Raw genomic sequence first — 81,314 nt, 5'->3', positions numbered from 1 at the left:
GCTGTTCGCCGATTAAAGTGGTACGTGAGCTGGGTTCAGAACGTCGTGAGACAGTTCGGTCCCTATCTGCCGTGGGTGTAGGAATATTGAGAGGATTTGTCCCTAGTACGAGAGGACCGGGATGAACGTACCTCTGGTGGAGCTGTTGTGGCGCCAGCCGCAGTGCAGCGTAGCTATGTACGGTCGGGATAACCGCTGAAAGCATCTAAGCGGGAAACCCACCTCAAAACGAGTATTCCCTTGAGAGCCGTGGAAGACCACCACGTTGATAGGCTGGGTGTGTAAGCGTGGCGACACGTTGAGCTTACCAGTACTAATCGCTCGATTGTCTTGATTGTTCTCATCCTCCATGTCCATCTTTGGACACTAAAACCAGCTTCATCCCTTCACATGTGCTTCGCCGGCCTGGTGGCTATTGCGAGGAGCCTGAACCCGATCCCATCCCGAACTCGGCCGTTAAACTCCTCTGCGCCAATGGTACTTCATCTCAAGATGCGGGAGAGTAGGTCGCTGCCAGGCCTGCAAAGCACATGCGAAGATCAGCCCAGATCACAAAACCACAAAACGCCCCCATCGGTGAAAACCATGGGGGCATTTTGCTGTTCGAAGCCCAAAGCGAAAAACGGGAGCGTCGGCAGGGCCGTGCTTGAGGCGCCGCCCTGCCGCCCGTCTCAGGGCCGGATGACGCCTTCATCTTCGCCATCCCAATAGCGGATGGTCTCCGCCCGGACATGGATCAGCACCATGTTCGGCGTGTCGATGCCGTCCGGGAAATACCGGTCCAGGTCTTTGCTCCAGTGCGCGGCATATTGGGACGTGTCCGCGATGAGGGCGGCGGCGCCGGCCACGTCGATGAAGAGCGGCGATCCCCCCAAGAGGCCGATGGCGCCGCTGTACGACAGGCTCACCTGGGCATTGACACGGATCTCCGCCACCTTGCGGGACTCGGAATAGGCGAAGAAATAGCTGTCGCCCTGATAGTCCACATCGCCGTTGTTGCTCATGGGCCGCCCGCTCAGGGCGCCGTCGCTGGAGATCGTGTTCAGCATGGCGAAATCGAGTTTCGCCATCTTCTTCGCCAGATCGGCAAGGGTGAGGTCGGACATGAGCGCTCCGTGGGTATCGCCCGCCGGAGCCGGCGGACCCCCTCCCAACCGGCCAGCCTGTCCACGGTTCCCATAAAAAAAGCCCCCCGCGCGTGACGGAGGGCTTCGTACATTCTGCACCGCCCCGACTGTCCGGCCCCAGCGCGTGCCGCGCAGCGGATCGCGCGTGGGGGACCTGAGGGGCTGGCGCATGCGGTGCGTCGGTCGACTTGATCCTTCGCGGCGCGCGCGGCGCGCCGCGAAGGGCGAGGGTCAGCTGGCGGAGAGCTGGCCGAGGGTGGTGAAGCGCTTGACGGTGGCGTTGGTCTCCAGCCGGCCCAGCAGCTTCAGCGCCACATAGGTGAAGATGGGCTCGCACAGCACCAGCGGCACATAGGAGGCGGCGAAGATCGCCCAGTCATAGACCGGGGTGGCCTCGTTGCCGAGCAGCAGCCAGAAGGCGACCATGGTGACGACGCCGGAATAATAGGCCGCGTCGAACTTCAGGATGCCGGCCCAGGTGACGGGGGTGCGCTCGGCGCCGCGGGCGAAGAAGCGCTTGCCCAGGGTCTCATGCACCGCGATCAGCGGCACCATCAGCGACAGCGCGTTCACGCCCAGATGCACCAGATCCTGCGGCTCGAACAGCGCGCCCTGCAGGAGCAGGCCGAGGGCGAAGCCGAACAGCGTCGGCACGAAGCCGAAGATGAAATAGACCGCCGAGGCACCGACGAAATGCAGTTCCGAGGCGCCCACGGGGAGATGGTAGAGCTCCATGAACACCGAGAAGAAGGCGGCGGCGAGCACGGTCTTCACGATTTCCGTGGGCGCGCGCACCAGCTTGGGAGCATAGACGCCGAGGGTGGCGAGGGCGGCGGCGTTGGCGGCGACGACCTTGGCCGCGGAAAGAATGCCGGGTTCAATATGCATGGCAGGATGCCTTTGGACTTGGGGGATGGGATGAGAAGGGGATGGGATGAGACTCGGCGCCGCGCCGCCGGAGCGCGCGTCGATCAGGAACCGTCGATAAACATCAGCCACCCCCATCCGTCCCGCCGACGGCTTTGAGACACCTTGCTTGGTGGCAGGTCTCCTGGCTCGCGACCGTGTCGGCGATCGCCTTCCCGGCATTTGCCAGTGGCTGAATGATCGCGTCCGGATCGCTTACAGTTGCGGGGGCAGCTTCGGCCTTGGCGCGCGGAGTCAAACGCGCCGCACCGAATTCCCTTTTCACGGCCGGAAAGATCCGACCGCACCACCAAGGTGCCAGATTATGCGCTGCCCTCACCCATTGCCAGGGTTTTGTGCGGTGCCGGAAAAGCACCGCAACCATGGTTACGACACCAGTTCGAACCACTCGTCTTCGGTGATGGTGTGCACGCCCAGCGTGCGGGCCTTCTCCAGCTTCGAGCCGGCGCCGGGGCCGGCGACCAATATGTCGGTCTTGGCGGAGACCGAGCCGGCCACCTTGGCCCCCAGCCGCTCGGCCATGGCCTTGGCCTCGTCGCGGGTCATCTTCTCCAGCGCGCCGGTGAACACCACGGTCTTGCCGGACACCGGCGAGGTGGCGGCCACCGCCTCCAGCGCCTGCGGCGTCACCTCGCGCAGAAGATCATCCACCACGGCGCGGTTGTGGGGCTCGCGGAAGAAGTCCACCACCGCTTCCGCCACCACGGCGCCGATGCCGTCGATGTCGGTCATCTCCAGCCACACCTCATTGCCCTGGGGCTTCTTGCGCCGGGTGGGGGCCGGGATGAGGGCAGGGGCGGCCTCGTCCGCCGCCGCCTCCATCTCCGAGGGCATCTCGGCCGCGAGCGCCGCGTCGCGCAAAGCGGTCATGCTGCCGTAATGGCGGGCCAGGCGCCGGGCATTGGTCTCGCCCACATGGCGGATGCCGAGGGCGAAGATGAAGCGGTCGAGCGCGATGGTGCGCCGGCTGTCGATGGCGGCGAACAGATTCTGGGTGGAGGTCTTGCCCCAGCCCTCGCGATTTTCCAGCCGGGTCAGCGAGGCCTCGTTGCGGGCCTGGAGCTTGAAGATGTCCGCGGGCGCGGCGATCAGGCCCCACTCATAGAGCGCGTGGGCCTGCTTCTCGCCCAGGCCTTCGATGTCGAAGGCGTTGCGGGAGACGAAGTGGCGCAGCCGCTCCACCGCCTGGGCCGGGCAGATCAGGCCGCCGGTGCAGCGGCGCACCGCGTCCTGCTTGCCGGTCTTGGGGTCCACCTCGCGCACGGCCAAGCTGTCGCAGACCGGGCACCGATGGGTGAACACGTAGGGCTGGGTGCCGGCTGGGCGCTTCTCCAGCACCACGCTGACCACCTGCGGGATGACGTCGCCGGCCCGCTGCACCACCACTGTGTCGCCGACGCGGACGTCCTTTTCCGCGATCTGATCTTCATTGTGCAAGGTGGCGTTGGTCACCACCACGCCGCCAACCGTCACGGGCGCAAGCTTGGCCACCGGGGTGAGCGCGCCGGTGCGGCCCACCTGGATGTCGATGGCCTCCACCAGGGTGGTGGCCTGCTCGGCGGGGAATTTGTGCGCCAGCGCCCAGCGCGGCGAACGCGAGACGAAGCCCAGACGCTTCTGCAGCTCCAGGTCGTCCACCTTGTAGACCACGCCGTCGATGTCATAGCCCAGCGTGGCGCGCTGGGCCTCGATGGCGCGAAAATGCGCCAGCAGGCCGGCGGCATCGTCCACGCGCACGGTCAGGGGATTGGTGGGCAGGCCGAAGCGGGCGAAGGCCGCCACCACCTCGAACTGGGTGCCGCCGGGTGGGCCGGGGATGGCTGCGCCCCAGGCATAAGCGAAGAAGCGCAACGGCCGAGAGCGGGTGATCTCCGCATCCAATTGGCGCAGCGAGCCGGCGGCGGCATTGCGCGGATTGGCGAACAGCGGCTTGTCCGCTGCGGCCTGGCGTTCATTGAGCGCGCGGAAATCCGCGCCGCTCATATAGACCTCGCCGCGAATGTCGATCAGCTCGGGGATGTGGTCGCCGCTCAGGCGCTCGGGAATCTCGGTGATGGTGCGCACATTGGCGGTCACGTCCTCGCCCTGGCTGCCATCGCCGCGGGTGGCGGCGGTCTCCAGCCGCCCGTTCACATAGCGCAGCGAGCAGGACAGGCCGTCGATCTTCGGCTCGGCGGTGAAGGCCACCGGGTCCGAATCGCTCAGGTTCAGGAAGCGCCGCACCCGCGCCACGAACTCCTCCACCTCTTCATCGGAAAAGGCGTTGGAGAGGGACAGCATGGGCACCTGATGGGTGACCTTGGCGAACTTGGCCGCCGGCGCCGCGCCGACCGTCTGCGACAGGCCGGCGGCATCCGTCAGGGCCGGAAAGCGCGCTTCGATCTCGTCATAGCGCCGCCGCAGCCGGTCGTACTCCGCGTCCGAGACGGTGGGGGCGTCGTCCTGATGGTAGCGGATGTCATGGCCGGCGATCTCCGCGGCCAATGCGGCATGGTCCAGGGCCGCATCGTCCGGCGTCAGCGCGGCGACGGGGGTTTCGCGGGCGGAGGAATGGGAGCGGGGCGACGTCATGGAGGCTGTTTTCTCCGAAGGCGTGCCTTTCGGCAACCGGGCGTTTCGCACAGCGTGCGTTTCGACAACCGTCGGTTTCCAGATGCCGCCTTGTCTCTATTCTGTAAGATGTCCAAGCTAGCTAAGGGGCGGGTACAAGGGGAGCGCACATGTCGCGGGTACGAAATGCAGCATTGGCGGCGGTTTTCTCCGTCGCGGGCCTGCTGGCGGGCGGGCTTGGCGCCAGTGCGCAGCAAGCGGACGACGCCGCTCTGGTGGCGCGGGGCGAATATCTGGCGCGCGCGGGCGACTGCATGCCGTGCCATTCCGGCGACCCGAAGAAGCCCTATGCGGGCGGCCTGTCCTTCGCGACCCCGTTCGGGGTGATGTATTCGGTCAACATCACCTCCGACAAGCAATATGGCATCGGCACCTGGACCTATGAGGATTTCAAGGGCGCGGTGCATGACGGCATCCGCAAGGACGGCGCCTATCTCTATCCGGCCATGCCGTTCGACGCTTATACCGGCATCGTCGAGGATGACCTCAAAGCGCTGTGGGCGTTCGTGCGGCGCATCCCGGCGATCCCGCAGCCCAATCGCGACAATGCCCTGAGCTTCCCGTTCAATGTCCGCCTCGGCCTGCTGGCGTGGCGCGAACTGTTCTTCGAGGCGCAGACCTTCCAGCCCACCGTCGGCAAAAGCGACGACTGGAACCGCGGCGCCTATCTGGTGGAAACCCTCGGCCACTGCTCCGATTGCCATTCGCCGCGCAATTTCATGGGCGCGGTGAAGCAGAAGCACCTGTTCCAGGGCTCGGACATCGACGGCTATTTCGCCCCGGACATTTCCTCCGCCAGCCTGGCGAAGACCTGGAACAAGGACAATCTGTCGCAATTCCTGCGCACCGGCTCGGCGCCGGGCAAGACCTCGGTGTTCGGCCCCATGGCCGAAGTGGTGCATGAGAGCCTGGCCTATCTGACCGTGGCCGACATCAACGCCATGGTCACCTATCTGCTGGACAGCCCTCCGCCCAAGGACAAGCCGGCGCCGGAATTGGCGTCGCCCTTGTCGGCGGAAGCCTACAAGCGCGCCTCCACCGCCTACATCGACAATTGCGGCCCCTGCCATCAGGCCAAGGGCACCGGCCAGGGCGTGGCCATTCCCCCGCTGGTGGGCAATCCGGCGGTGGTGGCCAGCGAGCCGTACAATGTCATCATGGCGGTGCTCGGCGGCCTGCCCGCCGGCGGCACCTATGGCGCCATGCCGTCGTTTGCCGGTCGCCTGTCGGACCAGCAGGTGTCGGATCTGGCGAATTACGTCCGCACCTCCTGGGGCAACAAGGCTTCCCCCAATGCCACGCCGGCCATGGTCGCCGCGTGGCGGGCCACCGCCAATGTGCCGGACTACGGCACCCAGTCCGCCTCCGCCTTCAGCTGTCCCAAGGTGGGCGGCGCGCCCGGCAATACCGGGCCGGACGCTTCCGTGGTCGCCTCGCTGACACAGATGATGCAGGGCGGCTCCCGCGCCATCGACAAGCTGGCGGATGCCTACAAGGCCACCGCCAGCGACACCTCCCCCGGCGCGGTGGTGGATGCCCTGACCGCCGCTTATTGCCCGGTGGTGGCCGCGACCCAGTTGCCGGACTGGCAGAAGTACAGCGAACTGCGCCGCTGGACCCTGCAGGTGGCCGCTGCGCTCTCGCCCGCGGTGGCGGCGGTGCCCATGCCGGACGTGCCGGTGATCTGGGCGGTGCCCGCCGGCACCGGCCTGGTGGGCCGCGAGCCGCGCAACCTGTCCACCAAGCTGGCCTGCCCCGCCAATGACGGCAAGCAGGTGCCCAAGCCTCTGGCGGATGCGGCGGTCTCGCTGCTCGGCACGGTGAAGCCGCCGATCGCCGGCGACGCGGTGAAGACCTTTGCGGTGACGCTGGCGCAGCAGAACCCCAAGGCCCGCCGCGCCGACGTGGCCAATGCCCTGATCCTGGCCTATTGCCCGGCGGTGGCCGCGCTGCCCGGCAATTCCATCGCCGAGCAGAACAATCTGATGAACAGCTACGGCCAGCAGGTCATCAACACCCTGCAGCTGCTGCCCACCCCCTCGGTGGCGGCGAAGTAGCCTCCGTGCCCTGCGCCCACTCCCGGTGGGGAGGGCGCAGGGACGCGCAACGCCCGGCGGCTGTTGCGGTCAGTTGCTTCAAGTCTGGGTGAGCTGCCGGCGCGCGAACCTCTCCGCCCATGCCCCGCGCTCCCTCCCGCCTTGCGGGGGAGGGGTGGGGAGGGGGGAAACGCGCACCGGTGAAGAGCGCGTTCCCTCATCGGCCCCGCGGCAAGTGGATGGAGCGGGCGCCGATCCGTCTCGTGATGTCGGGTCTGCATGTGGCTCCAGTCACTCGCAAGAGCCGTCTCCGGTCGATCTCGTGCACCTGGCGTGCCTTTTGGCGGAGAACGGGCACCGGTAGGCTGCCGTTTCACCCCCCTCCCTGCCCTCCCCCGCAAGGGGGGAGGAGCCCGCGCTCATGGCGGAAAGGTCGCGCCCGTTACTGCCCAGCCCGCGCCGCTGGCGTGACGGTGGCGGGAGCGGCGCTCAGCTTGGGCGCCCAGCCCAGCCCAGCCCATTCTGGCCCGCCGCGCGCCCGGCCATGTGCCGCCGCCCGCCCCCTCCATGTGGAGAGGGCGCGCGCAGCGTCGCGAATGTGATGAATACCAGCCGGCCTATAAGCCGGGTTCTGTACGGCGGGATTGCTCCCGCGTGGCGGCCATTCCTCTAGGACGCCGGTTGCCCGGCGCCTCTGGCAGTCAACCCGGACGACGATCCGAAGACCGGATTGGGCAAGCTTGCGCCGACCCGTGCCGTCCCTATTCGACCTTGCTCCCGGTGGGGTTTACCGTGCCGCTTCCGTTGCCGGTCGCGCGGTGGGCTCTTACCCCACCGTTTCACCCTTACCTGCGCACGCGCAGGCGGTTTCATTTCTGTGGCACTTTCCCTAGGGTCACCCCCGCCGGACGTTATCCGGCACCGTGTCTCCGTGGAGCCCGGACTTTCCTCGGCACCCGAAGGTGACGCGGCCGCCCGGCCGGCTGGTGGCCCTGCAATGGGGGTAGAAGCGCCGGGCGTCAAGCCTGCGGCGGCGGCTCGTCCCCCACCGTGTGGTCGTGATCATGGTCATGAGGGTGATGGTGGTCATGGTCATGCCCCGCGCCGGGGGCATCGCCGTCCTGCGGCCGGGCGCCGATCAGATTGCGCAAGGTCAGGATGGTGGAGCCGTCCGCCACCCCGTCCACCTGCGAGCGGCGGAAGTGGCGCTGGAAGGCGGTGACCACCGCGAAGGTCGCGGCGTCATACTGACCGGTGACCTCGATGCCGTAGCCATAGAGCGCCAGCATGGCCTGGAGCGCCGCCACCGGCTGGCCGGCATCGCCCAGCATGAAGAAGCGGCCGCCGCCCTTGGGCGCCTCATGCACGAAATGGCCGACGCCCGCATGGTGCAGGAACTCCCAGGGGAATTTCTCGCCCGGATCGTCCTTGCGCAGGGGGGCGACGTCGGAATGGGCCAGCACCCGGTCGGCGCGGATGGAATGGCGGGCGATGATATCGGCGCAGAGCGCGGCCACGGCGGTGACCTGCACCTGCGGAAAATCCGGATAGCCCAGCCCGTGGCCGCGGTTCACCACCTCGATGCCGATGGAGCGGGAATTGGTGTCGTCCCGGCCTTCCCAGTGCGAGGCGCCCGCATGCCAGGCGCGGCGGGCTTCGGGCACCATCTGCACCACGGCGCCGTCCTCCCGCACCACATAATGGCAGGAGACCTCCGCCGTGGGGCTGCGCAGCAGGTCGATGGCCGCTTCGGCGCTCTCCATGCCGGTATAGTGCAGCACCAGCATGTCGATGCCGGTTCGGCGCTCCCCATGGTTGGGGGAGGGGGCGAGGATGCTGACGAGGCCACTGTCGGGGGCGAAGGGAAGCGAGGGATCGGGCACAGGGACTCTCAAGGCATGGGCGCGCATGGGACGATGTGGACGTGACATCGCGCCCGCCGCCCCGCATCGGTGCGGATCACTCTAGAGGAGCTTCCGGCGCCAGGGAATCCCATCGCCGCGGGCGCGCCGGACCGTTCAGCCGGCGGTCCGCAGGGCCTGGATCCGCGCATAAGCGGCATTGACCGCCGCCACCCGGTCGTTGGCCAGCTTGATGGCCACCGGCGGCAGGCCGCGGGAGAGCAGGCGGTCGGGATGATGCTCGCCCACCAGGATGCGCCAGCGGGCCTTGATCTGGGCGTCGGTGGCGTCGGGCGGCAGATCGAGCACCGCATAGGGATCACCGGGGCGGCGCACATGGCGGGCCTCGATGCGGTCATAGGCGGTGCCCTCGAACCCCAGCAGCGCCCCGACCTTCTGCAGGAAGATCAGTTCGTCCGGGTGCAGCGCGTGGTCGGCCTTGGCCACGTGAAACAGGGCATCCAGCAAATCCTCACGCGTTTCCGGCTCGTCGGCGAACAAGGCGCCGATCTGCTTGGCGTAGGATTCGAATCCAGCGGTGTCTTGCCGTGCGAGATCAAACACGCGGGCCACTCCTGCGAGATCCTCAGGGGGAATATCGAAAACCTGGCGAAACGCAGCCACTTCAACGGGCACCACCACCCCATCCGCCTTGGCCATCTTGGCGCATAAGGCGATGAGGGCGATGGAGAAGGCGGCGGGTCGTGGCGCGGGAGCCAGCAGGCGATCGATCGCGTATCCGGCCAGTCCGCCCACCAGCGCGCCCAAGGGGCCGCCCAAGGCGAGCCCCACGCCCGCACCGCCGATCAGACCGGTGACTTGCTTCACGTCTTGCGCTCCACGCCACTTGCCCCCGCCCGCCTGGAACACCGCCACATGAGCCTGTTCGCTCAACAATATCAACGGATCATTAAGGTTGATGAAGGGTTAACGTCGGTTGCAGTCCCAGCCTGAATCCATTGACGCCCATATCATCCCATGTTAACCCAAATGCACCCATCCGGAGGGGTCAGCGCGTATGGCGGCGCCTCCGGTCGCGTCTCAAGGACGGCGGCTGTAGCCGCCGGTGGGGAGCGTTCTTCACCAGCTCTGGGGGTTTCGCGGGCGTCATGGATCGCTTCGTGTCCACCTACACGATGCGCCTTGACTCCAAGGGCCGGGTGTCCATTCCCGCGCCCTACCGGACCGTGCTGGCCAAGGACGGGACCGACCTTTTGTATTGCCACCCCAGCCTCGCCGAGCCGGCGCTGGATGCGGGCGGTTCGCGCCTGATGGCGGAGATCGAAGCGTTGATCGATCGCTATCCGCCCTATTCGGAGGCGCGCGAGGAGCTGGCAGCGGCGCTGTACGGCACCACCGAGACGTTGAAGATCGACTCGGAGGGCCGGGTGGTCCTCACCGACAGCTTGAAGCACCACGCGGCCATCACCGACCAGGTGACCTTCGTGGGGCTGGGACACAAATTCCGGATCTGGGAACCGGAGCGATTTCGCACCCACCTCGCGGAGGCCCGGGAGAAGGTGCGTCAGCTTCGGCACGCGCTCGGTTCCAGAGCAGAGAACGAGGGGAGCAGCATAGGATGACGACGGGTCGCGGGGTCGGACCCACCGACGCCGCTGGCGGACCGGCCCGTCATCTTCCGGTGATGCTCACCGAGGTTCTCGCGCACCTCGCGCCGAAGGACGCCGCCACTTACGTGGACGGTACCTTCGGCGCGGGAGGTTATACCCGGGCGATCCTCGGCGCGGCGGACTGCCGCGTGCTGGCCATCGACCGCGACCAGACCGCCATCGCCGCCGGCGCCGATCTGGTGCTGGCGGCCAACGGCCGGCTGACCCTGGCGGAAGACCGCTTCTCCCATCTCGATATCCTGGCCGCCAATCTCGGCTTTGCGCCGCTGGACGGCGTGGTGCTGGATATCGGCGTGTCCTCCATGCAGCTGGACCAGGCCGAGCGCGGCTTCTCGTTCCGCCGCGACGGCCCATTGGACATGCGCATGGGCGGCGACGTGCCCTCCGCCGCCGATCTGGTGGCGGACCTGGAAGAGGCGGAACTGGCGCATATCATCTGGTCCCTGGGCGAGGAGCGCTTCTCGCGCCAGATCGCCAAGGCGATCGTGACCGCCCGGGCCGAATCGCCCATCACCCGCACCACCCAATTGGCCGAGATCGTGTCCAAGGTGGTGTGGGCCAAGCCCGGCGAAATGCACCCTGCCACCCGCACCTTCCAGGCGCTGCGCATCGCGGTGAATGAGGAATTGCATGAGCTTGTGCGGGCTCTGGCCGCCGCCGAGCGGGCGCTGAAGCCCGGCGGGCGGCTGGTGGTGGTGACCTTCCATTCCCTGGAAGACAGGATCGTTAAGACTTTTCTGTCACATCGGAGCAAGGCACCTTCCGCGTCGCGCCACATGCCGCAAGCGGAGGGGCCGGCTCCCTCGTTCCGGCTCATCGCCAAGGGAATGGTGGAGCCCGGCTCCGAAGAAGTGGCAGGCAATCCGCGTGCCCGGTCCGCGAAACTTCGCGCGGCCGAGCGCACGGAAACCCCGGCGCATCCGGATGGTGACCTGGCGGGGCTTTTGCCCGCCGATCTGTCACAACGCCGAGGGCGGAGACGCAGCTGATGTTCCGCATCGCCAACCTGTTGATGGTTCTGGCGCTGCTCGTGACCGCCGCAGTGGTTTATCAGGTGAAGTACGCTTCGACGGCCGAGGCGGAACGCCTGGCCCATCTGCGTGCCGCGATCCGGGCGGAGCGTGATTCGATTGCCATCATGCGCGCGGAATGGGCCCGCCGCACCGCGCCGCTCTATGTGCAGGGCTTGGTGCAGCGCCATCTGGATCTCCAGCCGCTCTCCTCCGACAACATCTCCACCCTCGACGATCTGCCTGAGAAGCCCTCCGCCAATGGCGATGGCATCGGCGGCATGATCGAGGCGCTGGTGGACGCCCCACTCACCACCTCCACCGTGACCAAGCCCGGCCCCGCCGAGCGCAGTCCCGCCGCTGCGACCGGGTCCGGCGCCTCCGGTCCGCCTGCCGCCTCGGCCTTGCGCAATCCCAATGCGCCGGTGGCCAAGCCCGCCGCCAAGGAGCGCACCGGTACCCCCGTGGCCCGCAATGCCGCGCCCGCCGCCGCCCCCTCCGGTGCTGTGCCCCAGGCGGCCCCGCCGCCCGCCGCGCCGCCGGCCCCGTTCAATCCCTTCGCCGCCTTGGGCGCCCTCCTGCCGCCGGGAATTCTGCCCGGCAGCACGCACTGACGAGGCCCGCCAGATGACCCTTCCCCAACCCCTCGTGCGGGCCGGCCAGATCCTCGGCCGCGCGGCCACCGTCGTCGGTCGATTCATCCTGATGGTGCTGTGGCGGATCGTGGCGGCCATCGGCCGGCTGATCTATGGCATCGCCCGCTGGATCGTGCTGCGCATCTACCGCATCTGCCGCTGGTTCGTGATGAAGCTGGTGGGGCTGGTGATCTTCAGCTATCGCGCCTCCATCTTCATTTTCCGCGGCCTGTTCGGCCTGGACCGCGTGGACCAGGAGACGGTGGCGCGGGCGCGCCTGAAATTCCTGATTCTTGGCTTCTCGCTGGTGTTCGTGGCCATCGGCGGGCGCCTGGTGATCCTGGCTTTGACCTCCGACCCCAACGGCGTGCGCGGCGGCGGCTCCGAGGCGGTGGCCTCCGCCCGGCCGGACATCGTCGACCGCAATGGCGACGTGCTAGCCATCGACGTGAAGTCGCCGTCCTTGTTCGCCGAGCCCAAGCGCCTGATCGATCCCGACGAGACCCTGGAAGGCCTGCTCAAGGTCATGCCGGACCTGGACGTGGCCGAAGTGCGGGCGCGGCTGAATTCCAAGAAGGGCTTTGCCTGGCTGAAGCGCGAGATCACCCCGGCGCAGCAGAAGGCGGTCTATCGCCTGGGCTTTCCCGGCATCGGCTTCGTGCGGGAAAACCGCCGCATCTATCCCGACGGCCCCACCTTCTCCCACGTCATCGGCAATGTGAACGTGGACAACCAGGGCATCGCGGGCCTCGAGAAATATATCGACGGGCGGGGCCTGGCCGAACTGCACATGGCCGGTTTCGCCACCGATCGCCAGCAGGAGCCGGTGGCCCTGTCCATGGACGCGCGGGTGCAGCACGCGGTGCGCGACGAATTGCTGAAGGCGAAGGACAAGTTCAAGGCCAAGGCGGCCATGGGCCTGGTGACCAATGTGCGCACCGGCGAGATCGTCTCCATGGTGTCGCTGCCCGACTTCGATCCCAACCAGTCCAACGATCCGCGCGACAATGCCCATTTGAACCGCCTCACCACCGGCGTGTTCGAGATGGGCTCCACCTTCAAGTCGCTGTCCTTCGCCATGGCGCTGGATTCCGGCAAGATCGGGCTGACCTCATCCTTCGACGCCCGCGGATCGCTGTCGTTCGGGCGCTTCGCCATCCATGATTTCCATGCGGAGAACCGGGTGCTCCAGGTGCCGGAGATCTTCATCGTCTCGTCCAACATCGGCACCGCGAAGATGGTGCTGAGCCTGGGCGTGGAGGCGCACAAGGCGTTCCTGAAGAAGATGGGACAAATGGACCGGCTGCGCACCGAACTGCCGGAAAGCGCCGAGCCCATCGTGCCCAAGCGCTGGGGCGAATTGAACTCGGCCACCATCGCCTTCGGCCACGGCATCGCGGTGGCCCCGCTGCAGGCGGTGATGGCGGTGAATTCCATGGTCAACGGCGGTTTCCTCATTCCGCCCACCTTCATGAAGCGCTCGGAGGAGGACGCCATGAAGGTGGCCACCCGCGTGCTGAAGCCGGAAACCTCCGACAAGATGCGCTATCTGCTGCGCCTCAATGTGGAAAAGGGCTCCGGCAAGAGCGCCAACGTGCCCGGCTATCTGGTGGGCGCCAAGACCGGCACCGCCGAGAAGGTGGTGGACGGGCGCTATTCCAAGACCAAGCTGCTGACCTCGTTCACCGCCATCTTCCCCATGGATAAGCCGCAATATCTGGTTCTGGTGATGCTGGACGAGCCGCAGGCGGTTCCCGGCACCTATGGCTATGCCACCTCGGGCTGGAATGCGGCGCCCACCGCCGGCAAGATCGTCGAGCGCATCGCCCCCATGCTGAACGTGGCGCCGCGCGAGAATTTGCCCGGTGCCGACCAGATGCTGCGGGCAATCCAGCAGAAGGTGGCCGAGCGGCAATAGGGCGCCCGGCGCCATTTCATCCGGCCGGGGTCCGGCCGGTGACCTGAGGTTTTGCGCGCGGCGCCAGGGAGTGCCCGCGCCATTTGATTTTAAGAAGGCGCCCATGGCGGATCTGCTCCATCTGCTCGCCGGCCATGCCCGCCTTGTGCAGGGCGCGGCCGAAGGCGTCCGCGTGTCCGGCATCACCGCCGACAGCCGCAAGGTTCAGCCCGGCATGCTGTTCATCGCCGTGCCCGGCACCCGCGCGGACGGGGCGCGGTTCGTGGCCGATGCGCTGGCCAAGGGCGCCGGCGCGGTGCTGATGGAGCCCACCGGCGCGCCCCCGGCCATGGCGGTGCCGCTGGCCTTCTCGCTGGATGTGCGCCGCTCGCTTGCCCTGGCGGCGGCCCGGCTGCATCCGCGCCAGCCGCAGACGGTGGTGGCCATCACCGGCACCGCCGGCAAGACCTCGGTGGCGGAATTCCTGCGGCAGATCTGGAGCCATCTGGGGCTGAAGGCGGCGTATCTCGGCACGCTCGGCCTGATCGCGCCGGGGGAGGCGGCCTATGGCGGCCTGACCTCGCCGGACCCGGTGGACCTGCATGCGACGCTCGACCGGCTGGCGGGCGCCGGCATCACCCATATGGCGCTGGAAGCCTCGTCCCACGGGCTCGACCAGCGGCGCCTGGATGGGGTGCGGCTGGCGGCGGGCGGCTTCACCAATCTGGGCCGCGACCATCTGGACTACCACCCCACGGTGGAGGCCTATTATCACGCCAAATTGCGGCTGTTCACCGAACTGCTGCCCATGACCGCGCAGGCGGTGGCGGCCAGCGACGCGCCGTTCGGCGCCACCACCTTGGCCTATGCCCGCACCCGCGGCCTGCGCAGCTTCGCCATCGGCCCCGATGGCGATCTGAATGTGACCGAGATCACCCCCGAAGGCCCCGCCCAGCGCATCCGCTTCGCCGACCGGCCGGACATCCTGCTGCCCCTGGTGGGCCGGTTCCAGGCCGACAATGCGCTGCTGGCCGCAAGCCTGGCGGCGGCGGGCGGCGTGCCGCTGGTGGAAGCCCTGGCGGCGCTGCCGTTTCTCACCGGCGTGCCGGGGCGGCTGGAGCGCATCGGCGCCGATCCCGTCCGCCCGGTGTTCGTGGACTATGCCCACAAGCCCGAGGCCCTCGCCACCGTGCTGGACACCTTGCGCGCCGCCACCACCGGCCGGCTGATCGCGGTGTTCGGCTGCGGCGGCGACCGCGATCGCGGCAAGCGCCGGATCATGGGGGCGATCGCGGCGGAGAAAGCCGACGTGGTGATCGTCACCGACGACAATCCGCGCAGCGAGGACCCCGCCGCCATCCGGGCGGAAATCCTGGCCGCCGCCCCCGGCGCCCGCGAAATCGCGGCGCGGGACGAGGCGATCCGGGCGGCTGTCATGATGCTTCAGCCTGGGGATGTTCTGGTGGTGGCGGGCAAAGGCCACGAAACCGGCCAAATCATAGGCGACCGGACGTATCCGTTCTCGGACACTGCGGCCGTTCTCGCCGCCCTGGGGGAGGTGGGAGCATGAGCGCGCGCATTTTATTCACCCCGGACGAACTGACGGCCGCCACCGGCGGGCAGGTCCGCGGGCACGTGCGGGACACCACCGGCATCTCTATCGACACCCGCACCCTGGCGCCCGGCGATGCCTTCTTCGCCATCACCGGCGAGAATAGCGACGGCCATGCCTATGTGGACCGCGCCGTGGCGGGCGGGGCCGCCGTGGCGGTGGTGGCCGCCGACAAGGCCGACCTGATGGCCGATGGCCCGCTGCTGGTGGTGCCGGACGTGCTGGCCGCCTTGACCGACCTCGGCCGTGCCGCGCGCGCCCGCTCGACGGCAGGCATCGTCGCCGTCACCGGCTCGGTGGGCAAGACCACCACCAAGGAGGCGTTGCGCCTGGCGCTGTCGCCCGAGGGCGAGACCCACGCCTCGGCAGCCTCCTACAACAATCATTGGGGCGTGCCGCTGTCCTTGGCCCGGATGCCGCGCGAGGCGCGGTTCGGGGTGTTCGAGATCGGCATGAACCATCCCGGCGAGATCACGCCGCTGGTGCAGATGGTGCGCCCGCAGGTGGCGGTGATCACCACGGTGGAGGCGGTCCATATCGCCCAGTTCGCCGGCATCGAGGAGATTGCCGACGCCAAGGCGGAGATTTTCGACGGGCTGGAGCCGGGCGGCACCGCGGTGCTCAATCGCGACAATGCCCAGTTCGAGCGGCTGGCCGCGAGCGCCCGGCGCAAGGGCGTGGAGCGGATCGTCAGCTTCGGCGCCGATCCGGCCAGCGACGTGCGCTTGCTCGATGTGGCGCTGGACCCGCGCTGCTCGGTCCTGGTGGCGGATGTGATGGGCACCAAGGTCACGCTCAAGGTCGGCATGCCCGGCCGCCATATCGTGCAGAATGCGCTGGCGGTGCTGGCGGCGGTGCACTTGCTGGGGGCGGACCTGGCGCTGGCGGCGGTGTCGCTGGCCCGTCTGCGGCCTCCGCCCGGCCGCGGCGTTGCGCTGGACCTGGCCCTGGCCGGCGGTACGGCGACGCTTCTGGACGAGAGCTACAACGCCAATCCGGCCTCCATGCGTGCCGCCATCGACGTTCTGTCCCGCACCCCGGTGGGGTCGCGCGGGCGGCGTATCGCCGTGCTCGGCGACATGCTGGAACTGGGCACCGAGGGCGAGACCCATCATCGCGAACTGGCACAGGCGCTGGCCGCCGCCAAGATCGACACGGTGTTCTGCGCCGGGCCCTTGATGCATGCGCTGTGGCAGGAATTGCCCTCGGCGCGGCGCGGCGGCTATGCGGTGCACGCCTCCCACCTTGAACCCATGATCTCCGCTGCCATCCGGGCCGGCGATACCCTGATGGTGAAGGGCTCCAACGGCAGCCGCATGGCGCCGCTGGTCAAAGCCCTCTCCGACCGCTTCAGGGTCTCCGGGGACGCGCTGCTCGAAGGATAGACTTATGCTCCAGTGGCTCGCGCAGCTTCACGACACCTTTCCCGCCTTCAACGTCTTTCGCTACATCACCTTCCGCACCGGCGGCGCCATCGTCACCGCGGTGCTGTTCGTGTTCCTGTTCGGGCCGGGCATCATCTCCACCTTGCGCCTGAAGCAGGGCAAGGGGCAGCCGATCCGCGCCGATGGCCCCCAGTCGCATCTGCTGACCAAGAAGGGCACGCCCACCATGGGCGGGCTGATGATCTTCTCTGGGCTGATGGTGGCCACCCTGCTGTGGGCCAATCTGTCCAACATCTATGTCTGGGTGGTGCTGTTCGTGACCACGGGCTTCGGCCTGATCGGCTTTTATGACGACTATCTGAAAGTGACCCGCCAAAGCCATGCGGGCTTCTCCGGCAAGGCGCGCCTGGCCATCGAGGCGGTGATTGCCGGCGTCGCCGTGGTGGTGATCCTCAATGCGGGCCGGACGGGGCTGTCCAGCTCGGTGTCCTTCCCGTTCTTCAAGGATCTGCTGCTGGATCTGGGCTGGTTCTTCGTGGTGTTCGGCGCCTTCGTCATCGTGGCGGCGGGCAATGCGGTGAACCTCACCGACGGGCTCGACGGCCTCGCCATCGTGCCGGTGATGATCGCCGCCGGCTCGTTCGGGGTGATCTCCTATCTCTCCGGCAACGTGGTGTTCGCGGACTATCTGCAGATCCATTATGTGGCCGGCGTGGGCGAACTGGCGGTGATCTGCGGCGCCATCATCGGCGCGGGGCTGGGCTTCCTGTGGTTCAACGCCCCCCCGGCGCAGATCTTCATGGGCGACACCGGCTCGCTGGCCCTGGGCGGCCTCTTGGGCACCATTGCGGTCGCCACCAAGCATGAGATCGTGCTGGCGGTGATCGGCGGCCTGTTCGTGCTGGAGGCGGTGTCGGTGATCGTGCAGGTGGTCTCGTTCCGCCTCACCGGCAAACGGGTGTTCCGCATGGCGCCCATCCACCACCATTTCGAGCAATTGGGCTGGACCGAGAGCCAGGTGGTGATCCGGTTCTGGATCGTCGCCGTGGTGCTGGCCCTGCTGGGCCTGGCCACCCTCAAGCTGCGCTGAGCGCGCATTCGGCGCCTCGCCGGCGGGGGCCGGTCGCCCGGCCCCGGCCGTTTCATCCCCCGGCCGGCCCGCCACTGCTGCCCGGCCCCCTGACCGGTCAGCCATGGCCGCCGCCCGGGAGCCGCCGCAGCGCTGCGGTCCTGACGTCACGCTCGCAGGTCGCGCACGAAGGTCTCGACGACGCTGCGCAGATCGGTGGCCTGGCTCGACAGCCCTTCCGACAGGGATAGCAGCTGGGTGGACGCCGAGCCCGTCATCTCGGCGGCGCGACCGACGCCGCCGATGTTCGAGGTGACCTGCTGCGTTCCGGTGGCCGCCTGCTGGCAGTTCTGGGCAATCTCGCCGGTGGCCGTACCTTGCTCCTCCACCGCACCGGCGATGGCGGCGGAGATCTGCTTGATGTCGGAGATGACCCGAACGATTTCGGCCATGGAGGCCACGGTTCCGTTGGTGGCCAGTTGGATCTCGCTGATCCGGGCGGAGATGTCGGCGGTTGCGGTCGCGGTCTGGGCCGCGAGTTGCTTCACTTCTGACGCCACCACGGCAAAGCCCTTGCCGGCTTCGCCGGCACGGGCCGCCTCGATGGTGGCATTGAGGGCGAGGAGGTTGGTCTGGCTGGCAATCCCCTCGATCAGATTGAGCACATCGCCGATGGCCGTGGCGGCGACCAACAGGTCGCCGATCCGCGCATTGGAGGCCTCCGCCTCTTTGAAGGCGATATCGGCCACTTCGGCCGAATGGCTGACCTGGCTGGAGATCTCGCGCACCGATGCCGCCAGTTCTTCCGACGAGGCCGCCACGGTCTGCACATTGGTCGCGGCTTCCTCGGCGGCCGCGGCCACCGCCTGCGCCTGACGGGAGGTCTCGTCCGCCGTGGAGGAGAGATTGCGGGCTGACACCGCGACTTCGCCCGAAGACTTGGCGAAACTGGCGGCCAGGTCCTGCATTTGGGCCACGAACCGTTGCGCCAGTTCTTCCCGCCTGGCCAGAACCTGTCGCTCGGCCTCTTCGCGTGCGGCCTGTTCATGGCGCGCCTGATCGGCCGCGATCAGTTGATCGCGCAGGACGTCCAATGTCCTCGACATGGCGCCGATCTCGTCGGCGCGCGTGGTTCCGTCCACGGGGCGATCGAGATCGCCTTTCCCCATGGCCGCCATGACCCCCATCATGCCCTTGATCGGCGTCACGATCCCACGTCGCACCAGCAGCACCGCCAGTGCGATCACCGCGAGCGTGGCGGCGGAGATGCCGCCGAGCAGGAGGCGGTTGGTATTATTGGTCGCCACCGTGCCTGCCGCGTTTCTCCGGGCAACCTCTTCGATGATGAGCCGGGTCACGGCCATGGAGGAGGCCAGCACCTGGGCCATCTCGGGCTCGCACTGCTCGACCATCAGTTTGCCCGCGCGTGCATTGCCCGCGTTTTCGGTTCCGCCATTGGCGGTCTTGATGACGCCTGAGCACACATTGTCCACCACATGATGGAACTTCTGCGCGACCGCTCCGATTTTATCGGCAAATTCTGGCGCCGATTTCTTGGCTTGATCGATATTTTGATCAAACAGCTTCACGGCGCCGATGCGGGCCGCATCGGCGGCTTTGTTCTCGGCCTCGCTGGTCGCAATGATATTGCGATAAAGAGCATTGGAGGCCGCGAGCTGGGCGCGATTGGTGCGCGCGAGACTTAATATGGCAACCTCAGGCCCATCAATGATGTCTGTATACATCTGATCAACGGACGACATATTGAATGTCGCATAATAAGCGCCGCCGATACTGACAAGGCCAAGCGCGAGCAGCAAGCTCACCACTTTCCAGCTCATGGTAAGGTTCGCATACGACATGGGGCAATCTCGATGTGAATAAGACTTAATTATGTCTGCCTGATCACTTGTCAGGGGGCTCGCTTGTGCCGGGCTTGCCCTGAGCTTGCCAAGGCGACGTCGCCGTGCCGCTCCCCGGGCGGCCCCGTCCGAGCCGACGGCGCCGAGGCCTCTGCAGATGCGGCGTCTCGCAGGGGCGCCGCTGAAATCTTAGGCGGAATTGTATGCGATCGGCTCGCGGCGGTGCATGCTGTAGCGGCAGCGTTGGTGTTCGCATCGGCGGAAACCGTTGGCGTTGCCCGCTTCTTGAGAAATCGTATACGATTATTGCGTATAATCGCATTCAATATGGCGCCATTTTTGGCGCCTTCTGCCCGAAGGTTGAGCGATCAACCCCCCAGGCCTGCCGCGCTCCGCGCCGGGCGAGGGGGAACCGCCCGGCCCGCATGGCTTGGCACGGCGCTTGCGAAGCCCGAGGCAGATTTCCGGAGGGGACCCCATGCCGATCAGCCGTTCCGCGCCTCGCCTGCCGCGTCTCGCCCGCCAGATCGGCGGCGCCGTGGCCGCCCTCAGCCTCGCCATGGTCCTCACCGCGCCCGCCCGCGCACAGGAGACCATCAAGGTGGGGCTGGTGGCCGCCCTCTCCGGCCAGTCGGCCAAGTCCGGCGAGGCCATCACCCGCGGCCTGCAGGTGGCCATCGACCAGATCAACGCCACCGGCGGCGTGCTGGGCAAGAAGTTCGAGCTGGTGCGCCGCGACGACGAGAGCAACCCGGCCAAGGGCGTGCTGGCGGCCCGCGAACTGGTGCAGAAGGAAAAGGTGGTGGCCTTCTTCGGCGGCATCGATACGCCGGTGTCCCTGGCCATCGTGCCGTTCGCCAATTCCTCGAAAGTGCCGTTCCTGGCGGTGTGGGCGGCGGGCACCGCCATCACCCGCAACGGCGCCGAGGAGAATTATGTGTTCCGCGTCTCGGCGGTGGACGAATTGGTCGACGAGGCGATGATCGATTTCGCCGTGAAGACCCACGCCACCAAGAAGCCGGGGCTGATGCTCATCAACAACCCCTGGGGCGAATCCAATGAGGCCGGCCTCAAGAAGGCGGCCGGCGCCAAGGGCCTGCCGGTGGCCGGCGCGGAAAAGTTCGACAATGCCGACGTGGACATGGTGCCCCAGCTGACCCGCCTGAAGGAGGCGGGCGCCGACACCATCTTCCTGGTGGCCAATGTCCAGCCGGCGGCGCAGGTGGTCAAATCCCTCGACCGCATGGGCTGGAATGTGCCGGTGGTCTCCCACTGGGGCCCGGCCGGCGGGCGCTTCACCGAACTGGGCGGGCCGAGCGCGGAGAAGGTGGACATGGTCCAGACCTATTCCTTCTCCGGCAAGCTCTCCCCCAAGGGCGAGACCGTTCTGGCGGCGCTGAAGGCCAGATATCCCGAGATCAAGACCCTGGCGGACGTGACCCCGGCCGTGGGCATCGCCAATGCCTATGACGCCATGAACCTCTTGGCGCTGGCCATCGCCAAGGCCGGCACCACCGACGGCCCGGCCCTGCGCAAGGCCTTCTACGAGATCGGGCCCTATGTCGGGCTGATCAAGACCTATGACAAGCCGTTCACCCTCGGCAACAACGATGCGCTGGGCAAGGGCGACTATATCTTCACCCACTTCAAGGGCGCCGAGATCGTGCCGGTGGGCAACTGAGGCGCGGGGTGTGAGGCCGAGGGGGATGCCGTGCTGATCCTGTCCGCCATCGTCTCGGGGCTGAGCCTGGGCAGTATGTATGGACTGATCGCGCTCGGCTATCACGTCACATACACGGTGTCCCATTCGGTGAACTTCGCGCAAGGTTCGTCCGTCATGCTCGGTGCCGTGCTCGGCTACACCCTCTGGGTGACCCTCGGTCTGCCCCTGCCGGTGGCGGTTCTGCTCGCCCTCATTCTGTGCGGCCTGTCCGGCCTGGTGGTGGAGCGGGCGCTGGTCCGGCCTTTTGTTTCCAAGGGTTCCAGCGCCTGGCTGATGGCCACCGTTGCCGGCGGCATCGTGCTGGACAATGCGGTGATGTTCACCTTCGGCAAGGAGCCCCGCTCCTTGCCCTCCGTGCTGGCGCAGAAGCCGGTGGATCTGTTCGGCGCCGGGGTCTATCCGCTGCAATTGGTGATCCCGGTAGTGGGCATCGCGATCGCCCTCGGGCTCCATCTGCTTCTGCGCAAAACCAGCGCTGGCAAGGCTTTGCTGGCGGTGGTGCAGAACCCCACCGCCGCTTCGCTGATGGGCATCGACGTGCAGCGGGCGGTGGCTCTGGCCTTCGCCGCCTCCTCGGTGCTGGCGGGCATCGCCGGCCTGCTGATCGCGCCCCTGCTGTCGGTGTCCTCGGACATGGGATTGATGTTTGGCATCAAGGCCTTCGCGGTCGCCATCCTGGGCGGCATGGGCTCGGCCTCGGGCATCATGCTGGCGGGCTTCGCCTATGGGCTCGTTGAAGCCCTGATCACCAGCGCCCTGGGCTCCTCTTACACCCAGATCCTGGTGTTCCTGGCGGTGATCGCCGCTTTGGCTTTGGTGCCGGACGGCCTGTTCGGCCGCGCCGCCGTGAAGAAGGTCTAAAGCCTTGCGCCCGCTCATTCTGGCGCTTGCCATCCTGCTGGGCGCCGCCGCCGCCATGGCCCTGGCCTGGTGGGGCGAGAGCTATACCTCGTTTGTGATCGCCTTGGTGGCGCTGACCGCTTTGGTGGGCATCGGCCTCAACATCCTGCTGGGCCTCACCGGGCAGGTCTCGCTCGGCCATGTGGGCTTCTATGCCATCGGCGCTTATGTGAGCGGCATCGCCATTTTGAAGGGCGCGGGCTTCGCCCTGGCGCTGCCGGCGGCGGCCCTGGTGGCAGGCGCCGTGGGGCTGCTGCTGGCACTGCCCGCCTTGAGGGTGAAGGGGCCATATCTGGCCATGGTCACCATCGCCTTTGCCTTCATCGTCGAGCATGGGCTGATCGAATGGCGCGCGGTGACCGGCGGCGCCAACGGCCTCATGGGCATCCTGCCGCCGCCGGTGGCGGGGGTGATGTTCGCCGAACGCGAGATGGCGGTGCTGTGCGTGGCCCTGGCGACGGTGGCGCTGCTGGGGTTTCTGGCCCTGTCCATGAGTGGGCTGGGCCGCGCCATGCGGGCGGTGCGCGACAGCGAGGTGGCGGCGCAATCCGTGGGCCTCAACCCCGTGGTGCTGAAGACCTTGGCCTTCGTGCTCTCGGCGGCCCTGGCTGGGCTGGCGGGGGCGCTGTTCGCGCCGCTGATGATGTTCATCTCGCCCGGCTCGTTCCCGTTCTCGCAGTCCATCCTGTTCCTGTTCGCCGTGGTGGTGGGCGGGGCGGGCACCGTGCTGGGGCCGGTGGTGGGGGCGCTGGTGGTGGTGGGCCTGCCGGAAATGCTCTCGGACTTCGCCGAATATCGCCTGCTGCTGTTCGGTGGCTTACTGCTGGCGGTGCTGTGGCTGGCGCCGCGCGGCATCGTCGGCGAGGTGCTGCGGCTGGTGGCGCGCCGCCGGGTGCGTCTGGTCGCCTCCACCACGCCCGCCGTTCTGACGCCGCAGGGGGCGCCGCTGCCGCTGGTGGTGCGCGATCTCGCCATCACCTTCGGCGGCGTGAAGGCGGCGCAGGGCGTCAGCTTCACCGCCCAGCCGGGGGCGGTGACCAGCCTGATCGGCCCCAATGGCGCCGGCAAGACCACGGTCCTGAACATGATCGGCGGCTTCTACCGCCCCGATGCCGGCTCGATCCGGCTGGAGGGCGAACTGGCCGGGGCGCCCGCCTATCAGGTGGCCCGCGCCGGCATCGCCCGCACCTACCAGACCACCCAATTGTTCGGCTCCCTCAGCGTGCTGGACAACGTGCGCCTGGCCCTGAAGGGCGAGGCGTCCCAGGCCGAAGCGCTGCTGGCCTTCGTCGGCTATGGCGGTGATCTCGACGCCCCCGCCGACGATCTGCCCCATGTGGATCGCCGCCTGGTGGAGATCGCCCGGGCCCTCGCCATGCGCCCGCGCGTGCTGCTGCTGGACGAGCCCGCCGCCGGCCTGATGCGCGCCGACAAGGACGCGCTCGCTTTGCTGCTGCGGCGCATTGCCGATGCCGGTCTCGCCGTGCTGCTGGTGGAGCATGACATGACCCTGGTCATGGGCATTTCCGACCATGTGGTGGTGCTGGATGCCGGCCGCCCCATTGCCGAGGGCACGCCGGCCCAGGTGCGCACCAACCCGGCGGTGATCGCGGCCTATCTGGGCGGCGATGTCGGCCGGGCGCGGGGCCGCGCCGCACCTTGGGACGGCAGCCGCGATGCGGTGTTGACCGCGCTCGGTCTCACCGCCGGTTATGGTGCCGCGCCGGTACTGGACGGGGTCAATCTGGAGGTGCGGCCCGGCGAATGCGTGGCGCTGCTGGGGGCCAATGGCGCCGGCAAGTCTACGGCCATGAAGGCCATCGCTGGATTGTTGCGGCCCATCACCGGCGATGTGGTGCTTGCGGATACGCCGGTGGCGGCGCTGGCCGCGCACCAGATCGCCCGCAAGGGCCTGGCGCTGGTGCCGGAGGGGCGGCAGGTGTTTCCCGAACTGTCGGTGCGGGACAATCTGCTGCTGGGCGCCCATGCCCGCGGCGCGGCCGATCCTGCGGAGGTGGCGGCGGATTTCGAGGCCCTGCTGGTGCGCTTCCCGCGCCTGCGCGAGCGCCTCGGCCAGCGGGCCGGGCTGCTCTCCGGCGGCGAGCAGCAGATGCTGGCGGTGGCGCGCGGCCTGATGGCCCGGCCCAAGATCCTGCTGCTGGACGAGCCCTCGCTCGGGCTGGCCCCGGCCATCATCGGCGAACTGTTCGACATCCTCGCCGACCTGCGGGAGGAGGGCGTGACCCTGCTGCTGGTGGACCAGATGGCGGCGCTCGCCCTCACGGTCGCCGACCGCGCCTATGTGCTGGAGCAGGGCCGCATCGTGAAGGCGGGCAGCGCCGCGCTGCTGGCCGGCGATGCGGATCTGGAAGCGGCCTATCTCGGGGCCAAGGCCGGCGCGGCGTGAGGCCGGCCTCGCCCTTTTCGGCGCGTGATCCCATCTTTTCGGAGCGTAGGCTATGAGTCTCGACCACATCTTCCGCAATGCCCGCATCGCCGGCAACGAGGGACACTTGGTGGATATCGGCATCCGCGCCGGCCGCTTCGCCGCCATCGGCGTCGGTCTGGAGGCGGACGCGCCGTCCGAGGATCTGGGCGGGCGGCTGGTGGTGCCCGGCTTTGTGGAGACCCACATCCATCTGGACAAATCCTGCCTGCTGGGCCGCTGCGTCTGCGAGAAGGGCACGCTGGAGGAAGCCATCGGCGCCGTGGCCGCCGCCAAGAAGGCTTTCACGGTGGAGGACGTCTATGCCCGCGGCAAGCGCACGCTGGAGAAGGCCATCCTCCAGGGCACCCAGCGCATGCGCACCCATGTGGAGGTGGACCCGCGCATCGGCCTCACCTCCATCCATGCGCTGAAGCAGCTCAAGAAAGACTATGCCTGGGCCATCGACCTGAAGCTGTGCGTGTTCCCGCAGGAGGGCCTGCTGGATGATCCCGGCTGCGAGGACGTCATGGTGGCGGCGCTGGAGGCGGGCGCCGATGTGGTGGGCGGCGCGCCCTATATGGACAAGGACAGCCACGGCCAGATCGCCCATGTGTTCGCGCTGGCCCAGCGCTTCGGCGTGGACATCGACTTCCACCTGGATTTCGGCCTCGATCCTTCGCACCTCGATCTGCTGGAGGTCTGCCGGCTGGCGGAAGAGACCGGCTGGAGCGGGCGGGTGGCCATCGGCCATGTGACCAAGCTCTCCGCCGTGCCGCACGACCGCCTGGTGGAGCTGGCCAAGCGCCTCGCCGGGGCCGGTGTCGCGGTGACGGCGCTGCCGGCCACCGATCTGTTCCTCATCGGCCGCGAGTATGACCACAATGTTCCGCGCGGGGTGGCGCTGGCCCATGTGCTGATGGCGCATGGCGTCACCTGCTCGCTCTCCACCAACAATGTGCTCAACCCCTTCACCCCGTTCGGGGATTGCTCGCTGGTGCGGATCTCCAATCTCTATGCCAATGTGGCCCAGGTGGGCACGCCGGCGGGCATGGCCACCTGTCTCGACATGGTGACATCCTCTTCTGCGCGGTTGCTCAATCTGGCCGACTACGGCATTCGGGAGGGCGTCCCGGCCGACATGGTGGTGCTGGATTGCACGACCCGCGCCGAGGCGGTGTCGGAACTGGCGCCGCCGCTGTTCGGCCTCAAGGCCGGCCGGCGCACCTTCACCCGTCCTGCCGCCCACCTGCATGTTCCCGCTTTGGAGAGCGTTGCCTGATGACCTTGCATGATCCGCTCAACGCCTTCGTCGCCCACGGGCAGGTGGACATCCAGCGCCGCACCGACGGCCCCCTGGCCGGGCGCACCTTCGCGCTGAAGGACTTTTTCGATCTGGCCGGCGTGCCCACCGCCGCCGGCAGTCCGCATTGGCTGGCGAGCCATCCGGTGCCCACCGAGAGCGCGCCGGTGGTGGATCTGCTGCTGGATGCGGGCGCCCATCTGGTGGGCAAGACCCACACCGACGAGATGGCCTGGAGCCTCAATGGCGAGAACCATCATTACGGCACGCCCATCAATCCGGCGGCGCCGGGGCGCATTCCCGGCGGCTCCTCGTCCGGTTCGGCGGCGGCGGTGGCGGGCGGGCTGGTCGAGTTCGCCATCGGCTCTGACACTGGCGGCTCGGTGCGGCTGCCGGCGAGCTATTGCGGCGTGCTGGGCATCCGCCCCACCCATGGCCGCATCGCCATTTCCGGCGCCGTGCCGCTGGCGCCGAGCTATGACAGCGTCGGCTGGTTCGCCCGCGATCCGGCCCTGTTCGCCGCCGTGGGCGCGGTCTTGCTCGGCCCGGCCCCGGAGGCCCCGGCCCCCGCGCGGGTGCTGATCGCCGACGACATGTTCGCCGCCGCCGGCCCCGCCGTGGGCGCGGCTTTGGCGGATGGGCTGGCGCGGGTGCGCGCCCTCTATGGCGAGGCGCAGCATGTCACCGTGGCGCCCGGCGGACTGGGGCCGTGGCGCAATGCGTTCCGGCTGATCCAGTCGGCGGAAGCCTGGGCCGCCCATGGCGCCTGGGTGGAGGCGGTGAAGCCGGAGTTCGGCCCCGGCGTGCGCGAGCGCTTCGCCGCCGCCTCCCGCCTCGATCCGGAGGAAGTGAAGGCGGCGCTGGCTCTGCGCGCGGAGATCCGCGCCCGCATGGATGATCTGCTGGGGGACGACGGCCTGCTGGTGCTGCCCACCGGCCCCGGCATCGCGCCGCTGCGGGCGACCCCTGAGGCGGAACTGGATGCCTTCCGCGCCCGCGCGCTGGAACTGCTGTGCCCCGCCGGCCATGCGGGCCTGCCGCAGGTTTCCATGCCCTTGGGTACACTGGATGGTTGCCCGGTGGGCCTGTCGATGATCGCCCCGCGCGGGCGGGACGAAGCTCTGCTGGCGCTGGCGCAGAAGGTGTGAGGTCGTCCGGCTCCGTCCGCTTGGGCGGGCGGCGCCAGGGACTTAGCGGGAGCCCCCTTCCGGGAACCGCTCCAGCCAGTGGCGGGCGATGGCGGCGCGCGGGGCGATCCAGGCGACGCCGGAGCCGGTCATGTGGGTGAGGATCCGCTCCAGCGCCGCCATGCGGCCGGGGCGGCCGATCATGCGCAGGTGCAGGCCCACCGACATCATCTTCGGCGCCCGCTCGCCTTCGCGCACCAGCCAGTCGAACGCATCCAGCACATAATCGGCGAAATCCGAGCCGCTGAAGCGCTGGGTGTGCTGGAAGTGCATGTCGTTGGTATCAAAGGCATAAGGCAGGATCAGATGCCGCCGCCCGGCTATGGGGAGGAAGTAGGGCAGGTCGTCATTATAGGCGTCGCTGTCATAGAGAAAGCCGCCTTCCTCCACCAAGAGGCGGCGGGTGTTGGGCGAGGAGGCTGAGCGGGTGTGCCAGCCCACCGGCCGCTGGCCGGTGGCGCGGGTGATGGCCTCCACGGTGCGGGCGATGCGGGCCCGCTCGGTGGCTTCGTCCAGGCCCGCATGGCTTTCCCAGCGCCAGCCATGGGCGGCGATTTCATGGCCGCGGGCAATGGCATCGCGGGCCAGATCCGGCGAGCGCTCCACGGCGCGGCCGCAGGCGCTGACGGTGACCTTTACACCGTGTGCATCCAACAAATCCATCACCCGCCACCAGGCGGCTCTGGTGCCGTAGTCGAAATGGCTTTCGATACAAGGGTCTGGCCCGTCCAGGCGATGGTCGACTTCGTAGATTCCCTCGTTTGTCGCATCGCCTTCCGACACGGAAAATTCGGCACCTTCCTCGAAATTCACCACAAGCGACACCGCGATTTTCGCGCCCCCCGGCCACTTTGGGTCGGGCGGAGCGCCGGCGTAGCCCACGAGATCGCGGCCGGAGGCGGGGAGGGTGGGCTTGAGCAGAACGGGGGTCATTGGCCGGTCCCCGCCATGCGGTGCAGGCCGACCATGCGGTCGCTGGCCACCAGGAGGATGACGGTCGCCCCCAGGATCAAAGTGGAGAGGGCGGCGAGCGTCGGGTCGGGAGCTTCTTCGATATATTGCAGCATCTTGATCGGCAGGGTCTTGGTCCGCACGTCGGTCAGGAAGATCGACACTGGATAGTTGTCGAAGGAGGCGAGGAAGGAGAACAACCCCGCGGTGAGGAATGAGGGGGCCAGCGCCGGCACCATCGCCTTGAGGATGGCGCCGGGATAGGTGCAGCCCAAGGTTCGTGCGGCTTCCACCAAGGTGAAGTCGAAGCGCGACAGGCCGGCGATCATGGTGCGGGCCACATAGGGCAGGGTCACCACCAAATGCGCCAGCAGCAGCCCGCTCCAGGCGGCCGAGAAGCCGATGGCGCGGTAGTATTGCAGGAGAGCGATGCCGAGCACGAGGCCGGGCATCATCAAGGGCGAGACCAGCACCGTGCCGATGGCCTCGGACCCCGGCAGCCGCCCTTGCGTGATGGCGATGGCGGCCAGCGTGCCCAGCACCAGAGCGATGGCGGTGGAGAGGGCGGCGATCTGCAACGACAGTCCCAGCGCCGGCCAGAAGCCGTCCATCTGGCCGATGCGGCCGTACCAGCGCAGCGAGGCCCCGCCCACCGGCAGATCGAACACCGGCGTCGGCGAGAACGAGGCGGCGGCGATGACGATCAGCGGCGCCAGCAGGAACAGGGCCGCGCCCAGGGCCATGGTCCAGGCGAACAGGATGGCGAGGCCGCGGGTCATTTGCCACCTCCCGCCCGGCCGAGCCGGGTGCTGAGCGCGACCACGGCCACGGCGATGGCCAGCAGCACCACGCCGGCGGCGGCGCCGAAGGCGGGCTGGCGGGCCAGCAGATAGGCCTTGGCGATGGTGGTGGAGAGGGTGGGATAGCGCTCGCCGATCAGCAGCGTCGGCACCACATAGGCCGAGACCGAGAGCGAGAACACCAAAGCCACCCCGGCGATGATGCCGGGCAAAGTGAGCGGCACCACCACCCGCAGGAAGGCTTCCGCGGGCGAGGCGCCGAGCGTTGCGGCGGCGTCCGCCAGGCGCGGGTCCAACTGCGCCACCACGGTGTAGATGGGCAGGATCATGAAGGGCAGGAAGATGTTCACCGAGCCGACGATCAGCGCGGTCTCGGTGAAGATCATGCGGATGGGGGTGTCGATGATCCCCAGCATCAGCAGGGTCTCGTTCACCAGCCCGTCGCTGCGCAAGAGGATGGTCCAGGCGAAGGCCTTGACGATGACGCTGGCGGCCAAAGGCAGGAACAGGCAGGCCAAAAGGGTGCTGCGCACTGCGCCGCGCGCCCGCGCCAGAGCGAAGGCGGCGGGATAGCCGATCACCAGAGCGATGATCGTGGTGAGCAAGGCGAGGCGCAGGGAGTTCCAGATGACCTGAAGATAATAGGCCGTGCCCAGCAGCTTGGCATATTCATCGAGGGTGAAGCCGGCCGCATTGGAGAGGCTGGCCGCCAGCAATTTGGCCAGCGGCAAAGCGAACAGGAACAGCAGGATCAGCAGGGCCGGCGCGGCCAGGGCCAGCGCCAGCCAGCGCTCGCGGTTCGGCGCGGCGGGGACGGGCGCCGCCGGTACGGCGGCGGGGAGGGCAGCCTCGCTCATGCCGCCTCCGCCATGGCCGGTGTGGGCACGGGAAAGGCGAAGGTCTCGGCGATCGGCCAGGACAGGCGGATCTCGGCGCCGGGGGAGAGATCGACCGCGTCCTGTCCCGGCAGTTCCGCCAGCAGGGTCTCGGCGCCGGCGGCCACCTCCACCAGGGTGCGCGAGCCCTGGAACACCACCGAGCGCACATGCCCGCTGACGGCATTGCCCTCGGTGTCCATGGCGGGGCGCAGATGTTCGGGCCGCACCGCCACGATCACCGCCGAGCCGGTCAGGAAGTTGCCGGTGGCGGCGAGGCGGCCGACGCTGGTTTCCACCAGCACGCGGCCGTCCGCGCTGGCGACCACGGTGCCGGCGATGCGGGTGGACAGGCCGACGAAATTCAGCGTGAACAGGCTGGCCGGGCGGGCATAGATGGCGCGGGGCTCAGCCAGTTGCTCGATGCGCCCGCCATTCATCACCGCCACCCGGTCGGACATGGTGAGCGCCTCGTCCTGGTCATGGGTGACGAAGATGGCGGTGGCGCCGATGTCCCGCAGCATGCGGCGCATCTCGCCTTGCATTTCCTCGCGCAGTTTGCGGTCGAGGGCGGAGAGGGCTTCGTCGAACAAAAGCACGTCCGGCTCCACCGCCAGCGCCCGGGCCAGCGCCACCCGCTGCTGCTGGCCGCCGGACAGAGCGGAGATGGGCCGCGCCGCCAGATGGTCGAGATGCACCAGCGACAGCGCCTTGTGCACTGCCGCCTGGATGTCGGCGCGGGCGCGGCGGCGCACCGTGAGCCCGAAGGCCACGTTGCCCGCCACGGTGAGGTGCGGGAACAACGCGTAGTTCTGGAACACCACGCCCACATTGCGCTTGTGCGGCGGGACGCGGGTCACGTCCCGGCCGGCGATTTCCACCGCCCCCGCGTCGGGCAGGGCGAGCCCCGCCACCAGACGGAGCAAGGTGGTCTTGCCGCAGCCGGACGGGCCGAGCAGGGTCACCAGTTCGCCGCGCCCGATGGCCAGGTCCACCCGGTCGAGCACCGTGGTGGCGCCATAGCGCTTGGAGGCCTGGCGGACGACGAGATGGGGCGCCGGGCTCATGCCATCTCCTTGATCCAGCGGTCCACCCAGCCGGCCCGCTCCTTGGCGATGAAGGCCCAGTCGGGCGCGAACAGGCTGTCGCTGGCGGGATAGCCGGCCGGCGTCGGCACGGTGGCATTGGTGGGGGCGACGAAGGCCTTGGTGGCCAGCAGCGTCTGCACTTCGGGGGAGAGGAAGGCGTTGATCACCGCTTCCGCCGTATCGCCGCCGGGGGCGCCGGTCACCTTGGCGATGCCGGAGGGCATGGAGAAGCCGCCATCCTTCGGGATCGCCAGATCCACCGGCGAGCCGTCCGCCTTGCGGATCAAGGTGTAAGCGGAGAACTGGCCGCCGATCATCCAGGCCTCGCCCTGCTCCAGAATGTTCATGGCCTGGGGGGCGTTGGTATAGACGTTGAGCAGGTTCGGCTTGAGGCTTTTGAGCTTCTTGAAGGCGGCGTCGATATCGTATTGCGCTTCCTTGTAGGGCTTGCCGGTCTCCAGATGGGCGGCGGCCAGCAGCACCCAGAAGCCCTCGGTATTCTGCAGCGAGGGCACGATGATCTTCTGGGCGTATTTCGGCTCCCACAGTGCGGACCAGTCGGTGGGGGCGGCGGGCATGCGCTTGGTGGAATAGGCGATGCCGACCCAGGGCTTCTGGTAATTGGCCCACATGCCGTCGCGATGGATGGCGTCCGGCACCAATTTGCCGAGATTGGGCACGTTGGCGGCCTTCATGGGGGTGATGAGGCCTTCGGCGGCGGCGGGCAGCATCACCGGATCGTCCATGATCACCACGGACATTTTCGGGGCACCCTTGTCCGCCTGCATCTTCTGCAGATTGGTGAGCGAATTGGTGCCCTCATAGAGGATGCTGACGTCCAGCATCTTCTTGATCAGCGGAAACACGTCCGCATTGAAATATTTGGCGGCGCCCGCCGGGCCGCCGAGGACGATCTCCTTCGGCGCGGCGCGCAGAATGGCGGGACAGGCAATGCCGCCCGCCAGCGCCCCGGCGCTGAGCTTCAGGGCGGTCCGGCGGGAGATGGGAGAAAAGGTCATGGCGTCCTCGCTGCGTCACGGTCGCGACATTTATACCTCTGCAAACACGGTGCCAATTGTGCACATTCTCGAAAAACAGTGACGTTTGAGGCGCTTGTGGTATGAGGGATGGGAAAGCAGAAACCCCCGTCGAACTAATGTGCACATTTTTTGATGCAAATGTGCACAATTTTGCAGCGTAGGATCGAGGCGCCGGTGAGCGAACGCAGGCAACGCACCGCCAAGGCAGACCCTGCCGCGGACGAGGCGATCTATCAGGCCATTTCCACCGCCATCCTGGAAGGCCGGTTGCGGGCCGGCACCAAGCTGGTGGAGCAGACGCTGGCGGCCGCCTTCGGCGTGTCGCGGGAGCGCATCCGCAAGGTGCTGCAACGGCTTGGCGCCGAACGCCGGATCGAGATGGTGCCCAATCGCGGCGCCCGGGTCGCCCAGCCCTCACCCGGTGAGATCAAGGCGGTCTATGAGGCCCATCGGGTGCTGGAGGCGGGGGTGCTGGTGCAACTGGCCCGCATCCTCACCGACGATATTCTCGCCCGGCTCGATGCCCATCTGGTGGAAGAGCGGGCCGCCGCCGCCCGGGGCGACCGCGCCGCTTCGGTGCGGCTGTCGGGGGCGTTCCATCTGCATCTGGTGGACGCGCTGGAGAATGAGGAATTGTCACGCTTCCTGCGCGATCTGCTCAGCCGCTCGTCGGTGATGGTGTCGGTCTACGAGCCGGCGACCCAGTCGCTGTGCGCCGTGGATGAGCATGGCGCCATCGTCGAGGCGCTGCGCGCCCGCGACGTGGCGGGCGCCATCGACCTCTCGCGCCATCATTTCCTGCACGTGGAGCAGCGCCTGAAGCTGGAATTGCCGCCTGCGACGGCGCCGGATCTCGCCGCCATCTTCGGTCCCGCGCCGCTGAAACCCTGAGCGCCGAGGACTACCCCAGCACGGAGTCGATCAGGCTGGCCAAAGCGGCGGCGGAGTAGGGCTTGACGATCTGCCGCACCGGGCCGGCGCCGTCCAGATCCTGGACCTCGCTGCGGCCGGTGGCGAAGATCACCGGCAGATCCGGCCGCGCCGCCCGTGCCCGTTCCGCCAGCTCCACCCCGGACATGTCCGGCAGGCCGATGTCGGTCATCAGCACATCCACCGGCTGGGCCGCCAATAGGGCCAGTGCCGCCGCGCCGTCCGCGGCGGGCAAAACCGTGTGGCCGAGAGACTCGATCATCTCGCCGGTGCTCATGCGGATCAGCCAGTCGTCCTCGCATAGCAGGAAGGTCTTCGCCGTCCCGTTGCCGTGGGTGTCCGTCATCGATTTGTCCTGCGCCTGGCGGGTGGGGGCGGGCGTTGCGGCGGTGGGGTTGGGCACGGGTCTCAGCGGCGGGTCGACGCCCGGTCGGCCCAGCACCTGGCGCAGTTTCCGGGCCAGGGCCTCGCGGGTATAGGGCTTGCTGAGCAGCTCCACACCATCATCCAGCCGTCCGCCGTGGACGATGGCATTCTCCGTGTAGCCGGAGGTGAACAGGACCGCCAGATCCGGCAGCCGCTCGCGGGCCTTGCGGGCCAGTTCCGTGCTCTTCAGCCGGCCCGGCATCACCACATCGGTGAACAACAGGTCGATGGGCATGCCGCTCTCGATGATGGTCAGCGCGCTCTGCGCATCCTTGGCCTTCAGCACCCGATAGCCCAGGTCCGAGAGCAGGCCCACCACGGTCTCGCGCACCGCCTCGTCATCCTCGGCCACCAGGATGGTCTCGCGTCCGCCCATGACCGGGCCGGCCTCCACGTCGACCAGCACATCCTCGGACTGCATGGCGCGCGGCAGATAGAGCTTGATGGTGGTGCCGTGGCCGGGCTCGCTATAGATCTTGATGTGCCCGCCGGACTGCTTGACGAAGCCATAGACCATGGACAGACCAAGCCCGGTGCCCTTGCCCTCGGGCTTGGTGGTGAAGAAGGGTTCGAACACCTTCTCCACGATCTCCGGCGCCATGCCGGTGCCGGTGTCGGTCACCGCCAGCAGCACATATTGGCCGGGGGTCACCTCCGGGTGGCCATCGGCATAAGCGGTGTCCAGGAAAGCGTTGCCGGCCTCGATGGTCAGCCGGCCGCGCCCGTCCATGGCGTCGCGGGCGTTGATGGCGAGGTTCAGCAGCGCATTTTCCACATTGCCGGGATCGATCAGCGTGTTCCACAAGCCGCCGGCGATGATGGTTTCCAGTTCCACCGCCTCCCCCAGGGCCCGGCGCAGCATGTCGTCCATGCCGCTGAGAAAGCGCCCGAGATTGACCACCTTCGGCACCAGCGGCTGGCGCCGCCCGAAGGCCAGCAATTGCGAGGCGAGCCGCGAGCCGCGGGTCACGCCGGTCATGGCGTTGTGGATGCGCTGCTCGGCCTTGGCATTGCCGGCCACATCGTCGGCCAGCAGTTGCAGATTGCCGCTGATCACCTGGAGCAAATTGTTGAAATCATGCGCCACCCCGCCGGTGAGGTTGCCCATGGCTTCCATCTTCTGGCTTTGGCGCAGGGCGTCCTGGGTCCGCACCAGTTCCGCGGTGCGTGCTTCCACCCGGTGTTCCAGGGTGACGGCGAGGTCCGCCAGGGTGGCTTCCGCGACTTTCTGGTCCTCGATGTCCGCATTGGCCCCGACCCAGCGGGTGATGCCATCGGCCTCGCGCACCGGCAGGGCGCGGGCGAGGTGCCAGCGGAACACCCCGTCATGGCGCTGCATGCGCTGTTCGATCTGGTAGGGGGCGCCGGTGGCCACCGCCTCGGTCCATGCGGCCATGACGGCAGGCAGGTCATCGGGATGCAGCAGGTCGGCCCAGCTCATGCGCTCGAGCGCGCCGGGGGGCACGCCGCGATAGGCATAGGCGCGGTCGTTGAACCATTCCAGCTGGCCGTCGGCGGTAGCGGTCCACACATGCTTGGGCAGGGATTGGGCCAGCAGGCGGAAGTGGGATTCGCTGTGGCGGATGGCTTCCTCGGCGGCCTTGCGCACGGTGATGTCGAGGAACAGCACCGCAAACCGGTCCTCGCCCGCCGGACGCGCCCGCAGCTCGAACCAGCGGTCGCCCGCGTCCGCGTCCTGGAACTCGAACTGCGTCGGCGCCCCGGTGCGCAGGACGTCGGCATAGCGCTGGATCAGGGTCTCCGGCACCGTGCCGGCCACCGCGCGGGCGGTGCGGCCCATGGCGGTGGAGGTGGGGATGCCGGTCTGGGTCTCGAACGCCGGGTTCAGCTCCAGGAAGGTGAAGTCCACCATCCGCCCGTCCGCATCCCGCACCGCCTCGGCGATGAAGAAGCCTTCCTGCATCTGCTCGAACAGATTGCGCCAGCGGGCCTCGCTCTCGCGCAGTTCCTCCTCGGCGCGCTTGCGGTCGGTGATGTCCATGGCGATGCCGACGAAGCGGCGGTGGCCGACCTCGGGGGTGGACACCACCTCGCCGCGGCGGGCGATCCAGCGCACCTGTCCGGTGCGCGGGTCGATGCGCCGATACTCGGCATATTCCAGCGGGTTCGCCTGCTCGCGCTTCGCCGGGCCGGTTTGCCGGAGGTCCTCGGGGTGCAGCAGGCTCAGCAGCAGCGTGTCGGTGACCTCGGTGTCCGAATCCAGTCCCCAGATCCGCCGATATTCATTGGAGACATCCAGGCGCCCGGATTCGGGAAACCATTCGAAAATGCCGACGCCACCCGCCTCCTGGGCGATGCGCAGGCGCTGCTCGCCGCGCACCCGCTCGGTGGTCTCCACCACCACCGCCAGAACGCCGGCCGGCTCTCCCTCTTCATTCAGCACCGGGCTGTAGTCGAGGTTCATCCACACGTCTTCGGGCACGCCGTTGCGATGCAGGATCAGATGCTGGTCGCGATAGACCAGGGTGCCGCCTTTCAGGCCCACATCCATCACATGGGCGTTGAAGGCGGCCACTTCCGGCCAGCCCTCCAGCACCTTGCTGCCCAGCAGGCGGGGATGACGCCCGCCGGCGAAGACGGAATAGGCGTCATTGTAGATCATCACCCCGTCGGGGTTCCACAACATCACCATGGGCAGATTGCAGCGCAGCAGCAGGGCGGTCGCGGTCTTCAGGCTTTGCGGCCATGCGGACAGCGGCCCCAGGGATGTGGCCGACCAGTCGAATCGCGAGATGAGGGCGCCCATCTCGCCGCCGCCCTTGAGGAATGCTGGCTGATCGTCAGGGATGGCTGCGGACATGGGATCCATCATGGCGCGGGCGAAATGGCCCTGGCAAAAAGCGCGAGAGTTCAGGCTATATCACGCATCGCAGGGAAATCGAGACCCCCCGTTCAACGCTGGCGAGCCCTTGATCCGGCACCAAAACTTGAGCTTTGCTATGCCGCGTCCGTGCGGGCGAAATGGCAGGCGGCGGTGCGCCCCGGACCGACCACGCGTAGCGCCGGGCGTTCGGTGCGGCAGCGGTCCTGCACCAGCGGGCAGCGGCCGTGGAAATGGCAGCCGGACGGCGGGGCGAGCGGGGAGGGCAGTTCGCCGGCGATGGGCCGGAACCGCGCCTGCTCGCCATCGGCCAGCACCAGCTTGGGCACGCTGTCCAACAGGCCCTGGGTATAAGGATGGCGCGGGTCGCCATAGACCTCGCCCGTGGGGCCTTCCTCGACGATGCGGCCCAGATACATGATCGCCACCCGGTCGCACAGATGGCGCACCACGCTGAGATCATGGGAGATGAACAGCAAGGTGAGGTTCAGCTCCCGCCGCAGCTTCAGGAACAGATTGATGATCTGCGCCTGGATCGACACGTCCAGCGACGCCACCGGCTCGTCGCAGACCAGCACGTCCGGCTGCATGGCCAGCGCGCGGGCGATGGCCACCCGCTGGCGCTGGCCGCCGGAGAATTGGTGCGGATAGCGGCTGGCATAGTCGGGATCGAGCCCCACCTGCACCAGCCAGTCGCGCACATTGTCGAGGGCGTCGGCCCGGCGGACGAGCCCGTGATGCACCGGCCCTTCCATCAGCGTATCGCCGATGCGCATGCGCGGATCCAGCGAGGCGAACGGATCCTGGAACACCATCTGCACCCGCGTGGTGCTTTTGCGCGGATGGGCGCCGCTGGACATGACCGAGGTGCCGGCGATGGCGAGGCTGCCGGCGCTGGGCGGCAGGATGCCGGCGATCATGCGCCCGAGCGTGGTCTTGCCGCAGCCGGATTCCCCCACCAGCCCCAGCGCTTCGCCCTTGGCGAGGGTGAGGGTGATGTCGTCCACCGCATGCACGGTGCGGGGGCGGCTCGCGCCGCCGAGCGCGGCGACGATGCGCTCAGTGAGGGGCACGCTCGGGGCGAAGGTGCGGCTGACGCCGGTGGCGGTGACGAAGGGCGGGCTCATGCGGCCGCTCCCAGCGGGAAATGGCAGCGATAGCCGCGCGCGCCCGCGATCACTTCCGGCGGGTCCTCGACGCAGCGCGGCTGGGCGGCGAAGCAGCGCGGGGCGAACGGGCAGCCGGGCGGCAGGTGGTCCAGCGCCGGCGTGGTGCCGGGAATGGCCGCCAGCTCGGTGCCTGCGGGGGCCATGGCCGGCAGCGAATCCAGCAGGCCGCGGGTGTAGGGGTGGCGTGGATCGCGTAGCACCGCGGCGGTGGGGCCGCTTTCCACGATGCGGCCCGCATACATCACCGCGATGCGGTCGGCGATGGAGGAGATGGTCGCCAGATCATGGCTGATCCAGATCAGCGCCGTTCCGCGCTCGCGCGCCAGCGCCTTCATCTCGGTGAGGATCTGCGCCTGGATCGACACGTCCAGCGCGGTGGTCGGCTCATCGGCGATCACCAGATCGGGGTGATGCAGCAAGGCAATGGCGATGGCGATGCGCTGGCGCATGCCGCCGGAGAATTGGTGCGGATAGGCCTCCAGCCGCCGCGCCGGATCGGGAATGCGCACCCGCTCCAGCGCCGCTATGGCGCGCGCCTGCGCCTCGCGGCGGGAGAGGCGGGCATGGGCCTCTAGCGCAAGGCGCATCTGCACGCCCACGGTGAGCACCGGATTGAGCGTCGTGCTCGGATCCTGGAACACCATGGAGATGCGCCGGCCGCGAATGGCGCGCAGCTCCTGCGGCGCCAGGCCCACCAGCTCGCGGCCTTCCAGCTTCACCGAGCCGGCGGCGATGCGGCCGGGGGGATCGATGAGGCCGATCAGCGAGAAGCCGGTGACGCTTTTGCCCGAGCCGGATTCCCCTACCAGCCCCAGAATTTCGCCGCGCCGCACGGCAAATGACACGCCGTTCACCGCCTTCAGGACGCCGTTGCGGGTGGCGAACTGGGTTTCAAGGCCGGACACCTCCAGCAGCGGCGCGGTCATCGCTTCAGCCTCGGGTTCATCTGGTCGCGGATCTGGTCGCCCACCAGATTGACCGAGAAGATGAGCAGGATCAGCGCGATGCCGGGATAGATGGAAATCCAGTAACGGCCCGAGAGCATGTAGGGAAAGCCGTTGGCGATCAGCATGCCCAGGGACGGCTCCGTGGGCGGCAGCCCCACCCCGAGGAATGAGAGCGTCGCCTCCAGCGAGATGGCGCTGGCGATCTGCACGGTGGCCACCACGATCAGCGGCGGCAGTGCATTGGGCAGGATGTGCCGCAGCACCACCCGCCACGCCGGCAGAGGGGTGGAGAAGGCGGCCTCCACATAGTCCTTGTGGCGCTCGGCGGCGGCGGCGCCATGGGCGGTGCGGGCGAAATAGGCGTATTGCGCCGTCACCAGCGCCGCCACCAATTGCATCTTGCCCTGGCCCAGCAGGGCGGCCAGCACAAAGGCCAGCAGGATGGCGGGGAAGGACAATTGCAGGTCGATGAGGCGCATCACCACCGCCTCGGTGCGCCCACCCACATAGGCGGCCATGGTGCCCACCGAGGCGCCGAGCACGAGGCCGATGGTGCCCGCCAGCACCCCCATCTCGATGGAGATGCGCAGGCCGTAGAGGATGGCGGAGAACAGGTCGCGGCCCTGGGCGTCGGTGCCGAGCCAATGCATGTAGCCCGCCGTGCCCACATAACCGGGCGGGCGGCGGGCATCGCGCAAGGTGAGGCTGGCCAGATCATAGGGATCCTGCGGCGTGATGAGCGGCGCGATCAGCGCCAGCACCAGCAAGGTGACGATCAGCGCCAGACCGATCACCGCCGAGCGGTTCTCGCGAAACTCGGAGAAGAAGCGGGCCAGGGGGGAGGCGCGATCCATCAGGCGCGGCCCTTGCGCAGGCGCGGATCCAGCGCCGCATAGGACAGGTCCACCACCAGATTGATGCCGATGAAGAACAAAGCCACCAGCATCAGATAAGCCACCATCACCGGGCGATCCAGCGAGGTAATTGAGTCGATGATCAGTTTGCCCAGGCCCGGCCAGGAGAAGATGGTTTCGGTCACGACGGCGAACGCGAGGGTGGAGCCGAATTCCAGGCCGAACACCGTCACCAGCGGAATGGCGATCAGCCGCAGCACATGGCGCAGCAGGATGGTGCGCTCGGACAAGCCGGCGGCGCGGGCGAACTTCACCGTGTCGGTGAGCATCACCTCCCGCGTGCCGGAGCGGGCAAGGCGGATCATCAGCGCGAACTTGAATAAGGCCAGGTTGATCGCCGGCAGTATGAGATGCTGGAGGCCGTCCAGGGTGAGGAAGCTCCACTCCACCCCGAACACGCTCACCGTCTCGCCGCGCCCGCCCGCCGGTAGCCAGCCCAGTTGCACGGCGAAAGCGAAGATCAGCACCAGCCCCACCCAGAAGGTGGGCACGGAAAAGCCGAGGATGGAGAGGGCCATCACCGTCTTGGCGAGCGCGCCATGGGGCCGGTAGCCCGCATACATGCCCAGCGGCACGCCCAGCAAGGTGGCGCCGAACACGGCCAGCAAGGTCAGTTCCAGGGTGGCGGGCAGGCGCGAGAGAATGAGCTGGCCCACCGGCATATTGTAGACGAAGGACTGGCCGAAATCCCCATGCAGGGCCCGGCCGAGAAAGCGCAGATATTGCTGCCACAGCGGCAGGTCGAAGCCATATTTGGCGATGGTGGCGGCGCGAATGTCCTGGGTGGCTTCGGGCGAGAGCAAAAGGTCGATGGGATTGCCGATGGCGAACACGCCGGCGAACACCAGCGCCGACATGACCAGCACCACCAATGCCGCCTGCACCAGCCTTTGGATGGCGAAGCCCAGCATGGCTGGCTCAGAGCCAGGCGTCGGTGAGGAGTGCGCGGGTTTCTTCCACCGCCACCGCCCAGAGCGCGTGCATGTCTTCGTCCGGGCGCTGGTAGAGGCCGTGGAAATTGCCGTCGCCCAGCAGCGCGCGCTTGTCGGCGGCGCTGCCCTGGGCCAGCAGGTCGAAATCGATGCGCGGCTTCGGATCGTCCGGCATGCTCACGCCGGGCAGGCGGGTCCAGGGGAAGTTCTCCATCCAGGAGGCGTGGGAGGCGGCGGGGTCGATCTCCATCACCTTGGCCCAGGTGCGCGGCGCCCGCCACCAGTCGTGGAACTTCACCCGCGTGCCGGGATGGGCATCCAGCCATTCGGAAATCAAGGCGGTGACCGGCGTGTTGCCGCCATGGCCGTTGACGATGACGATGCGCCGGAAGCCGCCGCGATGCAGGCTGTCGAGAATGTCCTCGATCAGCGCCAGATAGGTGGAGAGGCGGACCGACACCGTGCCGGGATAATCGCGGAAGCTGGAGGCCAGGCCATAGGGCACCACAGGGAATACCGGAATGCCCAGTGGCTCGGCCGCCTCGGTCGCCACCCGCTCGGCCAGGATCTTGTCCACGCACAGGCTGAGGTAGGCGTGCTGCTCGACGCTGCCGATGGGCAGGACGCAGCGATCATCCGCGCGCACCTGCGCCTCGACCTGCATCCAGTTCATGTCGGCGATGCGCATGGAGCCTCCGAATGCACGCAGATGCGGCTGCAAAAACACAGCGTGTCGTTGCAGAATTAGTTTCGTTTGGAACTTGTTATGTAGATTGACAGCGGTAAAAACCTTCTGTCAAGTTTCACGATGAACCAAGTCGGGAAAACGTCGGCAGCGGGCCGACGCGGGCAGGGGAGGCGGGCGCTGGACATGCAGCCGATGGAGACGCCGCCGATGGATGCCGCCGTTGCCAATCTGGCCGAGGCCGAGCTGCCGGGCGATGTTGATCCGCTGATCGCCATCAAGCTGTGGCGGAACCCGTGCTGGTTCTCGTTCCGCATCAACTATCTGTCCATGCACTTCAACGTGCCGGTCTATGACTGGACCGAGAAGACCTTCGGCCTGCCGCGCCCTGAATTCGTGGTGCTGTATGCCTTGGGCCTGCGCGATGGCGTGGCGGCCAAGGACATCTGCGCCTCCAGCGGCTTTCCCAAGCCCACCATCAGCCGCGCCATCCAGAAGCTGCTCAAGCGCAAGCTGATCCGCCGCAACGAAGATGCCAAGGATCACCGCAGCTATCTGCTGCACATCACCGAGGACGGCAGGCGCATCTTCGACGCCAGCATGCCGGTGATGCTGGAGCGCGAGCGGGTGATGCTGGCGCGGCTGTCGCCCGGCGAGCGCACCCTGTTGTTCGAGATCCTGGCCAAGATGGTGGTGGATTCCCCCGCGTGGCCCCCGACACTCCAAACCGAGGATTCCCAGCCATGAGCTTCACCCGAACGCTGCGCACCTTGTCCCTGGCCGCCCTGCTGGTCTCGTCCGCCTCGTCCGCGCTGATGGCGCAGACGCTGACCATCGGCGTGCGCGCCGGCCCTGCCTCCATCGATCCGCACTTCACCTCCACTGGCGTGCAGGCGGAAGCGGCCAAGCATGTATTCGATACGCTGGTGAAGTCCGGCGACAATCTCCAGCTGGAGCCCGGTCTGGCGGAAAGCTGGAAGGCGATCGACGACACCACCTGGGAATTCAAGCTGCGCAAGGGGGTGAAGTTTCACGACGGCTCGGACTTCACCGCCGAGGACGTGAAATTTTCCATCGAGCGCATTCCCAACGTCACCGGCCCCAACCCCACCACGGTCTATGTGCGACGGGTGAAGGCGGTGGAGATCGTCGATCCCCTCACCATCCGCATCAAGACCGACGGAGCGGCGCCCACGCTGCCGAACGATTTCGTGCGCCTGTTCGTGGTCTCCCACACCGCCGCCAAGGACTTCTCCACCAAGGACACCGCCGGCGACGGCTTCAATTCCGGCAAGGCGGCCATCGGCACCGGGCCTTACAAGTTCGTCTCCTGGACGCCGAAGGAGGAATTGGTCCTCGCCCGCTTCGATGGCTATTGGGGCGGCAAGGAGCCGTGGGAGAGGGTGGTCCGCAAGGAGATCGCCAATGACGCCAGCCGCGTCGCCCAGCTGAAAGCCGGCCAGCTCGATCTGATCGCCCGCGTGCCCCCCGCCGATGTGCCGACCCTGGAAAAGGATGCCAAGCTGCGCATCGCCAAGGCCGACAGCGTCTATCTGTTCATCACCGAGTTCGATTTCCGCGACAAGGCGGCCATGGTCACCGCCAAGGACGGCTCGCCGCTGCCGAAGAACCCGTTCCTCGATCCCAAGGTGCGCGAGGCGTTTGATCTGGCCATCGACCGCGAGACCATCGCCGAAATCTCCATGGAGGGCCTGGGCAAGCCGGCCTCGCAGATCGTCACCGACACCATCTTCGGCTTCAACAAGGCCCTGAAGGTGACCAAGGCCGACCCGAAGAAGGCCAAGCAACTGCTGGCCGAGGCCGGCTATCCCAACGGCTTCAAGGTGGCGCTGTCCTTCACCACCGATCGCCTGCAGAGCGATGGCGCGGTGGGCACCTCCATCGTGCAGATGCTGGCCGCCGCCGGCATCGATGCCCAGGCCAATGGCGTGTCCAGCACGGTGTTCTTCCCCGCCCGCCAGCGCGGCGATTATGGCCTGGCCATGTGGGGCTGGGGCACGCTCACCGGCGAGGCCAATTACACCCTCGCCGGCCTGATGCACACCGACACCCCGGCCACCAAGCTCGGCGGCTTCAATGTGCGCGGCTATTCCAACCCGGCCCTCGACAAGCTGATCGAGGATGCGGCGGTGGAGATGGACATTCCCAAGCGCCGCGCCTTGCTGGAGCAGGCGGAAGCCCTGGTGGCGCAGGATCGCCCCAGCCTGCCCATCGCCTCCATCGTCAGCGCCTGGGCCATGCAGAAGGCCAAGGTGACCTTCACCCCGCGGGTGGACGAGGACACCTTGGCCATGAACATCAAGCCGGCGAAATAGCGCCACCGGCCATCGCGGTTTGGCACGATGAGGGGAATGGCGCGCGGCGTGCCATTCCCCTTTTTCGTGGCGGCGCCCGAACCGCCCCCGCGAGCCTCGCTGAAAACGTGCATCGCTCGTTCCGACGGTTGTATGTGATTTCATTCCGCGAAAGCGGATAAAGGCGAACGCATTTTCCGCCGTTCCCGGCAAAGCGCACAGTCTTTGCAAACTCATTCGTGGCCGGACGCCCTAGGCTCAACCCATCACAAAGCGTGAGTGGGTTGAAGATGAACGCGCCGTTTGAACACCGCCCAGCCGACATGCTCGGCGCCCTGGTCGCCGCCAGCACCGGCACGGAGCAGGACTATCTGGCCGCCGCCCGCGCCGCTTTGGCCCGGTTCGTCGCCCAGCCCTGCCTGCTGGATAAGGTGCCGCTGACCCGCACCCCCGGCACCTATTCGCGCAATTTCGTGTTCGGCGACGGTGATGTGAGCGTGTGGGCCATGGTGTGGGCGCCGGGTTCGCGCACATCGATCCACGACCACCATTGCTCCTGCTGCTTCGCGGTGCTCCAGGGCGCTTTGACCGAGACCTATTTCGACGTTGAGAGCCCGTTGTTGGCCCGCCCCACCCGCCAGGCGGTGCGCACCCCCGGCTTCATCGCCTGCATGATGCCGTCCGGCCCGAACCTGCACCAGATGGAGAATTTCGGCACCGACTACGCCATCTCCTTGCACATCTACGGCTACGACCACCGTCAGCACGCCTCGTCGGTGGCGAACGAGTATCAGGTGGCGCAGGGGGGCTGAGAGGCAAGTCCGGCGTCGAACTGCGGTCGCGCACACCAAGGCATTCGTCAGTCGCGCCCGAGCGGATAGAACCGCGTCGCGATGGCGCTGACATTGGTTTCAACCATGACGTCATGAACGAACTTGCGCTTCGAGATGAGGCGGATACAGCGCAGGCCCGACTCATCATAGATCTCGAGTCGCACGAGATGATCTTCGCCGAAGTCGATATAGACTGGGCAGGCAGCGTCCAGCCAAGTGCGACGCGGTCGCACCCAATCGTACTGGTGGTGGCCACGATAGGCCAGTTCCACCTCGGCCTCGATCTCATGGATGCCGTGGATGAAGCCACCCCGCATCGTAGCCTTAGTAAAGATCTTTCCCGGAAATGCCGTCCGGTTCTCCGAGAGACGAAAGAACAGGCCACTGGCTGCGCCCCGCATGGGGCGGCTTGCCTTACTCCACACCAGATCCTGCGCAATCTCGGAATCGGGGGAAGGGAGCAAATGGTAGATGTCGAAGTTGTCGCGGAAGCCGCGTCCATCGATCACCCAAACCAGATTGCCATAGAAGTCTTCGCGCGAGCGCCGTTCGGCGTCAGTCATTGCTGAATGCTGGACCTCGATGACAATCCCGGTCGGCGTCTTGATATCTGCGCGGTGGACCTCTCCATCGGGTGCGACGTGCGAAATCTCCCGGCAGGACTCTGGGAAGAGGTTTTTCCACGACCGATGCCACTCGGTTTCATTCTCCCACCACGGATCGCAGTTACGGCGACCGGTATGAGCCCAGTGGTGAAGGATACGCGGCCCGCACTTGGCGACCATCGCCGCGCCGCAGGTCGGACAAAGACCACGACCGCCTGCAAATGCCTCGCGCCGGTCGCCGTTTACGAGAGAATATTGCATGGCGCTGCTTCTGCGCTCATCCCCCCTTGCGGCGCATGGCTTCCGCCAAGGCGGCGGCCAGCGGACCATCGGCGGGGGGCGCGGGGCGGCGATTGTCGCCACCGGCGGCGGGCTTGGGGCCGGTGCTGAACTTGCCGCCGGGCAGCGGGCGCCCCTGGGGTGGGCCGCCTTGGGGGCGGGCACCGGAGGCGCCGGCTTCGCCGCCGTCCTTGCGCATGGAGAGGGCGATGCGCTTGCGCTGCACATCCACCTCCACCACCCGCACCTTCACCACGTCGCCGGCTTTGACCACTTCATGCGGGTCCTTCACGAACCGGTCGGCGAGAGCTGAGACATGCACCAGCCCGTCCTGATGGACGCCGATGTCCACGAAGGCACCGAAGGCGGCCACGTTGGTCACCGTGCCTTCCAGCAGCATGCCGGGCTTGAGGTCGCCCATGGTGTTGACCCCCTCGGCGAAGGTGGCGGTCTTGAACTCCGGGCGGGGATCGCGGGCGGGCTTTTCCAGCTCGCTCAGAATGTCCCGCACCGTGGGCAGGCCGAAGCGCTCATCCACGAAGGCGGCGGGGTCGAGGCTTTTCAGGGTGGCGCTGTCGCCCATGAGCGAGCGCACGTCGCGGCCGCAGGCGGCGATGATCTTCTTGGCGAGGCCATAGGCTTCCGGATGCACGCTGGAGCCATCCAGCGGCTCCTTGCCGCCGGAAATGCGCAAAAACCCGGCGCACAGTTCGAACGTGCGCGGCCCGAGGCGGGCGACCTTCAGCAATTCCTTGCGGTTGGAGAACGCCCCCACCGCGTCGCGATGGGCGACGATGGCGTCCGCCAACGCCGGTCCCAGGCCCGAGATGCGGGCGAGCAGCGGGGCGGAAGCGGTGTTCAGATCGACGCCGACCGCATTCACCGCATCTTCCACCACCGCGTCGAGGCCCTTGGCGAGGCGGCTCTGGTCCACGTCGTGCTGGTATTGGCCCACCCCGATGGCCTTGGGCTCGATCTTCACCAGTTCCGCCAGCGGGTCCTGCAGCCGGCGGGCGATGGACACCGCGCCGCGCAGCGACACGTCCAGATCCGGCATTTCCGCTGCCGCCAGCGCCGAGGCGGAATAGACCGAGGCGCCGGCTTCGCTCACCACCACGGTGCGGGGCTTTGGCGCAGGCATTTTTGCGATGACGTCGGCGGCCAGTTTCTCGGTTTCGCGGCTGGCGGTGCCGTTGCCGATGGCGATCAGCTCCACCTTGTGCTTGGCAATCAGGTGGGCGATCTGCGCGGTGGCGCCCATCAGATCGTTCCTGGGCTGGAACGGATAGATGGTGCTGGTCTCGAGCACTTTGCCGGTGCCGTCCACCACCGCCACCTTCACCCCGGTGCGGATGCCGGGGTCGAGGCCCATGGTGTTCCGCGAACCGGCCGGGGCCGCCAGCAGCAGATCCTTGAGATTGCGGGCGAAGACCCGGATCGCTTCTTCCTCGGCCCGCTCGGTCATGGCGGTCATGAGGTCGATGGACAGGTGCAGCGAGAGCTTCACCCGCCACGCCCAGCGCGCCACATCGCGCAGGAAGGCATCGCCCGGGCCGTTGCCGACGTTATAAGCAGCGCCGATCATGCGCTCCACCGGCTTGATGGGGGAGGGGTCGTCCCAATCCACTTCCAGATCGAGGGCGAGAAACTCCTCATTGCGCCCGCGCAGCATGGCCAGCGCCCGGTGGCTGGGCACCTGCGACCAGCGCTCCGCATGATCGAAATAATCGCGGAACTTGGCGCCGGCCTCCTCCTTGCCGGGGATGACCTTGGATACCAGCCGGGCATTGGTGCGCATGTGGGTGCGCAGGCGGCCCACCAGATCCGCATTCTCCGCGAACATCTCCACCAGGATGTCGCGGGCGCCATCCAGCGCCGCCTTGGTGTCGGGCACCTCCTCGGTGAGGAAGCGGGCGGCGAGCGTGGCCGGCTCGACGCTGCGCTCAGTGAGGATCGCCTCCACCAAAGGCCCCAGGCCGCGCTCGCGGGCGATCTCGGCCTTGGTGCGGCGCTTGGTCTTGTAGGGCAGATACAGGTCTTCCAGCTCCGCCTTGGTGGCGGCGGCGGCGATCTTGGCGGCGAGTTCGTCGGTGAGCTTGCCCTGGCTGTCGATGGACTGGCGCACGCTGGCCCGGCGGGCTTCCAGCTCGCGCAGATAGGACAGGCGCTCCTCCAGGGTGCGCAATTGGGTGTCGTCCAGCCCGTCGGTGGCTTCCTTGCGGTAGCGGGCGATGAACGGAACCGTGGCGCCCTCGTCCAGCAGAGCGACCGCCGCCGCCACCTGGGCGGGCTTCGCGGCGATCTCGCCGGCGATGATGCGGGCGATGTCAGCGGACAGGACAGCCATGATGTTTCCTTCTGGCAAACACGACAAATTCGGAACGAAACGCGAACGTAGACCGCGCGGCGCCGGGCTTCAATGGCGCGATTCTGCCATGCCTGCCAAATGCGACCGGGCGATGGTGGCCCCTCCGGCATCCTCCCACCTCGACGGCGGCGCGCAAGACGGTATTCTCCCGGCCGCTGGAGCAGGCTGCCGGTTCGGCGCGACGCTCTTTCAGATTTTCACCGCCCGCGCCTGGTGCCGGGGCGATTGCGCAGCGGATGCAGGGTGTCATGATTCCCGTTACCTCGTTCAAGGATCAAACCGTGGCCGTGTTCGGGCTCGGCGGCTCGGGCCTCGCCACGGCGCAGGCGCTGGTGGCCGGCGGCGCCCAGGTGGTGGCCTATGATGACGGCGCCAAGGGGCGCGAGAGCGCGGCGGCTGCCGGCCTTACCGTCACCGATCTGCGCACCATCGACTGGAGCGGCATTGCCGCGTTGGTGCTGGCGCCCGGCGTGCCGCTCACCCATCCCGCGCCCCATTGGTCGGTGGAGCTGGCCCGCGCCGCTGGCGTCGAGGTGATCGGCGACATCGAACTGTTCTGCCGGACCCGCAAGACGCTCAACCGCACCTCGGCCTTCGTGGCCATCACCGGCACCAATGGCAAATCCACCACCACGGCGCTGATCTCGCATCTGCTGCGGGTGGGCGGGCGCGATGTACAGATGGGCGGCAATATCGGCACCGCCATCCTCTCCCTGGAGCCGCCGAAGTCCGGCCGGGTGCATGTGATCGAGTGCTCGTCCTACCAGATTGATCTCGCCCCCAGCCTCGATCCGTCCGTGGGCGTGCATCTCAACCTCACCCCCGATCATCTGGATCGGCACGGCGACATCAGCCAGTACGCCGCCATCAAGGAGCGGCTGATTGCCGGGGTGCAGCCGGGCGGCACCGCGGTGGTGGGGGTGGATGATGACTTTTCCGCCGCCATCGCCGATCGGGCCGAAGCGGCCGGCGCGCATGTGGTGCGCATTTCGGTCAAGCAGCCCTTGGCGGACGGCATCTGGCTCGACGGCGAGACGTTGGTGGTGAGCGAGGGCGGCGTGGAGCGCTTCCGCCTGCCGCTCACCGGCATCGGCTCCCTGCGCGGCACCCACAATGCGCAGAATGCGGCGGCGGCGTTCGCGGCCGCCCATGCCATCGGCCTCGCCTATGAAGTGATCGCGGTGGGCATGAAGCGCTTTCCGGGCCTCGCCCACCGCATGGAGCAGGTGGGCACGCGCGGTCCCGTTCTGTTCGTCAATGACAGCAAGGCCACCAATGCGGATGCGGCGGAGCGGGCGCTGGCCAGCTTCGAAAACGTGTTCTGGATTGCCGGCGGCAAGCCCAAGGCGGGCGGCATTGCCCCGCTGGCGCCGTTCTTTCCCCGGGTGCGCAAGGCCTATCTGATCGGCGAGGCGGCGGCGGATTTCGCCGCGACGCTCGGCGCCGATGTCCCCCATGAGGTGGTGGGCACGCTGGACAAAGCGGTGATCGCCGCCGCCCATGATGCGGCCGCCTCCGGCGTGCCGCATCCGGTGGTGCTGCTGTCGCCGGCCTGCGCCAGTTTCGACCAGTATCCCAATTTCGAAGTGCGGGGCGATGCCTTCCGCGATCTGGTGCGGGCGCTGCCGCAGGAGGCAATCCCGGCGTGAGCGGGCGCCTTGCGCCGGTCCTCCGGCGCAAGGCTGATCCGGCTTAGCGCGGGATGATCTTCTGATAGGTGTTCTTCAGATCGTCCTGCAGCACCGTGGCTTTGCCGTCCGCTTTGAGCAGAAGCTCCTGCGCCGGCGTCTGCATGGCGTAGCTCCAGCCGGCCGGCAGCTTCAGCTTGGCGCCGAGGCCGGGAAGATCCGCATAGGTGAGCTTGGGATCGACGATCTGAGCATAGGACTGCATCACATAGACCGACCCATCGGGCGATGTGAGCTGAAAGGTCGGCTTGCCCGCATCGAAGCGATAGAGCGTGCTGCGGTCGATCACCGTGTCCTGATAGGGCTTCTCGCGCAGTTCGGACAAGGAGAGCTGGACTTCGGCGCGCTTCTCCAGGGCGATGCCGTTCACCGTCACCACCTCGCCCTTGAGGGTGGCGCCGGAGGCGACGATCTGGTCCATGATGAAGAAGCGCGGCCCGTTGCGCACGGTGTACAGGGAGCTGAACGCCTTGCGCAGTTCGCTGTCGGTGAGGCTCTCCCAATTGGCCTGCGGGCAGTCGCTGTGGCCCAGGGTGTTGAACACCTGGGCGCTCACGCCGTCGAGGCCGACGGAGATGGGCAGCAACTCGCAATAGCGCACATCCCGCAGGGGCTTGGAGCCGGGGCCTTGGGCGGGCGCCGCGGGGGCCGGCTGGGCCTGGAGGGGCGCGCCGGCGAGCATCAGGGCGGCGAGGCCCGCGCACGCGACCGCGGCGAACCGGGCCGCGGGCCGCGGCGCCTGCAGGTGTGTCAGGGCCGGTCGGCGAAATCTCATCATGATACCTCTCCCGTCGCAGGTTCGCCGGGATGCTATCGGCGGCTCCGGAGATGAAAAGGTCCGACGGAGATCGGGCCAGAAAAGAAGCGCTCCGCCCGCCCGAGGGGCTGGGGTGCGCCGGGCGGGCAGCGGGTGTGCGCCGCTGGGCCTTGTGGCGACGCCCGTGCCGTGGCACCTCGGGGCCGAAAAGTCGCCCGATCCAGGAGATGTCCCCATGGCCGACGCCCCGTCGCCGCACGCTGTCGTTGCCCTGCCGTTCGTGGCGCCCTTGCTGCCCGGCCTGTCGCAGATCATCGACGATTACGATGTGATCCTGTGCGACGTCTGGGGCGTGATCCATAATGGCGTCGCCGCCTTCCCCGCCGCCTGCGCCGCGCTCGAGCATGCGCGCGGCCATGGGGTCAGCGTGTTCCTGGTTTCCAACGCGCCGCGCCCCAATGCCTTCGTCGCCAGCATGCTGGACGGCATGGGCGTGTCGCGCGACGCCTATGACGGCATCGTCACCTCCGGCGATGTCACCCGCGCGGTGCTGGCCGGGCGGGCGGGGGCGCGGGTGTTCCACCTCGGCCCGGACCGGGATCTGGGCACCTATGACGGCCTCGGCGTCACGGTGTCGGACCTGGACGGCGCCGACCTGGTGGTGTGCACCGGCCTGTTCAATGACGATGTGGAGACGCCGGAAGACTATCGCGCCATGCTCACCGCCATGCAGGCGCGCGGCCTGACCCTGGTGTGCGCCAATCCCGATCTGGTGGTGGAGCGCGGCGACCGGCTGATCTATTGCGCCGGGGCGCTGGCCCAGCTCTATGAGGAATTGGGCGGCGATGCGGTCTATTGCGGCAAGCCGCACCCGCCGGTCTATGTGGAAGCCATGCGCCGGGTGCTGGGGCTGCGCAACGAAGTGCCACCGGGCGCGCGGGTGCTGGCCATCGGCGATGCCCTGCGCACCGACATCATCGGCGCCACCCAGGCCGGGTTCCACAGCCTGTTCATCTCCAGCGGCATCCATGCGGTGGAGCTGAAGTCCGAGCATGGCGCCGCCCCGGACATGGCGGCGGTGGCGCAATTGTTCGCCGGCCCCGCCCGCCCCCGCGCCGTGATGCCGCGTCTGTCCTGGTAGGAGGCGCGCCGGCCCCGCCCGCGCTTGACGGGGCGGCGGGGCTGGGCCAAGGGTGGGACCCCTCCCACACTCCCGGCCGCCCCTTCTGCCGATGCCCTCGCCCGCCCCAGACTTTCCCATCGTCCATGCCATCGCGCCGCTGCCGGAGGCATTGGCGCGCCCGGTGCTGGCCATCGGGAATTTCGACGGCGTGCATCGCGGCCATCAGGCGGTGATCGGGGCGGCGCTGGCCATGGGCCGGGCGCTGGGGCGCCCCACGGTGGCGCTGACCTTCGAGCCGCATCCGCGCGCGGTGTTCCAGCCGGACGTGGCGCTGTTCCGCCTGACCCCGGAGCCGCAGAAGCTGGCCGCGCTCGCCGCCTGCGGCCTCGCCGGAGCCATCGTGCTGCCGTTCAACCGCGATCTGGCGGCGATCACCGCCGAGGCGTTCGTGGCCGATATCCTGGTGGGCACCTTCCAGGTCTCCGGCGCCGTGGTGGGGTTCGACTTTCATTTCGGCAAGGCGCGGGCCGGCTCGCCCGCCTTCCTTGAGGCCCAGGGCGTGCAGCACGGCTTTCCGGTGCAGGTGGTGGAGGCGATGTTGGACGAAGGGGATTCCATTTCCTCCACCGCCATCCGCCGCGCCCTGGAGGCGGGGCAGGTGGGCCATGCGGCGCATATGCTCGGGCGGCCCTGGAGCATCCGGGCCACCGTCATCCATGGCGACAAGCGCGGCCGGGATCTGGGCTATCCCACCGCCAATCTGGCGCTGTCGCCGGACATCACGCTCGCCTTCGGCATCTATGCGGTGCGCCTGACCACCGCCACCGGCACCCATGACGCGGTGGCCAGCTATGGCCGGCGGCCCACCTTCGACAATGGCCGGGCGCTGCTGGAAGTGCATGTGTTCGACTTTTCCGGCGATCTCTACGGCCAGGAGGTGGAGGTCGCCTTCCATGGCTATCTGCGCCCGGAACTGAAATTCGACGGCATCGAGGCCCTGATCCGGCAGATGGATGCCGATAGCGCCGCCGCCCGCGCCATTTTGGCGGCCGTGCCCCGCGCCTGACGGCAGCGGCGGCGTCCGGACCCTTGTTCCTTAAACACGGCCGCGCAGGGTTAGGCGCCTCTTAACCTTGTCTGCGCCATTCTCCGGTTTGATCCGATGCATCGCGAGCCCATGTCCAATCCTGCGTCCTCCCCCCGCTCCGGCGACGATACCCGTTCCCCCTTCGTCCGCCTGGCCGATCTGCTGGCCGGGACGACGCCGGCGCGCGCGCCTTTGACCGCCGCCGTGGGCGAGCCGCAGCATGCCATGCCGGCCTTCGTCGGCCCGGCGCTGGCCGGCGCGCTGGCGGGCTTCGGCAAATATCCCCGTACCGAGGGCACGCCGGAATTCCGCGCCGCCGTCGCCGGCTGGCTGGGCCGGCGCTATGCGCTGGCCCGTCCCATGGATGCGGACCGGGAAATCCTGGTGCTGAACGGCTCCCGCGAAGGGCTGGTGAACGCCACCTTCATCGCGCGGCGCCGGGTGGCGCAGCGGGCTGGGGCGCCCATCGTGCTGGTCCCCAACCCGCTTTATGCCGCCTATCGCGCCGGGGCCGACATCGCCGGCTGCGAGGTGGTGGCCATGGCCACCACCCGCGAGAGCGGCTGGCTGCCGGATCTCGATGCGCTCGATCCGGCGCTGCTGGCCCGCGCCGTGGTGGTGTTCTTGGCCTCCCCCGCCAATCCGCAGGGGGCGGTGGCCTCGCGCGCCTATCTGGAGCGCCTGCTGGAGATGACCCGCGCCCATGGCGCCTATCTGTTCGCGGACGAATGCTATTCGGAAATCTATCTGGGCGCCGAGAAGCCGCCGGGCATATTGGAAGTGGCGCGGGGCGACTATTCCGGCCTGCTGACCTTCAATTCCCTGTCCAAGCGCTCGTCGCTGCCGGGCATGCGGGTGGGCTTCGTGGCCGGCGACGCGGATTTCCTCAAAGAATTCCTGGCCTTCCGCGGCATCGCCGCGCCGCAGGTGCCCGAGCCGTTGCAGGCGGTGGCGGTGGCCGCGTTCAATGACGAGGCCCATGTGGAGGCCTCCCGCGGGCTCTATGTGGCCAAGTTCGATATTGCCGACCGCATGCTCGGCAACCGCTTCGGCTATCGCCGTCCGGCTGGCGGCTTCTTCCTGTGGCTCGACGTCACCGAGGCCGGCGGCGGCGCGGAAGCGGCGCTCAAGCTGTGGCGGGAACAGGGCCTGCGCACGGTTCCCGGCGGCTATCTGTCGTCCCGCGATGCCAGCGGCGCCAATCCCGGAGATCCCTATCTGCGGGTCGCCATGGTCCATGATCTCGCCACCAGCGAAGAGGTGCTGAACCGCCTCGTCGCCGGCCTGTCCTGAGGAGCGCACGCCGATGTCCGTTCGCCGTCGATCCGCATCAGCAGCGGCCTTGCGCGGGCACGGCTTCGGCATGGACTTCGTTCCCGAGAGCGTGCGCGCGGCCATCCGCCGCCGCTCGTCGGAGATCGTCGGCGTCGCCATCCTGGGGGCGGTGACGTTCGCGCTGGTGGCGCTGATGACCTGGTCGGCGGGCGATCCCAGCCTGTCCAACGCCACCAATGCCAAGGTGAACAATCTGCTCGGCCGTCCCGGCGCGGTGGTGGCCGACCTGCTGATGCAGCTTCTGGGGCTCGCCTCGCTGGCGCTGCTGCTGCCGCTGGCGGTGTGGGGCTGGCGACTGCTCACCCATCGCCCGCTCAGGGGCGAACGCCTGCGCCTGGTGGCCCTGACCTTCGGCGCTTTGGGCGCCAGTGCGTTCCTCGGCGCTTTGCCCACTTTCGGCACCTGGCCCATGCCCACGGGCCTGGGCGGGGTGATGGGCGATCTGGTGCCGCGGCTGGTGATGGTGATCACCGGCAATTGGAGTTCGAGCTTTGCCGCCATCCTGGTGGGCGCGGTGGGGCTGGGAATCGGGGCCGGCGGCTTGTTCGTCGCCTGCCGCCCCACGGCGCCGGCTGAAGACGGCGGTCCTGAGGACGAGCCCTATGATGCGGAGGAGGAAGAGGTGGAGCGCGGGGCGATGGTGTCGCTGGGCGCGCTGACCCATACCTTCCTGTCGCTGAAGGCCCGCCTGACCACTCGCCGCGCGCCCCGCGTCATCAAGGGCGTGGCGCTGGCCCGCCCGCTGGAGCGGCGCGCCGATCCCAACGGCCGGGTCGAGCCGCGCCTGACGCCCCGTCCCGAAGCCCCGCCCGTGGGCGGCGCCCGCCGCGATGCCGCCCCCATGGACGACGAGGCCGACGGGGAAGACACGTTCGAGGCGCCGCCGCCGCGCTCGCGCCCCGGTGCCGCCAAGCGCGACCGCAATGGCGCGGGCGCGAACCCGCGCGGCAACCGGCGCGGCCTCTATCAGCATCCCGAACTGACCCTGCTGGGCGCGGCGCCCCCGGCCAAGGGGCCGACCATGAGCCCCGAGGCGCTGAAAGACACCGCCAAATTGCTGGAAGGCACGCTGGATGATTTCGGCGTGCGCGGCGAAATCGTCCAGGTGCGCCCCGGCCCGGTGGTGACCTTGTATGAATTGGAGCCGGCACCGGGCATCAAGTCGTCCCGCGTCATCGGCCTCGCCGACGACATCGCCCGCTCCATGAGCGCCATTTCCGCCCGCGTGGCGGTGGTGCCGGGGCGCAATGCCATCGGCATCGAATTGCCCAATCCGCGCCGCGACAAGGTGCTGCTGCGCGAGCTTTTGGCCACCAAGGACTTTTCCGACAGCGGCCAGAAGCTGGCCATCGCGCTCGGCAAGACCATCGGCGGCGAGCCGGTGATCGTCGATCTCGCCCGCATGCCGCATCTCCTGGTGGCCGGCACCACCGGCTCGGGCAAGTCGGTGGCCATCAACACCATGATCCTGTCGCTGCTCTACCGCATGACGCCGGAGCAGTGCCGCCTGATCATGGTGGACCCCAAGATGCTGGAGCTGTCGGTCTATGACGGCATTCCCCATCTCCTCGCCCCGGTGGTCACCGATCCCAAGAAGGCGGTGGTGGCCCTGAAATGGGCGGTGCGGGAGATGGAGGACCGCTACAAGAAGATGTCCAAGCTCGGCGTGCGCAACATCGACGGCTTCAACGCCCGCGTCGCCGACGCCATGAAGAAGGGCGAGAGCATCGCCCGTACCGTGCAGACCGGCTTCGACCACGAGACCGGCGAAGCGGTCTATGAGCGCGAGGAAATGGAGCTGGGGCCGCTGCCCTATATCGTCGTCATCGTCGACGAGATGGCGGACCTGATGCTCACCGCCGGCAAGGACATCGAGGGCGCCATCCAGCGCCTGGCCCAGATGGCGCGGGCCGCCGGCATCCATCTGGTGATGGCGACGCAACGCCCGTCCGTGGACGTGATCACCGGCACCATCAAGGCCAATTTCCCCACCCGGATCTCGTTCCAGGTGACCTCCAAGATCGACAGCCGCACCATTCTCGGCGAGATGGGCGCCGAACAGCTGCTGGGCCAGGGCGACATGCTCTACATGGCGGGCGGCGGGCGCATCAGCCGCGTGCATGGCCCGTTCGTCTCCGACGAGGAGGTGGAGCGGGTGGTGCGGCACCTCAAAGCCCAGGGCGTGCCCGATTATGTGGAGGCGGTCACCGCCGATGCGGACGGGGATGACGAGGACGACGGCGCGGTGATGGATAAGGGATCGTTCGGCGAACCGGGCCAGGATCTCTATTCGCAGGCGGTGGCGGTGGTGCTGCGGGACAAGAAGTGCTCCACCTCCTATATCCAGCGCCGGCTGCAGATCGGCTATAACCGCGCCGCCTCGCTGGTGGAGCGCATGGAGAAGGAAGGCGTGGTCGGCGCCCCCAATCACGCCGGCAAGCGCGAGATTCTGCTCTCCGACGAGGCGGCGGAGTAAGGCGCCCTGGCGACCGCTGCCCCCTGTCACAGCCCCGTGGGCGCCCGCCGCGAGCCACAGGATCGCCATAGGCCGTGGCTAGGGAACAAAGCGAAGAAACCGAAGTATAAAGCGGCGACATGCGCGATCCTGCGTGATTCGCGCTTCTGCCGGATGTTGATGATGCCCCGCCGCCTTGCCGTTTCCTTCGCGATCCTGATTGGCTTGGCGGCCGCACCGCACGCCATGGCGCAGGGCATTTTGCTCCCTCCGGGCGAAGTGCCGGGGGCCAGCGTGCCCGGCGGGTCGCAGGCGATCGGCTCGCAATTGTTCTCGCCCCAGCCCATGGTGCCGCAGACCGGTGCGCCGCGCGCGCCCCAGGCGGCGCCCGCGCCCAGTGCCGCGCCGCAGGCCGGCGCGCCGCAATCCATCGCGCCCGCGGCCCAGACTCCTGCCGCCCAGGCGGCGGTGCCGTTGCCGGCGCAGCGCCCGGCGTCTGCCAACCAGCCGCGTCCGCCGGCTGCCTCCACGGCGCCGGCGGCGGTGGCCGCCGCGCCCCGCAATCCGCTGCAGAACCCGGCCCCCGCGCCGGCCCAGGGTAATCTCGACCGCGCCGCCATGACCACGGTGAACAAGCTCACCACCTATTGGAATTCGGTGCAGACCCTGGTGGGCACCTTTGTGCAGATCGATTCCGACGGCAGCCGCAAGACCGGCGACTTCTACATGCAGAAGCCCGGCAAGGTGCGGTTCGAATACAATGCCCCGGCCACCATCGAACTGGTGTCCAACGGCCAGTCGGTGGTGGTGCGCGACCGCCGCCTGAACACCCAGGACGTGACGCCTTTGGCGCAGACGCCCTTGCGCTTCCTGCTCGCCGACAAGATCGAGCTGGTACTGAACCCCAATGTGACCGGGGTCTATGAGGACAATGTCTATGTCTCGGTGGTGATGCAGGAACAGGTGCCGATGATGGGCACCTATCGCCTGCTGCTGCTATTCGACGCCAAGGACTATCAGCTGCGGCAGTGGATCGTGACCGATCCGCAGGGCTACGACACGTCGGTGGCGATCTCGAACCTCAACTACACCACCCGCCCCGACCCCAAGCTGTTCAACATCAATTTCGAGCGCATGCTGCAATAGGGGCGCGCTGGTATCAAAGCGTCGGATAGGGCCGGGGGCGGAAGAAGCCGCGGATGCACTCCGGCTTGCGCACGGCGATCTGGACGTGGGTGCGCTCGTGAAGGCCGCCGCCAGGATATAGCCGGCCGCCCTCCGTGAACATGCCACGCACGGTGTCGTAGGGGGCGATGCCGGTGCCCCCTTGCAGATCCATCATGCTGTGCAAGTGGCGGATCACCGCGCAGTCCAGATACCGCAGAAGGTGGTCCTGCTCAGGCTGCCCTCGCGGGCTCCTGTTCTCAGGCACCGGAAGACCAGCCTTTTCCTGTGCCAGGACAAAGGAGTGATAGCTGGTGCGGACCAGTTCCAGATCCTCGCGCGTTGTGAGGTCGAGGCAGTTGCGCAGATCGATAATCGCACCGATGACGCTCGGAGCCTCATAAGTACCCCGGCTCGCCTTCCACTGCGCCCATTCCAGGGCGCGTCGGGGATCGGCCTCACAGAAGTAGGCGCCGGGTCCGAGCCAGTCATGATCTTCATCGCTGAAGATGATTTCGGATGTCCCGGCCAGAACCTCTCCCGCCACCGCTGCGTCGCAGCCATGGTATCCAAGAACGAATGAGGTCGCGAGACGGCTCAAGCCGCCGACTTGGGCTTTTTGACGGGGCCGCCATATTCCGGGGCCAGATCACCGTTCTCGGTGTAGATGCCCTCGGCGATTAAGGCGTCGCGCGCGGCCTCTTTGCTCACGGTGATTTTCGCCGTGTAGTCCTTGATGAGCTTCTTTATGGCGGCGCGGCGCTGCTCGTCGGTCATCAAGTGACCCTCCTGGACTTGAAGATAGCGCGTTGGGCGGTTTTTTTGAAGGCGGCTCCAATTCAAGGCTCGCGAAAAAAGCGGCCTGAATGCGCGGCGCTGAATTGAGGCAGCCGGTTCTTGCTGCCCGTCCCGTTCGCGCATGCGCGATCGGAGCGCGCCTACCGGGCGCATGGGGGCAACGCCCGGCCTTGCCCTCCGGCGCCGGGACCGGCTAGGTCAGGCTTCCTTCCTCCCGCTCCGGACGTTCCCCTTGTCCCTTACCGTCTGCACCTGGAACATCAATTCCGTCCGCATCCGCCTCGATCTGGTCAAGGCCGCGGTGGAGGAACTCAAGCCGGACGTCCTGTGTCTCCAGGAGACCAAGTGCCAGGACGACCAATTCCCCCTCGCCGCCATCCGCGAGCTGGGCTTTCCCCATATCGCGCTGAATGGCCAGAAGGGGTGGCATGGGGTGGCCACCTTTTCCAAGCGGCCGTTCGAGTCCATCGAGAAACAGGAATTCTGTGCCAAGGGCGATGCCCGGCATATTGCGGTGACCCTGGGCGCGGGCGGGGGCCTCAGTGCGCCGGTGACCATCCATAATTTCTACGTGCCGGCGGGCGGCGACGAGCCGGACCCGGAGATCAACCCCAAGTTCGCCCACAAGCTCGCCTTCCTGGAGGAGGCCATCGCCTGGGAGCGCCTCACCGAGGCCGGTCGCCCGGCGGGGGGCCACGCCATTCTGGTGGGCGATCTCAACATCGCGCCGCTGGAAGCCGACGTGTGGAACCACAAGCAATTGCTGTCCGTGGTCAGCCATACGCCGGTGGAGGTGGAACTGATGCAGCGCTTCCAGGCGGCCGGCCCCTGGGTGGACGTGATGCGCAATTTCGTGCCGCCCACGGACAAGCTGTTCACCTGGTGGAGCTATCGCTCGCCCAATTACACCGTGAATGATCGCGGCCGGCGGCTGGACCATGTGTGGACCAGCCAGGGCCTTGCCCCCAAGGCCAGCGCCATGACCGTGCTGAAGCACGCCCGCTCGTGGGACAAGCCCTCCGACCATGTGCCGGTGGCGGTGACGTTCGACATCTGACGGCGGCGCCCGTCAGGCGGCTTCGGGCACGCGCCAGAACGCGCGAGCGCCCTCCGGCAGGGTCTCCAGCACCTGGTCCAGAGCGGCCGCATCCATGTTTCGGCGCAGGGCCTGGGCGACATCGGCAATGCAGGTGTCCGGCGCGAAATTGTGGTGGGTGCGCAGGCCCTGGGCGTCCTTGGTCATGACGGTACGATCCGCGAACGCCAGCGGCGCGGTGTCCGTGTCCCAGTCGGCGACGAAGATCGCCCGCAGCACCGGCGGCAGCACATTGGCGAAGCGGATCGCGTCCCGCACATTGAGGCGGGCGCGGAAGGCGCGCAGCACGCCGTCCACCATGGTGTAGGTCTGGTTGCGGGTGGTCAGGCCCGAGGTGTCGCGGGCATCGGCCAGGAAGCGCTCGAAGTCCTCGGTGGCGTGCTGGATGGCCATGGGGATGGGCATGACGGAGGGCCTGCGGGTCTGATGGCCGGGTGCCGCCTGCGATAGCGCATCCCATGTGTGCCTGCCAAGATCGGGTGCAGGGCAGGGGCGGTCGTCTCAGGCGCAAGGGGACCGTGCAATGTCCGCACAGTGCCGGATCGGCGAAGCCCGCCGACGTCCCGTGTGCCCTGGTTAGTCCCGATCCGGCGCCCCGAGGGGGAAGTAGCTGCGGAACGGACGGCCGCCATCCACGGCCCGGGCAACGGACGGGCGGGCCAGCAGCCGGGCGCGGTAGGCGCGCAAAAGCGGGTAGCCACCGGGGATCTGGTAGGTCCAATCGGCATAGAACAGGGACGGCGCGGCGGCGCAGTCCGCAAGGGTGAAGTGCTCGCCCGCCGCCCAACTCCGGCCGGCAAGATGGGTTTCGAGCCAGCCATAGGCGCGCTCAAGACGCGCGGTGGCGATGGCCAGGCCCTCGTCGCTCTTGATCGGCAGTTTCCCCAGCTTGGCTTCCACCGCGACCTGCATGGCCTCCATCACATGCAAGTCGAAGAAGCGATCGAGGAAGCGCACCTCCAACGCCGCCATCGGGTCGGTGGGCAGCAGAAGACGGGGGCCGGGGTAAACGATCTGCAGGTATTCGATGATGATGCTGGTCTCCGCCACGTCCCGTTCGCCGTCGACCAGCAGGGGAAACTTGCGCAGCGGCCAGCGACGCAGCCATTCCGCGACGTTCGCCGCAGACTCCGGGTCGATGCTGCGGAACGCGAAGGGTGTCTCGTTCTCATAGAGGGCGATCAGAGCCTTCTGCGTATAGGACGAGAAGGGGTGGCCGTAGAGTGCCAGCGACATGGATGCGTCCGTCCCTAAACTACTTGCAGAGTGCAAGTGGTTTCACCATATGCAAACAGCTTGCATGTCGCAAGCGGACTCCATGAGGATCCTCAGTGGCGCAGACACAACGATCCGGCTGCCCCATCAATCTCACGCTCGAACAGCTGGGAGATCCGTGGAGCCTGATCGTCATCCGCGACCTCATGTTCGGCAACCGGCGCAGCTATGGCGCACTTTTGTCCCAAAGCGAGGAGGGCATCGCGTCCAACATCCTCTCCAGCCGGCTCAAGCGGTTGGTCCAGTCGGGACTGCTGACGCGCAGCGATGATCCGAGCCATCGCCAGAAAGGAATCTACGCCCTCACCGAAGCGTCCATCCAATTGGTGCCGCTGCTGGCCCACATGGGGGCGTGGGGGCGCCGGCACACTGCCGCGAGCGAAACGCTCTCGGTTCGGGCCGAACTGCTGGAGGCCGGCGGTCCAGACCTGTGGCGCGCCTTCATGGACGAACTCCGCCACCTGCATCTGGGCGCGCCACGCCCGGCGCGCTCCGTCTTCGCCGAGCTTCAAGCCGCGTACGAGGCGGCGATCTCGAAAGGTGCAGCGGACGGAGCCCAAGGGGACTGAGGTCCAGCAACACGGAAGCGCCGCCACCGGCAGCGGATCGGTACCCTACCGCCGCCGCACCGGCCGGATCGGGGTTTCCAGGCGATCGCGCACCGTGTCGAGGGAGCGGAGCAGGCCGTTGACCCGCTCGGCGAAGGCCGCCCGCAGGTCCACCGCCGCTTCGGGGAAGCCTTCCAGCACCCGCAGGAAGGTGCTGCGGGGAATGCGCATGACGGTGGCGGGCTCCAGCGCCACCGCGGTGGCGGGGCGGGGGCGGTCCAGGATCAGCGCCATCTCGCCGATCAGGGCGCCGGGCAGGGCCTCGCAGGCATTGCGGCGCTTGCCGGCGCGCTCGGAAAACACCTCCACCCGCCCGGTCATCACCACATAGCCGCAGTCGGCGGCGTCCCCCATGCGGAACAGCACCTCGCCTGATGCCACGGCGCGCTGCTCGGCGCTGATGGCCAGAATGCGCAGCGCCTCCGGGGAGAGCACACGGAAGGTGGGCACACCCTGGAGCAGCACGACATCCTGGTCGAGACTCACGCGCGGCTCCTGGGGATGGCGGGTGGGGTCACGGGACGAGCTTGTAGCCCCCGGACTGGGTGGCCAGCAGGGTGGGGTTGGAGGGATCGGGCTCGATCTTCTGCCGCAGGCGGTAGATGTGGGTTTCGAGCGTGTGGGTGGTCACGCCGGAATTGTAGCCCCACACTTCCTGCAGCAGGGTCTCGCGCGCCACCGGGCTTTTGCCGGCGCGGTAGAGATAGCGCAGGATCGCCGTTTCCTTCTCGGTGAGGCGGATCTTGGAGCCGCGATCGGTCAGCAGCATCTTGGCGCCGGGCCGGAAGCTGTACGGGCCGATGGCGAACACCGCGTCCTCGCTGGCCTCGTGGCTGCGCATCTGGGCGCGCAGGCGGGCGAGGAGCACCGCGAAGCGGAACGGCTTGACGATATAGTCATTGGCGCCCGCTTCCAGGCCCATGATGGTGTCCGAGTCGGTATCGTGCCCGGTCAGCATGATGATGGGGGCCTTGAAGCCGTTCTTGCGCATCTGCCGCACGGCATCGCGCCCGTCCATGTCGGGCAGGCCCACGTCCATGATCACCAGATCCACGGCGCCGTTCTTGGCGGCATCCATGGCCGCCTGGGCGCAGTCCGCCGGAATGGCCTCGAACTCGTCCTGGAGCGCGAGCTGCTCAATCAGCGCTTCGCGCAGTTCGGGGTCGTCCTCGACCACCAGAATCTTCCACGCATTCGCCATGCAAACCTCCGTTACCCTGTTCGCCCTTGCGGGGCTTGCGGGCACGCGAATCGCGCAAGTACATCACGCTCGGGGATTCGCGCAAATTTGCCCAGTGAAACTGAGCGCTAGGGGTATTATATTACGTGATGACGACGCAACTTCCTGTGGGGATCGCGAAACTGGTGGTCCGCCGCCTGCCGGGCAGCCGCCATCGCGGGGTTCTGACGGCGGGGGGGCTGGCCATTCCCGTGGCGCTGGGGCGCTCCGGCGTCGCCTTCGACAAGCGCGAAGGCGACGGGCGCACCCCGGCGGGGGTCTGGCGCATCCTGCGGGTGCTGTATCGGGGGGACCTGAGGCCCCGCCCGGCCACCCGGCTGCCCGCCGCCCCCATCGGCGTCGATGACGGCTGGTGCGACGACCCGGACGACCGGCGCTACAATTGCCCGGTGACGGTGCCCCCGGACAGCTTGCCCTTTGCGCCCTCCCACGAGCGGCTGAGGCGGGATGATTGGCTGTATGACCTCCTGCTGGTGCTTGACCACAACACCCGCCCCCGGGTGCGGCGACGGGGCTCGGCGATCTTCATCCATCAGGCGCGGCCCGGTTACCTGGCCACGGAAGGATGCGTCGCGCTGGCGCCCGCCGACATGCGTCGCCTGCTTACCCGGCTGAGGCCGGGGGCGCGCATCATCATTTCGTGAGTCCGCTGGGGAAGGCGGCATGAAGGGGGCGTGCTTTTCTTTGGAGAAAGTCCAATGATATAAATGCCTCCTCACGCGCAGAGGCGGTGCGCCGGCCGCCGGGCGCCCGCTGGTGCGGCATGGGAGACCGTTTTCGGCGGCCCTGGGAGGGGGCGCCTGTACACAACCGGCTGGGGCTTCGACCGGGAGACGTTGCCCCGTCCGGCCTGACGCCGCCGTTCAAGAGTGCCGCAAGAGTCCGTCCAGGATCCCGCCCTCGCTTTGGATGAAACCCCGCCGATGCCCATGAGAGACCAGCGCCCCGTTTCCGTCGGGCTCTTCGTCACCTGCCTGGTGGATACCATGCGCCCCAGCGTCGGCTTTGCCGCCGCGCGCCTGCTGGAGCAGGCCGGGTGCGAGGTGAACGTGCCGCGCCAGACCTGCTGCGGCCAGCCGGCCTTCAATTCCGGCGACCGGGTCACCACCCGAGCCCTGGCCGAGCAGACCATCGCCGCCTTCGAGACCTTCGATTATGTGGTGGTGCCGTCCGGCTCCTGCGCCGGCATGATCAAGAGCCACTATCCCGAACTGTTCGTGGGCGAGCCGGACTGGGCCGGGCGGGTGGACCGCTTCTGCGCCAAGGTGTTCGAGCTGGTGTCCTTTCTCACCGACGTGCGCCGCGTGACCCATGTGACCGCCGCCTTCGACGGCACCGTGACCTATCACGACAGCTGCTCGGGCCTGCGGGAGCTGGGCATCCAGGCGCAGCCGCGCAAGCTGCTGGCCTCGGTGGAGGGGCTGACGCTGACGGAAATGCCCGACAGCGACGTGTGCTGCGGCTTCGGCGGCACCTTCTGCGTGAAATATCCCGACATCTCCAACGCCATCGTCGAGAAGAAGACCGCCAACATCCTGGCCAGCGGCGCCGACACGTTGCTCGCCGGCGATCTCGGCTGCCTGATGAACATGGCCGGCAAGCTGCAACGGGACGGCCGGGCGGTGAACGTGCGCCATGTGGCGGAAGTGCTGGCGGGGGTGGGCGAGACGCCCGCCATCGGCCAGCCGCCACGCAACGGAGAGGGGAGCCGGTCATGAGCGTCCACATCACCTCGCCGGACTTCAAGGAAAATGCCCGCAAGGCCATGGCCGATGCGCCTTTGCAGGAGGCGCTGGCCAAGGTGGGGCCGGGCTTCATCGGCAAGCGCGCCGCCGCCGCGGCCAAAATGCCGGAGTTCGAGGCCCTGCGCGACAGCGCGCGGGACATCAAGAACCATACGCTGGCCCATCTCGATCTCTATCTGGAGCGGTTCGAGACCAAGGCGCGGGAAGCCGGCGGCCATGTGCATTTCGCCGTGGATGCGGCGGAGGCGCGCGACATCGTGCTGCGCATCTGCCGGGACCTGGGCGCCAAGACCGTCACCAAGGGCAAGAGCATGATCTCGGAAGAGATCGCGCTCAACGACCATCTGGAAGCCAACGGCATCGAGCCGGTGGAGACGGATCTGGGCGAATATCTGATCCAGATCCGCGGCGAGGGGCCGTCCCACATCATCGCCCCGGCCATCCATCTCAACAAATCCCAGGTGGAGGCGGATTTCCGCCGGGTCCACACGCATCTGGCGCCCGAGCGCAACCTCTCAGAGCCCACCGCGCTGCTCGCCGAGGCGCGCGGAGAGCTGCGCCAGAAATTCCTGGTGGCGGACGTGGGCATCACCGGCGCCAATTTCCTGGTGGCGGAGACCGGCACCTCGATCATCGTCACCAATGAGGGCAATGGCGACCTCACCCAGACCTTGCCCAAGGCGCACATCGTGCTGGCCTCCATCGAGAAATTGGTGCCGACCCTGGAGGATGTGAGCCAGTTGCTGCGGGTGCTGGCGCGCTCGGCCACCGGGCAGGAGATGAGCGTCTACACCACCTTCTCCACCGGCCCCCGCCGCGCCGACGACGTGGACGGGCCGGGCGACTATCATGTGGTGATCCTGGACAATGGCCGCTCCGCCATGCTGGCCGGGCAGTTGCGCGAGATGCTCCGCTGCATCCGCTGCGGCGCCTGCATGAACCATTGCCCAGTCTATCATGCGGTGGGCGGGCATGCGTATGGCTGGGTCTATCCCGGCCCCATGGGCGCGGTGCTCACCCCCTCGCTGATCGGCATCGACAAGGGCCGCAACCTGCCCAATGCCTCCACCTTCTGCGGCCGGTGCGAAGAGGTGTGCCCGGTGCGCATTCCGCTGCCCAAGCTGATGCGGCACTGGCGGGAGAAGGAATTCGAGCGGCATCTGACCCCGGCGACCCAGCGCTATGGCCTGGGGCTGTGGGCATTCGTGGCCACGCGCGGCTGGCTGTATCGGCCGGCCACCCGCCTTGCCATGGCGGCGATGAAGCTGGCCGGACGCAGCAAGGGGCGGTTTTCGTCCTTGCCGCTGGCTGGCGGCTGGACCAAGCATCGGGACTTTCCAGTACCGGAAGGTGACACCTTCCAGGCCCAATGGGCCGCCCGCAAGGCGGGCAAGTGAACGCGGCCGAGTGAGTGTGGCCAATTGAGCGCGGCCCTCAGGGCGGCGCACGCGTGCGGGTCGATGGCCCGTCTTCTTCTGCGTGTCGGAGTTGAGTGCCCGTGACTGCTTCCCGTGATGTCGTCTTCGGTTCCATCCGCCGGGCCCTGGGGTCCACCGGCAAGGAAGCCCCCCGCGTGCAGGACGTGGCCGACCGCATCGCCGGCCATCCGCGCGGCGTGATTCCGGCGCGGGCGCAACTGGCCCCCGCCGCGCGGCTCGACCTGTTCAAGGCCATGGTGGAGGCGGCCGCCGCCACCCTCGACCATCTGCCCGACGCCGCCGCGGTGCCCGATGCGGTGGCTGCCTATCTGCGCGACCGCAATTTGCCCATGACCATCCTGCGCGGTGGTGATGCGCGCCTGGCCAATCTGCCCTGGCACACCCAGCCGACCCTCGACGTGTGGATCGGCGCCTCCGACGGGCGGCAACTGGCCGGCCTGTCCCATGCCTTCGCCGGCATTGCGGAATCCGGCACAGTGGTGATGCTGTCGGGGCCGGACAATCCCTCGACGCTGAACCTCCTGCCCGATCACCATCTGGTGGTGGTGAATGCCGCCGATGTCACCGGCACCTATGAGGATGTGTGGACCTCCATCCGCGCGGTCTACGGTCCCGGCACCTTGCCGCGCACGGTGAACTGGATCACCGGCCCGTCCCGCTCCGCCGACATCGAGCAGACCTTGCTGCTGGGCGCCCACGGGCCGCGCAGCCTGCACATCCTGCTGGTGGGCGATGCGCCTGCGGTGGATCTGACATGAGCGGCGCCATCGGCCCGCTGCGCAACCGCGTCGATCCGTTCGGCGACATTGCCGCCCATCCCGCCCGTGGCCTGCTGATGGGCAATCGCGGCGGACGCATCCATGATCCGCACACCCGCACCCTCACCGGGCGGGCGTGGGTGTCGCGGCAATGGATCTGCTGCGCGCTCACCTTCCGCGATCGCCGCCGCGCGGTGATGGGGGAGGGCTATACGGAGCTGTTCTTCCTCGACGAGGTGGTGGCGTTCGCCGCCGGCCACCGGCCGTGCTTCCAGTGCCGGCGCGTGGCGGCGGACGCCTTTTCCGCCGCCTGGGCCAAGGCCGAGGGCACGCTGCCGCCGGGCGCGGGCGAGATGGATCGCCGCCTGCACGCGGAGCGCCTCCAGGGCACCCGTCGCCGCCGCCATCCCAAGCTGCTGAAGGATCTGCCGAGCGGCGCGGTGTTCGCGGGCGATGACGGTCCGGTGGCGGTGAAGGACGGGCATCTGCTGCGCTGGAGCTTCTCCGGCTGGCACGCTATGTCCGGCGGCCCGGCGCCCACCGACACGGTGCCGGCGCTGACCCCGCCGGTGGTGCTGAATGCGCTGGCGGCGGGCTATGCGCCGCTGTGGCATCCCAGCGCGGCGCTGATTTCCGCCCGCGAGTGATGCCCCCGCGCCACGCACCTCTGGAAAAGTGCCGGCTTGGCAGGAGCGGAATGCGACAGAACCGTGTCCGGGGCGTTGCTCATAGCTGCAAATGTGGTCAGAAACGCTGAGCAATAGACGGTGACTCCATGACGTTCCGGCCCCGCTTGGTATTTTCGCGTTTGGTCCCTTTTCTTTTGGCGGTGCTGCTGCTGCCGGTGGTGCTCCAGGGCAGCGCCCAGGCGCAGACCGGCCCGCGGGTCTATCTGATGCGCGGCCTCGCCAATGTCTTCTCCACCGGGCTGGATGCGCTGTCGGATAAGATGCGGGCCAAGGGCATCGCCTCCAACGTCTATGAATATGGCGCTTGGCCGCAACTGGCGCAGGATGCGGTGGCGTGGTCCAAGGCCCATGGCAAGGCGCCGGTGGTGATCGTGGGTCATTCGCTGGGCGCGGATGCGGCGGTGGAGATGGCCGAGCGCATGACCGCGCTGGGCGTGCCGCCCCGCCTGGTGGTGACCTTCGATCCGGTGGGGGTGACGCAGGTGGGCCGCTCCGGCGGGCGCTTCGTCAATTACTACCAGTCCAACAACGGCTTCGGTAAACGCCTCACCACCGGGCCGGGCTTCTCCGGCGTGCTGGTGAACCGCAATGAGGATGCCGCCGCCGCCCAGGGGCTCGACCATTTCAACATCGAGAAGTCCGACGCGCTGCATCGGGACGTGATCGCCATGGTGCAGGCGCTGGGCCGCGCCAAGCCGCGCCCCAAGCCGGCACCGGTTGTCACCGATCCCGCCGCGCCGTCCGCGTCCACCGGCGCGCCGGTGGTCAGCGGAAGCGCCCCGGCCCGTCCCGCCGCCGAGACCGTGAGCGCCACGCTGCCCCGTCCCGCCGGCTCCAACTGACCCCCGGCGGACGCGGCGGGCTCAGAGCGTGAAGACGCGCAGCCCCGCCGCCACCGCCACCGCCGCCAGAACCGCGAGAAAATCGCTGCGGGTGAGCTTGGTCACCACGAAGGCGGTGACCAGCCCCGCCGCCATGGCCTTGTCGCCATGCACGGCGGTGGGCGCGACGATGGCCACCAGCACCGCGCCGGGCAAGGCATCGAGCACCTTGCGCACCCGCGGGGTCAACGGCACCAGCCGCATCAGGAAGAAGCCGGCGGTGCGGTTGAACAGCGTTGTGACCGCCATCACGCCGATGGCCAGCAGGGTCTGAGGATCCACCAGGCTAGTCATCGGCAAATCCCCCCGCCAGGGCGCCGGTCACCGCGCCGATGACGATGAACCACCAGCCGGGCACCAGATAGGACGCGGTCACCGACACCGCCGCCGCCACGCCCCAGCCCACCGCCTCGCGCCGGCCCTTCCAGTTGGGCACCAGCATGGCGACGAAGAAGGCCGGCACCACCAGGTCGATGGCGAAGCGCTTGGGATCGGGAATGCCGCCGCCGATCACCTGCCCCGCCACGCTGGACAGCACCCAGAACACCCAGGTGATGAGGCCGGAGCCGATATAGAAGCCCGCATCGCTGCCGCCCTTGGCGCGATAGCGCATGGCGGCGGCCCAATTGTTGTCCGCCAGCAGGAACAGGGACGGATAGGCCTGCCAGCCGGGCAATTCGCCGAGCCAGGGCCGCATGGAGGCAGCCATCAGGAAATGGCGCATGTTGATGGTGAAGGTGAGCAGCGCCAGCGCCAGCAGGCCGGCGGGGGTCCAGGTCTGCGACCACCCCTCCAGCGCCACCATCTGCGCCAGGCCCGCGAACACCAGCCCGCTGGACAGCGCCGTTTCCAGAGCGGTGAAGCCCTTCTGGGCGGCGGCGGCGCCAAACGCCATGCCGAATACCGCTAACCCCGGCATCAGCGGGATCATGACGCGGGCACCATGGAGGATGCCGGCGCGGGAAATATGGACGGGCGAAGGGGAGGGGTCGGTCATGACAGCCATGCGGGGAAGGTGCCCCGCTTATGCCGGACGAGATCCCAGGCGCCAACCCGATTTCACCTCCGCCACCTGTTATCCGGGCGACTGCGGCTCGAACAGGTGTTCCAGTCCGGCATCCCAGGGCGGCACCGAGCCATAGAGGGCGGCGAGATGGTCGATGAACACCCGCACCTTCTGCGGCAGGAATCGCCGCGAGGGATAGACCGCGAACACCCCCACCCGGTGCGAGGCGCGATAGGCCGGCAGCACCACTTGCAGCGCGCCGCTGCTCAGCTCCGGCCCCACGTCCCAGGTGGAACGCAAGGCGATGCCTACCCCGGCCAGCACCGCCTCGCGCACCACTTCGTTGGAATTGGTGCGCAGCGGGGAATGCACGCGCTGCGTCACCGGCCCGTCGGGGCCTTGCAGCCGCCAGGGGTCCTGGCCGTGGGTGGCCAGCAGCACATGGTCGGCGAGATCCGTGAAGGCGCGGGGAATGCCCGCCTGCGCCAGATAGGCCGGGGTCGCGCACAGCACCCGGTGCACCGGGGCGAGGCGCCGGGCCACCAGGCTGGAATCGGTGAGGTCGGCAATGCGCACGGCGATGTCGAAGCCGTCGCCGACGATATCCACGAAGGCGTCGGAGAGTTCCAGATCCACCATCAGCTCGGGATTGGCATTGAGCAGCGGGCCGAGATGGGGGGCGATGTGCAGCCGCCCGAACGAGGTCGGCGCGGACACCCGCAGCAGCCCGCGCGCCTCCGACGAGCGCCGGGCCAATTGCATCTCGGCCTCTTCCACCGAGGCGAGGATGGCCACCACCCGGTCGTAAAAGCCTTGCCCGGCCTCGGTCAGCGTCACCTTGCGGGTGGTGCGCTGGAACAGCCGGGTGCCGAGCCGCTCCTCCAGCCGCTGCACCCGCTTGGACACCACGGGCGGGGAGAGGCCCAGTTCGCGCCCGGCGGCGGAGAGGCCGCCGGTGGTGACGATGCGGGCGAAGATTTCCAGATCGCCCAGATTGCCGATCATCGGCCGCACCTCGGGCGAGGAGCGGCGGGCGGGAGCGGTTGGATCGCGTCGGATTGTTTCCATGGCGAATTTGATTTTAGCCGCTACGGCAACAATCAGCGACAGCTTTTCGCATCGAAACGATTATAGTTCGCGCAACGAGAAACATTCTAGGGACGAACCGCCATGACGGGCCTCAGGCTGCCGGAAGCGGATGCGGGGGTGCTGGCCCGCCGGGACGAGATCATCGCCGCGCTGCGCGCCATCGTGCCCGGCGAAGGGGTGATCGCCCAGGAACATGAGATGCGTCCCTACGAATCGGACGCGCTCACCGCCTATAAGCAACTGCCTTTGGTGGTGGTGCTGCCCTCCGACACCGCCCAGGTGGCCAAGGTGCTGCGCTATTGCCATGACAACGGCATTCGCGTGGTGCCGCGCGGCGCCGGCACGTCGCTGTCCGGGGGCGCGCTGCCGCTCTCCGACGCCGTGCTGCTGGGCATGGGCAAGTTCAACCGCGTGCTGGATATCGATCTGCCCAACCGCTGCGCCGTGGTGCAGCCGGGCGTGACCAATCTCGGCATCACCAAGGCGGTGGAGCAGGAGAATTTCTATTATGCCCCCGACCCCTCCTCGCAGATCGCCTGCACCATCGGCGGCAATGTGGGCGAGAATTCCGGCGGCGTGCACTGCCTGAAATACGGCCTCACCACCAACAATGTGCTGGGGGTGGAACTGGTGCTGATCTCGGGGGAGATCATCCGCCTCGGCGGCAAGCATCTGGACCCCGGCGCGCTGGACCTGCTCAGCGTCATCGTCGGCTCGGAGGGGCTGCTGGGGGTGGTCACCGAAGTCACCGTGCGGCTGCTCAAGAAGCCGGACACCGCCCGCGCCGTGCTGGTGGGCTTTCCCACCTCCGAGGATGCGGGCGAATGCGTGGCCCGCACCATCGCCGCCGGCATCATCCCCGCCGCCATCGAGATGATGGACCGCGACGCCATCGCCGCCGCCGAGGCATTCGTGAACGTGGGCTATCCGCTGGATGTGGAAGCCCTGCTGATCATCGAGCTGGACGGCCCCGAGGCGGAATGCGTGCATCTGCTGGAGGAAGTCACCGCCATCGCGCAGGCCTGCAACGCCGCCACCTTGCGGGTCTCCACCAGCGAGGAGGAGCGGCTCGGCTTCTGGGCCGGGCGCAAGGCCGCCTTCCCGGCGGTGGGCCGCATCTCGCCGGACTATCTGTGCATGGACGGCACCATCCCGCGCAAGCAATTGCCCAAGGTGCTGGCGCGCATGCGCGAACTCTCCGAACACTATGGCCTGAAGTGCGCCAACGTCTTCCATGCGGGCGACGGCAATCTGCACCCGCTCATTTTGTATGACGCCAACAAGGGTGAGATGGACGCGGCCGAATCGTTCGGCGCCGACATCCTGCGCCTGTGCGTGGAGGTGGGCGGCGTGCTCACCGGCGAGCACGGGGTCGGCGTGGAAAAACGCGACCTGATGCCGGTGATGTTCAATGAGGTGGACCTAGCCCATCAGCAGCGGCTGAAATGCGCCTTTGACGACCAGGGCCTGCTCAATCCCGGCAAGGTGTTTCCCACCCTGCACCGCTGCGCCGAAATGGGCCGCATGCATGTGAGCGGCGGCCAGGTGCCGTTTCCCGATCTTCCCCGCTTCTGAGCGCCGGCTTCCTCATGTCCGACATCATCACCATTGCCGACGAAGCCACGCTTGCCGAGGCAGTGACCGCCGCGCTCAGGGAGAACACCACCCTGGACATCGTCGGCCGCGGCTCCAAGCGCGGCCTCGGCCGGCCCAGCCAGACCGACCGTACCCTGGATGTGTCCGGCCTCTCCGGCGTCATGCTCTATGAGCCGGAGGAACTGATCCTCTCCGCCAAGGCCGGCACGCCCATGGCGGAGATCGAAACGCTGCTGGCCGAGCGCGGCCAGATGCTGGCGTTCGAGCCCATGGATTACGGCCCGCTGCTGGGCGGTGCGCCGGGGGCCGGCAGCATCGGCGGGGTGTTCGCCTGCAATCTGTCCGGCCCGCGCCGCATCAGCCACGGCGCCGCCCGCGACCATGCGCTGGGCGCCCGCGCGGTGTCGGGGCGGGGCGAGGTGTTCAAGTCCGGCGGCCGGGTGGTGAAGAATGTCACCGGCTACGACCTGCCGCGGCTGCTGGCCGGCTCCTACGGCACCTTGGGGGTGCTGAGCGAAGTCACCCTGAAGGTGCTGCCGCGCCCCGCCACCCAGGAAACCGTGATCCTGCCCGGCGTGACGCCGGAGACCGCCGGCCGGGCCATGAGCGCGGCCATGGGCTCCTCCTGCGAGATTTCCGGCGCCGCCTTTTTGCCCGCCGGCATCGGCGCGCGCATTCCCGCGCTCGACGTGGACGGCCCGGTGGTGGTGCTGCGCCTGGAGGGGGTGGCCCCCTCGGTGCGGGCGCGCCGCGCCATGCTGATCTCCGTGCTGATGCCGTTCGGCGCGGTGGAGGCGATCGACGACGAGCCGTCACTGGCCCTGTGGGCGGCGATCCGCGATGTGCAGCCCTTCGCCGGCACCGGCGATCGCGCGGTGTGGCGCCTGTCCACCGCCCCCGCCGGCGGCCCACTGCTGGCGGCCAAACTCGCCGCCGATCTCGGCGCGGAAGCCTTCTGCGACTGGGCCGGCGGGCTGATCTGGCTGCTGCTGCCCGGCGAAGCAGCCATGGGCGATCAGGTGCGCGCCACCCTGGCTCCCTTCGGCGGCCACGCCACCTTGGTGCGCGGCACTCTGGCCGAGCGCATCGGCACCCCGGTGTTCCAGCCTTTGGAGAGCGCCCTCGGGGCTCTGACCGCGCGGGTGAAGCATAGCTTCGACCCCAACGGCCTGCTCAACCCCGGCCGCATGTATGCGGGGGTGTAAGATGGGCCGTGAACCGAGATTTTTCATGACCGCTCCGGAGCCGCACGCGGCGGAGGTTCGCTAGCATCATGCAGACCACATTCTCCCTGGCCCAGCTGGCCGATCCGCATGTGGCGGAATCCGAGAAGATCCTGCGCGCCTGCGTGCATTGCGGCTTCTGTACCGCCACCTGCCCCACCTATGTGCTGCTGGGCGACGAGCTGGATAGTCCGCGTGGGCGGATCTATCTGATCAAGGACATGCTGGAGAATGACCGCCCCGCCACGCAAGAGGTGGTCAAGCATGTGGATCGCTGCCTGTCCTGCCTGTCCTGCATGACCACCTGCCCCTCCGGCGTGCATTACATGCACCTGGTGGACCATGCCCGCGCCCATATCCACCAGACCTACCAGCGGCCATTCTTCGACCGCCTGAACCGCGCCCTGCTCGCCGCCATCCTGCCCTATCGCGACCGCTTCCGCTTTGCGCTCGCCGGGGCCGCGCTGGCCAAGCCGCTGGCGCCGGTGCTGGATCTGATCAAGCCGCTGCGGCCCATGGCGGCCATGCTGCGCCTCGCGCCCGGCTTTCCCAAGGGACGCGCCCCCAGCGAGATGCCCGGCACCCATGCGGCCACCGGCCCCCGGCGTGCCCGCGTGGCGCTGCTGGGCGGCTGCGCCCAGCCGGTGCTGCGGCCGGAGATCGACGAAGCCGCCATCCGCCTGCTCAACCGCTTCCAGGTGGAGGTGGTGCGGGTGGAGAAGGAAGGCTGCTGCGGCTCCCTGGTCCACCATATGGGCCGCGAGGAGCAGGCGCTGGCCCAGGCCCGCGCCAATGTGGATGCCTGGACCGCCGAGATCGAGGGCCAGGGGCTGGATGCCATCCTGGTCACCGTGTCCGGCTGCGGCACCACCATCAAGGACTACGGCTATATGCTGCGCCTCGACCCCGCCTATGCGGAGAAGGCGCGGCGGGTCTCGGCCTTGGCCAAGGACATTTCCGAATATGCGGCCACCCTCGGCCTGCCCGTGGCGGAGCGGCCCATGGGCCACAAGGTGGCCTACCATGCCGCCTGCTCGCTGCAGCACGGGCAGAAGGTCAAGGGCCCGCCGGCACAGTTGCTGCGCACGGTGGGGTTCGAGGTGGCGGAACCCTCCGAGAGCCACATCTGCTGCGGCTCGGCCGGCACCTACAACATGCTCCAGAGCGAGCTGGCGGTGCAGTTGCGCGACCGCAAGGTGGCGAACATCGAGAAGCTGGCCCCCAGCATCATCGCCGCCGGCAATATCGGCTGCATGACCCAGATCGGCTCCGGCACGGACCTGCCCATCGTCCATACGGTGGAATTGCTGGACTGGGCCACTGGCGGCCCGGTGCCCGGCCCGGTGGCGGCGGCGGGGCTCCACGCGGCGGCGTGAAATAATCGGTCCGGCATTGTTGCCGGGCCGGCAAAAGTCAATTGGCCGGCGCGGGCGTTCCCTTGGGCGCCGGCCCCGTCTATCTGCGCCATGCCATCATGGCCCCGCGCCTTCAAGGCCAGGATCACACATGCCCCACCCGTTCGATCTTTCCGTCTATCTGGTCACCGATCCCCGCCTCACCGAGGCGCGCGGCCTGATCGAGACCGTGGAACAGGCGGTGGCCGGGGGCGCCACCCTGGTGCAGCTGCGCGATCCCGACGCCAAGGGCCGGGCGCTGGCGGAACAGGCCCGCGCCCTGCTGGATGTGCTGGCCCCCAAGGGCATTCCCCTCATCATCAATGACCGGGTGGATGTGGCCGCCGCGGTGGGCGCCCAGGGGGTGCATCTGGGCCAGGACGACCTCGATCCCGCCGCCGCCCGCGCGCTTCTCGGCCCGCAGGCCATCATCGGCCTGTCCATCGGCACGCTGGACGAACTGACCGCCTCCAACCTCGCCCCGGTGGACTATGTGGGCTGCGGCCCGATCAAGGCCACCGGCACCAAAAGCGATGCGGGCTCAGCCATCGGGCTGGAGGGCTTCGCCTTCCTGCGCGCCCACATTCACCTGCCCATGGTGGGCATCGGCGGCCTCGCGCTGGAGGATGCCGCCGACGTGATCCGGGCCGGGGCCGATGGCGTGGCCGTCGTCTCCGCCCTTTGCGCCGCCCCCGACGTCATGTCGGCCGCCGCGCACCTGCGGGCCGCGGTCAAGGCCGCCCGCGCCGAAGGCCGCTCGGCCTGACGCTTTTGCCGCTTTCGCCTCTCTCGTTTTGTCCTCCAGAGGAGACCGACATCATGTCGACCCCCGCGCTCACCCTTCCTACCGGCGTTGCCATCACCGGCGCGCTCGCCCCGCGCTATGAGGAGGTGCTCACCTCCGAGGCGCTGGCCTTCGTGGCCGAACTGCACCGCACCTTCGACGCCACCCGCCTGGACCTGCTGGCCAAGCGCACCGCGCGTCAGGCCCGCTTCGATGCCGGCGAACTGCCGGACTTCTTAGCTGAGACGAAGGCCATCCGCGACGCGGAGTGGACCATCGCCCCGCTGCCGGCGGATCTGCAGGATCGCCGGGTGGAGATCACCGGCCCGGTGGACCGCAAGATGATCGTCAATGCGCTGAACTCCGGCGCCAAGGTGTTCATGGCCGATTTCGAGGATGCCTCCTCGCCGCTGTGGTCGAACATGATCGAGGGCCAGCTGAACCTGAAGGATCGCTGGGCCGGCCAGATCGACTTCCACGATGCCTCCAACGGCAAGGACTACAAGCTCGGCGCCAATGCCGCCGTGCTCATCATCCGCCCGCGCGGCTGGCATCTGCCGGAAGCCCACATGACCGTGGACGGCGCCGTCGTCTCGGGCGCGCTGTTCGATTTCGGCCTCTATGCCTTCCACAATGCCAAGGCGGCGCAGGCGCAGGGCTCGGGCTGCTATTTCTACATTCCCAAGACCGAGAGCCATCTGGAAGCCCGGCTGTGGAACGACGTGTTCACCCTGGCGGAAACCCGCCTCGGCCTGCCGGCCAAGTCGATCAAGGCCACCGTGCTGATCGAGACCTTGCCGGCGGTGTTCGAGATGGACGAGATCCTCTACGAACTGCGCGACCACATGGCCGGCCTCAATATCGGCCGCTGGGACTACATCTTTTCCTTCATCAAGCGCCTGGGCAAGAATGCCCGCTTCCTCACCCCCGACCGCGGCCGGATGGTGATGAGCGAGGCATTCCTGAAGTCCTATGGCGCGCTGCTGGTGAAGACCTGCCATCGCCGCCAGGCCTTCGCCATGGGCGGCATGGCCGCGCAGATCCCGGTGAAGAACGACCCCGCCGCCAATGACGCCGCCTTCGCCAAGGTGCGCGCCGACAAGGAGCGCGAGGCCGCTTCGGGCTGCGACGGCACCTGGGTCGCCCATCCGGATCTGGTGCCGGTGGCCATGGAGGTGTTCAATCGCCTGATGCCCGCCGCCAACCAGCTGGGCACGCTGCGCGCGGACGTCCACGTGACCCGCGACGACCTGCTGCTGATGCACGAGGGCGCCCGCACCGAAGCGGGCCTGCGCGAGAACATCCGCGTCGGCGTGCAATATATCGAGGCGTGGCTGCGCGGCCGCGGCGCGGTGCCGCTGTACAACCTCATGGAGGATGCGGCCACCGCCGAGATCAGCCGCGCGCAGATCTGGCAGTGGATCCATCTGCAAGCCAAGCTGGACGACGGCCGCACCGTCACCGGCGCGCTGTTCACCAGCTTGCTGGAGGACGAAATGGCCAAGCTGCGCGAGGTCCTCACCCCGGCCGTCTATGACAAGGGCCGTTTCCCCGAAGCCATCAAGCTGTTCTCGGACATGACGCTGGCCAGCAGCTTCGAGGAATTCCTCACCAATCCGGCCTACAAGCTGGTGGCCTGATCCCGGCTCCCCCGGACGGCGGTGGCGCCGTCCGGGGGTACCTGTTACGAAAAATTCATGCGGCGCGCCCTTATCGTGCCGCCTCGTCATGCGCATATGCCGGCCGTACCGTGGTGCAACCTTCCCTAACGGAGGGTGCCCCTGACCCTGGACCGGAGACGCAAGATGACTCCCGAGGAACGTGCCCTCATTGATGGCCTGTTCGACCGCATGCGCGGCGTGGAAGGCCAGCCGCGCGACGCGGAAGCCGAGGCACTGATCGCACGCCGGCTCAGCGATGCCCCGCACGCGGTCTACACCTTGTCCCAGACCGTCCTGGTGCAGGAGCATGCGCTCCAGCAGGCGGCCGCCCGCATCGAGGAACTGGAAGCGCAGGCCAAGGCCGCTGCGGCGGCGCCCGCCCCGAGCGCCGGCAGCTTCCTGGGCAATCTGCTCGGCGGCGGACGCTCCACCTCGGTGCCCACCGCCGGCGCGCGCCCGGCCGGCGGCCCCATGGGCCTGCCGCAGGGCTATAATCAGCAGGCCTCCGGCTATGGCCAGCAGCAGCCCAACAACCCCTGGGGCCAGCAGAACTCCGGTCCGCAGGGCTATGGCCAGCAGCCGATGCCCCAGCGCGGCGGCATGTTCGGCGGTGGCGGCGGTGGCGGCGGCTTCCTGAGCGGCGCCTTGACCACGGCGGCCGGTGTGGCAGGCGGCGCGCTGCTGTTCGAAGGCATCAAGGGCCTGATGGCCGGCGGCACCGGCGCCATCGCCCAGCAGGCGGCGACCGCTTTGGAAGCCCCGGCGGCCGCGGTGGGTGATCTTGCCGGCCAGGCCCAGGATGCGCTGGGCGGGGCCACCCAGAGCGTAGCCGACGCGGCTGCGCCTTGGACAGCGGCCGACCCTAGCGTGACCGACACCGGCGGCTCCGACGCCAATTACGACACCGCCAGCCTGGATGACGGCGGCGACTGGGGCGGCGACGGCGGCGACGATTCCAGCTGGACCTGATCGGGTCTGAGCGGGCGGTGAGACGGCCTTCGGGCGCCCCCCGCATGGGCGGTTGCCCACTGGAACGGCCGTCTCTCCAGCCGGTGCTGACCTCTCCCCCCCTTGCGGGGGAGGGGGATGGTTGCCCGGGGCTTTGTTTGGAGCAGATCCTAGCCCCCAACCGACGTTCCTGGCCAACCGGCGCCATTGAGGCGCGGGGAACCCTCCCCCCTTGCGGCAGGGGAATCGCATTTGGCAGTTGTCGATTTTGGCGAAACGGATTCGATTGGTGGGCGGCGTAGAGGAGGCGCCGCCGATGTCCTGTTTGATCTCGATCTTCGACGACATCCCCGATCCGCGTGCCGGTAATGCGCGTCATCGTCTGGCGGATATCCTGGTTCTGGCGGTGGCATCGGCGCTGTGCGGCGGCGAAACCTGCGTCGACTTCGCCCAGTTCGCCCGATCCAAGCACACGGTGATGGTGCAACTCCTCGGCGCCTATGATCCGCCGAGCCACGACACCTTCAGCCGCGTCCTGCGGCTGCTCGATCCGACCGCGTTCCAGACCGTGTTCGCGCGCTTCGCGGCGGCGTTCGCGGCCGATCTCGAGGGTGTGGTGGCGATCGACGGCAAGGCGTTGCGGCGCGCCTATGAGGCCGGGCTGGCGACCAGCCCGCCACTGATGGTGACGGCCTGGGCCAGCGGGGCACGGCTGGCGCTGGCGGCGGCAATGCCCGGTGCAGGCGAGAACGAAGTGGAGGCCGCGCTCGCCGTCGTCGCCTGCCTGGATCTGTCCGGCCATGTGGTGAGCGCCGACGCGCTCCACTGCCACAAGCGCATGGCTGCGGCGGTGCTGGAGCGCGGCGGCGACTATGCCCTTTGCCTGAAGGGCAACCAGTCCAAGCTGCTGCGCCAGGCCCGCGCCCATCTGGCCGCAGACGAACAGGCGCCATGGGCCGAGACGACCGAGGCCGCGCACGGCCGGCCGGAACGACGCCGGGCGCGGGTGGTGCCGGCGACGGGGTTGGGCCGCGATGTCGGCTTTCCCGGCGTGGCCGCCGTCGCCGAGATCACCGGCCAGCGCGGCGCGGCCGCACCCAAGCGCCGGCTCTACCTCCTGTCCACGCTCATGAGCCCCGAGCGCGCACTGACCGTCGTGCGCGCCCATTGGTCGATCGAGAACAACCTGCACTGGATGCTCGACGTGATCATGGGCGAGGACACGCTGAGATCCCGCCGCGACCATGCTCCGGCCAATCTCGCCATCGTCAATCGCTGGGCCCTCAACATCGCCAACCGGATCGACGACCCAAAGACCCCCATCCGAAGGCGCTTCAAGCGCTGCGCATGGGAAGACGACTACCTCATCCGAGCCCTCGCCCATATGCGATAGCCCTGCTTGCGGGGGAGGGCAGGGAGGGGGGTGAAACGGCCGGCGCCCGGTGGCCGCTCAGGCACCGTTCCCCCACCCACACGGGCGCATTCACGCCACCGCGAACAAGGGCCGCTCGCGGCGCAGTTCCTCGGCGATCACCTGTTCCACCTCGGCCAGCGCCGGAGGGCGGGTTTCGCTGCGGCCGTAGAGCGCGAATTCGAAATGCGGCAAGGGCGGGGTGCCCAGGTCGCTCACCATCATCAGGTCCGAGCGCAGCGCGCGGGCGGAGCGCACGGTGATGCCGAGGCCGGCGCCCACCGCCGCCATCACGCCCGGCAGGCTGGGGCTGGTGAGGGCGATGCGGAAGGCGCGCCCCGCCGCGGTGAGCGCGGAAATGGCGGCGCTGCGGAAGATGCAGGGGCTCTCGAACAGCAGCAGCGGCACCGGCTCGTCCGGGTCCAGGCGCAGATGCCGGGCGCCGATCCAGCACATCTGCTCGCGCAGGATGACGCGGGCGGGCAGGTCGCTCTCCACCCGATAGCCGGCGGCCAGATCCAGTTCGCCGCCGCGCAATTTCTCGATCATGGTGGCGGTGGTGCACACCCGCACGGTGATGGGCGCGCCGGGAAAGGCGCTGGCCAGGCGGGCCAGGATGCGCTGCAAGGTCAGCTCGCCCACATCCTGCACGAAGCCCAGGCGCAAGGGCTGTGAGAAGGCGCCATGCACATGCTGGCCCAGCACCCGGTCGTTGAGATCCAAGAGGCGGCGGGCATCGTCCAGGAAGCCGGCGCCGCGGGCGGTCACCACCACCCCGCGCCCCTTGCGCTCGATCACCGCGAAGCCGAGCTGTTCGGACAGGCGATCCATCTGCAGGCTGATGGCCGATTGGGTGCGGCCCACCCTTTGGGCGGCGGCCGACACCGTGCCCAGCTCCGCCACGGCGGCGAAGCTGCGCAACAGATCCAGGTCGAGATTGCGAAGGCTCATTGTATGAGGTTCGCAAAATCGTCGATCAATATCAATCAATTTTTCTCATGAAATGAGGAGGCATAGGGTCTCGCCATCGAAACCGGAGGCCGCCATGCCCATTCTCAATGTGAAGCTGTCCCAGTCGCCCGCCCTGACCCCCGCCGTCATCGGCAAGGTGGCGGCCACCCTCTCCCGCCTCACCCACGCCATCCTCGGCAAGGATCCGGCCCTGACCGCAGTGGCCATCGACCTGGTGCCGGCGAGCCAATGGTTCGTGGGCGGGACGAGCCTTGCCGATGCGCAGCAGTCCAGCTTCTGGCTGGATATCGTCGTCACCGAGAGCACCAACACCAAGGATGAGAAGGCGGCCTATGTGCGGGCGGTGTTCGCGGCCATGGGCGACCTGCTGGGGCCGGTCGCTGCGGAAAGCTACGTGCTGGTGCGGGAAGTGAAAGCCGATGCCTATGGCTACGGCGGCCGCACGCAAGAGGCGCGTTACGTGGAAGCAAAGATGAAAGTTGCGTAAATAAAGATGAACGCAACGTAAACGAATAAAATTCTCAAATCGCCATTTCGCTAACGCCCCTTTTACCTGCGCTGTCTATGGTGATGGTCATAGTAAGCGTTGCGTATAGGTTGCGTCTCATGAGTGTGGTGCGTAAGGGGGCGCCCCGACGGGCGCCCCGCCTTTCTGGCGAGACCTTCGGGGCCGAGGCTATCCGCGAGGTGGTCCGTGACCAGATCCTGGTGGGGGACTGCATCGCCGAACTGGCGAAGCTTCCGCCCCGCTCGGTGGATATTGTGTTCGCCGATCCCCCCTACAATCTTCAGCTTCAGGGCGAACTGAAGCGCCCGGACGAAAGCCGCGTGGATGCGGTGGACGATGCCTGGGACCAGTTCGCCAGCTTCGAGGCCTATGACACCTTCACCCGCGCCTGGCTGCTGGCGGTGAAACGGGTGATGAAGCCGGACGCCACCATCTGGGTGATCGGCTCCTATCACAACATCTTCCGGGTCGGCGCCATCATGCAGGATCTGGGGTTCTGGATCCTCAACGACGTGGTGTGGCGCAAGGCCAACCCCATGCCCAATTTCCGCGGCCGGCGCTTCACAAATGCCCATGAGACCCTGATCTGGGCGGCGCGCGATCCCGGCGCCAAGGGCTATGTGTTCAATTACGAAGCGCTCAAGGGCGGCAATGAGGATGTGCAGGTGCGCTCCGACTGGCTGCTGCCCATCTGCACCGGCGGCGAGCGCCTGAAGGATGCCAATGGCCGCAAGGTCCATCCCACCCAGAAGCCGGAATCGCTGCTGGCGCGGGTGCTGATGTCCGCCTCCAAACCGGGCGATCTGGTGCTGGACCCGTTCCTGGGCTCGGGCACCAGCGCGGCGGTGGCCAAGCGCCTGCGCCGCCATTATGTGGGCATCGAGCGCGACGAGGGCTATGCGGAAGCCGCCCGTGCCCGCATCGACGCCATCGAGCCGTTGCCGGAAGCCGCCCTTGCCGCCCCGCCGAGCGCGCGGGAAGCCCCGCGCGTGGCGTTCTCGGCTCTGGTGGATAGCGGCCTGGTGACGCCGGGCGTCGAACTCACCGACGCCAAGGGCAATGTCCGGGCCGTGGTGCGGGCAGACGGCACCATCGCCTTGGTCAATGAGGCCACCACCTCGGTGGGCTCGATCCACCGCATGGGGGCGCTGGCGCAGGGCGCTGCGGCCTGCAACGGCTGGACCTTCTGGCATGTGGAGCAGGAAGGCCGCCGCCATCCCATCGACACGCTGCGCGCCCGCCTGCGCGCCGAAATGGGTATTCGCTCGGAAGAGTGAGCGGGGTTTTCCCAGTCTGAAATACAGGTCTGAAACACAGACGGGCGGCGCGCGGACCTCCAAGTCCG

General features: G+C 68.0%; 70 protein-coding genes, 2 rRNA genes, 1 other RNA gene and 1 riboswitch. Of the genes, 42 read left to right on the top strand and 31 right to left on the bottom strand.

The window, feature by feature from the left end; translation table 11 throughout:
• Together AAG816_RS15250 and rrf are read left to right on the top strand one after the other, a co-directional pair.
• Nucleotides 1-338: ribosomal RNA gene (locus AAG816_RS15250) — 23S ribosomal RNA — on the top strand; the annotation flags it as partial.
• Between the two features lie 66 nt (nucleotides 339-404).
• Nucleotides 405-519: ribosomal RNA gene (gene rrf, locus AAG816_RS15245) — 5S ribosomal RNA — on the top strand.
• A gap of 152 nt (nucleotides 520-671) precedes the next feature.
• Here rrf and AAG816_RS15240 read toward each other — a convergent pair.
• The 3 genes from AAG816_RS15240 to ligA form a co-directional block, all read right to left on the bottom strand.
• Nucleotides 672-1,106, bottom strand: coding sequence for a pyridoxamine 5'-phosphate oxidase family protein (locus AAG816_RS15240; protein ID WP_341990503.1), 435 nt, complete (start codon nucleotides 1,104-1,106; stop codon nucleotides 672-674).
• Nucleotides 1,107-1,358: 252 nt separating this feature from the next.
• Entirely contained in the window at nucleotides 1,359-2,015 is a 657-nt protein-coding gene (locus tag AAG816_RS15235) for an energy-coupling factor ABC transporter permease (protein WP_341990502.1), read from the bottom strand.
• A gap of 135 nt (nucleotides 2,016-2,150) precedes the next feature.
• A riboswitch (cobalamin riboswitch) is annotated at nucleotides 2,151-2,360 on the bottom strand.
• Between the two features lie 60 nt (nucleotides 2,361-2,420).
• Nucleotides 2,421-4,625 carry an NAD-dependent DNA ligase LigA gene (ligA, locus tag AAG816_RS15230; protein ID WP_341990501.1) on the bottom strand — a complete coding sequence of 735 codons (2,205 nt, stop codon included), beginning with the start codon at nucleotides 4,623-4,625 and terminating at the stop codon, nucleotides 2,421-2,423.
• Nucleotides 4,626-4,774: 149 nt separating this feature from the next.
• Between ligA and AAG816_RS15225 the strand changes: the two genes are divergently transcribed.
• Nucleotides 4,775-6,721: a cytochrome c gene (locus AAG816_RS15225; RefSeq protein ID WP_341990500.1), complete on the top strand. Its 1,947-nt coding sequence runs from the start codon at nucleotides 4,775-4,777 to the stop codon at nucleotides 6,719-6,721.
• Between the two features lie 583 nt (nucleotides 6,722-7,304).
• Here AAG816_RS15225 and rnpB read toward each other — a convergent pair.
• From rnpB to AAG816_RS15210, 3 genes are all read right to left on the bottom strand, one after another.
• Nucleotides 7,305-7,687, bottom strand: an RNA gene (gene rnpB / locus AAG816_RS15220) — RNase P RNA component class A.
• A gap of 32 nt (nucleotides 7,688-7,719) precedes the next feature.
• Nucleotides 7,720-8,583 (bottom strand): N-acetylmuramoyl-L-alanine amidase, encoded by an 864-nt coding sequence (locus AAG816_RS15215; RefSeq protein WP_341990499.1) that lies wholly within the window; start codon nucleotides 8,581-8,583, stop codon nucleotides 7,720-7,722.
• Nucleotides 8,584-8,718: 135 nt separating this feature from the next.
• Nucleotides 8,719-9,429: a TerB family tellurite resistance protein gene (locus AAG816_RS15210; RefSeq protein ID WP_341990498.1), complete on the bottom strand. Its 711-nt coding sequence runs from the start codon at nucleotides 9,427-9,429 to the stop codon at nucleotides 8,719-8,721.
• Nucleotides 9,430-9,710: 281 nt separating this feature from the next.
• Here AAG816_RS15210 and mraZ point away from each other — a divergent pair, with 281 nt between their 5' ends.
• From mraZ to mraY, 7 genes are all read left to right on the top strand, one after another.
• Nucleotides 9,711-10,184, top strand: coding sequence for a division/cell wall cluster transcriptional repressor MraZ (gene mraZ, locus AAG816_RS15205; RefSeq protein WP_341990497.1), 474 nt, complete (start codon nucleotides 9,711-9,713; stop codon nucleotides 10,182-10,184).
• On the top strand, nucleotides 10,181-11,221 hold the full coding sequence (rsmH, locus tag AAG816_RS15200) for a 16S rRNA (cytosine(1402)-N(4))-methyltransferase RsmH (protein ID WP_341990496.1): 1,041 nt from the start codon (nucleotides 10,181-10,183) through the stop codon (nucleotides 11,219-11,221). The genes mraZ and rsmH overlap by 4 nt, the downstream gene beginning before the upstream one ends.
• Complete coding sequence (locus tag AAG816_RS15195) at nucleotides 11,221-11,856, top strand: hypothetical protein (RefSeq protein WP_341990495.1); 636 nt, start codon at nucleotides 11,221-11,223, stop codon at nucleotides 11,854-11,856. Before rsmH ends, AAG816_RS15195 begins: the two co-directional genes overlap by 1 nt.
• Before the next feature lie 13 nt (nucleotides 11,857-11,869).
• On the top strand, nucleotides 11,870-13,795 hold the full coding sequence (locus AAG816_RS15190) for a penicillin-binding protein 2 (RefSeq protein WP_341990494.1): 1,926 nt from the start codon (nucleotides 11,870-11,872) through the stop codon (nucleotides 13,793-13,795).
• A 103-nt stretch (nucleotides 13,796-13,898) separates the two neighbouring features.
• Entirely contained in the window at nucleotides 13,899-15,344 is a 1,446-nt protein-coding gene (locus tag AAG816_RS15185) for a UDP-N-acetylmuramoyl-L-alanyl-D-glutamate--2,6-diaminopimelate ligase (protein WP_341990493.1), read from the top strand.
• Complete coding sequence (locus AAG816_RS15180; protein WP_341990492.1) at nucleotides 15,341-16,771, top strand: UDP-N-acetylmuramoylalanyl-D-glutamyl-2,6-diaminopimelate--D-alanyl-D-alanine ligase; 1,431 nt, start codon at nucleotides 15,341-15,343, stop codon at nucleotides 16,769-16,771. Before AAG816_RS15185 ends, AAG816_RS15180 begins: the two co-directional genes overlap by 4 nt.
• A 4-nt stretch (nucleotides 16,772-16,775) precedes the next feature.
• Nucleotides 16,776-17,861 carry a phospho-N-acetylmuramoyl-pentapeptide-transferase gene (gene mraY / locus AAG816_RS15175; RefSeq protein WP_341990491.1) on the top strand — a complete coding sequence of 362 codons (1,086 nt, stop codon included), beginning with the start codon at nucleotides 16,776-16,778 and terminating at the stop codon, nucleotides 17,859-17,861.
• 146 nt (nucleotides 17,862-18,007) lie between these two features.
• Here mraY and AAG816_RS15170 read toward each other — a convergent pair whose 3' ends face one another.
• On the bottom strand, nucleotides 18,008-19,702 hold the full coding sequence (locus AAG816_RS15170; RefSeq protein WP_341990490.1) for a HAMP domain-containing methyl-accepting chemotaxis protein: 1,695 nt from the start codon (nucleotides 19,700-19,702) through the stop codon (nucleotides 18,008-18,010).
• A gap of 559 nt (nucleotides 19,703-20,261) precedes the next feature.
• On the opposite strand from AAG816_RS15170, the gene AAG816_RS15165 reads away from it, so the two are divergent.
• The 5 genes from AAG816_RS15165 to AAG816_RS15145 are packed head-to-tail and all read left to right on the top strand — an operon-like array spanning nucleotide 20,262 to nucleotide 27,201.
• Nucleotides 20,262-21,383 carry an ABC transporter substrate-binding protein gene (locus AAG816_RS15165; protein ID WP_341990509.1) on the top strand — a complete coding sequence of 374 codons (1,122 nt, stop codon included), beginning with the start codon at nucleotides 20,262-20,264 and terminating at the stop codon, nucleotides 21,381-21,383.
• Nucleotides 21,384-21,416: 33 nt separating this feature from the next.
• Nucleotides 21,417-22,286: a branched-chain amino acid ABC transporter permease gene (locus AAG816_RS15160; RefSeq protein ID WP_341990508.1), complete on the top strand. Its 870-nt coding sequence runs from the start codon at nucleotides 21,417-21,419 to the stop codon at nucleotides 22,284-22,286.
• A 55-nt stretch (nucleotides 22,287-22,341) separates the two neighbouring features.
• Complete coding sequence (locus tag AAG816_RS15155) at nucleotides 22,342-24,732, top strand: branched-chain amino acid ABC transporter ATP-binding protein/permease (protein ID WP_341990507.1); 2,391 nt, start codon at nucleotides 22,342-22,344, stop codon at nucleotides 24,730-24,732.
• A 52-nt stretch (nucleotides 24,733-24,784) separates the two neighbouring features.
• Nucleotides 24,785-26,032, top strand: coding sequence for an amidohydrolase family protein (locus AAG816_RS15150; RefSeq protein ID WP_341990489.1), 1,248 nt, complete (start codon nucleotides 24,785-24,787; stop codon nucleotides 26,030-26,032).
• Nucleotides 26,032-27,201: an amidase gene (locus tag AAG816_RS15145; RefSeq protein ID WP_341990488.1), complete on the top strand. Its 1,170-nt coding sequence runs from the start codon at nucleotides 26,032-26,034 to the stop codon at nucleotides 27,199-27,201. Before AAG816_RS15150 ends, AAG816_RS15145 begins: the two co-directional genes overlap by 1 nt.
• A 42-nt stretch (nucleotides 27,202-27,243) precedes the next feature.
• Here the strand turns inward: AAG816_RS15145 and AAG816_RS15140 are convergent, their stop codons facing one another.
• From AAG816_RS15140 to AAG816_RS15120, 5 genes are read right to left on the bottom strand one after another with little or no spacing between them, the layout of a single operon-like run.
• Nucleotides 27,244-28,173: a polysaccharide deacetylase family protein gene (locus AAG816_RS15140; protein ID WP_341990487.1), complete on the bottom strand. Its 930-nt coding sequence runs from the start codon at nucleotides 28,171-28,173 to the stop codon at nucleotides 27,244-27,246.
• Nucleotides 28,170-28,970, bottom strand: a complete 801-nt coding sequence (locus AAG816_RS15135) for an ABC transporter permease (protein WP_341990486.1) — start codon at nucleotides 28,968-28,970, stop codon at nucleotides 28,170-28,172. Before AAG816_RS15135 ends, AAG816_RS15140 begins: the two co-directional genes overlap by 4 nt.
• Entirely contained in the window at nucleotides 28,967-29,848 is an 882-nt protein-coding gene (locus AAG816_RS15130; RefSeq protein WP_341990485.1) for an ABC transporter permease, read from the bottom strand. Before AAG816_RS15130 ends, AAG816_RS15135 begins: the two co-directional genes overlap by 4 nt.
• Nucleotides 29,845-30,933, bottom strand: coding sequence for an ABC transporter ATP-binding protein (locus tag AAG816_RS15125; RefSeq protein ID WP_341990484.1), 1,089 nt, complete (start codon nucleotides 30,931-30,933; stop codon nucleotides 29,845-29,847). The genes AAG816_RS15130 and AAG816_RS15125 overlap by 4 nt, the downstream gene beginning before the upstream one ends.
• Entirely contained in the window at nucleotides 30,930-31,973 is a 1,044-nt protein-coding gene (locus tag AAG816_RS15120; protein ID WP_341990483.1) for an extracellular solute-binding protein, read from the bottom strand. The genes AAG816_RS15125 and AAG816_RS15120 overlap by 4 nt, the downstream gene beginning before the upstream one ends.
• Before the next feature lie 195 nt (nucleotides 31,974-32,168).
• Here AAG816_RS15120 and AAG816_RS15115 point away from each other — a divergent pair, with 195 nt between their 5' ends.
• Entirely contained in the window at nucleotides 32,169-32,885 is a 717-nt protein-coding gene (locus AAG816_RS15115) for a GntR family transcriptional regulator (protein ID WP_341990482.1), read from the top strand.
• A 10-nt stretch (nucleotides 32,886-32,895) separates the two neighbouring features.
• Here the strand turns inward: AAG816_RS15115 and AAG816_RS15110 are convergent, their stop codons facing one another.
• The 6 genes from AAG816_RS15110 to AAG816_RS15085 form a co-directional block, all read right to left on the bottom strand.
• Nucleotides 32,896-36,171 carry a PAS domain S-box protein gene (locus tag AAG816_RS15110; protein WP_341990481.1) on the bottom strand — a complete coding sequence of 1,092 codons (3,276 nt, stop codon included), beginning with the start codon at nucleotides 36,169-36,171 and terminating at the stop codon, nucleotides 32,896-32,898.
• A 137-nt stretch (nucleotides 36,172-36,308) separates the two neighbouring features.
• The gene (locus tag AAG816_RS15105) at nucleotides 36,309-37,319 is read right to left on the bottom strand and encodes an oligopeptide/dipeptide ABC transporter ATP-binding protein (protein WP_341990480.1); all 1,011 of its coding nucleotides are present in this window, start codon (nucleotides 37,317-37,319) and stop codon (nucleotides 36,309-36,311) included.
• Entirely contained in the window at nucleotides 37,316-38,287 is a 972-nt protein-coding gene (locus tag AAG816_RS15100) for an ABC transporter ATP-binding protein (protein ID WP_341990479.1), read from the bottom strand. The genes AAG816_RS15105 and AAG816_RS15100 overlap by 4 nt, the downstream gene beginning before the upstream one ends.
• Complete coding sequence (locus AAG816_RS15095; protein WP_341990478.1) at nucleotides 38,284-39,162, bottom strand: ABC transporter permease; 879 nt, start codon at nucleotides 39,160-39,162, stop codon at nucleotides 38,284-38,286. Before AAG816_RS15095 ends, AAG816_RS15100 begins: the two co-directional genes overlap by 4 nt.
• Entirely contained in the window at nucleotides 39,162-40,133 is a 972-nt protein-coding gene (locus tag AAG816_RS15090; protein WP_341990477.1) for an ABC transporter permease, read from the bottom strand. The genes AAG816_RS15095 and AAG816_RS15090 overlap by 1 nt, the downstream gene beginning before the upstream one ends.
• 7 nt (nucleotides 40,134-40,140) lie before the next feature.
• Complete coding sequence (locus AAG816_RS15085) at nucleotides 40,141-40,842, bottom strand: creatininase family protein (RefSeq protein WP_341990476.1); 702 nt, start codon at nucleotides 40,840-40,842, stop codon at nucleotides 40,141-40,143.
• 207 nt (nucleotides 40,843-41,049) lie between these two features.
• Between AAG816_RS15085 and AAG816_RS15080 the strand changes: the two genes are divergently transcribed.
• The 3 genes from AAG816_RS15080 to AAG816_RS15070 all read left to right on the top strand — a co-directional run bounded on the left by AAG816_RS15080 (nucleotide 41,050) and on the right by AAG816_RS15070 (nucleotide 43,966).
• On the top strand, nucleotides 41,050-41,586 hold the full coding sequence (locus AAG816_RS15080; protein WP_341990475.1) for a MarR family winged helix-turn-helix transcriptional regulator: 537 nt from the start codon (nucleotides 41,050-41,052) through the stop codon (nucleotides 41,584-41,586).
• Nucleotides 41,583-43,175, top strand: a complete 1,593-nt coding sequence (locus tag AAG816_RS15075) for an ABC transporter substrate-binding protein (RefSeq protein WP_341990474.1) — start codon at nucleotides 41,583-41,585, stop codon at nucleotides 43,173-43,175. The genes AAG816_RS15080 and AAG816_RS15075 overlap by 4 nt, the downstream gene beginning before the upstream one ends.
• A gap of 269 nt (nucleotides 43,176-43,444) precedes the next feature.
• Nucleotides 43,445-43,966, top strand: coding sequence for a cysteine dioxygenase family protein (locus AAG816_RS15070; RefSeq protein WP_341990473.1), 522 nt, complete (start codon nucleotides 43,445-43,447; stop codon nucleotides 43,964-43,966).
• A gap of 47 nt (nucleotides 43,967-44,013) precedes the next feature.
• Here AAG816_RS15070 and AAG816_RS15065 read toward each other — a convergent pair whose 3' ends face one another.
• Both AAG816_RS15065 and AAG816_RS15060 read right to left on the bottom strand, forming a co-directional pair.
• A complete protein-coding gene (locus AAG816_RS15065; protein WP_341990472.1) occupies nucleotides 44,014-44,853 on the bottom strand; it encodes a CoiA-like domain protein in 840 nt (279 codons plus the stop codon).
• A 16-nt stretch (nucleotides 44,854-44,869) separates the two neighbouring features.
• The gene (locus tag AAG816_RS15060; protein ID WP_341990471.1) at nucleotides 44,870-47,218 is read right to left on the bottom strand and encodes a Tex family protein; all 2,349 of its coding nucleotides are present in this window, start codon (nucleotides 47,216-47,218) and stop codon (nucleotides 44,870-44,872) included.
• 269 nt (nucleotides 47,219-47,487) lie between these two features.
• Here AAG816_RS15060 and murD point away from each other — a divergent pair, with 269 nt between their 5' ends.
• On the top strand, nucleotides 47,488-48,888 hold the full coding sequence (gene murD, locus AAG816_RS15055) for a UDP-N-acetylmuramoyl-L-alanine--D-glutamate ligase (protein ID WP_341990470.1): 1,401 nt from the start codon (nucleotides 47,488-47,490) through the stop codon (nucleotides 48,886-48,888).
• Nucleotides 48,889-48,931: 43 nt separating this feature from the next.
• Here the strand turns inward: murD and AAG816_RS15050 are convergent, their stop codons facing one another.
• On the bottom strand, nucleotides 48,932-49,705 hold the full coding sequence (locus tag AAG816_RS15050; protein WP_341990469.1) for a hypothetical protein: 774 nt from the start codon (nucleotides 49,703-49,705) through the stop codon (nucleotides 48,932-48,934).
• Nucleotides 49,706-49,919: 214 nt separating this feature from the next.
• On the opposite strand from AAG816_RS15050, the gene AAG816_RS15045 reads away from it, so the two are divergent.
• From AAG816_RS15045 to AAG816_RS15025, 5 genes are all read left to right on the top strand, one after another.
• A complete protein-coding gene (locus AAG816_RS15045; RefSeq protein WP_341990468.1) occupies nucleotides 49,920-50,825 on the top strand; it encodes a TIGR01459 family HAD-type hydrolase in 906 nt (301 codons plus the stop codon).
• 91 nt (nucleotides 50,826-50,916) lie between these two features.
• On the top strand, nucleotides 50,917-51,873 hold the full coding sequence (locus tag AAG816_RS15040; RefSeq protein WP_341990467.1) for a bifunctional riboflavin kinase/FAD synthetase: 957 nt from the start codon (nucleotides 50,917-50,919) through the stop codon (nucleotides 51,871-51,873).
• 111 nt (nucleotides 51,874-51,984) lie between these two features.
• Complete coding sequence (locus tag AAG816_RS15035) at nucleotides 51,985-53,187, top strand: aminotransferase class I/II-fold pyridoxal phosphate-dependent enzyme (protein ID WP_341990466.1); 1,203 nt, start codon at nucleotides 51,985-51,987, stop codon at nucleotides 53,185-53,187.
• Nucleotides 53,188-53,257: 70 nt separating this feature from the next.
• Nucleotides 53,258-55,705, top strand: coding sequence for a DNA translocase FtsK (locus AAG816_RS15030; protein ID WP_341990506.1), 2,448 nt, complete (start codon nucleotides 53,258-53,260; stop codon nucleotides 55,703-55,705).
• A gap of 162 nt (nucleotides 55,706-55,867) precedes the next feature.
• The gene (locus tag AAG816_RS15025) at nucleotides 55,868-56,830 is read left to right on the top strand and encodes an outer-membrane lipoprotein carrier protein LolA (protein WP_341990465.1); all 963 of its coding nucleotides are present in this window, start codon (nucleotides 55,868-55,870) and stop codon (nucleotides 56,828-56,830) included.
• A gap of 13 nt (nucleotides 56,831-56,843) precedes the next feature.
• On the opposite strand, the gene AAG816_RS15020 is transcribed toward AAG816_RS15025, so the two are convergent.
• Nucleotides 56,844-57,449, bottom strand: coding sequence for a hypothetical protein (locus tag AAG816_RS15020; protein ID WP_341990464.1), 606 nt, complete (start codon nucleotides 57,447-57,449; stop codon nucleotides 56,844-56,846).
• The gene (locus AAG816_RS15015; RefSeq protein WP_341990463.1) at nucleotides 57,446-57,625 is read right to left on the bottom strand and encodes a hypothetical protein; all 180 of its coding nucleotides are present in this window, start codon (nucleotides 57,623-57,625) and stop codon (nucleotides 57,446-57,448) included. The genes AAG816_RS15020 and AAG816_RS15015 overlap by 4 nt, the downstream gene beginning before the upstream one ends.
• 253 nt (nucleotides 57,626-57,878) lie before the next feature.
• On the opposite strand from AAG816_RS15015, the gene AAG816_RS15010 reads away from it, so the two are divergent.
• Nucleotides 57,879-58,703 carry an exodeoxyribonuclease III gene (locus tag AAG816_RS15010; RefSeq protein ID WP_341990462.1) on the top strand — a complete coding sequence of 275 codons (825 nt, stop codon included), beginning with the start codon at nucleotides 57,879-57,881 and terminating at the stop codon, nucleotides 58,701-58,703.
• A 12-nt stretch (nucleotides 58,704-58,715) separates the two neighbouring features.
• Here the strand turns inward: AAG816_RS15010 and AAG816_RS15005 are convergent, their stop codons facing one another.
• Entirely contained in the window at nucleotides 58,716-59,147 is a 432-nt protein-coding gene (locus AAG816_RS15005; protein WP_341990461.1) for a DUF2267 domain-containing protein, read from the bottom strand.
• 171 nt (nucleotides 59,148-59,318) lie between these two features.
• Nucleotides 59,319-59,978, bottom strand: coding sequence for a glutathione S-transferase family protein (locus AAG816_RS15000; protein ID WP_341990460.1), 660 nt, complete (start codon nucleotides 59,976-59,978; stop codon nucleotides 59,319-59,321).
• 95 nt (nucleotides 59,979-60,073) lie between these two features.
• Between AAG816_RS15000 and AAG816_RS14995 the strand changes: the two genes are divergently transcribed.
• Complete coding sequence (locus AAG816_RS14995) at nucleotides 60,074-60,586, top strand: helix-turn-helix domain-containing protein (protein ID WP_341990459.1); 513 nt, start codon at nucleotides 60,074-60,076, stop codon at nucleotides 60,584-60,586.
• 45 nt (nucleotides 60,587-60,631) lie between these two features.
• On the opposite strand, the gene AAG816_RS14990 is transcribed toward AAG816_RS14995, so the two are convergent.
• Nucleotides 60,632-61,111 (bottom strand): cyclic nucleotide-binding domain-containing protein, encoded by a 480-nt coding sequence (locus AAG816_RS14990; RefSeq protein WP_341990458.1) that lies wholly within the window; start codon nucleotides 61,109-61,111, stop codon nucleotides 60,632-60,634.
• 28 nt (nucleotides 61,112-61,139) lie between these two features.
• On the bottom strand, nucleotides 61,140-61,826 hold the full coding sequence (locus tag AAG816_RS14985) for a response regulator transcription factor (protein WP_341990457.1): 687 nt from the start codon (nucleotides 61,824-61,826) through the stop codon (nucleotides 61,140-61,142).
• A 128-nt stretch (nucleotides 61,827-61,954) separates the two neighbouring features.
• Between AAG816_RS14985 and AAG816_RS14980 the strand changes: the two genes are divergently transcribed.
• From AAG816_RS14980 to AAG816_RS14955, 6 genes are all read left to right on the top strand, one after another.
• Nucleotides 61,955-62,509, top strand: coding sequence for a L,D-transpeptidase family protein (locus tag AAG816_RS14980; RefSeq protein ID WP_341990456.1), 555 nt, complete (start codon nucleotides 61,955-61,957; stop codon nucleotides 62,507-62,509).
• A gap of 285 nt (nucleotides 62,510-62,794) precedes the next feature.
• Nucleotides 62,795-63,583, top strand: a complete 789-nt coding sequence (locus AAG816_RS14975; protein WP_341990505.1) for a (Fe-S)-binding protein — start codon at nucleotides 62,795-62,797, stop codon at nucleotides 63,581-63,583.
• A complete protein-coding gene (locus AAG816_RS14970; RefSeq protein WP_341990455.1) occupies nucleotides 63,580-65,007 on the top strand; it encodes a LutB/LldF family L-lactate oxidation iron-sulfur protein in 1,428 nt (475 codons plus the stop codon). The genes AAG816_RS14975 and AAG816_RS14970 overlap by 4 nt, the downstream gene beginning before the upstream one ends.
• A gap of 101 nt (nucleotides 65,008-65,108) precedes the next feature.
• Entirely contained in the window at nucleotides 65,109-65,807 is a 699-nt protein-coding gene (locus tag AAG816_RS14965; RefSeq protein WP_341990454.1) for an LUD domain-containing protein, read from the top strand.
• A complete protein-coding gene (locus tag AAG816_RS14960) occupies nucleotides 65,804-66,454 on the top strand; it encodes a hypothetical protein (protein ID WP_341990453.1) in 651 nt (216 codons plus the stop codon). Before AAG816_RS14965 ends, AAG816_RS14960 begins: the two co-directional genes overlap by 4 nt.
• A 161-nt stretch (nucleotides 66,455-66,615) precedes the next feature.
• Entirely contained in the window at nucleotides 66,616-67,338 is a 723-nt protein-coding gene (locus tag AAG816_RS14955) for a thioesterase domain-containing protein (RefSeq protein WP_341990452.1), read from the top strand.
• Between the two features lie 21 nt (nucleotides 67,339-67,359).
• Here the strand turns inward: AAG816_RS14955 and AAG816_RS14950 are convergent, their stop codons facing one another.
• From AAG816_RS14950 to AAG816_RS14940, 3 genes are all read right to left on the bottom strand, one after another.
• Complete coding sequence (locus tag AAG816_RS14950) at nucleotides 67,360-67,671, bottom strand: AzlD domain-containing protein (RefSeq protein ID WP_341990451.1); 312 nt, start codon at nucleotides 67,669-67,671, stop codon at nucleotides 67,360-67,362.
• A complete protein-coding gene (locus tag AAG816_RS14945) occupies nucleotides 67,664-68,374 on the bottom strand; it encodes an AzlC family ABC transporter permease (protein WP_341990450.1) in 711 nt (236 codons plus the stop codon). Before AAG816_RS14945 ends, AAG816_RS14950 begins: the two co-directional genes overlap by 8 nt.
• A 78-nt stretch (nucleotides 68,375-68,452) precedes the next feature.
• The gene (locus AAG816_RS14940; protein WP_341990504.1) at nucleotides 68,453-69,388 is read right to left on the bottom strand and encodes a LysR family transcriptional regulator; all 936 of its coding nucleotides are present in this window, start codon (nucleotides 69,386-69,388) and stop codon (nucleotides 68,453-68,455) included.
• Between the two features lie 165 nt (nucleotides 69,389-69,553).
• Here AAG816_RS14940 and AAG816_RS14935 point away from each other — a divergent pair, with 165 nt between their 5' ends.
• The 7 genes from AAG816_RS14935 to AAG816_RS14905 all read left to right on the top strand — a co-directional run bounded on the left by AAG816_RS14935 (nucleotide 69,554) and on the right by AAG816_RS14905 (nucleotide 78,471).
• Nucleotides 69,554-71,047 carry an FAD-linked oxidase C-terminal domain-containing protein gene (locus AAG816_RS14935; protein WP_341990449.1) on the top strand — a complete coding sequence of 498 codons (1,494 nt, stop codon included), beginning with the start codon at nucleotides 69,554-69,556 and terminating at the stop codon, nucleotides 71,045-71,047.
• A gap of 14 nt (nucleotides 71,048-71,061) precedes the next feature.
• On the top strand, nucleotides 71,062-72,273 hold the full coding sequence (gene glcE / locus AAG816_RS14930) for a glycolate oxidase subunit GlcE (protein WP_341990448.1): 1,212 nt from the start codon (nucleotides 71,062-71,064) through the stop codon (nucleotides 72,271-72,273).
• A 68-nt stretch (nucleotides 72,274-72,341) separates the two neighbouring features.
• On the top strand, nucleotides 72,342-73,667 hold the full coding sequence (gene glcF, locus AAG816_RS14925; RefSeq protein ID WP_341990447.1) for a glycolate oxidase subunit GlcF: 1,326 nt from the start codon (nucleotides 72,342-72,344) through the stop codon (nucleotides 73,665-73,667).
• A 130-nt stretch (nucleotides 73,668-73,797) separates the two neighbouring features.
• Nucleotides 73,798-74,451: a thiamine phosphate synthase gene (thiE, locus tag AAG816_RS14920; protein WP_341990446.1), complete on the top strand. Its 654-nt coding sequence runs from the start codon at nucleotides 73,798-73,800 to the stop codon at nucleotides 74,449-74,451.
• A gap of 53 nt (nucleotides 74,452-74,504) precedes the next feature.
• Nucleotides 74,505-76,109 carry a malate synthase A gene (aceB, locus tag AAG816_RS14915; RefSeq protein WP_341990445.1) on the top strand — a complete coding sequence of 535 codons (1,605 nt, stop codon included), beginning with the start codon at nucleotides 74,505-74,507 and terminating at the stop codon, nucleotides 76,107-76,109.
• 165 nt (nucleotides 76,110-76,274) lie between these two features.
• Nucleotides 76,275-77,099, top strand: a complete 825-nt coding sequence (locus tag AAG816_RS14910) for a DUF2076 domain-containing protein (protein WP_341990444.1) — start codon at nucleotides 76,275-76,277, stop codon at nucleotides 77,097-77,099.
• Nucleotides 77,100-77,337: 238 nt separating this feature from the next.
• On the top strand, nucleotides 77,338-78,471 hold the full coding sequence (locus AAG816_RS14905; protein WP_341990443.1) for an ISAs1 family transposase: 1,134 nt from the start codon (nucleotides 77,338-77,340) through the stop codon (nucleotides 78,469-78,471).
• 90 nt (nucleotides 78,472-78,561) lie between these two features.
• On the opposite strand, the gene AAG816_RS14900 is transcribed toward AAG816_RS14905, so the two are convergent.
• Nucleotides 78,562-79,440 carry a LysR substrate-binding domain-containing protein gene (locus AAG816_RS14900; RefSeq protein WP_341990442.1) on the bottom strand — a complete coding sequence of 293 codons (879 nt, stop codon included), beginning with the start codon at nucleotides 79,438-79,440 and terminating at the stop codon, nucleotides 78,562-78,564.
• 94 nt (nucleotides 79,441-79,534) lie between these two features.
• Here AAG816_RS14900 and AAG816_RS14895 point away from each other — a divergent pair, with 94 nt between their 5' ends.
• Complete coding sequence (locus tag AAG816_RS14895; RefSeq protein ID WP_341990441.1) at nucleotides 79,535-79,948, top strand: 4-oxalocrotonate tautomerase family protein; 414 nt, start codon at nucleotides 79,535-79,537, stop codon at nucleotides 79,946-79,948.
• A gap of 119 nt (nucleotides 79,949-80,067) precedes the next feature.
• Nucleotides 80,068-81,246: a site-specific DNA-methyltransferase gene (locus tag AAG816_RS14890; protein ID WP_341990440.1), complete on the top strand. Its 1,179-nt coding sequence runs from the start codon at nucleotides 80,068-80,070 to the stop codon at nucleotides 81,244-81,246.
• Nucleotides 81,247-81,314: the final 68 nt, after the last annotated feature.

This window comes from Azorhizobium sp. AG788 (genome assembly GCF_943371865.1).
Classification (GTDB): Bacteria; Pseudomonadota; Alphaproteobacteria; order Rhizobiales; family Xanthobacteraceae; genus Azorhizobium.
The sequence above is the reverse complement of the archived record's forward strand: the minus strand, read 5'-3'. Positions and strand labels throughout refer to the sequence as shown.

Coding starts and splice junctions, on each gene's coding strand:
- mraZ (WP_341990497.1), top strand. CDS start 9,711: ATGGATCGCTTCGTGTCCACCTACACGATGCGCCTTGACTCCAAGGGC.
- AAG816_RS15095 (WP_341990478.1), bottom strand. CDS start 39,162: ATGGATCGCGCCTCCCCCCTGGCCCGCTTCTTCTCCGAGTTTCGCGAG.
- AAG816_RS15185 (WP_341990493.1), top strand. CDS start 13,899: ATGGCGGATCTGCTCCATCTGCTCGCCGGCCATGCCCGCCTTGTGCAG.
- AAG816_RS15085 (WP_341990476.1), bottom strand. CDS start 40,842: ATGCGCATCGCCGACATGAACTGGATGCAGGTCGAGGCGCAGGTGCGC.
- AAG816_RS15240 (WP_341990503.1), bottom strand. CDS start 1,106: ATGTCCGACCTCACCCTTGCCGATCTGGCGAAGAAGATGGCGAAACTC.
- AAG816_RS15130 (WP_341990485.1), bottom strand. CDS start 29,848: ATGAGCGAGGCTGCCCTCCCCGCCGCCGTACCGGCGGCGCCCGTCCCC.
- AAG816_RS14940 (WP_341990504.1), bottom strand. CDS start 69,388: ATGATCGGCAATCTGGGCGATCTGGAAATCTTCGCCCGCATCGTCACC.
- AAG816_RS15180 (WP_341990492.1), top strand. CDS start 15,341: ATGAGCGCGCGCATTTTATTCACCCCGGACGAACTGACGGCCGCCACC.
- AAG816_RS15040 (WP_341990467.1), top strand. CDS start 50,917: ATGCCCTCGCCCGCCCCAGACTTTCCCATCGTCCATGCCATCGCGCCG.
- AAG816_RS15105 (WP_341990480.1), bottom strand. CDS start 37,319: ATGAGCCCGCCCTTCGTCACCGCCACCGGCGTCAGCCGCACCTTCGCC.
- aceB (WP_341990445.1), top strand. CDS start 74,505: ATGTCGACCCCCGCGCTCACCCTTCCTACCGGCGTTGCCATCACCGGC.
- AAG816_RS15225 (WP_341990500.1), top strand. CDS start 4,775: ATGTCGCGGGTACGAAATGCAGCATTGGCGGCGGTTTTCTCCGTCGCG.
- AAG816_RS14985 (WP_341990457.1), bottom strand. CDS start 61,826: ATGGCGAATGCGTGGAAGATTCTGGTGGTCGAGGACGACCCCGAACTG.
- AAG816_RS15155 (WP_341990507.1), top strand. CDS start 22,342: ATGGCCCTGGCCTGGTGGGGCGAGAGCTATACCTCGTTTGTGATCGCC.
- AAG816_RS15235 (WP_341990502.1), bottom strand. CDS start 2,015: ATGCATATTGAACCCGGCATTCTTTCCGCGGCCAAGGTCGTCGCCGCC.
- AAG816_RS14970 (WP_341990455.1), top strand. CDS start 63,580: ATGAGCGTCCACATCACCTCGCCGGACTTCAAGGAAAATGCCCGCAAG.
- AAG816_RS14950 (WP_341990451.1), bottom strand. CDS start 67,671: ATGACTAGCCTGGTGGATCCTCAGACCCTGCTGGCCATCGGCGTGATG.
- AAG816_RS15165 (WP_341990509.1), top strand. CDS start 20,262: ATGGTCCTCACCGCGCCCGCCCGCGCACAGGAGACCATCAAGGTGGGG.
- AAG816_RS15065 (WP_341990472.1), bottom strand. CDS start 44,853: ATGCAATATTCTCTCGTAAACGGCGACCGGCGCGAGGCATTTGCAGGC.
- AAG816_RS15080 (WP_341990475.1), top strand. CDS start 41,050: ATGGATGCCGCCGTTGCCAATCTGGCCGAGGCCGAGCTGCCGGGCGAT.
- AAG816_RS15100 (WP_341990479.1), bottom strand. CDS start 38,287: ATGACCGCGCCGCTGCTGGAGGTGTCCGGCCTTGAAACCCAGTTCGCC.
- glcE (WP_341990448.1), top strand. CDS start 71,062: ATGTCCGACATCATCACCATTGCCGACGAAGCCACGCTTGCCGAGGCA.
- murD (WP_341990470.1), top strand. CDS start 47,488: ATGATTCCCGTTACCTCGTTCAAGGATCAAACCGTGGCCGTGTTCGGG.
- AAG816_RS15035 (WP_341990466.1), top strand. CDS start 51,985: ATGTCCAATCCTGCGTCCTCCCCCCGCTCCGGCGACGATACCCGTTCC.
- glcF (WP_341990447.1), top strand. CDS start 72,342: ATGCAGACCACATTCTCCCTGGCCCAGCTGGCCGATCCGCATGTGGCG.
- AAG816_RS15015 (WP_341990463.1), bottom strand. CDS start 57,625: ATGACCGACGAGCAGCGCCGCGCCGCCATAAAGAAGCTCATCAAGGAC.
- AAG816_RS15195 (WP_341990495.1), top strand. CDS start 11,221: ATGTTCCGCATCGCCAACCTGTTGATGGTTCTGGCGCTGCTCGTGACC.
- thiE (WP_341990446.1), top strand. CDS start 73,798: ATGCCCCACCCGTTCGATCTTTCCGTCTATCTGGTCACCGATCCCCGC.
- AAG816_RS15135 (WP_341990486.1), bottom strand. CDS start 28,970: ATGACCCGCGGCCTCGCCATCCTGTTCGCCTGGACCATGGCCCTGGGC.
- AAG816_RS14945 (WP_341990450.1), bottom strand. CDS start 68,374: ATGACCGACCCCTCCCCTTCGCCCGTCCATATTTCCCGCGCCGGCATC.
- AAG816_RS14890 (WP_341990440.1), top strand. CDS start 80,068: ATGAGTGTGGTGCGTAAGGGGGCGCCCCGACGGGCGCCCCGCCTTTCT.
- AAG816_RS14935 (WP_341990449.1), top strand. CDS start 69,554: ATGACGGGCCTCAGGCTGCCGGAAGCGGATGCGGGGGTGCTGGCCCGC.
- AAG816_RS15190 (WP_341990494.1), top strand. CDS start 11,870: ATGACCCTTCCCCAACCCCTCGTGCGGGCCGGCCAGATCCTCGGCCGC.
- AAG816_RS14960 (WP_341990453.1), top strand. CDS start 65,804: ATGAGCGGCGCCATCGGCCCGCTGCGCAACCGCGTCGATCCGTTCGGC.
- AAG816_RS15110 (WP_341990481.1), bottom strand. CDS start 36,171: ATGTCCGCAGCCATCCCTGACGATCAGCCAGCATTCCTCAAGGGCGGC.
- AAG816_RS14980 (WP_341990456.1), top strand. CDS start 61,955: ATGACGACGCAACTTCCTGTGGGGATCGCGAAACTGGTGGTCCGCCGC.
- AAG816_RS15090 (WP_341990477.1), bottom strand. CDS start 40,133: ATGCTGGGCTTCGCCATCCAAAGGCTGGTGCAGGCGGCATTGGTGGTG.
- AAG816_RS15030 (WP_341990506.1), top strand. CDS start 53,258: ATGGACTTCGTTCCCGAGAGCGTGCGCGCGGCCATCCGCCGCCGCTCG.
- AAG816_RS14975 (WP_341990505.1), top strand. CDS start 62,795: ATGAGAGACCAGCGCCCCGTTTCCGTCGGGCTCTTCGTCACCTGCCTG.
- AAG816_RS14895 (WP_341990441.1), top strand. CDS start 79,535: ATGCCCATTCTCAATGTGAAGCTGTCCCAGTCGCCCGCCCTGACCCCC.
- AAG816_RS15075 (WP_341990474.1), top strand. CDS start 41,583: ATGAGCTTCACCCGAACGCTGCGCACCTTGTCCCTGGCCGCCCTGCTG.
- AAG816_RS15145 (WP_341990488.1), top strand. CDS start 26,032: ATGACCTTGCATGATCCGCTCAACGCCTTCGTCGCCCACGGGCAGGTG.
- AAG816_RS15125 (WP_341990484.1), bottom strand. CDS start 30,933: ATGAGCCCGGCGCCCCATCTCGTCGTCCGCCAGGCCTCCAAGCGCTAT.
- AAG816_RS15025 (WP_341990465.1), top strand. CDS start 55,868: ATGCCCCGCCGCCTTGCCGTTTCCTTCGCGATCCTGATTGGCTTGGCG.
- AAG816_RS15000 (WP_341990460.1), bottom strand. CDS start 59,978: ATGTCGCTGGCACTCTACGGCCACCCCTTCTCGTCCTATACGCAGAAG.
- AAG816_RS15070 (WP_341990473.1), top strand. CDS start 43,445: ATGAACGCGCCGTTTGAACACCGCCCAGCCGACATGCTCGGCGCCCTG.
- AAG816_RS15150 (WP_341990489.1), top strand. CDS start 24,785: ATGAGTCTCGACCACATCTTCCGCAATGCCCGCATCGCCGGCAACGAG.
- AAG816_RS15120 (WP_341990483.1), bottom strand. CDS start 31,973: ATGACCTTTTCTCCCATCTCCCGCCGGACCGCCCTGAAGCTCAGCGCC.
- rsmH (WP_341990496.1), top strand. CDS start 10,181: ATGACGACGGGTCGCGGGGTCGGACCCACCGACGCCGCTGGCGGACCG.
- mraY (WP_341990491.1), top strand. CDS start 16,776: ATGCTCCAGTGGCTCGCGCAGCTTCACGACACCTTTCCCGCCTTCAAC.
- AAG816_RS15170 (WP_341990490.1), bottom strand. CDS start 19,702: ATGTCGTATGCGAACCTTACCATGAGCTGGAAAGTGGTGAGCTTGCTG.
- AAG816_RS14910 (WP_341990444.1), top strand. CDS start 76,275: ATGACTCCCGAGGAACGTGCCCTCATTGATGGCCTGTTCGACCGCATG.
- AAG816_RS15050 (WP_341990469.1), bottom strand. CDS start 49,705: ATGATGAGATTTCGCCGACCGGCCCTGACACACCTGCAGGCGCCGCGG.
- AAG816_RS15005 (WP_341990461.1), bottom strand. CDS start 59,147: ATGCCCATCCCCATGGCCATCCAGCACGCCACCGAGGACTTCGAGCGC.
- AAG816_RS15045 (WP_341990468.1), top strand. CDS start 49,920: ATGGCCGACGCCCCGTCGCCGCACGCTGTCGTTGCCCTGCCGTTCGTG.
- AAG816_RS15140 (WP_341990487.1), bottom strand. CDS start 28,173: ATGACCCCCGTTCTGCTCAAGCCCACCCTCCCCGCCTCCGGCCGCGAT.
- AAG816_RS14900 (WP_341990442.1), bottom strand. CDS start 79,440: ATGAGCCTTCGCAATCTCGACCTGGATCTGTTGCGCAGCTTCGCCGCC.
- AAG816_RS15060 (WP_341990471.1), bottom strand. CDS start 47,218: ATGGCTGTCCTGTCCGCTGACATCGCCCGCATCATCGCCGGCGAGATC.
- ligA (WP_341990501.1), bottom strand. CDS start 4,625: ATGACGTCGCCCCGCTCCCATTCCTCCGCCCGCGAAACCCCCGTCGCC.